This is a genomic window from Flavobacterium sp. MMLR14_040 (assembly GCF_033657265.1).
Lineage (GTDB): Bacteria > Bacteroidota > Bacteroidia > Flavobacteriales > Flavobacteriaceae > Flavobacterium.
In genome coordinates, this window is sequence record NZ_JAWVWO010000003.1 from 288,358 (window position 1) to 403,700 (window position 115,343).

A 115,343-nucleotide genomic window follows, 5' to 3' on the forward strand; every position below is an offset into this window, starting at 1 on the left:
GGTTAGCAAAAACATCAAAATTAGTAAGTTTTTTTTCATAATAGTTGGTTTAAGGTTAGTAAAGAATAATTTGTGGTTATTTACTAATTACAAAAAGTGGTTTTATTGTAATCGATTACACAAAAATAAATAAAATTTCGATATTCAAAATATTTTTGTCATAAAAAAACATATACTATAAAAAATAATCTATTTATTTATGTATTATGTAATAAATTGCATTAATTGTAATTTATTACATAACATTCTAAATATTGCTTAGGTCTTATTTTTACTACACTTTTCAGCATATTTTAAATATTATAAATAAATATTATAAAGATAAATAGGAGATTTGACCAAAATAGGGAAAAGGAAGAAAAATAAAGAAAAAGATTGTTAATTTTAACCTGAAATAGGTACCGGTCCTATAATTTGGAATCAATTTTGATTTAAATTTTGACCAACAAGAATGGATTTTTGCTTTTTAGCATTCAAATTTTTATTGATAATATATTGTGCAGAATTTAAATTACAACAATAATCCAATAAAAAAGCGATTTGGAGAGTTCCTAATAATTCCAATAAAAAAGGCCTTTTTGGATTTTCAAAAAGGCCTTAATTTTATGATTAAAAGAGATTAGTCTTTACTGGATAATTTTGATAATAATCTTAAAAATTCAATGTATAACCAAACCAATGTTACCATTAAACCCATTGCGCCATACCATTCCATGAATTTTGGCATTCTTTGCTGTACTCCTTTTTCAATTTGATCAAAATCTAGAAATAAGTTCAATGCAGCAATAATAATTACAAAAACACTAATTCCAATACTCATCATAGAGTTTCCATGATGTACAGGAGTAAAGCTTGTAAACATTGATACCAGCCATGAAATTAAATAATAAGTGGCTATTGCCAATGTAGCGGCAACAACTACTGATTTGAATTGTTCTGTTACTTTTACAATTCTAAATTTATATAGACCTAAACAAACTAAAAAGGTAACCAAAGTTGCACCAACAGCGTTAATCACAATTCCAGGATACATTGCTTCAAAAATAGCCGATATACCTCCAATAAATAGTCCTTCAAACAAGGCATATCCGGGAGCAAGATAAGGAGAAAGATGTGGTTTAAATGCAGAAACTACAACTAAAATAAGTCCAACAACGGCACCGCCAATTGCTGGCAACATAATATTAATTCCGTTAAACGCCATCCACCATGTTACCATAGCAGCTCCGCATAAAATTAAAAATAAAATAGCTGTTTTATTGATTGTACCCGAAACACTCATTTCCTGATTGTAATCAATAATTTGTGCCTGGTGTACCTCTTCAGCTTTTGACACAGCATTTGATGAAAAACGCTTGTTGCTTAAAAATGGATTTTTTGAATTGAAGTTCATATTTTAATACATTTAATTGATCCCAAATATATGGAGTTTTTTTGATGTGCAATTAGTTCTTCATTTTTTTTAACATGATTTTTTCTTCTGAATAAATTCATCTTAAAATAAAAAAATCCATTCATTTAATGAATGGATTTTCTATATGTCTTTAATGATTTTTTATTTCAATAAATCTAAAACTAATGAAGGAAATAATCCGAGTACAATGTTTAGTGTAATGGAGATCACGGCAACAGCATATATAAGAAATGGTTTTCCGGTACGTTCTTCATTCGCATCTTTAGAGTACATTGCAAGAATTAGTTTAAAATAATATCCAACACTAATAATTGAGTTAATAACAGCCACAATTACCAATGCGATATAACCAGCCTGAATCGTTTGATCAAACAAGAATAATTTAGCAAAGAAACCTGAAAAAATTGGGATACCAGCCATAGATAACAGTGATCCTGTTAAAATAGCGGCCAATAAAGGATTCGTTTTTCCAAGACCATGGAAGTTGGTAATATCTTCGTTGTCCTGATTTTTGCAAACATATAAGATCACACTAAAAGATGCAATTCCCGCTAAAGCGTATGCTGCAGTATAATATAATAGTACACCTGCAGAAGTAGAAATACTTAAGAAAGTCATCAACATGAAACCAGCATGCGAAATTCCTGAGAATGCCAGCATACGTTTCACATTTACCTGACGTAATGCCATAATGTTTCCAACAGTCATTGACGCAATAGATACAATCACGACAATATTTTCAAAAGTTCCTAAGAGTTCCTGATTATCCAGCGATGGAATGAAATTTAATCCCGAAATTAATTTAAATAATGTTGCTATAGCTATTACTTTGGCTAATGTACTCATTAAGGCTGTTGTTAAAGCCGGAGAACCTTCATAAACATCAGGAGCCCAAAAGTGAAATGGAACTGCTGCTATTTTAAAGAACATACCAATAATCATTAAGATCATTCCGATAGGAAACCAGATTGGTAATTCTGCAGACAATGAACTTTCGTGAATTTCAGCAACATCAAAACTTCCCATTGCTCCGTAGATCAGACAAATTCCAAATAAAATAATTCCTGATGCAAAAGATCCCATCAAAAAGTATTTCATACCAGCTTCGTTGCTCTTTAAATTCAAACGGTCACTCGCTGCTAAAATATATAATGCAATAGATAGAATTTCGATTCCTAAGAAAAACATAGCCAGATTACCAAAAGAAACCATGGCAACACCTCCTGCTAATAAAAATATTTTTATAGCAATAAAATCTGAGATTTTAGTGGGGTGGTTTTCATAAAAATTATGACTAAGCGCTATCAGGAAAATAGTCAGAATAATAAACAGCGATGAAAAAGCAGTAGAGAATTTACTCACTGTGATCATGTTATTATAATAACTTTCTGTTGTACCAAATTCTGAAAAATTAAGTGCCAAAACAGCCAGTAATCCAATTATGGTAAATGGAATAATGGCTTTTCTTAAATTAAGAATTTCAAATAATAGGCAGAAAATACCCAATCCTGTTATAGCTATTAATGTATTCATTTTTGTTTTTTTGATTTAGGAAATCTAAAACTAATGACGCCCTAATTTATTTTTATTTAAAATATATTTTTAATTTCTTTCTATAATGAACTTAACTTTAATTGTCAGATAAAAATCTGATGATCAAAAAACGTTAATCTTTATTCTAAACTTTAATTTTTATTGATAACGTTTAAAATAGTTTCTAAACTTGGTGTTATCAAATCTGTAATTGGTTTTGGATAAAATCCGAAGAATATTAAAACCGCAATAATTACCACAAATGATATTCCTTCATTAACAGAAACATCTGCAAAAGTTTTAGAATTTGTTTCTCCCAACATTACATTCTGAAACATTTTAAGCATATAATAAGCCCCTAAAATAATTGTTGTTCCGCCTAAAACAGCAAACCAAACATTAATTTGAGAAAGGCTATATAAAACGGTAAACTCTCCAATAAAGTTAAAAGTACTTGGTAAAGCAACCGAAGCCAAAACCAAAATCAAAAACATTGAAGTAAATTTAGGAGATTGAATACGGATTCCGCCCATTGCATCAATTTCTCTCGTTTCAAATCTTCTAAAGATAATTTCAGCAGCAAAGAATAAACCAACTACAACAAAACCATGTGCAATCATTTGCAAAACGGCTCCGCGTAAACCATCAATTGTTAAAGTATAAGTTCCGGCAGCAATTAACCCAACGTGAGCTAATGATGAATAAGCCAATAATTTCTTTAAATCTTTTTGTCTTAAAGCAACGATAGATCCGTAAATAACGCCGGCGATTCCCAAGGCAATAAAAATGTTCATGTATTCTTTTGCTGCAATTGGCGCAATTGGCAATTGCCAACGAATAACACTATATAATCCCATTTTTAGCATAATACCAGATAAAAGCATTGTTCCAACAGTTGGTGCTTTTTGGTAAACGCTTGCCTGCCATGTATGAAAAGGAATAATTGGAATTTTAATAGCATAAGCTAAAAAGAAAGCCAGGAAAATCCAAAGCTGTTCATTTGCTGATAAATCTAATTTATATAAATCTTCGATAAGGAAGCTTTTTGCTTTTGTATATAAATATATAAAACCAATCAACATAAATAAAGATCCTGCAAGTGTGTAAATAAAGAATTTAACAACTGCTTTTCTGCGTTCTTCAGCATCACCATTACCCCAAATAAGGGCAATGAAATATATAGGAATAAGTGATAATTCCCAAAAAATATAATATAAAAGTCCATCTGCCGCAAGGAAAGTTCCTGTCATGGCAAAGGCCATAAATAAAATTAAGGCATAAAAACCTTTTGCATTTTTATATTCATTTCCAAAAGAGGAAAATATAATGATTGGAGTTAGCGCAACAGTTAACAAAAGCATTGCAATTGCTAATCCGTCAGCATTTAAAACGAACGAAATTTTAGGTTGTGTAATCCAGGCGTTGACAAAACTAATGTTTTCACCTGCATTAAAATGACTTAACAATACTAAAGAACAGCCTAAAGCCGCTAAACTAAAGAACAAAGCAACTTTTGAAGCTAGTTTGTCACCAACAAAATAAGTGGCAAATGCACCAATTAAAAGAATAATTAATATAATAGAAACGTTCATAGTTGTTAAATTATTTAGCTAAAAATATATAGGAAACAATGGCGCAAAGACCTAAAACAAATGCAAAAAGATATAATCCGATGCTTCCGCTTTGTAATTTTTTACCTTGAAAACCTATTTCATTGGTTACTTTTCCTAATCCGAAAACAAGAGATGATAAACCTGTTTCGATAGTATCTCTAAAGAATCTTGATAATCCGTTTATAGAACGAACAAATATTGCGTCGTAAATTTCATCAACATAATATTTGTTGTAAAGTACTTTTGTTACACCAGTAATGTTTTCATCTGCTTCAGGAACATTATCTTGTTTGAAGTATTTGATGTAGGCAATTAAAATTCCTAATAATCCGCCTAAAACAGCAACACCCATCAAAGTATATTCTGTTGTTCCTAAATGATGTTCTTCGCCTGCAGCTTTTGTAAAAAGTGGAGCCAAATATTCGTTTAACCAACTGTTCCCAGGTAAACTAATCAATCCGCCAAAAGTAGCTAAGACTGCAAGAATCATTAAAGGAAAAGTAATTAAACCGTCACTTTCATGTAAATGATGTTTTTGTTCTTCAGTTCCTCTAAAATCTTTAAAGAAAGTAAGGAACATTAATCTAAACATATAAAAAGCAGTCATAATTGATGCGATAGATCCAACAACATATAATGGAATACTATGGTGGAAAGCGGTCATTAAAATTTCGTCTTTAGAGAAGAAACCGGAGAAAAATGGAACTCCAGAAATAGCTAATGATGAAATTAACATTGTCCAAAAAGTGATTGGCATTGCTTTACGTAAACCACCCATTTTGCGCATATCCTGTTCTCCGTGTAAACCGTGTATAACAGATCCTGAGCCTAAGAAAAGACAAGCTTTAAAGAAAGCGTGTGTGATTACGTGGAAAACGGCAACTTCATAAGCGCCAAATCCTAAGGCTAAAAACATTAATCCTAATTGAGAAACGGTAGAGTAGGCCAAAACCTTTTTAATATCTGTCTGAACCAAACCAATTGTTGCAGCAACTAATGAAGTGATAGCACCAATAACAGCAATAACAGTTTGAACATCCGGAGCTAAATCAAATACAAAGTTTAATCTCGTTACCATAAATATACCGGCAGTAACCATGGTTGCAGCGTGAATTAACGCAGAAACAGGAGTTGGTCCAGCCATTGCATCAGGCAGCCAGGTGTATAACGGAATTTGTGCAGATTTACCACAAGCTCCGATGAACAAGCATAATGCAGCCAATGAAAGCAATGGTAAATTTAAATTCGTAGCTCCCGAAATTGCTGTTTTTAAAGTAGCATAATCTAAAGTTGAGAACATTGAGCCAAGAATGAACATTCCAATTAATAAACCTAAATCTCCAATTCTGTTCATGATGAAAGCTTTTTTCGCAGCATCATTGTAACTTTGGTTTTTGTACCAAAATCCAATTAATAAATACGAGCAAAGTCCAACACCTTCCCAGCCAATAAATAAAACTAGTAAGTTACTTCCAATCACAAGAGTAATCATGAAAAACACGAAAAGATTTAAATAAGCAAAAAATTTATGCATATTTTCATCATCATGCATATAACTAATTGAATATAAATGAATCAAAGAACCAATACCTGTTACAAAAAGTAACCAAAGCAGAGATAATTGATCTAATAGAAATCCAAGATTGATATGTAGGTTACTGATCTGAATCCAGTCAAATAAAGTTATCTGAATGGCTTTTTCAGTTTGAGTAAGCTGATTGAAAAAGAAAATTGTAACAAGAAAAGAAACTAAAACAGAAACAGTTCCAATAATTCCGGAAGCTGTTTTTCCTAAAGTTTTTCCAAAGAAAACATTGATTAAAAATCCTAAAAAAGGAGCTAATACTAAAACTAAAGCTAAATTGGTATCCATTTCCATTTATCCTTTTAAATTTTTTAAATTATCGATACTAATCGAACCTAAATTTCTAAAGATCGAAACTAAAATAGCCAATCCAACTGCAACTTCTGCCGCAGCAACTGCCATCGAGAAGAATACAAAAACTTGTCCTTGTGCATCTTGATGATAAGTTGAAAAAGCAACAAATAAAAGGTTAACAGCATTCAACATGATTTCGATAGACATGAATACAATGATTGCATTTCGTCTATACAATACACCAAAAACACCAATACAGAAAAGTACAACACTTAAAAAGATGTAGTTTTCAATACCTATTTGATTTAATATATTACCCATTATTTATTTAATTTTTCTTTTTTAGACAATAGTACAGTTCCAATCATCGCTACTAAAAGTAAAACTGAAGCAAATTCAAACGGAACCATATATTCATTCAATAATATTTTACCCAATACTTTAATAGATTGGAAATCTTCTCCAGTCGAATCGTAATCACCAACAATTGGTTTTGAATTAATGAAAATTGCAATTAATACAATGCAAATCAAGCAAAAAGACACAATTGCACCCAAGCGTGTAATCCTTGGTCGGTGTACATCTCGTTGTTCATTCAAATTCATCAACATGATCGTAAACAGGAACAAAATCATAATTGCTCCGGAATAGACTATAATATGTACAATTGCTAAAAATTGTGCGTTAAGCAATAAATAATGACCTGCAATAGAGAAGAAACAGATTACCAAATAAATGGCACTGTGAATTGGGTTTCTGCTAAAAATGGTTAAAAATGCGGTTATTACCGTGATAAACGCCAAGAAACAAAATATAACTTGAACAGTTGTTGCGTGAGCAAAATCAGGAATATGTATCATTTAATTAGCATTATTAAGTTGTGCATTTTTGATTGCCACATCAAGAGGCATCACTAATCTGTCTTTTCCAAAAATAAAGTCTTCTCTTTCATAGCTTGATGGAACCAAAACTTTTGAAGTAGTCAGGTAAATTGCATCTTTCGGGCATGCTTCTTCGCATAAACCACAGAAAATACAACGCAACATATTGATTTCATATATAGAGGCGTATTTTTCTTCTCTATACAAATGTTTTTCATCTGCTTTACGTTCAGCCGCTTTCATTGTGATAGCTTCTGCAGGACATGATAAAGCGCATAATCCGCAAGCAGTGCAATTTTCACGACCTTGCTCATCACGTTTCAACTGGTGTTGACCACGATAAACCGGACTCATTTCACGCACTTGTTCCGGATAGTGAATGGTTACTTTTTTTCTGAATAGATGTTTAAGCGTAATAAACAATCCCTTCACAATCGCCACAAGATACAATCGCTCCCAAAAAGTCATCTCTTTGTTGGAGACCATCTTTTTTCTACCCGATAATGATATAGTTTCTATTGACATTTTATAATGTATGATTTACGATTCGCAATTTGACGGTAAAATCAAATTCTAAATCTATTTATTTTTATTTGAAGCTGACAAACGGTTTTAGAATCCTAAAGCGGCAGCTATATCGTGTCTCAAAATAACAGCACCCGTAATCATGATATTAATAATTGAAAGCGGAATTAAAATTCTCCACCCTAAATTCATTAATTGGTCATATCTAAATCTTGGAATTGTCCAACGAACCCACATGTAGAAAAAGATCCAAAAACATATTTTTGCAAATAATACTGCGATTCCTAAGATGTTAGCAATATTAACTCCTGCATTTTCTACCATCCATTGCATTCCGGGATAATTGTATCCTCCGAAAAACAATACAGATATAATGGTAGCCGAGATAAACATATTGGCGTATTCAGCAAATAAATAGAATCCCATTTTCATGGATGAATATTCAGTATGATATCCACCAATTAACTCAGATTCACATTCTGCTAAGTCAAAAGGAGTTCTATTTGTTTCTGCAAAAGCACAAATAAGGAAAATCAAGAATGATAAGGGTTGGTAAAAAACATTCCAGTTCATTCCTGCTTGTTGCTCAGAGATTTCTTTTAAGCTTAAAGTTCCGGTCATCATCAATAAAGCAATCATCGATAATCCCATAGCAACTTCATAAGAAACCATTTGAGAAGCCGCACGAACCGCTCCCATCAATGAGAATTTATTGTTTGAAGCCCATCCACCAATCATGATTCCGTAAACTCCAACAGAAACAACTCCGAAGAAATATAACAATCCAATGTTGATATCTGTAGCTTGTAAAACCACGTCTCTTCCAAAAACGTGCAATTTGTCGCCCCATGGAATAACAGCGCTGGTCATCAAAGCCGTACTCATGGCAATTGCAGGTCCAACAACAAATAAAAATTTATTAGGTGTGTTTGGCTCAAATTCTTCTTTTGAGAATAATTTCATACCATCTGCAAGAGGCTGTAATAAACCTCCCCATCCGGCACGGTTTGGTCCTACACGATCCTGAAGAAAAGCCGCAACTTTACGTTCAGCCCAGGTAGAATACATCGCCATAATCATTGTTATGGCAAAAACCACAACAATCACAACACTTTTCTCTATAATAAACGTACCATCTACCATCTTAAGAAATTTTGTTGTTAGTGTTTAATGGAATTTCAGCCATACTAATTTTTTTACGGTCTATATCTCTACCCATAAGGATAGTTTTTTCTGTCGCGATTTCTACTTTCTCTAATTTTTGAGTGTAGTTATTTTGGTTGATAACAGAATCTTTTTCAAATTCTCTTGGTCCTTCAATAACCCAGTCATTTACATTTTTGTGGTCAAAACGACAAGAGTTGCAAATGAATTCTTCCACTTCGTGATATTCGTCTTTACGACCAGTTACACGTTGAATTTCTCCTCCAAACATCCAAACTGTCGTTTTTCCGCAACATCCAGGAGTCGTACATTCTCTGTGAGCATTGTAAGGTTTATTAAACCAAACTCTCGATTTGAAACGGAAAGTTTTGTCAGTCAATGCTCCAACAGGGCAAACGTCGATCATGTTTCCAGAGAATTCATTATCGATCGCTTTTGAGATTCCGGTTGAAATATTAGCGTGATCTCCACGATCTAATACTCCGTGTACTCTGTTGTCTGTCAATTGATCTGCAACTTGTACACATCTTTGACATAAAATACAACGGTTCATATGTAATTGAATATTCGGACCAATATCTTCTGGTTCGAATGTTCTTTTTTCTTCTATAAAACGTGATTTTGGATTTCCGTGCTCGAAACTTAAGTTTTGTAAATCACATTCACCGGCCTGGTCACAAACCGGACAATCTAATGGGTGATTGATCAATAAAAATTCTGTTACAGATTTACGAGCTTCTGTTACTCTGTCAGAAGATTTGCTGTTTACTTCCATTCCGTCCATACATCCTGTTACACAAGATGCCATTAATTTTGGCATTGGTCTTGGGTCAGCTTCGCTTCCTTTAGAAACTTCAACTAAACAACAACGACATTTACCGCCGCTGCCTTTTAATTTTGAGTAATAGCACATGGCTGGCGGTACCAAATCTCCACCAATCATACGTGCAGCCTGTAGAATCGTTGTTCCTGGCTCTACGTCTATACTTTGACCGTCTATGGTTACTTTCATCTCTTATTGATTTGAATGTTGAAAGTCGGAATATTGAAAAGAATTGCTGTCCTTTTTGATATTATTAACTTTATAACTTTCTGCTTTATTTTTTAACTATTTGAAATGCTCATTATATAATATTATTACCTCTTCCATTTGACCTAACTTATAATTATTATTTGAATCTATCCACTTTTCATATAATTCAGGATAATCAATTATAAATGCTGCAAACTTTTTTCGTGTACTAAACCCTGTCATTTCTACAAGTTTTCCGTCTTTTAAAACATAAGGTTCTTGTAGTGGAAATCCTCCTTGAAGGTTCCCTTTATATAAAATATAATAAGATATTTTTCCTTTAATTTTCTCATGGAAAAAATGATCTTTATCTTCGGCTAAACTTACAAACCTATAATCTCCTTGTTTCGGTCCAGTGATAAAAACGGTTTTTAATTCTGAAGGCATATATTTTACCTTTTCTCCGTTCTCTTTATAAATTTTTGCTCTCTTACTGATTCCTGCATCATAGAATAAAGTACTGTCGAAAATATTCATATCTAATGAAAATTTACATTTTATAGTATCATTAGCGTTTGTTACGACATACCCATCAAATCTTTGAGCATTAGTAACTACGCTTAAAAGAACAAATAAAAATGTAAAAATTATTTTCATATTTTATACGATTACTTTACCGCCTACTAAATGCTTCACTTGAGAAAAAGGTTCAGCAACAAAGTGATCTCTATTTTTAATTTTTTCAGGGAAACGAACGTGGTATTCAAATTCATCTCTAAAGTGACGAATCGCTGCTGCTACTGGCCAGGAAGCGGCATCTCCAAGCGGGCAAATTGTGTTACCCTCAATTTTACTTTGAATACTCCACAATAATTCGATATCCTCTTCACGGCCTTGACCGTTTTCGATTCTCCACAATATTTTTTCTAACCATCCTGTTCCTTCACGACAAGGTGTACATTGTCCGCAAGATTCGTGATGGTAGAAACGTGCAAAATTCCAAGTATTTCTTACCACACAAGCAGTGTCATTATAAACAATAAATCCTCCTGAACCTAACATAGATCCGGTAGCAAAACCACCATCACTTAAAGATTCGTAAGTCATTAATCTGTCTTCACCGTTTGCTGTTTTAAAAATCAATTCAGCTGGCAAAATTGGCACTGAAGATCCTCCAGGTACAAAAGCTTTCAAAGGTCTGCTAGAAGACATTCCTCCTAAATATTCATCAGAATTCATGAATTCGTCAACGCTTAATCCTAATTCAATTTCATAAACGCCAGGATTTTTAATGTGTCCTGAAGCAGAAATTAATTTAGTTCCGGTTGAACGGCCTACACCAATTTTAGCATAATCATCTCCAGAATTATTGATGATCCAAGGCACAGCTGCGATAGTTTCTACATTGTTTACTACTGTTGGATTTGCCCAAAGTCCTGAAACTGCAGGGAATGGTGGTTTAATACGAGGGTTTCCTCTTTTACCTTCCAAAGACTCAATAAGTGCAGTTTCTTCTCCACAGATATAAGCTCCGGCTCCACAGTGAACATGTAATTCTAAATCGTAACCTGTTCCTAATATATTTTTTCCTAACCAACCCGCAGCTCTTGCTTCGTTGATTGCTCTTTCTAAAATTTTGAAGACCCACATATATTCTCCACGAATGTAGATATATGAAAGGTTAGCGCCTAAGGCAAAACTTGAAGTAATCATTCCTTCGATCAATAAGTGAGGAATAAATTCCATCAAATAACGATCTTTAAAAGTTCCCGGTTCAGATTCGTCGGCGTTGCAAACTAAATGTCTTGGTTTTCCTGATTTTTTATCAATAAAGCTCCATTTCATTCCTGCAGGGAAACCTGCGCCACCACGACCACGAAGTCCTGATTTTTTTACTTCTTCAACAACTTCGTCTGGTGTAAGTGTTTTCAAAGCTTTTTCTACAGAAGCATAACCACCATTTTGGCGATAAACTTCGTAGGTTTTAATTCCTGGAATATTGATTTTATCTAATAATATTTTTTGTGACATATTATTTATCGTGTAATATTATTTTATCATCTCTGCAATCAGCAATTAACTGATCGATTTTTTCTTCTGTCAATTTTTCTTTGTAGAAATCGCCTAACTGCATCATCGGAGCATATCCGCAGGCACCTAAACATTCTACGCCGGCAATGGTAAACATTCCGTCGGGAGTTGTTTCGCCCATTTTAATGCCTAATTTTTCAGAAGTATAATCCATTAAATTTTCGGCACCATTTAAACAACAACAAGAAGTCTGGCAGAATTCAAACATGTATTTTCCAATTGGTTTTTGGTTGTACATGGTATAAAAAGTAACCACTTCGTAAACCTCAATTGGTTTTATGTGTAAAATTTCGGCAACCTTATCCTGCAACTCGATACTTAACCAGTTATCGTGTGCATCCTGCACTTCATGCAAAACAGGTAACAAAGCTGATTTTCTTTTGTCTTCAGGATAATGACTAATTAATTCATTGATGCGGGTCATCAATGCTTCAGTCATATTTATTTCTTGTTTGTAATGTTTTCTTTCCATTTTATTCTTTTTTTGCCACTAAGGCGCAAAGTCACAAATTTTTTAATCTAAATTCTACAATCTAAAATCTAAATTTTTACGCGTCTAATTCTCCGGCAATTACATTTAAACTCGAAAGGATAACAATTGCATCTGACAGTAAAGCGCCTTTAATCATTTCAGGATAAGCCTGGTAATAAATAAAACAAGGTCTTCTGAAATGTAATCTATATGGAGTTCTGCTTCCGTCTGTAACTAAATAAAATCCGATTTCTCCGTTTCCACCTTCAACAGGATGATAGATTTCTGCAACTGGTACAGGAACTTCTCCCATTACAATCTTAAAGTGATAAATTAAAGATTCCATAGAAGTATAAACATCTTCTTTTGGAGGAAGGTAGTAATCAGGAACTTCTGCATGATATTCGTTTCCTGCAGGCATTTTATCCAAAGCTTGACGGATAATGCTTAAACTTTCCCAAACTTCAGCATTACGAACACAGAAACGATCGTAAGTGTCACCTGATTTTCCAACAGGAACAACAAAATCGAAATCTTCGTAAGAAGAGTAAGGCTGTGCAACACGAACGTCGTAATCAACTCCGGCAGCACGTAAATTTGGACCTGTAAATCCGTAAGCCATTGCTTGCTCTGCTGAGATTGCGCCTACGTCTACGGTTCTGTCAAGGAAAATTCTGTTTCTTTCGAATAAGTTTACAAATTCTTGCCAGGCGACAGGAAAATCTTGTAAAAACACATCTAATTTGCGGAATGCTTCTGGTGACCAATCTCTTTCGAAACCACCAATTCTTCCCATATTTGTTGTTAAACGAGCACCACAAATTTCTTCGTAAATCTCGTAAACTTTTTCTCTAAATTGAAAAACGTACAAGAAACCAGTATATGCACCAGTATCAACACCCAAAATCGAGTTACAGATTAAGTGGTCTGTAATACGAGCCAGCTCCATTACAATTACTCTTAAATATTGTGCTCTTTTTGGAACTTCAATATTTAATAATTTTTCTAATGTCATCCACCATCCCATATTGTTTATAGGAGAGGAGCAATAGTTCATACGGTCTGTAAGTGGCGTAATTTGATAAAAAGGACGATTTTCGGCAATTTTCTCGAAAGCTCTGTGGATGTAGCCAATAGTTGGTTCAGCCTCAAGGATTCTTTCTCCATCCATCAACAGGATATTTTGAAAAATACCGTGTGTAGCTGGGTGCGTTGGCCCTAAATTTAGTACAGAAAGCTCGCTTCCGTCTTCGTTTAGTTTCTCCTTTATTATTTTAGCATATCTATGCTCTGGTGGTAATAATAGTTCTGACATTTTATAATGTTGAATTATTTATTTTTTAGCAATTTGTTGTTGTTCTTCCAAAGAATCTGTCATCCTTATCTGTTCTTCCGCTGTCTTCCATTGGGAATTCTTTTCGCATCGGGAACGAGATCATTTCATCCATATTCAAAATACGTTTCAATTGCGGATGACCAATAAAGTTAACACCGAAGAAATCGTATGTTTCTCTTTCCATCCAGTTTGAACTTAGGAAAATATTTGAAATAGTTTTTATCTCTGGTTTTTCACCGTTTAAGAATACTTTGATTCTAATACGTTTGTTTTCGTACCAATTGTGCAAATGATATACTATTGCAAACTGACGATCTGTTTCGTTGTCCGGATAATGAACACCGCATAAATCGGTTAAAAAATGGAAACGTAAATCAGAATCGTTTTTCAAAAAAAGAATCAGGGCTGTGATTTTGTCAGCAGTAGTTTCTAGTGAAAAAATATCTCTTTCTTGTTGAAAGTTAAAAACACTTGTGTCAAATGTTTCTGTAAGTTTATCTTGAATCAGGGTATTTTCTAAAGCCATCTTATGAAATGTTATATGAAGCTAGTAATTCTTGGTATTCCGGAGAACTTCTGCGTCTCACAGATTCGCTTTTTACCAATTCCTGAAGTTTCATTACTCCATCAACAATTTGTTCTGGTCTTGGAGGGCATCCCGGAACGTAAACGTCAACAGGAATTACTTTATCGATTCCTTGTAAAACAGAATAAGTATCGAAGATCCCGCCTGATGAAGCACAAGCTCCAACTGCAATTACCCAGCGAGGTTCAGACATTTGTTCGTAAACTTGTCTTAAGATAGGCGCCATTTTTTTAGAAATAGTTCCCATTACCAGCAACATATCTGCCTGACGAGGAGAAAAACTCACACGCTCAGAACCAAATCTTGCTAAATCGTAATGTGAAGCCATTGTGGCCATGAATTCGATACCACAGCATGAAGTTGCAAAAGGCAAAGGCCATAATGAATTGGCTCTCGCTAAACCTACAACGTCATTTAGTTTTGTAGCGAAGAAACCTTCTCCCACAACTCCTTCTGGCGGCGCAACCATATTTACATTTGAATCGCTCATTTTATTTTAGATTTCTGATTTTAGATTTTAGATTTGGGAAATCGTAAAAGTTAAAATCAATTTTTTTAATCAGTATATTAATTCGAGGAAATCAAATTTCAAATTGTGTTTTATTTTTAAGTTCAGGTATTAGCTAATTCTTAATCTAAAATCACCAATCTAAAATCTAAAATCGTTTTATTCCCAGTCTAAAGCTTTCTTTTTGATAATATAGAAGAAACCAACTAAAAGCAAAGCCATAAAGACAATCATTTTAAGCATTCCCTCAACACCAAGTTCTTTAAAGTTTACTGCCCAAGGATAAAGGAAAATTACCTCTACATCAAACAATACAAATAAAATGGCTACTAAGAAGTATTTTACAGAAAAAGGAATACGGGCATTACCAACAGATTCGATACCGCACTCAAAGTTTTTATCTTTAACTTCTGAAGTTCTTTTTGGACCTAATTTTCCAGAAACAATGATGGTTCCTACCACAAAACCTACAGCTAAAATAAACTGCATTAAAATAGGAAGATAACTGTATTGATCAGATTGCATAATCTTGGGGGTTTTTTACTTAAAAATGAGCCACAAAGATAGCTTTCAACTCTGTAAATCACAAGCTAAAAAAGGATTTAAGTGTGTAACAAAAGGGTTAATAATTGTAATTTTTATTGATTATAAATAACAGCAACCTATTTTATGTTTTTTTTAAGATTTGACCAAAAAAAAACGTCTCGAAATTAATCGAGACGTTTTAAAACCATTCAGAGGCAAAAAAAATAAATTGCTATATTTTTCTTAGATTACTGCTACTTTAGCAGCAACTTTCCCTTTTCTTCCTTCTTCTTCTTCGTAGCTTACACGGTCACCTTCGCGTAATTCTTCCGCGTTAATTCCTGAAGCGTGAACGAAGATATCTTTTCCTGTTTCTTCGTCTGTAATGAATCCATAACCTTTAGATTCATTGAAAAATTTTACTGTACCTGTACGCATTGTAATTGTAATAATAATTTATAATGTAGCAAATGTAACATATAAATTCATACAAAAGACAATAAGGTGTTAATTTTTTGTAAAAATTATTGATTCACAGTGTTTTCGCTATTTATATTGCATCAATTTGTATCTGGATATGCTTTAATTGAGAATCATTTATTGTAAGAATAAAAAGTAGGAAATTTTTAAATTATCTTCAAAATTATTTTTTTAAGAGAACAATTCGCTTTCTTATCATCAATCTTAACTTTATAAATCGTATTTCTCCTTTAAAACAGGTATTGCTTCATTATCAAGCATAAAAAAACTGCAGCTAATTTTTAGCTGCAGTTTTTTATTTTAAATTCTTTAGAAATTATATTGTATCTACTTTAATATGAAGTTCTTTTAACTGAGCATCATCAATTTTGGCTGGTGCATCAATCATTACATCACGACCAGAATTGTTTTTTGGAAAAGCAATAAAGTCTCTAATAGTCTCCTGGCCTCCTAAAATGGCAACCAATCTGTCTAAACCAAAAGCCAAACCACCGTGTGGCGGTGCTCCAAATTGAAATGCGTCCATCAAAAAGCCAAATTGTGCTTTTGCTTCATCTTCGGTAAAACCTAAATATTTAAACATCAATTGTTGTGTGGCTTTATCGTGAATACGAATAGATCCTCCGCCAATTTCATTTCCGTTTAAAACCATGTCATAAGCGTTTGCACGTACTTTTCCCGGTTCTGTTTCCAACAAATGCATGTCTTCCGGTTTTGGAGACGTAAACGGGTGGTGCATGGCATGATAACGGCCGCTTTCTTCGTCAAGTTCTAATAATGGGAAATCTACAACCCATAAAGGAGCAAATTCTTCTGGTTTACGCAATCCTAAACGGGTTGCTAATTCCATACGAAGCGCAGAAAGCTGTCCACGAGTTTTATCAGCAGGACCCGAAAGCACAAAAATCATATCACCAGGTTTTGCTCCTGTAATTTTTGCCCATTGTGCTAAATCGTCCTGATCGTAAAATTTATCTACAGATGATTTAAAAGTTCCGTCATCATTACATTTTGAATACACCATTCCTGATGCTCCAACTTGCGGACGTTTTATCCAGTCAATTAATCCGTCAATTTCTTTACGGGTATAATTTCCTGCTCCCGGAACTGCAATTCCAACTACCAATTCAGCCGCATTAAATACAGGGAAATCTTTGTGTTTCGCAAATTCGTTTAATTCTCCAAATTCCATTCCGAAACGAATGTCCGGTTTATCATTTCCATATGTTTTCATGGCATATTCGTAGGTAATTCTTGGGAATTTATCTACTTCAATACCTTTAATTTCTTTCAGTAAATGTCTTGTCAAACCTTCGAAAACATTTAAAATATCTTCTTGCTCCACAAATGCCATTTCACAATCGATTTGTGTAAACTCAGGCTGACGGTCTGCACGTAAATCTTCATCACGGAAACATTTCACAATTTGGAAATATTTATCCATTCCACCCACCATCAACAATTGTTTAAAAGTTTGTGGAGATTGTGGCAAAGCATAAAATTGTCCTTCGTTCATACGGCTTGGCACAACGAAATCTCTTGCGCCTTCAGGAGTCGATTTAATTAAGTAAGGTGTTTCTACTTCGCAGAAATCTAAATCAGATAAATATTTACGAACTTCCATCGCTACTTTATGACGGAATAATAAACTGTTTTTTACAGGATTACGACGAATATCCAAATAACGGTATTTCATTCTGATATCTTCTCCACCATCAGTTTCATCTTCTATTGTAAATGGAGGTGTTAAAGCTGCATTTAAAATCTTTAATTCAGAAACTAAAATTTCGATTTCACCAGTCGGAATGTTTTTGTTTTTGGCTTCACGCTCAATAACACTTCCTTTTACCTGAATCACAAATTCTCTACCAAGTGTTTTAGCCAGTTCAAAAACGGTTTTATCAGTACGGCTTTCGTCGAAAATAAGTTGTGTAATTCCGTAACGGTCGCGTAAATCAACCCAATTCATAAATCCTTTATCGCGGGATTTTTGAACCCAACCAGCAAGTGTAACTTCGGTATTAATGTTTGAGGCGTTTAATTCGCCACAATTATGACTTCTATACATGATCAAAATTTTAGACTGCAAAAGTAAACACAAAATTCAAATTAATGCAGAAAGTATGCAACTAGATGACTATTAATTTTAAATATTTTGTTAATTCTTAATTTTCAAACTTCTAATTTGCCTAGATTTGATTCACTAAAAATAAACTTTTATAAATATGAAGAATTTTTTTGTTACCGGTCTTCTGATTTTTAGCGCTTTGAATGTTATCGGTCAAGCCAAAAGTCAAGTTAAATTTACAGCTAAAATTGAAAATAGAAATAGTGATACTTTATATATTAAAGGAAGAAATAATTTTAAACAAGTTATTCCAATAGATAAAAAAGGAATTTTTGCAGCCACTTTTGAGGCTCCAAAAGGATTTTATTATTTTACAGATGGAACAGAATTGTCGAATATTTATTTAAAACCTGATTCTGAAGTAAATCTAACCATGAATGCTAAGGAATTTGATGAGTCTATTGTATATAAAGGTAAAGGTGTTGAAGAGAGCAACTTTTTAGCACAACAATCTATAAAAGATGAGAAATTTCAAAATGAAGCTTTTAAGAAAGAACCCGCTGAATTTGCATCATTATTAGAAGCAAAGAAAAAAACTGATATTGAAAGTATTGAAAAAGGAAATTATGATCCTGAATTTAAAGCTGCATTGAAACAAAATTTCGAAAGTTTTAATCAATATGCGATTCAGGAATATGACAGGGCTTCGAAAGCAAATAAATTAGTTGGAAAACCTTCTCCGGATTTTGATTATGAAAATCATAAAGGCGGAAAAACAAAGCTTTCTAATTTAAAAGGTAAATATGTATATATAGATCTTTGGGCAACCTGGTGTGGACCATGTAGAGGCGAAATTCCTTATTTGCAGAAAATTGAAGAAAAGTATCACGGAAAAAACATTGAATTTGTGAGTGTTTCAATAGATAAAGCAAAAGACAATGAAAAATGGAAAAAGTTTGTAATTGATAATAAACTGGGAGGAACTCAATTATTTGCAGATAAAGATTGGGAATCTGAGTTTGTAACCAGTTATGGCGTTACGGGAATTCCGAGATTTATTTTGATTGACCCTAAAGGAAATATTTTAAATGCAGAAGCACCAAGGCCTTCATCTCCAGAACTTCAAACACAGTTGGATGCATTATTAAAGTAATTTATTGTCAAATTTACAACGTTATCGTGAATTTGAATTTTTTATAAAAAACCAGTAAAACCAGTGCCTCAGCGCTGGTTTTTTTGTATGTGTCTAATTTTCAATGTTAAGTTTTTATTCAATGTTACCAAATTGTTAAGTAAAAGTTTGTTTAATGTAAACAATTAATTATATTTGATAACGATTTGATAACATTAATACCTAAAGATATGAAAAAGTGTGTGATTTTAGTTGCAATGATGTTCTCTGGAATTTTAGTTGCACAAGAGGTAAAACCAGAATTAGAAGCTGTTGGAAACAAAGTAAAAGCTACTTATTATTATGATAATGGCAGAGTACAACAAGAAGGTTTCTATAAAGATGGTAAATTAGATGGTGCGTGGGTATCTTATGACGAAAAAGGAAATAAACTTGCCGTTGGAGAATACACAAACGGAATGAAAACTGGAAAATGGATTTTCTTTAATGCGAATAATCTTTGCGAAGTGGCTTTTGAAAACAGCCAGGTAGCATCAGTTAAAAATTTACAAAAGAATGCTTTAGCAAATAGAAACTAATTTAGTTTCGAAAATTTATAAAAAAACCGTCTCGTTTTTAACGAGGCGGTTTTTTTATGCCTTCAATTTTTTACAGCTCTTTTTTCTTCTTCCGTACCAAATTACAAAACCCGTTACAGGCAAAGCTGCTGCAATTAAACTTGCTGTAAAAGCAATAATTTTTCCCGGTAAATCTAAAATTTGCCCCGTATGAATACCGTAATTCATTTCGACAACCTGCAAACCCAAACTTTTTTTATCGTAAGGCTCGCTTTGTATTAGTTTTCCATTTTCAGGATGAAAATAGTAATTGCTTTGATGATCGTATCGCAAAGTATGCGGATAAGCACCTGTATTTATGATGTCTCCTTTTTGTTGTGGCGTTGTTACATAAAACATTTCAGCTTTTGGCTGTAATTTCATGGTTGCTATAAAAGCACGATCAATAGCAACGAGTGTATTGCTTTTAAATTTTGTTGTGTCAATTACTGGCGCTTTTGTTTCAAGAGCTTTATCTCCACCAAAATTGAAGGTTTTATAAATTCCGTCGCCAACCCATTCATAAGTAAAAGTTAAGCCTGTAATGGCAATAATTATAGCGATTACCGAAATATAAAACCCTGAAGTATTGTGCCAATCATAGTTGACGCGACGCCATTTGGCTGACCATTTTACTATAAAACTTCTTTTGATATCACTTTTTCGTTTGGGCCACCATTGAATTATTCCTGTTATAAGTAAAAGAATAAAGATGATTGTTGCACCACCAACAATATGTTTGCCAATATAATCGGGCAGAAGCAAATACAAATGAATGTATTCGACAACAATAAAAAAATCGGTTTCAGGATTTTCGATTTTTAAATGTTTTCCTGTGTAGGGATTAAAGTAGAGATATAAACTACCTATATCGGAATATGAATAAACAATTGCCGAACGATCTCTTCCGTAGTAGGAAACCATGATTGATTTATAATTCGGAAGAATTTCTTTGGCCTTACCTAATAAAACCGATGGCTGAATAAATGGCTTATTTTGAGGTTCAACCAAACGCCATTCTTTTCGCGTAATATCTTTTATTTCGTCATGAAAACAAAAGATACAGCCGGTAATACTGACAATAAAAACAATAAGCCCGGAAATTAATCCGAGCCATTTATGTATAAAACGTATTTTCTTTTTGAATCCCATTTTTGAATAAAGCGTAAAAGTATACGCTTAATCTATAAGGGACAAATAATTTGTATTTTTTTTAGTTTTTTGCGACAGTTTTAGGCTTTAAATGATAAGCAACATACAATGATATCGAAGCCAGAACAATCCAGAAAACATCTATAACGAAAACCTGAATATGATTTTCTATAAACGAATTCCAAAACCAATCGCCGGAAAGAATTCCATTAGCAATTGGAATTAAAAATCCTAAAATACTTCCTGAAATAAGACAAAATTTATTCGTGAAGTCATCATTCTTTTTAATAATAAAAAAGATTATGAGCAATAACCATCCGCCAAAATAAAGTGTAAATAAATTAGATTGACTTAATGGATAAAAAACTTTAGCAGCAATAAAAGAAAGTGCCGTTATTGGATACATGCTTAAACAAATGGCAAGATAAATGCGAACAACAGCTGCATTGAAACGTCTTTTCTTTTCAGGCATATTGTTTTTTTGTCTGGCAACCAACCAGATCATAACACCTGAAATGATTACAAAACAAGTTATAATTCCTAAAATGAAACTCACAATTTTTAATGGATAACCTCCGTAATCACCGTAATGAATGCGGTACAATACGTTTTTTACAACATCTAAATAATTGTTTTGTGTAATAGGATTTTTTCTGGCGATTTCTTTTCCGTCAGCGATACGGTAAACTACTTTTCCAACTCCCGTGAATTTTTTATTGTGTGGTATTTCACCTTCTACGACAACATGCATATTCGCATCACCATAATTTTGAATGAAAACACGTGTAATTTCAAAATCTGACCAATTGCTTTTTGCTTTTGCAACCAACTGATCGATATTAAAAGGTGTTGCTAATTTTTTATTGTCAAATTTATATTCAGGATCTTTATATTCTAATTCCTTATATAATTTATCCTGATCACCTTTGTATAAAGCCATTACAGCCGGAGCAACGATCAAGAGTTTAATCATAAAGAAAGCGCCGGTCACCGCATATACAAACTGAAAAGGCAAACCAATCATTCCTAATGCTGTGTGAGCATCTGTCCACAATGTTTTTAATTTTTCCTTCGGACGGAACACATAAAAGTTGGATACAATTTTTTTCCAATGCAATAAAACACCCGTTATAATTGCAAATAAAAAGAATAAGGCAATAAATCCTGAAAGATAATACCCAACCGGATAAGGTACTTGCGCTAAAAAGTGCAAACGGTATAAAAATTCGCCTAAAGAATAAGATTCTTCATAAGTGAATGACTTGTAATTTTGAGTATCCAGATAAAAAAATGTTCCCTCTTTTTGTTTGGCTGGAGCCAAAGTATCTTTGGTACCTTCTAAATAAATGGCAACTCTTCTTTCTGTACTTGGTTTAGAAATCGTAATGTTTCTTCCGTGCAAAACATATTTTTTGTCAAGTGTATCTAAAGCTGTGCTGTAGTTTAACTGAATTTCTTTTGTATTTGAAGTAGATTCACTTCTTTCCCAATTGATGATTTCATCTCTAAAAAAAGAAAAAGATCCTGCAAAGAAGATCACAAAAAGAACCACACTAATAACGATTCCGCTAACAGTATGGGTATGAAAATAGATATTATAATTACGGTTATTCATGTTATTGTGCCATTGGATTATATGTTTGACCTAAATAAATAAAAAGAGAAAAAACCAATGTAAGAAGGAGATAAATACCCCAAATTTTCCATCCGCTTTTTGCTAAAAAGGCAACCACCATAAGCGCTACCCAAAGAATAAATCCAGTAAAGGCCATTGTCATCAAAACATTTGCCCGTCCAAACCATGCAGCCAAAGCCAAATGAAAGGTTACAGAAACAAAATAGCCTCCTAAAATGGCAGCTGTAATTTTGGCAAATCGTTGCCACTTAGATTGGGTTAAATATTTGGGATTAGCCGGCATAAAATCAGGAATATTTAGTGGTAATATAATTCTAATAAAGCTACAATTACAAATAATGCTAAAAGTGCTTTAGAACTTACTTTTTTTAAAGGAGTTAAGATGATGATTAAACTTCCAACGGCCATTAACTGAATAAAAAACATCAGAGTTCCACAGCCTAGAGATTGGGTAAAAAGCCAAAATCCATAAGCTAGTACTAATAAACTTACCCCGGTAATTTTGGTTTGCTTTGGATTGTTTTTCATCCATTTTTCAAAACCTAAATCATACGATAAAGCAGCTCTTTTTGATGTGTAATACAAAGTATAAAAGGCTAAAAAAACGATAAGACTTGCTATTGTTATCATAAGTTTAAAAATTTAAAAAACACCTTTCTCTTTAAGGAAAGGTGTTTTTGTTTGGTTTTTATTAGAATCTATAAGAGAAACTTGCTGCTACAGCTCTTGGATCTTTAGGATGAATTGTTGACCATCCATCATAAATTTCTTTGTTGGCAATGTTGTTTAATTTAACTGTGATCGTAAATTTTTGTGCACTGTAAAACAAAGATGAATTTAAAACGGTGTACTCAGGAATTGTAAATGTTCCGGTAGTTTTTCTGTTCATGATCATGTTGTCTCCAACATAATTTCCTCCAAAGCCTAAGCCAAAACCTCTCAGGAAACCATTTGTAAATTTGTAACTAGCCCAAAGGTTTGCGAGGTTTCTAGGTCCTGCATTTTCAGATCTGCGGTCTACAAATTCCACATCTCCTTTTGTTAAAACGGCATCGTTATAACTATATCCTAAAACAATATTTAAACCGTTAATTGGGTTTGCCACAAATTCTGCTTCAAAACCTTTGTTTTTCTGACCCCCATCCTGATAGGTAGTCTGATTATTTGGTTGTGGAGTTGTCGGGTCTGCAGGATCTATGTAAGGTGTTTCAATTACATATGTCTGATCAACAACCTTAATATCATAATAGCTAAAAGTAGCGTAAAGTTTATCTTTAAAAAGATTCAATTTTGTTCCCACTTCAAACTGATCTGCATGTTCAGGATTAAGTATTATAGGTGTTGCAACAGCAGCACTACGATTTTGACCCGGTGCAATGTTTACGAATCCGTTCATGTAGTTTGCAAAAATGGAAACTTTATCCAAAATTGGCTGGTAAACTAATCCAAATTTTGGCGAAAAAGCAGTTTGATTGTATCCGTCGTTTTTGGCATTCATAAAACGGTCAGCACGTAAACTTAACATCGCAGATAATCCTGGAGTAAAGTTGATTACATCAGAAACATAAGCACTGTAAGTTTCCTGTTTTGTGCTATTGTTGTTTCTTGGGTTATTCCCAATTATGGCATCAGCTCCGGCTTTTGTTAAATCTCCTGTATCGCCGTTTGTAGGGCCAAAAAGTGCATTAAAAGATGCTAAATCATCCCCTATATACACATAACCATTTCCAAAATATTCAGTACTGTGATCAGTAGCGGTTCTTTTGAAATAATCAAAACCAACAACGATTCTATTTCTTACGCTTCCAATTTTAAAATCACCATTGAAATTTTGTTGAATGTCTGTAGTAATATTTTGATTGTCCTGATCTGTGAAATAACGAGCTAATACAATTCCGCTTTTAATTGATGCCAATAAAGGACTACTTGTTCCTTCATATAAATAAGAATAGTTTCCTACTGATTTTGCTGAACTGGTAGAGAAAACCGTTTGAGAACTCCATTGATCAGAAAATTTATAATTCATCTGAGCCTGGATATTATAAGAAGGTGTTTTCATCGTAAGTTCGTTGCTAGTATACGAACGATTGTTGTCATACTTTAACTCGTTAATATTATGAACTCTTAATGGAGCACCTCTGTCCAAAAACAACATTGTTGGATTAGTAGATTCGTTGCTCATGAATTCAGTATTAACCAGGAATGATAATCTGTCGTTTACTTCATAAGATAATGAAGGTGCTACAAAATACGATTCTCTAAAACCAGCATCCTGAAAACTATTTTGTTTGTTGTAAGCTGAGTTTATTCTGAAATTTAAAGTTTTTTTCTCGTTAAGAGGTGTGTTTAAATCAACAGTTGCACGATTTAAACCAAAGCTTCCAACGGTATAATTTATTTCTCCGCCAAAACCTTTGTAAGGTCTTTTTGTAGTTGTATTTATTAAACCACCGTAAGAGATTAAACTGCTTCCAAATAAAGTTCCTGAAGGACCTCTGATAATTTCAATTCTGTCAATATTTGCCGGATCTAAACTTCCGTTTGTTAAACCAGGCAAACCATTTACCATTGTTGGCTGAACCGGGAATCCTCTTAAAGAATAATAAGCAGCTCCGTCTCCGGCACGTCCTGTTGCAGCCCAAAGCGGTGTAATACCAGAGGCGTTTTTAAGAGCATCATCAAAATTAGTAACTACTTGTTCTTTTAATAATTCTCCGGTAATGGTCGTATAAGATTGTGGATTTTCCAGATTTTTAAGTGGTAATCTTGAAACCTGTTTGGTGTCTTTACGGGCAAAATGATTTGTTTTACCACCATTTACAACTACTTCTGATAAATCTTCTGAATTTGTAGTGACTGTGAAATTGTGAGTTAAGTTATCACCTTCTTTAATTACAATTGCTTTTTCCTGAGTTATATATCCTATAGAAGAAACTTTTAGAGTATAGGTACCGGGTTTAATGTTCTTTAAGCTATAATTACCCTGCTCATCAGTTGTTGTTCCTGATTTTGTTCCTTTTAAAACAACAGAAATACCCTCTGGAGATTCGTTATTTTTTAAAGTAATCTGACCTTTAATCGTTGCTTTTTCTTGTGCCGAAACGATTGTTGTAGTCAGCAAAGCAAAACAAAAACTTAGAAAAGAAACTGTAATTTTATATTTCATTTTATTTAGAATTGATTTTAATAGTGCAAATCTAAGTTATGAAACGAAACAAAACAAGCTATTCTTATTTATTCTAAATAAAATACTTTAAAAAAGGTGAAAATTACATTTCTTTAAACAATTAATAATTAAAGTTTGAACTTTTTTTGTTTTAAATAAAAAAACCTGCTCAAACAAATGAACAGGTTTTAGATATAAATTGAAAATTATTTAATATTACAATTCTAAAGCACGTTTAGCATCGCCATTCATTAATAATTCTAATGGGTTTTCTAAAGCTTCTTTTACAGCCACTAAGAAACCAACAGACTCACGTCCGTCAATAATTCTGTGGTCATAAGAAAGAGCAACATACATCATTGGGTGAATTTCCACTTTACCGTTTACAGCAATTGGACGCTCAATAATGTTGTGCATTCCTAAAATTCCTGATTGTGGAGGGTTGATGATTGGTGTAGATAACATTGATCCAAAAACACCACCGTTTGTAATTGTGAAAGTTCCTCCTGTCATATCATCAACAGTAATTTGACCGTCACGAGCTCTTAGTGCTAATCTTTTGATTTCAGCTTCGATTCCGCGGAAAGTTAATAATTCAGCATTACGAACAACAGGAACCATTAAACCTTTTGGTCCTGAAACTGCGATAGAGATATCAGCAAAATCATAAGCAATTTTGTAATCACCATCCATCATTGAGTTAACATCAGGATATAATTGTAAAGCTCTTGTAACTGCTTTTGTAAAGAATGACATGAAACCTAAACCTAAACCACCATGTTTTGCTTTAAAAGCATCTTTGTATTCGTTACGAATTTGGTTGATTGGTGTCATGTTTACTTCGTTGAAAGTAGTAAGCATTGCAGTTTCGTTTTTAGCTGAAACTAATCTTTCTGCTACTTTACGACGTAACATTGATAATTTTGTACGCTCACTTCCACGGCTTCCACCAGTTGGAGTTCCCATAGAAGGTACTGCGTTTACAGCATCGTCTTTAGTGATTCTTCCACCTTTACCAGTTCCTGAAACTGTTGTTGGCGCTATGTTTTTTTCGTCTAATATTTTTCTTGCTGCAGGAGATGGAGTCCCAGCTGCATAACTTGTTGCTGCCGGAGCCGCTTTTGGTGCCTCAGCTTTTACTTCTGCCTTTGGAGCTTCAGCTTTCGGAGCCTCAGTTTTTGGTGCTTCAGCCGCCGGAGCTGCTGCATCACCTGCAGGTTTTGCTGCATCTGTATCAATTAAACAAACTACAGCTCCTACTGCAACTGTATCACCTTCTTCAGCTTTTAACGTAATAATTCCGCTCATTTCAGCAGGCAATTCAAGAGTAGCTTTATCTGAATCAACTTCAGCAATAGCCTGATCTTTTTCTACATAATCTCCGTCTTTTACTAACCAAGTTGCAATTTCAACTTCTTTTATTGATTCCCCTGGTGATGGGACTTTCATTTCTAAAATCATCTTTGTTTTTGTTTAAGGTTTTTATGGTTTCAATCCCGATAGCTATCGGGACTGAAACTTGAAACATTTTTTTATCTGAATAAATCTTTATCGAATACCATTCTAATTGCATCTGCATGACGACGTTTTGCACGTGTATAACTTCCAGATGCAGGAGCAGCATATGCTTTTAATGAAGCCAATCTCCATTTTACAAGATCAAAGTTCATTAACATAAAGCTATAAGCTCCCATGTTTTTAGGTTCTTCCTGAGCCCAAACATAATCATCAGCATTTGGATATTTTGCAATAATTGCTTTTAATTGCTCAACAGGTAATGGGAATAATTGCTCGATACGAACAACAGCAACGTCTTTTCTTCCGTTGATTTCTCTTTCTGCAACGATGTCATAATAGAATTTACCAGTACAGAAAACTAAAGTTTTTACTTTCTTTTTATCTACTGTATTATCATCAATTGTTTCCTGGAAACTTCCTGTTGCTAATTCTTCAACTGTAGAAACACATCTTGGGTCTCTCAATAAACTTTTTGGAGAAAAAACTACCAAAGGTTTACGGAAGTTTGTTTTCATTTGTCTTCTCAACAAGTGAAAGAAGTTCGCTGGAGTTGTACAATCTGCAACATACATATTTTGTCTTGCACAAAGTTGTAAATAACGCTCCATTCTTGCAGAAGAGTGTTCTGCACCTTGTCCTTCATATCCGTGAGGCAATAATAAAACAATACCATTTTGGTTGTTCCATTTGTCTTCACCACATGAAATATATTGGTCAATCATAATTTGAGCTCCGTTTGAGAAATCTCCAAATTGCGCTTCCCAAATGGTTAATGCTTTCGGGTTTGCCAATGCATATCCGTAATCAAAACCAAGAACACCATATTCAGATAAAAGGGAATTGAATACGCCAAATTTTCCTTTTTTGTTTTCGATTGCATCTAATAAGATTACTTCTTCTTCAGAATCTTCAACTTTAACAACAGCATGACGGTGAGAGAAAGTACCACGCTCAACATCCTGACCAGAAATACGAACATCAAAACCTTCTGTTAAAAGTGAACCATAAGCTAAGGCTTCTGCAGTTCCCCAATCAATAGTATTATTGTCGTATCCGGCTTTTCTGTCCGTAACAATTTTAGTGATTTTGTTGATGAACTTTTTGTCTTCCGGTAAAGTCGAGATTGTTTTAATGATAGAATCCAATCCATTTTTGTCAAAAGTAGTATCTACTTTTTGAAGCATTTGAGTATCAGTTACCTGAACAAAACCATCCCATTCGTTTTTCATGAATGGAGTTATAATTGTCAAATCTTTTTTACGGGAAGCTTCTAAATTCTCCTCAAGATTAGTTTTGTATTCTTTTTCTAAAGCATTTACATAAGAAGCATCAATTACGCCGTCAGACAATAATTTTTCAGCATAAATATCTCTTGGATTTTTATGTTTTGCGATGATTTTATATAAAACCGGCTGTGTAAAACGAGGTTCATCACCTTCATTATGACCGTATTTTCTATATCCTAATAAATCGATAAATACGTCACGTCCAAATTGCATTCTATAGTCTAATGCAAAAGACATAGCATGTACAACAGCTTCAGCATCATCAGCATTTACGTGTAATACTGGTGAAAGCGTTACTTTGGCAACATCTGTACAATAAGTAGAAGAACGAGCGTCTAGGTAATTGGTTGTAAAACCAACCTGATTATTGATTACAATATGAATTGTTCCTCCGGTTTTGTAACCGTCAAGTTGTGCCATCTGAATAATTTCGTATAAGATACCCTGTCCTGCAATTGCAGCATCTCCGTGAACGGCGATAGGTAAAACTTTAGAGAAATCGTCAGCATAATATTTATCTTGCTTTGCTCTTGTAATTCCTTCAATTACAGCTCCAACCGTTTCAAGGTGAGAAGGGTTTGGTGCTAAATTGATATTGATGTTTTTTCCTGATCTTGTTTTTTTGTCAGCCGTAAGACCTAAGTGGTATTTTACGTCACCATCAAAATATTCCTGATCGTAATCTTTCCCGTCAAACTCACCAAAAATATCCTGAGTCGATTTATTAAAGATATTTGCCAAAACGTTCAAACGTCCACGGTGAGCCATTCCCATTACGAATTGTTCAACACCTTTTTCTGCAGCTTGTTCGATCAAAGCGTCAAGAGCCGGAATGATAGATTCTCCACCTTCTAATGAAAAACGTTTTTGTCCAACATATTTAGTATGCAGGAAGTTTTCGAAAGAAACGGCTTCGTTTAATTTATTTAAGATGATTTTCTTTTCTTCTGAAGAAAAATTAGGCTGGTTAACATTGACAGCCAATTTATCCTGAATCCATTTTACAACACCAGGATTTCTGATGTACATATATTCAATACCAATATGTTGGCAGTAAATAGATTTAAGACGGGTTACAATGTCTTGTAAAGTAGATGGTCCTACACCGATGGTTTGAGCGGCATCAAAAACAGTAGAAAGATCGGCAGATGTTAATCCGAAATTTTCGATATCTAAAGTTGGAGACGAAGTTCTACGATCACGAACAGGGTTTGTTTTGGTAAACAAATGACCACGTGTACGGTAACCATCAATTAATTTTAGTACGTTGAATTCTTTTTGCAGTTTTTCTGAAACCTGACTGTAATCTGTGTTGGGGCTAGTCACGTACTCAACGATTTGCTGCACAGGATTTTCGTCATTATAAGTAGTCATTCCAAAGTCGAAACCTTGAAAAAAACTTCTCCAGCTAGGCTCAACGCTGTCTGGGTTTACTAAATATTGATCGTATAATTGTGCAAAAAACTCTGTATGTGCTGCATTTAAAAATGAAAACCTATCCATAATATTAGTGAATATACTTTTTGTTAAATAGAATGGCAAAAGTACAACAATGCATTTATTTAAATCTTTTTTTTTGCTTACTTTTACGTAAAAATTTGTTAAAAAAAGTGTTAAGCCATGAATAAAAATCAAATTTCAAACGTTTTCAAATCATTATTTGTGATTTTGACAGTCTTGTTTTCAAGTTATTCAATGGCGCAGGAAATTTCAGCCGTAGATAGTACTACTAATTTTTGGGATAAAGTTCAGTTTGGTGGCGGACTTGGTCTGGGAATTGGTTCAGGATATACTGATATTTCGGTTATGCCAAGTGCTATTTATAATGTTAACGAGATTGTTGCCGTTGGAGTTGGTTTGCAATTTGGTTATTTATCTTCAAAAAATTATTATGAATCTTATGTTTATGGCGGAAGTTTAATTACGCTCGTAAACCCAATTCCCGAAGTTCAATTGTCGGCAGAATTAGAACAAGTACGAGTGGATACAAGATATGAAGCCAACGTCAACAGACCTGCTTTTTCTGATAGTTATTGGAATACCGCTTTGTATCTTGGAGCTGGTTACAGAACCGGAAATGTGACAATCGGCGCCCGATACGACGTACTATATGATCCAGATAAAAGTCTTTATGGATCAGGATTTATGCCTTTTGTGAGGGTTTATTTTTGATAGGTTCAAAGGTTCAGAGCAATAAAGGCTCAAAGTTTTTAAAAATAAGACTTATCGCAAAGAGAGAAAAAACCTCTGTCACTTTGCAACTTTGTGCCTCAGCACCTTTACTTGTAATGATTTCGAAACCAAACCTTCTGCCATTCTCTTTTCAAAACCAAAAAAGAAACCTGCTCAGCCAAAATCACTAAATCAGAACCATCGAGTTTTTTGATTTCAATTTCAGAAACATCAATGATATAAAGGAGATTTAAATATTCAGCAAATTTATACTGAATCATTCGGTAGATTTTTTCGTGAAGCTGAATTTTTAATTCTTCGGGAGAAATACTTAGCGGAAAATCGATTCCTTCATTCGCCAAATTAAAATCCTTGTTGATTTGTTCAATCAAACTTAAGTATAGATTTCCGTTTTCGGCATCAGCCAATAAAATATCGGTATTTTCAGGAATCGGAAACATTGATGCTTTTTAAAGTTGACGCAAAGTTAAAACTAAAAAATCATTTAACGGTCGATTCTCGTTCTATGATTCTTGTTGGAAGTTCTATAATTTGATGCGTAACCGGTCGATGTTCTTTGATGTCGGCAATTTCATCAATTAAAATCGAAACTGCAGTGTGTCCCATTTCAAATCCGGGTTGATCGATTGTCGTTAATTTTGGTGAAATAACCGTGCTCATAAACCAATTGCTAAATCCGAAAACTGCAACCTGATCGGGTGTTTTTATTCCCGCTTCATTAAAATATTTTATGATTCCGATAGCGACTAAATCCGTAATCGCAAAAATAGCGTCGATATCCGGATGTTCGTTCATTATTTTCTGGGCATTTTCGTAGCCATCTTCAAAATCGGTATTGTTATCGCAAACATAAACCAGCTTAGAATCGTACTCAATTCCGTGGGCTTCAAGTGCGCGTTTATAACCTAAAAAACGATCAATAGAATTCTGCGGAACATACGAACCTCTGAAATGCGCAATTTTTTTGAAACCTTTATTAATAAGATACGAAACCGCATCAAAAGCCGCTTTGGCATCGTTGATTACAACTTTGGAACAATCCACTCTTTTAGCAATTTTATCAAATAAAACAACCGGAGTATTTTTTCGGATGGCTTCATTAATATGAGAGAAATCATCCGTTTCATTCGAAAGCGACATTAAAACACCGTCAACTCGTTTCTGAATCAGTAAAGCAAGCTGCTTTTTCTCCAGTTCATATTTTTCATTTGATTGTAAAATAATCACCAGATAACCTCTTTTTTCGGCTTCTTCCAAAATCCCATTCAAAACACTGGAAAAAAAGTGATGAACCGTTGCAGGAATGATCACACCAATGGTTTTGGTTTCATTGGTTCGAAGATTTACGGCAACAGAATTAGGAATATAATTCATTGTTTCGGCCATTTCGATCACTTTTGCACGTGTCGATTTACTAATATCTGTATATCCTTTTAGTGCTTTTGAAACCGTTGTGACTGAAATTCCTAATGCCGAAGCAATATCTATTAGTTTGGTGTCATTCATGAAATAAATGTACTAAAAATAAAATGTATTGCTAAAATATTAACTTCCGAAAACGTTTTAGGTGATTTCGAAAACGTTTTCGGTTCCGAATTCTTAAATTGAAGTTAAATAGTAATTAAGTTTACATTGATAAACGTGTTATGTGCAATCTGCAAATTTCATTTAACACATAGAAACATAGATTTTATGCTTTAAAAAAAAGTAAATCAAAAGAAACTAGTTTCTCACACATAGCTATGTGAATTAATATAAGTGAAACGCCTTTTTTGAGTTCAATAATTCTATGTTTCTATGTGTTAAAAATAATTACACCTAGCGCGCAAGTTCGTTAATAAAAACTTTACTAACCAAACCCAAAAAAAATGAAAAATCAATATTCTTATTTAGGTATAATAGCTTTATTATTGTGCCTGATTTTTGCTCCAAATAATGTATTTGCTCAGGCAAAAAACACCGTTTCCGGAAAAGTATTAGATGAAACCGGACAAACAGTTCCCGGCGCCAACGTATCTCTAAAGGACACTGGAAAAAATACAGTTACAGATGAAAACGGAACTTATATTTTCTCAGATGTTATTGCCGGAAACTATACTGTAGAAGCTACAAACGTTGGTTATAAGACTTACACAAAAGGAATTACAGTAAAAGAAGGTGAATCGTTACAAGTCAATTTATTGCTTGAAGGCGAATCTCAAAACCTTAAAGAAGTTGTAGTTACGGGATCATCAACACCAAGATCGAAATTAGAATCGAGCGTTGCGATTACTACAATGGGTGCAAAAGCAATCGAAGACAGAGCGCCGTCAAGCACGGCAGCTTTGCTTCAAACAATTCCCGGATTTGTTGTGGAAGCTTCAGGAGGAGAAATTGGAAACAACCTTTTTGCAAGAGGAATTCCGTCTGCCGGAGCGTATGAATATGTGCAAATTCAGGAAGACGGTTTGCCGGTTTTTGAAGATGGCGCACTACAATTTGCCAATGCAGATACTTTTTACAGATTAGACGAAACAGTAAGCAAAATGGAAGCGGTTCGTGGAGGTTCTGCATCGATTTTTGCGAATAATGCTCCCGGTGGAATTATCAATTTTATTTCGAAAACAGGTCAGAATGAATTTATGGGAAGAGCCAAATTCACGACTTCAGATTACGGAATGTTCAGAACAGATTTGAATTTATCAGGCGCTTTAATTCAGGATAAATTATTTTTTAATGTTGGAGGATTTTACAGAGCCGATAATGGTGTAAGAAACACAGGTTTTACAGCCAATAAAGGCGGACAAATAAAAGGAAACCTAACCTATAAATTTGATGACAGCGATTATTTAAGAGTTAATTTCAAACATCTTGACGACAGAAATACGTTCTATTTGCCAATTCCTTTAAAAAGTAATAACGGAAAAATTGAAGGAATCGACGGTTTTAATCCAAATTACGGAACGTTGACTTCAGTAAATTTCAGTCATTTAAATGTACCTCAATATGGAGGCGGAACTTTTAGTACCGATTTAGAAGACGGTTCTCATCCTGTAATCAACTTGATTGGAGCAGAGTTTAAAAAGAAAATCTCTGAAAAAGTGACTTTCAAAAATGCCTTCAAACAAACTTCTATTGATTTAAATTACAATGCTATTTTCCCAAATGGCGGACCTTGGACACAAGATGCTTATGCGACAGATATTCAAAATACAACTGCCGGAAACCTTGCTTATTCTTATGTAGATAATGGCGCGGCTTTAGATCCAAATTCCTTGATTATGAGAGCAGATCTTTGGCATATTGAGAAAAAGATGAACAACTTTGCGAATAATTTCTCTTTTACATTTGATTTAGATCCTGTACAATTAACGGCTGGTTATTATTATTCAAACTGGAAATCAAACCAATACTGGAACTGGAATTCCTATTTAGTAAGTGTTTCAGACAATCCGAGATTATTGAATGTTACTGATAATACAACCGGAGTTGAACATACTTTTAACGGCGTTGAAAGAATTACATGGTTGGAAAGAGATGCCCAAACGAAAGGACTTTTGAATGACATTTATGCTGATGCTGAAATAAAAGCAACAGATAATTTAACCTTCAACGCAGGTTTAAGATACAACAAAGACAAATATTCCGGATACAGAGACAACGCAAGATTTTTTGCCGAAGATTTAGGAATTTTAGACAACAATACGGCTGATGATGCCGTAACAACCGTTAAAGGAAATCCGTATACCTATTGGAGATATGATGTAAACGAATGGTCGTATACTGCGGCTGGAAACTACAAATTCAACGATAATATGGCTTCGTATGTTCGTTACAGCCACGGTTTTAGATCGCCAATTGAAGAATCATTTTATGATAATGCAGCAGATTTGAGCAAACTTGAAAATACAGAAGTAAATCAGTTTGAATTGGGTTATAAATATTCAGGTTCTTTCTTCTCTGTAAATGCGAATTTATTTCACATGAATTTGAAAAATGTGGCTTTCACCGATATTTTATCTGACGGATCTTCAGAAAATAAATTTGCTGACGTAAACAATATTGGACTTGAAGTTGAAACCAATGCCAGATACGAATTCGTAAAACTGAACTTTACATTCACTGTTCAAAAACCGGAATATGATAATTTCACCGGAACAAATGCAGACGGTTCGACTTTTGATTTTAACGGAAATACAGCCAGAAGAATCCCTAAATTTTTCTGTAACCTGAGACCGGAAGTTGATATCACAAAAGATTTTACAGCTTATGTTCAGTTTTCTTATTATGATAAAAAATTCACGAATCAGGATAACAGACAAGTTTTACCTGCTTATAAAGAAGTGGGAGCAGGTTTAAATTATACGTACAACAATCTTCGTTTTGCAGTTGATGCTTCCAATTTATTTAACGAAATTGGTTTAACCGAAGGAGATCCAAGACAAACAACATCTGCAGCAAGCGATGTATTTATGGCAAGACCAATTTTAGGACGCGCCTTTAGATTTTCTGTAGCCGTTAATTTTTAAACTATATAAACTGTTGGATAGAATCCATCAAAAATCAAACACATAGAAACATAGATTTTATCATTAAAAAAGAATAAAAAAGAAACTAGCTTCCACACATAGCTATGTGAATTAATGCAAGTGAAACGCCTTTTGAGTTCAATCTAAGCTATGTTTCTATGTGTTAAATTTTCACTCAAAGGGTTAAACCTAATATACATACAGTTACTGTAGAGAAGCACAGCAGTGCGTCTCCGCACCGTAACCACAAAGCAAAGCAAATAAAACAAATGAAAAACATAGGAATTAAAATCTCGCTTTATCTTAATTATTTTGTCTTTGCTATTTTATTAAACAGCGTAGGTATTGTGATTTTAAAATCGCAAAAAAATTACGGAGTCGATGAAATTCAGGCCAGTATTTTAGAAGCTTTTAAAGACATGCCTATTGCCATAGTTTCCTTTTTTATAGCTTCTTTTTTACCCAGAATTGGCTATAGAAAAGCGATGCTTACAGGTTTGGCTTTGGTGACTTTGGCTTGTATTTCTATGTATTTTGGAAATTCATTTGACAATGCTAAAATTTTATTTGCAACCGTTGGGGTTTCATTTGCTTTGATCAAAGTTTCTGTTTATTCATTAATTGGAACCGTGACTGAAACCAAAAAAGAACACAACGCTTTAATGAGCAGTATTGAAGGTTTTTTTATGGTGGGAATTGCGTTGGCGTATTTTTTATTTCCCGCTTTTAATAACGAAAATGACCCGAATTCGTGGTTGAATGTCTATTGGTTTTTAGCAGGATTATCATTGCTTTCGTTCTTGTTTTTATTCTTTGTAAAATTTGAAGAAGCCGAAATTTCAGCAGGCGTAAATATCAAAGACGATTTTCTGCAAATGTTCAAATTAATGGCAAAATTGCTGACGGTTATTTTTGTTATCAGCGTCTTTTTGTTTGTTATGATCGAACAAGGAATTCTTTCGTGGCTGCCTACATTCAATACAAAAGTGCTTCATCTTCCGGAAAATATCAGCATCATGATGGCGAGTATTTTGGCCATTTCATTGGCTGTTGGAAGATTAATTGCCGGCATTGTAACCAAAAAAGTAAACTGGATTTGGGTTTTGAGTTTCTGTATTATTTCAGCAATGTTGCTGGTCATTTTTGTACTTCCAAAAACCGTTGGATTAGAAGTAAAAAACATCAATTCGCTTTCAGATATTCCGTTAATTGGGTTTGCTTTTCCCTTAATCGGATTATTTATTGCGCCTATTTATCCGTTATTAAATTCGATTGTTTTGAGTGCTTTGCCCAAAAACCTGCAAAGCTCCATGACCGGATTAATTGTGATTTTTTCTGCGCTTGGCGGAACTTTAGGATCTAGAATTACGGGTTGGCTGTTTAAAAATGAAGGACCGGAAAAAGCGTTTTATTTTACTTTAATTCCGATGACTTTATTACTGATTTCCTTTTTTATTCTTAAAAAAATAACTGCAAAAGATGAAATTTAAATTACATATAACCCAAACCATCGAAAAATTATTGGCTCAGGAAGATACTGACGGCGATAAAAAAATTACGATTGATGATAACGGTCCAAAAAGTTTTTTATTGAAGGATGAAAACGGAAATTCAGCAGAAATTAAGGGAACTTATCAGCTTTCGAATTTATTACAGGAATTGGCTCTAGCTAAAAAAGAAAAAGTTGAATTCGCCGAAATAGATCTGAATGAAATCACTGAAGATCCTGTAAAAAGAATTTCAAGAAAAATAAAAGATTTATACTGGAAAGGTCTTACCAGAACAATTGACGCCATTGGTGTAAAGAAAATTTTGGAAGATGATAAAATCGAAAATGAAATCGCGTATTTGTATGTACCGTTTGGCGATGAAATTGTTTTTGATTATTTCAAGAAATTAGAAACAACAACTCCGAAATTGAAAGTAGTTCAAATGCCTAAAAATATTTCACCGGAATATGTTTTATCCTTGAATAAAAAACCGGGAATTTTGGCTTTGGCACTTCAAATAAAAAACAATGAAATTTCAGGAGTTCCGTTTGTGGTTCCCGGTGGAAGATTTAATGAAATGTACGGCTGGGACAGTTATTTTATTGCCAAAGGACTTTTGATTGATGATAAAATTGACCTTGCTTTGGGCATTGCTGAAAACTTTAAGTATCAAATTGATCATTACGGAAAAATCCTGAATGCCAACCGAAGTTATTATTTAACCCGAACACAGCCACCGCTTTATACGTCTTTAATTATGGATGTTTTAGAAAAGTCGAATCCTGATATTTTTTGGATAGAAAGACATTTAAAAACCGCCATAAAAGAATATCGAACGGTTTGGATGGAAGAAGGAAAACGACTTACTGCAAATGGATTAAACCGCTATAAAGCAGAAGGAATCGGGCTTCCTTTTGAGGTTGAAGAAGGGCATTTTGATGATATTCTCGAACAATATGCGCCAAAATATAATCTCTCAACGCGAGAATTCGAAAAGAAATATCTTGAAAGAGAAGTTGTTGATGCTGAACTTGATAAATATTTTATTCACGACCGAAGCATGCGCGAAAGCGGTCATGATACCACAAACAGATTGGTTGGGGTTTGTGCCAATTTAAATACGGTTGCCATAAATAGTTTGTTGTATAAATACGAAACGGATATTGCTTTTTTGATTGAGAAATATTTTAAAAATGAATTTCAATATTTTGAAGACAAATCTTTTTCAAGTGAATATTGGATTTCTAAAGCGTCTTCGAGAAAAGAAAAAATCAACAAAATGTGTTGGAATGAAGAAAACGGAATCTATTATGATTATGATTTTGTAAACGAAAAGCAACATGTTTTTGAAGCGGCTCCTACATTTTATCCGCTTTGGGCGAAAATAAGTACGCCGGAGCAAGCCGAAATTTTGGTAAAAAAGACACTTCCAAAATTCAAAATGAAAGGCGGAATTGCCGGAAGTACAAAAGAATCAATTGCTGCTATAGACGAAAATTCGCCAATACGGCAATGGGATTATCCGTTTGGCTGGGCGCCACACCAAATGCTTTTGTGGGAAGGTTTACTGAATTATAATTTTCAGGAAGAAGCGCAGGAAATGGTGTATCGCTGGCTTTGGCTGATTACCAGAAATGCAGTTGATTACAACGGAACGATTCCCGAAAAGTTTGATTTATCGATAAGTTCACACAAAATTTTCGCAGAATACGGAAACGTAGGAACAGAGTTTAATTACATCACTGAAGAAGGTTTTGGCTGGATGAATGCTTCGTATCAATACGGTTTAACGATTTTAAAAGAGGATTTAAAACAAAAATTATCGGATTTAGTTGACCCAGAGGATTTGTTTTCATAAGCCTTCGACTCCGCTCAGGATGACACTCGTGATGTCAGGCTGAGCGGAGTCGAAGCCTTTTTTTTAACTGAAAACTGATACTGGAAACTGAAAACTAAACTTTTCTTCCCATTAAATTCTCGCCAAAAGCTCTAAGAATATTTTTCTTTTCAGCGTTAATTTCCATTTTTTCTAAAGTTTCAAAAGCTTTAAAAGTATACATTTCAATTGCTTCCTGAGTGGCGCCTGATGCTCCGGATTCGTTAAAAATTGCTTTTGCAGTTTCTATTTTTGCTGTATTATCTTCAAGTTGTAAACTAAATAATTTTTGCAATTCTGCTGCTTTTTCTTCAGATGAAAATTCTAAAGCTTTTAGATATAAATACGTTTTTTTATTTACGATAATATCGCCGCCAACTTGTTTTCCGAAAGTTTTAGGGTCTCCAAAGGCATCCAAATAGTCATCTTGTAATTGAAAAGCTAAACCTAAATTGAGTCCGAAATCATAAATTAAATCAGCTTCTTTTTCAGAAGTTTTAGCTACAATTGCACCCATTTTCATGGCTGCGGCAACTAAAACAGCTGTTTTATATTCGATCATTTTTAGATATTCGGGAATCGTTACATTGTTTCTTTCTTCAAAATCAACGTCCCATTGCTGTCCTTCGCAAACTTCAAGAGCTGTTTTGCTAAACAATTTTGCCAAATCCCTGAAAACGGCCGGTTCGTATTGTTCAAAATACTGATACGCCAGGATAAGCATAGCATCTCCGGATAAAATTCCGGTATTAATATTCCATTTTTCGTGTACGGTTACTTTGCCTCTTCGCAAAGGCGCATCATCCATAATATCATCGTGAACCAGCGAGAAATTATGAAAAACCTCAACCGCCATTGCCGCCGGAAGTGCAATTTTGTAACCAGTATTAAATACTTCTGCCGCCATTAAGGTTAGTACAGGACGCATGCGTTTTCCGCCAAGGCCTAAGATATATTCAATAGGTTCGTAAAGATTTTTGGGTTCTTTGGTAATGCTCTGGCTTTCTAAATAAGTAATAAAAAAATCCTGGTACTGACTAATATCGTGCATAAATGAAATTCTGATTAACGAGCCTCAAAGATACGATTCAAATGTGAATTATAATTTTAAAAGTTTAAAAGGAATTTAGTTTCCATAAAAAGAGGCATTAAAGCCGTTCATTTTTAATGTGTTAAAATTATTTTTGAAAAAACTTGGAAACTTTCTTGGTGTTTAAAGTTTCCTGTTTATATTTGCACTTTCAAAATGGAAACTTACAACACTTTAAAAGTTTCCATGGCGAGTTTGAGTAAATTATAAACTCATTAAATCAGATAATTATGAAAACAACATGGACCATAAATTCTAGCCAATCAGATGTTTTAATTAAAATGAGACATTCTATACTTGCTTATTTAGGAGGAACTGAAAATAAATTTGATGGTTATGTCAATATTGAAGACAATGAAATTGAAGATGCTTCGGTTGAATTTTCGTTAGATATAAATAACAAGGCAGATAGTTTTCAGCAAATTGATACTCACTTGCAACTGAATGATTTGTTTAATGTAAACGAACATCCAATTATTAGTTTTAAATCGACTTCATTTCAAAAAGTAAATAATAATATCAATTTCTTTAAAGGTGATTTAACTATAAAAGATGTAACCAAAGTTGTAGAACTTGATGCAGAATTTATTGGAATCAATTCTTATAACGGAGAGAGAAAAGTTGCTTTTGAAATTAAAGGCGATATTAAAGGTCAGGATTTTGGTCTGGATTATAATTCATACAATCATAATGGTGGATTAGCACTTGGAAAAGATATTAAGCTGATCGCTAATCTGGAATTTAGCATATAATTCTTATTTGATGAATAAATTAATGTAAAATTATTACAAAATATTGGGAACTATTTTTTTTAAAAAAGTTTCCGAATTATATTTGTAAGGCAATTTGATAATTAAGATGAAAGAAAAAATCATAGCAAAAGCAAGCGATTTATTTTTAAAGTTAGGCTTTAAAAGTGTTACGATGGATGATATTGCAGGTGAAATGTGTATTTCAAAGAAAACGATTTACAAATATTTTTGTAACAAAGAGGTTTTAATTGAAGAAAGTACCTCGATGGTTCACAGACAAGTACACGAAATAATTGATTCTATTGTGGATAAAAACTACAATGCAATTATGGAAAATTTTGAGATCAGAGAAATGTTCAGAGACATGTTTAAAAATAATATGGATACTTCGCCGATTTATCAGTTAAAAAAACATTATCCCGAAATATATCAAAATGTATTGTCTCACGAAATAGAGCAGTGTACGCAATATTTTAGAGAAAATATAAAAAAGGGAATTAGCGAGAAACTTTATCGCCCGGATATCAATATTGAGGTGTATGTGAAATTTTATTACACTTTAATTTTTCACATTAATGAAAATACAATTTCTGAGAGAGAGGCTCAGGAAATAGAATTAGAAGCTTTGGAATATCATACCAGAGCAATGGCAACACCAGATGGAATACTAGAATTAGAAAAACAACTTAAAAAAATTATTACTTAATCATCAATCTATGAAACGAATAATTCTTATATTTTTGTGTACAATTGGCTTGGCTGCCAACGCACAAGTCCAAACATTAACCTTAAGAGATGCTCTTACGTATGCGCTTCAAAACAAAGCGGATGCTAAAAAGGCCAAACTACAGGTTGAAAACAGTGAGTACCAAATTCAGGAAGTACGTTCACGAGCATTGCCTCAAATTTCTGCAAACGGAAATTTAACTTACAATCCTATTTTACAGTTAAATGCTTTACCTGGAGATTTTTTTGGTGCTCCCGGAACTACACTTTTAGCCCCATTAGGTCAAAAATGGACTTCAACAGCAGGGCTTTCTTTAACTCAGACAATCTTTGATCAATCTGTTTTTACAGGATTAAGAGCAGCAAAATCAACACGCGAGTTTTATCAAATAAACAATCAGTTAACAGAAGAGCAGGTTATTGAAAGAGTTGCAAATAACTATTATTCTGTTTATGTACAAAAAGAAAGATTGATTCTTTTAGACAGTAATTACGTAAACACAACAAAAGTTCGTGATATCGTAAAAGGACAATTTGATAATGGTTTAGCTAAAAAAATTGACTTAGACCGTATCGTTGTGAAAATGTCAAATATAGATACAGAACGTCAGCAAATTAAAAATCAAATTACTTTACAGGAAAATGCTTTAAAGTTTTATATGGGAATGCCTATTGAAACTCAAATTGACATGCCAAAAGAAGAATTTGAAGTGGTTCCTGCAGCATTAACAGAACAGCCAACTATTGAAAACAGAACAGAATATCTGCTTTTGAAAAAACAAGAAGAGCTTTTGGTGTACAATAAAAAAGCTGTTGAAGCGGGATATTATCCTACACTTTCATTAACGGCAGGTTACAATTATATTGGTCAGGGACCTGAAATGCCTTGGTTTGCAAAACCAAAAGACGGAGTTTACTGGTCTGATTACTCTTCAATTGGATTAAACTTACATGTGCCAATTTTTACAGGTTTCGGAACTCGTGCCAAAGTAAGACAAGCCGATGTAGAAATCAGATCTTTGCAGGAAGATATTAAAGACACAAAGCTTTCTCTTGATTTAGACTACAGAAATGCAATGGCTGACATCGAGAATAACATTGTAACTATCCAGAATCAAAAAGAAAATATGCAATTGGCATCAGAGATTCTAAGCAATACAAAAAACAATTATCTTCAGGGACTGGCATCTTTAACAGATTTATTAGATGCTGAAAATGCATCACTTGAAGCTCAAAATAATTATACCAGAGCAGTTTTAAATTATAAAATTGCCGAAATAGCACTAATCAAATCAAAAGGCGAACTAAAAACTCTTATTAAATAACTAATTACAATGAAGAAAACTATTATAACAATCGTAATCATAATCGCAGCACTGGGTGTGATTGGATATGTCTTAAATAATAATAAGAAGGAGAACAAAGCAAAAACAGATATCGTAGCAGAGAAAAATGCTGCAGTTTCGGTTAAAGTTTCTCCTGTAAAAACAGAAGAAGTTTCTTTGGATTTCGTTGCAAATGGAAATTTCCAACCAATTCAGGAATTAACTTTCTCTGCTGAGAAATCTGGAAAAGTAATCAGCGTTTTAGCTAAAGAAGGTGACTATGTAAGAGTAGGTCAAACTTTATTGACAGTTAGAGGTGATGTAATTAATGTTAGTGCACAACAAGCACAGGCAGTTTACCAAAATGCAAAATCTGATTATGAGAGATATGAAAATGCTTTTAAAACAGGTGGTGTTACAAAACAACAATTAGATCAGGCTAAGTTAGCTTTAACAAATGCGCAGTCTAACTTAACGCAAGCAAACATTAATGTTGGGGATACAAAAGTAAAAGCGCCAATAAGCGGATTTATCAATAAAAAATATATTGAGCCGGGATCTATTTTAGCAGGAATGCCAGCAACAGCTTTATTTGATATCGTAAACGTATCTAAACTAAAACTAGTTGTTACAGTAAACGAAAACCAAGTAGCGAGTTTAAAATTAGGAAACCAAATTAAAGTAACTGCAAGTGTTTATCCTGATAAAACTTTTTCTGGTAAAATTACTTTCATTGCTTCAAAAGCAGATGAGTCTTTGAACTTTCCTGTTGAAATTGAAATTACAAACAACTCAAATAACGACCTGAAAGCGGGTATGTACGGAACTGCAAATTTTGCATCAAACCAACAAAAGCAAAACTTGATGGTTGTACCTAGAAATGCATTCGTAGGAAGTGTGAGCAGTAACGAGATTTTTGTAGTTGAAAATGGTATTGCAAAATTAAGAAAAGTAACTGCTGGAAGAATTTTAGGTGATAAAGTAGAAATTATCAATGGATTATCTGACGGAGAAACTGTAATTACTACAGGTCAAATTAACTTACAAGACGGTAATACAGTAGAAATTATTAAATAATTTAAAGCGATAAGCTATAGGCAGTAAGCAAGAAGCTTATTGCCTAAAGCCTACAGCCTAAAGCAACAAATATGAAATTAGCCGAAATATCCATAAAACGTCCGTCGTTGGTAATTGTATTGTTTACAATTCTAACACTTGGTGGATTGTTCAGTTACAGCCAATTAGGTTATGAGCTGATCCCGAAATTTGAACAAAACGTTATTACAATTTCTACAATTTATCCGGGAGCTTCTCCAAGTGAGGTAGAAAACACAGTAACCAAGAAAATTGAAGATGCGATCGCATCCTTAGAGAATGTCAAAAAAATTGACTCAAAATCATACGAAAGTTTATCTATTGTATCGATTACATTAACATCAAATGCAAAGGTCGATTTTTCTTTGAATGATGCACAGCGTAAAATCAATGCCATTATTAGCGATTTACCGGATGATGCAGAAACACCTTCGTTAACAAAATTCTCCCTAAGTGATTTACCAATTATGACACTTGGTGCTAATGGTAAAATGGACGAAGCTGAATTTTATGACTTAATTGATAAAAAAATTGCTCCTATTTTATCTCGTGTACAAGGTGTGGCGCAGGTAAATATTATTGGTGGCTCTGAGCGTGAAATTCAGGTAAATCTTGATGCTGTAAAAATGCAGGGTTACGGATTATCTGTTCCACAGGTACAGCAAAATATTTTGACTTCGAATTTAGATTTCCCAACAGGAAATATCCAAACACGTAATCAAAAAATATTAATTCGTTTAGCGGGTAAATATAAAAGTGTTCAGGAATTAAGAAACCTGGTAGTTTCTTCTCAAAACGGAATTCAGGTTCGTTTAGGTGATATTGCCGATGTTCAGGATACTCAAAAAGTAGCAGAAAAAATATCACGTGTAGATCAAAAAAGTGCTATTGTTTTGCAAATCGTAAAACAATCTGATGCAAATGCAGTAGCGGTAAGTGAGCAATTATTAAAAACAATTGCTATTCTTGAAAATGATTATAAAGCAAATCAATTAAAATTAGAAGTAGCAAAAGATAGTACAATCTTTACTCTTGAAGCTGCAGATTCTGTAGTTCACGATTTATTAATTGCGGTAGTTCTGGTAGCTTTTGTAATGTTGTTCTTTTTGCACAGTATTAGAAACTCATTAATTGTAATGGTTTCGATTCCAGCATCGTTGATCGCTACGTTTATTGGTATTTATTTAATGGGATATACATTAAACTTAATGAGTTTATTAGGATTATCTCTTGTTGTAGGTATTCTGGTCGATGACGCGATTGTGGTCCTCGAGAATATTTATCGACACATGGAAATGGGTAAAGGTAAGATTCGTGCATCTTACGACGGAACTGCAGAAATTGGTGGAACTGTAACTTCGATCACATTAGTAATTGTCGTGGTATTCTTACCAATCGCAATGAGTTCTGGTTTGGTTTCTAATATTATTACACAATTTTGTGTTACCGTAATTATTTCAACTTTACTGTCGCTTTTAGCTTCATTTACAATTATCCCTTGGTTATCATCTCGTTATGGTAAATTAGAGCATATTGAAGGAAAGAATTTATTTGGAAGAATTATTCTTGGTTTCGAAAGTTATTTAACTCGTTTTACAAACTGGGTTTCTGATTTATTGACTTGGTGTTTAGATCATTATATTAAAACCATTTTAGTTGTTCTTGTATTGTTCTTCGGATCAACAATTGGATTAATGGGTGGAGGTTTCATTGGAGGAGAGTTCTTTGCATCATCTGATAGTGGGGAGTTTTTAGTTCAAATCGAAATGCCGAAAGATGCTTCGTTAGAACAAACCAACTTCATGACGCAAAAAGCAGAAGCTTATTTGAAATCTCAGGAATATGTTCACAGTCAGATTACAACTGTAGGACAAACCAGTGAAGGTTTTGGTGCATCTCAGGCTACGGCTTACAAAGCAGAGATCGACGTAAAAATGATCGAACAAAAAGATCGTACCGATGACGCCAACGTTTATGCAGCAAAAATTAAACGTAAGCTTGAAAAAGTATTAGTTGGAGCAAAAGTAAAAACGGTTCCTGTAGGTATCTTAGGAACTGCTGAGGATGCTACCTTAGGATTGATTGTAACAGGTCCGTCTACAGAAAGTGCAATGGCATTTGCTAAATTAGCTGAAGCTGAATTACGTACAATTCCCGGAACAACAGAGATTAAATTAACTGTTGAAGACGGAAATCCAGAGGTAAACGTTAAAGTTGATCGTGATAAAATGGCAGCTTTAGGATTAACACTTCAAACGGTTGGTTTAACGATGCAAACTGCTTTTAGTGGGAACACAGACGGTAAATACAGAGCCGGAGAGTATGAGTACGATATCAACATTAGATATAATGCATTTGACAGAAAAAGTATTACTGACGTTAGTAATTTGATTTTCATCAACTCTGCAGGACAACAAATTAAGTTATCTCAATTTGCTGATATAACAGAAGGATCAGGACCTAGCCAGTTAGAGCGTAGAGACAAATCTGCTTCGGTAACAGTAAAAGGACAAAACGTAGGGGTTCCTTCAGGAACAATTGTAACACAATGGCAGGCAAAATTAGATAAGCTTAAAAAACCAACAGGTGTAAACTATATCTGGGGAGGTGACCAGGAGAATCAATCTGAAGGGTTTGGTACTTTAGGAATCGCTTTATTAGCCGCTATTATCTTGGTTTATCTTGTAATGGTGAGTTTGTATGACAGTTTTGCTCACCCGTTTGTAGTATTATTTGCAATTCCGCTTTCGTTTATTGGTGCTATGCTGGCATTGGCTTTGACCAATAACTCATTAAACATCTTTACGATTTTGGGTATCATCATGTTGATTGGTCTGGTGTGTAAGAATGCGATCATGCTTGTCGATTACACCAACCAAAGAAGAGCAGCAGGTGAATCAATCAGAACGGCATTAATTCAGGCGAATCACGCTCGTTTACGTCCGATTTTGATGACAACAATTGCGATGGTATTTGGTATGTTCCCAATTGCATTAGCATCTGGAGCAGGAGCTGAGTGGAAAAACGGATTGGCTTGGGTAATTATCGGAGGATTAATTTCGTCTTTATTCCTAACCTTGATTGTAGTTCCGGTTATTTATAACATCATGGAGAAAATCATTGCAAGAGTTAGCAAAGGAGAAAAAGTAGATTACGAAGCAGAAATGGTTGCTGATTATGAGCACACCGAATTAAGCGAAGACGGTTTTAATCCTAAACATACGCATTAAGAAATTCCAATATTTAAAATTCCAAATTCCAAAAGGAGCTTGAATATTGAACATAAAAAATCCCAAATTCCATAAGGAGTTTGGGATTTTTGATTTATAAGAAGTTCCTTAGTTGGAATTTGGAATTTTAAATATTGGAATTTAATCCCGTTATTTCTTCACAATTTTAATTGTCTTTGTTTTTCCTTCTGATTTTACTTTTAAGAAATAAACTCCGGAAGAAACATTAGATAAATCAATTTCAGAATGTGTGTTATTTATTTTTTTAGCCAAAACAGATTTTCCTATTACAGATATAATTTCAACCTCATCAATATTTGAACTATTACTAATATTCAAATTATGCTGAACCGGATTTGGATAATAACTGAAATTAGCTAAAGTAAAATCAGGAGCAGAAAGCGAACCGTTTAATTTGGCTGTAACGGCTAAACGTTTTGTACTTTCAATTCCGTTTATGGTTTGCGAAGCATAATAAATAGTTCCGTCAACCAATAAAGTTGTTAGCGGTAAAGTTGCTTCATTTGATTTATTTGTCTTTTTGGCAACATTGTTTGCAGTACTGTACCATTTAATATTTTGACCTTCAACAACAAGATCAGCTAAAGTTTGTCCTGGAGTAAATTCTATAGCCAGCGAATTTTTACCTTCTATTGAGGGTGACGGCGGGTCTAAATTAACAGACATTACTGCAGCACATCCATTTTGATCTCTTACATATATTTCATGAATTCCATAAGGTACACTATTGAAAATATTACTCGATTGAAAAGAAGCTCCATCAAAACTATACTCATATAATCCGTTTCCACCAGTTGTAATAACCGTTATTGTTTGATTTTCTACAGTAGCCGATGAAACCATTAATGTCGCAGGTTGTGATATAAATATATTATTTGATAGAAAGGTATAACCAGCAGAATCATTAATTTTTACTTTATAAGAACCAGCAGGTAAATTAGAAAACGAATTCATACTAGAATTAGAAGTAATTTGAATTTCATTATTATAAAGAGAATAAGTGTAAGGAGCTAATCCTCCAGATGTATTTGCTACAATTGCACCGTCCTGACTTCCGTAGCAGCTTATGTTTGTATTTGCTATTGTTGCTGTTAATGGATTAAGAGGTTCTATCACAACATATAATGAACTTATATTATTTGAACTATCTCTTACGTCTATTATATATATACCCGGAACCAGATTAGTGAATATATTGTTTGCTGTATAATTGTCTCCGTTTATTGAATAATTATACGGAGCTAAGCCACCTGTGGCAACTACCTTTATTGTACCAAAATTTTCGATAGCTGTTGGTCTCGTAATAACTGCTGATATGATTAAAGGTGAATATAATTCAGTATAGGAAGAAACTACACATCCATTTGCATCTGTAACTTCTACAACATAACTTCCAAATGCTACGTTATTGAAAACATTCTCATTTTGTGAACCTATAATAATTTCTGAATTTTTCTTGAGCGTATATTTATATGGAGTTTTGCCTCCCGTAACATTAACCTTTATTGTTTTATTATAAACATCTGTTGTGGTTGTTGCTGATAAAATAGATTGTTCAATTGGAATATAAACTGATGCCTGACAGCCATTGCTATCTTTTACAAAGAAAGTTTGAACTCCAGCAGTAAAATTTGAAGAAGTATTGGAATCGAAATATGTTACTGCTGCATCAAACGAATAAGTATATGGTGCTTGTCCGCCTTTTGCCACAATAGTTACTGAATCTTTAACGCCGCATTCTGTACTTTTATTTACAAATGCAGTTGCACTCAGGGAACTAGGAGATCCTACAGTAAATGGAGTGCTGAAAATACAGTTATTTGCATCTTTGATATCAATTATATAATTTCCGGGGTATAATACCATAACAGTTCTATTATACTCATACGGAAGTTTATTTAATGAATACTGATAAGGCGCTTTGCCACCCTTTGCAGTAATTGCGACATTACTATAGGCATTAGCAAAGCAATCAATAACATTGGTATTAGTTACCGTCGCTGTCAATGGAACAGGCTGTAGTAATATAATATCATTTGTAATAACAGTACAATTATTAGAATCTTTTATCGTAAAATGATATGTTCCTGCAGTTAAATTATTAAAAATGTTAGAAGCCTGAAAAGATGCTCCATTTAAAGAATATTGGTAATTGCCACTTCCTCCTGATGCATTTACATTTATAGAACCATTGCTCGCACAATCTATGCCTTTCATAATAACAGCAGTTGCTGTTAAAGAAGGACTTATTGTAGCTGTAAGGGTGATTGCAGCGTTCTGGGTATCTTTAACTTTTATTGTATAAGTTCCTGCAGATAAATTTGAAAAGACATTTGGGGTTGCATAATTATTTCCATTATCTATCGAATATAAATAAGGGGCAATTCCTCCGGTTGCATTTATTGTTATTGTTCCTGTCGACTGAAAGCAATTAATAGCATTTGTAACAACAGTAGCTGAAAGTGTTGGTGGTGGTGCTACATATATTTCAGAGGATATTAAAGTGCAAGAATTAGCGTCTGCAACTTTTACACTATAAATTCCCGTTGGCAAATTAATAAACGTATTACTGCTTTGAGGTGCAGCGACTATTATTGCTTCTTTTTCCAAAGAATAAGAATAAGGTGGATTTCCTCCCAATACATTAGCAACTATACTTTGCTCAAAAGTTGAAACAGTTGCAGTTAAAAGTGTCGGCTCAGCAATATTAATAGATGCAATTGCCATACAACCATTCTTATCTTTCACCGTTACATTATACACACCTGAAGATAAGTTGTTAAAAGTATCTGCTGATTGAAATTGATATCCATTTAATGAATATAGATATGGAGCAGAACCTGCAATTACAGTAGTTTTTATTGAGCCATTGTTACTGCCATTACAACGAACATCTGTTTTGGCTACTGTTATTATTGGAATAACAGGAGGATTTATAACAATAGTATTTGTCGTCGAATTATCATCTGCATCCTGAACTTTGACCGTATAAGTATTAGCCGTTAGGTCAGAAAAAATATTTGATGAAAAATAATTTGCCCCGCCATTTATGGAATATAAATATGGAGGTTTTCCACCAGTTGCATTTACAGCTATAGATGCATTACTTAAACAGTCCATCTCTTTAGTTATTGCAACAGCAGAAGCTAAAGGTTTTTGGTCTTCAATTGTAATACTAAAATCATAAGACTCACAGCCTTTTGAATCTTTAATTCTTACAGTGTGAATTCCAGAAGACAAATTTGTAAAAACATTGCCAGCTTGAAAAGTAGCATTATCAACAGAATATTCATAAGGAGCAGTTCCTGCTTGCCCATTTAAAGTTACAGTTTGACCTTCTGTAAGAATATCAGCATATATAGGAATTGGTTGTGCAATGATATGTTCCAGAGTTGTTATACAACCAACAGCATCTTTTACCTTAATTTGATATGTTCCAGAACTAAGATCAGTGTAAATATTATTAAGTGAATATATACTATTATTAATAGCATATTGATACGGAGCTTCTCCTCCAACAGCATTAATAGTTAGTGATGTTTTATCTTTGGCGCACAATAACTCCGTATGTAAAGCTGTGGCAGATAATGGTAAAGCTTGTTGTATTTTGGCCGTTATTGCTGGAGAAAGACAATCATTACTATCTTTCACTAATACAGTATAATTTCCTGCAGGTAAATCAGAAAAAGTATTTTCTGCAGAAAAAGTTGTTCCACCATCAATTGAATAATAATGAGGGATTTGTCCTCCATTTGCAACAATGTTGATGCCTCCATTATTGATACAGCTTGACGTATTTGTGACAATTGTAGTGCAGTTTACAGGAATATATGGGAGTAATTCGATAGCCAGATTATTAACGATTGTATTTTCGCTATCCTTTATAGCAATAGGATAAGTTCCCGCACTTAAATTGTCAAAAGTATCGCTTGTTTGAAATGTTATTCCTCCATTTAGTGAATACAAATAAGGAGGGTGACCTCCATAACCAAAAGCACGAATCGCAGCATTTCCCCAGCAGGTTACATGTTTTAGCGTCATTCCTCCAGAGCTTAACGGAAATTCAGAATCCCCAACAACAATGGTAGTAAAAACGCTGCACCCTCTAGCATCTCTTACATATATGGGCTGAAAACCAACAGGTAAATCTAAAAAAACATTACTTGTTTGATAAGTAGCCCCATCTAAAGAATATAGATATGGTTCTGTACCACCTGTCGGAGTAATGGTTGTGTTTTGATTTACTGTTATTGATGTTGCAGTGAAAGTTGCAGGAGCTGTAATAACGTAGTCAATTGAAGCAATGCACATTTGGCTGCCATCTTTTACTTTTATATGGTAAGTTCCGGAGAGTAAATATTTGTAATAATTATTGCTGGTAAAAGGACCTTCGTTTATTGAATATTGATATGAACCTATTCCTCCTGAGGCATTTATGGTCAGCGAAGAGGTTTCTTCACTGCATATTATTGGGGTATGTGAAGCTGTTATCTTTAAAGACTCAAAAGTCATCAGATTAAAATAATCTGTTGAAATAGTTCCGTTATAATCAATTCGACCGTAAATTTTTGAAGGCCCTATTGCACCAATATACTGCGTCGGATTTGCAATTATATTTGTATTATTTAATGCATCATCAAGACTTAAAAAATAAGTAACGTTTGTTTCGGCAGGATCTAAATTACCAATAAAATCATTTTTTAGCGAAGTCAAATCAAAAGGTTCGCTTGAGCAAATGGTAATAGAAGTTACCTGGGCATAAAAAATAGTGGTAATAAGAAGAAAGAAAAAAAGTAGAGTTTTTTTCATACGTATAGGTTTGTTAATTTGTTTTAACAAATATATACAAAACATATAAAAGAATCCAAGAAATAAAATTCCAAATCCCAAGGAAACTTTTCCAAAATTGGAATTGGAATTTAGCAAATTAGGGATTTTATTTCAAATAAACATAATGATTAAAATAATCAATAATAGCCTTACCTTCAAGTAAAACATCAGCACCAATAATGCCATGGACAGGTTTGGCTTTGTATGATTCTAAAGCTTCATTTACATGAGAAAGATCAAAAATCACCAAACCAAAATCAGTATTTTTCCAGCTCCCGATTTGTAGATTATTATGGGCAGAAACTTCCGTTTTCATTCCCGTTCCGCCAGCTCCTGAGGCTTTTGTTTTTGATTTTTTTGAGGAAATTTCAAAACGTTCCATACTTTCAAAACCAATACAGGTGTTAGAAGCTCCTGTATCTAAAATAAAATTTCCTGAAACGCCATTTATTTTGGCTTTTATTAAAAGATGCTGCGTTTTGGTAACTTTGAATTTTATTTTTTTGTATTTCTCTTTTTTGAGAACCGCGTGAAGATTTTCCATTTTTGGTAATGATTGAAAACCAAAAATAAGCCAATTAACGTCAATAAACTAATGATGTAAAAGATATAATTATTTGATTTTTCTTCATCAGAAATAGAACCATAATACACAAAAGAACTCCAATAATAAGGCGATTTCTTCGCATTCGGAATCGATTTATCGTTCAGGAAATCCAGTTTTGCATTGGCAGTAGCTTCAAAATACGGAGCATTATTTTTAATGTTTTTATAAAAATCAGTCATAAAAACGGATGTCGTATAATCGTTCACTTTCCACAATGAAAACATCAAATTCTGCGCGCCCGCGAACTGAAAACCTCTCGCAACGCTCATCGCGCCTTCGGCTTTGTATAATTTTCCAATTCCGGTTTCGCAGGCGCTTAAAACCACTAAATCCGGATTGATGTTGAGATTATACAATTCAGAATACAATATTTCCTGATCGTAAAATTTAATGCTGGCCGGAGTTTCAATATCGCCCGAAGAAGCGTGTGTACTCAAATGCAAAATCGAATATTGATTTGCATTATTTTTAAAATTAGAAAAAGTTGCAGCAGAATTTTCTAAATATTTTCCTTTGAAATTTGATTGTATTGATTCTAATTCTTTCTTCGAATAACTCAATTCGTAAGCTGTTTTTTCGAAAACCGGAAAAACGCCCAAAACTGTTTTTTCTAAGTTTGAAAGGGGTTTTGAATTAAGATAAAAATTAGCAGAATTATTATAAGCAACTTTAAAGTCAGTCAATAAATAATGCATTTTGGCAAAATTTGTTGTCGATGATTCCTGAGTAATTAAAGTTTCAAAAGGAAGGAAATTCAAAATTCCGTCTGGAACAATGATGAGATTTTTATAGATTACATTTGAAGGTAATTGCAATAAATCATAAACTCTTTTTCCATAATAATTATATCCAGAAATATCGTTTGTAATGGCATCAGCAGAATTAAAATAATCGACAAATTTTACAATTTCGAGCATAGATCGGTGTGCGATGTAAATATGTCTAAAATTGATTCTATTGTTTTGTAAAGTGAAATAAAACAGATTTTCATTTCCGATAAAATAGTAAACTAAAATAGCTTTGTCTTTTTCTAACTTTGAAAACAACCCTTTTAAATCACAATTTTCAGGAATAAAATCGAGCTTTTCAGATTGTATTTTTTTCAGCGAAAGCATAAAATTATTTTGCTTTTTTATAAGCTGATTTATTTTGGAAATATTGGCTAAATCACCTTTTTGTTGTTCTTTTATAATAGTGGTATTGACATTTTGAAATTGCTGTATAAGTTGTTTTTCTTTCGCGGAAGCGTCTTTAATATTCGATCGATAACCTTTTAAAATGCCTGATTTTGTTTTTTCAGCCAATTGAAAAGCTTCGTTTAAATATTGAATTTTGCTTTCTTCCTGATACAATCGATCATAAATCAAAAGACATTTTTCGGTACGATTGCGCGCTCTGATTTGGGTTATAATCTTGGAATTTTCATAAATCAATCCATTCATCAAAAGATCTTCGATATAAAAAGAAAGTTTAAAGGCGTTAAGAGCTTTTTTGGGATGATTTTGTTTGAATAGGATTTCTGCTTGTAAATCTAAAGCATCAATTAAAACGGTTTCTGCATACAATTGATTTTGATTCGGAAAAATGTTTTTTGGAGAGTAATGAGGAATTAGAATTTTAAAAACAGCCGAAATCTGCTTTTTACTTTCATCATATTTTCGTTGATCAAATAATAATAAAGCTTTTTCATAATAGAGTTTTGCTATTTTTCGTGGCTTTTGATTTGTAGTTTTAAAAAACAGTTTTTCAGCTTTTGCTAAATACAAATTTGCAACTTCAAATTGCTGTCTCTGCCGATTGAGTATCGCCAGATTTCTATAAGAATTAGATAAATTTTCTGATTGCTCCTTTTCATTTTTCAGATAATTAACTGCAGATTCAAAAGCATTTTCAGCTTTTTGATAAATTTCAGGATGCATTAAATTTCCCGCTGAACTTAATATATAATTATTCCCCAGATTATTCAGCAAAGTCCCTTTTTGTACATTGGATAATTGCTCTGTTTTCAAAGTACCTTCCAATAATTCAATCGCCAAAGAAATCTTTCCCGAACTCTGATAAACATTCGATAAATTTAAAATTGCTGCAAATTTTTGCTTCCCAGCTTCAGGATAATCTTTTGAAGTATTGATGATAAAAAAATATTGCTTTATCGTGTTTTCTGCGCTATCATAATCACCCAGAACAGTATATAAATTCCCCAAAGGTTTCAGGCAAAATTCAATTATATCATAATTAGAAAGTTTTTGTTTCTGATAAATTTGCCAGGCTTTTTCGTAACTCGAAATCGCTTTTTCGGTTTGCCCGAATTTATTTTCATAATATGCTTTATTGCAGTTTAGAACCACAATTGCCAATAATTCATCTTTGGTTTTTGGTTTTGGATTTTTCCAAAAATTAATTTCAGTATTCGTTAAATTTTGTAACGCTTTCGCGGAAGGATTTTCAACAAAAACATCAATTGCATTGTATATTGTATCTTCCTGATGTTGTCCATGAACATTTAGATTTATAAAAAGAAAGATAAACCATATATGTAATATTTGATTGCGTATTTTTTTTCCACCATATAAGTGATATAAGTTCATATTATTTTGGTGCATATAATTTTAAGATTAAACTAAATAAGTGAATATAAGTTTTAAATACTTTATGCTTTTAATATAAAGGAAATACATTTTCAGTAATAAACAATCCAACTTTTAATATGAACTTATATCACTTATATGGTGAAAAAATATTAAAACTTCCAAATTCCATAAAACTGAAAATAATTAAAATTCTGTTCAAAGTTGATGACGTAACGGGCTCCTAAACTCGGACCAATTCTGGCAAATCCAGCAGTTAAATCAAATAATAGCCCAGTTTTAAAATCAGCAAAAGAGTTTTTTACTGTATTGGATGCTGTCGTTGTACTGATTAAAAAGTTTTCTTTGTCGCCTTCAAAAGTTTCGATTTTTATATTCTGATTTTGTTCTTCAGATACATTTATATTCGCCTGAATTCCCGCGCCAATTCCGATATAATTATTAATGTTGTACCGAATTAAAACAGGAACTTCCCAGTTGATATTTTTGTTTTCGGTTGCTGTAGTGGTGCGTACCAATTGTCTCACTCCGTTTGCATTTGTATTTATCTGATCGAAAACATTAATAGCATTATCGTATTTGTTTAATGCATTAAGCCATTCAGCCTGCCAATAAAAGCGATACGATTTAAAAGGCGAAATCGTTGCGCCCACAAAATAACTCGTCGATTTTTCAAGATCAGGATAGAGATTATAACCTGCTTTTGCACCAATCGAAATTCCGGGTAAAAATCGGGTAGTGGCGTAGTTGGTAATTATAGGTTCATTTTTGTCGAAAATAATGGCCGTTCTGCTTCGGGTTTTTACTTTGTGAAAGTCTTCGGCAAATTTCATCGAATATTTTACAAAACCTTTTGTAGAATCTTTTTCGTGCACATTTTTTTGTTCGCTTCCAGGCAAATAAATGTTTTTGAACGTAAAAAAAATCTGTTTTTGTTTGATAATCGTATCAAGGCAACTTACGGTTGGAACCTCATCTTTTGGACAAATCGGACATTTTGGATACATGTCTTCGATCTGAAAAGTTTTTTTGTCAAACATATCCGGAATATCCGTTTCTAACCGAATCATTCTGGCCGGACCTTCGCCGTTGTTTTGAAAACGGGTTTTAAAATTCACTCTTTTAAAACGCACTAGTCTGTAATTCATAAAACTTCCGTTTGAACCCATTTTGTTTGGATCGTGAGAAGTTACGATTTCCATTTCCAGATTCTTTATTTTATGGTTTTTATAACTTCGATTCGGAACAAAAATCCCGCGCATGGTAACTGTTGCGCTGGTATCTTTTATCATTTCCGGAGTCGTTTTAAAAGTATAAAAAACATTATGTGTTTCTCCGGGATTTTGATCATCAAATTCTAAAACCGAAACATTGTGATACGTTTTATTCGCGTCTAATAACGAAGCGTCCAAATCTTCTTCAGAAGTTGTATTTCGGTATTTTTTAAGTTTCAGTATGTTTTCGGCGGAAGCCAGATAATTTTTAGAATCGTCAAGATCGTCAACAGAAGCGACAGTGTTTTCTTTTACTTCGCGCTCGTTTGCATAAGTTCTAAAATCGAGCAATTCAAAATTATTGTTCTTAAATTGTTTCTCATTATAAAACAAATACAGCTTTCCGCTCGACACATAATTCTCCAGATTTTGATAACCAACTACAACTACCATTTCCTGTTCTGGAATTGGGTCGCAGTTTTTGATAATGGCAAATCCGTTTTGGTCTGCTATTGATGCGATATCTTTATAATTGGTATCTGTAATCTCGTTTATTGCTACCTTTTTAGGCCTTGTTGCGGGTGGTTTTCCGTTATCATAATTGTTGGTTACGGCAAGTCTTGTCGTGTATGTTCCTTTGTTTTTATACACATGTTTAGGTTCGGCTTCTTTACTATAATGACCGTCGCCGAGTTCCCATAAATAGGAATAACTTGGTTTTGGCGCGCCCGCAATCGGAATCAAAGGTGGTGTTTCGGGTTTATAAGTAACGGCATTTCCGTTTTGGATAAAACCAATATTGGCTCTTCGTGTTATGGTGTCTTTTACTTTGGTTTGACCTATTGAGAAAATAGAGAATAGAATCAAGAAAATAGACAGTTGTGGTTTCATAACTAGACAGTTTTGGGTTTTAAAATCATCAGTGATAATTTTAAAACTGGATTAAATGTAAAAAAAAGTGATGAGCAAATCACCACTTTTTCTTAAAAAGTATTTTCTAACTTACTGAATAGCATTGATTGCGGCTACCAGTTGCGCTTCGGTACCAACGGTTGTTTCGGCAAGTGTGAAAGTATAAATGTCGTTTGCAGCAACAGTTACCGCTTTAATTGCATATCGCCATTGACCATTATCTTCGGTTACAAAAATCACGTGACAAGCTAAACCAACTGGAATTTGTCCGTAATGTTCACTAAACATTCCTTGTGGAGTATAAGTGTCTAATTTAGCAAGTGCATTGGTTCCTTCGCCATCATAAGAAAGATAAACAGCACTATTTTCGTTATCGTAACCTTCTGGAGCATCAACAAGAAGTGTCGTTTTTGGTCTCGGATCGCTGTAAAAACGGTCTACATTTGTCCAGCCAAAATTCCCGAATGTTACATAATAATTTGCGCCTTCACCTTGTACGCCTCCTTTTCCTCCGCCATTTCCATCAGCATTTGGATTATTTTCTCGCCAGGCCAATTCTCCTTTGTCATCAATTGTGCCGTTCCATAATGTCATTGCATTATCAAGTCCGTCAGTTAAAGCCGTTGGAACAATTAAATTCATTGAGCAAGATGTTTGCAGTGCAACTCCGCCCTGAGTAGCTTTAATGAAGAATTCTCCACCAGAAATTAATAAGTTTTTCTTTCCGTCAGCAGTAACTCCCATTGTTGGTTTGTTGGTAACCAGCATGTTCCCTTTATCGAAAAGTTCAATGTATTCAATTTCAATAGTTCCCGTTACCGCATTTCCATTTTTGGTTAAACAGTCTCCGTTAATGTTTAGTTTCACTCCTTTTGCAGAAGTTAGCGTGATCAAACCATTTCCGGCAGTTGCTGTAAAGTTTTGTGTATTTCGTTTAATTCCTTTTTCGGTTATTCCTTTAAAAGCTCCTGAAGTTGGTGGAAGAATAACATTGTTGTCATCTCCGTCGCTATTGTCGCAACTTACAACCGAAAATATTGCTAAGAATAAAAGTCCTAATTTTTTAAAATTTGTGTTCATGATTTCTAGTTTTAAATAGTTAATTATAGTTATAGATACTTGGGGATGAAATTTTGTTACCCCTGTTTTATTTTTTTTAATTTATTTCGAAAGACATTTTTCTTCAAATAAATTTCCGTCTTCATCAAGTGCGACCAGAATGTCTTTTTTCCGCGAAAGCGAAACGATTAAGCAGATCCAGATAATAGCCCAAAATCCGAATGTGATTACTGTAAGGAAGAAATGAAACGGATGATTGATTTCTTTTTTTTCTTTGGATAAAACGGCATAAGGCAATTTTTCGTTATGCTCGATAATCACAAAACCGTTTCTGATTTTAGAAGAAAGGGTTTTATGAAACTGATCCAGATTTTTTTGATGTATTAATTGATAACTTTCCATTTCTTTTAATTTTTAATTGTTTTTAAAAGAGTTTTATATTGCTATATCAACTTGATTTTATAATTGTTACCCCATTATTGAGAATTTATTTTGAGATTATTTTTACATTAGCTATTTAAAAGTTGTTTTTATGGGCAAAATCAAAATTCATCCCGATCAAAAATATATCGAAGGACTTGCGGCTAATAACTCGGCAATCATTCAGGAGATTTATAAAAAGTTTGTTCCCAAGGTTGTATTTTATATAAAGAACAATTCCGGCGATCAGGATCAAGCTCAGGATGTGGTTCAGGAAATCATGATTTTGCTTTTTAATCAGGCAAAAGCCAAAACACTGGAACTGACTTGCCCTTTTGAGGCTTATTTCTTCTTGTTATGCAAAAGAAAGTGGCTCAACGAATTGAAAAAAACATCTAATAAAGGGGTAACAATTCATGAAGATGTGGGATCTATAAATGAATGCGGAGTGGAATTGGTAGAGCAAACCGAACAATTTAATGAAAAACAACAGCTTTTTGACGCTATGTTTCTAAAATTGGGAGACAAATGTCAGGAATTATTAAAGTTGAGTTTTACCATTAAGTCGATGGAAGAAGTTGCCGAAAAACTCAATGTAACATACGCTTATGTTCGCAAGAAAAAATCGTTGTGCATTGGCCAGTTAACTCAATGGATTCAGGAAAACAACAACTTTAAGTCCCTAAAAAATAATTAGTCATGAACGAGGAACGCTACATATTATTTGATCAATATCTTCAGGATGAAATGACTGTTGAAGAGAAAAATAGTTTTGAAAAACAATTGGCAGATGATCCCGAATTTGCTTCAGAATTTGAAACTTTTAAAAATGTGCATCTTCAGCTGGAAACTAAATTTGGATATGAACAGGAAAGAGAAGCTTTCAAAGAAAATCTAATAAAAGTTTCAGATAAACATTTCAATAAACCAAAAGTAATTGCACTAAAACCCTGGTATTATGGTATTGCAGCAGCTGCCGTAATTTTGATGGGATTATTTTTTTATAATTATAGTCAAAAGCCTTCTTTTGAAGATTTTAATCATCCGGAATCGGCTTACTTTACAGAAAGAGGCGATGTTGATGCAATGCTAAAACAGGCAGAAACAGCATTTAATTCAAAAGAATATAAAAAAGCAATTCCGTTTTTTGAATCTATTTTAAAAGAAAAAGATACACCGGAAATTCAATATTTTTACGGAGTTTCATTATTGCAAGACAATCAAATCATAAAAGCCCAAAATGTTTTTAGTGAACTAAAATCAGGAACTTCGGCCTATAAAGATAAAGCAACGTGGAATTTGGCTCTAATTAAATTAAAACAAAGAAATTACAACGCATGTAAAGAAATCCTGCTTACAATTCCTGAGGATTATGAAGATTATGTTGAGGTTCAGATTTTGTTGAGAGAATTGGAATAAGCGATAAACTTTTTGTCACTTTACGTAAACCCGTAATCGAATTTGGAATTTTAGTTCTAAATTCGATTTTTTTATTAAGAATTTACCACGAAACCTTAATTCAATTTACCGAATGAAAAAAATTACTTTATTATTTCTTCTTGTGCTTTCTCAGACCATTTTTGGTTTTGCCAAAATTACCGAAACCGAAAAACTTGCTTCAACCTGCAAAGTTTGGGGTTTTCTAAAATATTATCATCCAAAAGTCGCCAATGGTGATTTTAATTGGGATGAAAAGCTTTTTGAGGTTTTGCCTAAAATTGAAAACTCAAAAACCAAAGAAGAATATTCAGCAGTAATAGAAAAATGGATTGATGATTTGGGCATTGTACCAGCTAACAAACCTCTTGCAGATGATGCTAAAAAAGATTTTTTTAATGAAAATCTAAACTTAGACTGGACACAAAAAGACAAATTGTTTTCTAAAAACCTTTCTAAAAAATTGAAATTTATTATCGATAATAGATTTCAAGGAGCAAATCATTATGTAAACCGCGACGGAAAAGTAGTCAGTTTTCAGTTTGTTAACGAGCCGGAATATGCAGAATTTTTATGGACAAATAAAAATTTACGTATTCTGACTTTATTCCGTTTTTGGAATTATGTAGAATATTTTTTTCCATACAAATATAAAATGGATCAAAAATGGGATGATGCGCTGGTTGAAATTCTGCCGCATATAAGTGCTCCGGCATCTGAAAAAGAGTTTTTATTAGCAATGCGCGAAATATCTATAAAACTTAACGATACCCATGCAGCGACTTTTAATATGCAAATGATGCAGTATTTAGGTGGTGAAAAATATACAGCCTTTGGATCCAAATTCATAGATGATAAAGCCGTAATTACTACTATAGTAAATGATTCTTTAGCAAAGATTGACGATTTAAAAATAGGAGACGTTATTACTAAAATTGACGGCATAACGGTTGCACAAAAATTAGACGAACTCCTAAAATATATGCAAGGTTCTAATAGGCCAGCGGCTATATTAAATGGTGGTTTTGTAATGTTTACAGGAAATACAGATGATTTTGAAGTTGAATTTATTCGCGACAATATTACTTCGGTAAAAAAAATACATCGTTATCCGAATGAAAAAATTAAAAGATCACCGCCTAAAAGTGGGCCAAATTGGGAAATTCTGGAAGACAACATTGGTTACGTAAAAATGAATAAAGTGCCAAAAGAAGAAGTGCCGGAAATGATGGAGAAATTAAAAAATACACAAGCCATAATTTTTGATGTTAGAAACAGACCTACATATACCGATTTTTTAGTTAGTGAATATTTGAACCCGGAACCGAAACCCATTTTGAGATTACTTTATCAGGATTTGAGTTATCCTGGTCGTTACTATTTTAGTGATGAAATGGAAGAATGCGGTAAAAGCAATGCAGATTATTACAAAGGTAAAGTAATTGTTTTGGTAAATTCAGGAACCCATAGTTTTGGCGAACAAACAGCAATGAGTTTGCAAACGGCGCCAAATGCAACGGTCATTGGCAGTCAGACTTCTGGTGCCGACGGGCCAAATTATTACTTTAAGATTATCAAAGGTTTTGATTCCTCTTTTACTTCAGCAGGTGTTTTTTATCCAAATAAAAAAGAAACACAACGCATCGGTATTGTTCCTGATATTGAAGTAAAGCCAACTATTTTTGGTGCTCAGCAAGGAAAAGATGAAGTATTGGATAGAGCTAAATTGTTTGCTAAAAACGGGAAATAATTTTTTTAACACGCAAAATGATTTACAATTCTAACCTAAATTGAATGAAAAAAATTACCATACTTTTTCTATTAGTTTTTTCGCAAATAACCTTCGGTCAAGCCAAAATTTCAGAAACAGACAAACTCGCTACAACTTGCAAAGTTTGGGGATTCCTCAAATACTATCATCCACAAGTAGCCAACGGAGCATTTAATTGGGATAACCAGCTTTTGGATCTTTTACCTAAAATTGATAAAGTACAAACAAAAGAAGAATTTTCATTAGTTCTTGAAAACTGGATTGACGCTTTAGGTGAGGTAAAGCATATTGCACCAATTGCGCCATTGAAAGATGTAGAATATTTTGATAAAAACTTCGATTTAAGCTGGTTTAATAACAATAAAGTATTTTCGAAAAAGTTATCTAAAAAGCTCAAATTTATAGAAGAAAACAGGTTTCAGGGAGAGCAGTTTTATATTTATAGTTTAAAAGGAGGTGGGAACGCTGGCTTGAAAAATGAAAATAATAAACATCCGGATTTTACAGATAAGAATTCAAAACTCCGTATGGTATTTATGTTTTGGAATTTAGTAGAATATTTTTTTCCGGATAAATATTTAATGGATCAGAAATGGGATCTTACTTTAGAAAAAACAATACCGCTTGTAATTAAAGCAGAGAATCAAGATGATTTTTATCTGGCAATGAGAAAAATGGTATCAAGAATTGATGACAGTCACACAGAATTTTTTACATATTTGCCTCCAACGGCTCCAAAAATAAAAAATTTTTTCCCTGCTCATGGAAAGATAATTGATGAGAAACTAGTCATTACAGAAATTTTGGCTGATAGTCTTGCTCAGGCATATGATATAAAAGTTGGAACTATAATTACTAAAATAAATGATAAAACGATAAGAGAAATTATTGCAGAGAATAGAGATTTGATTTGTGCTTCAAACGAGCCTAAATATTTAGATAAACTGGCGGAGAAAATTTTAACAAGTTATTCTGATGATTTAGTAAAAGTAGAGTTTTCTAAAAATGGCCAATATATCACAAAAACAATGATTTGGTATGATTATCATGATTCTCATAGAAATGAATTTAAAAAAGGAGCAAGAAAAAAGAAGGAAAAATTTAAGCTTTTAAATCATAATATTGGCTATGTTAATATGGGAATTATAGAAAGAAAAAATATTCCTGATATGATTGAAGCGCTAAAAAATACACAAACAATAGTTTTTGATATGAGAAATTACCCGAGAGGAACTTTTGAACCAATAGGGAACTTTTTAAACGCTCAGGAAAAGAAATTTGCAATGTACACACATCCTGATTTAAGTTATCCGGGAAAATATACATGGAGTGGAATAACCTCAATGGGCTTTGATAATAAGGATTATTATAAAGGAAAAGTTGTTCTTTTATTGAATGAAAAAACGCAAAGTCAGGCAGAATGGACGGCGATGTGTTTTCAAACTTGTGGTCACGCTACAATTGTTGGAAGTCAAACTTCTGGTGCTAATGGAAATGTTTCTATATTTGATTTCGAGGGATTTAATACACGTTTCTCAGGAATTGGCGTTTATTACCCGGATAAACGCGAAACTCAAAGAATTGGAATCGTTCCGGATATTGAAGTAAAACCAACGATCAAAGGAATTCAGGAAGGAAAAGATGAGGTTCTGGACCGCGCGTTGTTATTTATTGAAACTGGGAAATAGTATCAACTTAACCTTTGTCAGTTTCAAACTTTGATAAATTAGTTACGTATTCAACCCGACAGGTTTTTAAAGCCTGTCGGGTTTATTATTAAGAGGAGAAGAGAAAAAAATCCGCGTCCAATCCGCGCTTTCACGAAGTGAATCCGTGTCATCCGCGTTCCATTCCACGCCAATTGGAAAGTTTTTAATATTATCGTAATTTTGAACTTTTAAAAATTAGACAATTGAATTCAACGACAATAATTACCGATACACACACCCATTTATATTCTGAAGAATTTGATCAGGATCGTGATGAAATGATTCAAAGAGCTATTGATGCCGGCGTAACCCGTTTTTTTATTCCCGCAATTGATGCCGCTGCAACACAATCGATGTACGACTTAGAAAAAAATTATCCGGATAATGTGTTTTTAATGATGGGTTTGCATCCCACTTACGTGAAAGATAATTATCTGGACGAGTTGAAGCATGTTGAAGCTGAATTGGCCAAAAGAAAATTCTACGCTGTTGGTGAAATCGGGATTGATTTGTATTGGGATAAAACGCATTTAAAAGAGCAGCAAATAGCTTTTAAAAGACAAATTCAGTTAGCAAAAGAATACAAACTGCCAATCGTAATTCATTGCCGTGAAGCTTTTGATGAAATTTTTGAAATTTTGGAAGAAGAAAAATCAGATGATTTGTTTGGGATTTTTCACTGTTTCTCCGGAACTCACGAACAAGCGTTACAGGCAATATCCTATAATATGAAACTGGGAATTGGCGGAGTTGTAACTTTTAAGAACGGAAAAATTGATCAATTTTTAAATCAAATCGAATTAAAACATATCGTTCTTGAAACAGATTCGCCATATTTAGCACCAATTCCGTATCGCGGAAAAAGAAATGAAAGCGGTTATTTGGTAAATGTTATTGCTAAATTAGCCGATATATATGATGTTTCTCAGGAAGAAATAGCGACAATTACAACGCAAAATTCAAAAGACGTTTTTGGGATTTAACCCTATAGTTACTTAACTTTAGTTTTTTTTTTGTTCTTTTGCCCACTAAAAATAGATATTAATGCAGAAATTTGATGCCATTCGACCGTTTTATGATTCTGAAATAAATGAAGCACTTCATGATGTTGTCAATCATCCGATGATGAAAACCATGATGAACTTTACTTTTCCGGAAGTAGAAGATGAGGTTTGGAAAGAGCAGCTTAAGAAAACACATTCGATTCGTGATTTTCAATGCAACTTTATTTATAATACCATCCAAAAGGTTCTTGAAAAAAGTTCTGAAGGACTTACAACTTCAGGATTTGAGAAACTTGAGAAAAATACTTCTTACTTATTTATTTCGAATCACAGAGATATTCTTTTAGATACAACCTTATTAAATGTTTGTTTGTTCGAGCATGGTTTGGTCATGACAGCATCTGCAATTGGCGACAATCTGGTTAAAAAAGCATTTTTAAGCACATTGGCAAAACTGAATAGAAACTTTTTGGTTTTAAGAGGTTTAACACCGAGAGAAATGCTGCAGAGTTCTAAATTGCTGGCAGAATATATGGGACAATTATTGCTTCGCGAAAATCGTTCGGTTTGGATTGCACAAAGAGAAGGAAGAACAAAAGACGGAAACGACGAAACCAATCCGGGCGTTTTAAAAATGATCGGTATGGGTTCTGACGAAGCCAATTTGATGGATTATTTTAAGAAATTAAAAATCGTTCCGGTTTCTATTTCATACGAATACGATCCTACGGATGTTTTGAAAATGCCGCAATTAATGGCAGAAGCAAACAACGAAGTTTATATTAAAGATAAAAATGAGGATTTCATGACCATTTTGAGTGGTATTATGGGAACCAAAAAAAGAATACACATTTCTGTTGGTGATGTTCTGGATACAGAAATCGATCAAATTGTGGCTGAAAATGACAATGCCAACAAACAAGTGCAGGCTTTGGCACAAGTAATTGATGATTCTATTTTGAAAAATTACCAATTGTGGCCAACTAATTTTATTGCTTACGATATTTTAAACGAAACTGATAAGTTCTCTCATTTGTACAAAGAAAATGAGAAATCACTTTTTGAGCGTCGTTTAGAAATGCGTATTGGCAGCGATAATCCTGTTACCAGACAAGGATTTTTATCAATGTATGCCAATCCTGTTGTCAATAAATTAAAATATCAGGATGTCATCTAAAGCTAAAATACTTTTAATCTATACCGGCGGAACCATCGGTATGAGCAAAGATTTTGCAACTGGCGCGCTCAAAGCGTTTAACTTTGATAAACTATTGCAGAACATTCCTGAAATTGAACAATTAGATTGCGAAATTGAAACCGTTTCATTCGAACATCCAATAGATTCATCGAACATGAATCCTGAAATGTGGACGAAAATTGCTGAAATCATCGAAGAGAATTATAATTCGTATGATGGATTTATAGTATTGCATGGTTCAGATACAATGTCATATTCGGCATCTGCATTGAGTTTTATGCTCGAGAATTTAGCAAAACCAGTTGTGTTTACGGGTTCTCAATTGCCAATTGGTGATTTGCGTACCGACGCAAAAGAAAACCTGATAACGGCAATTCAAATTGCTTCTCTTCAGGAAAACGGAGAACCGGTTATCAAAGAAGTTTGTTTGTATTTTGAATATAAATTGTACCGCGGAAACCGAACTTCAAAAGTAAATGCAGAACATTTTAGAGCTTTTACAGCGCCTAATTATCCTGAATTGGTAGAATCAGGAGTTCATCTTAAATTAAACTCACATTTATTTCTTCCTGTAAAAAAAGATGCGAAACTAATTGTCCATAAAAAATTAGACAATGACGTTGCCATAATAAAAATGTTTCCGGGAATGAGCGAAGTTGTTTTGTCTTCAATTCTTGAAATTAAGGACTTAAAAGGAATTGTTTTAGAAACTTATGGGTCAGGAAATGCTCCAACCGAAGATTGGTTTTTAAATCTAATTCAGAAAGCCATTCAATCCGGTCTTCATATTGTAAATGTTACACAATGCTCTGGCGGAAGTGTAAATATGGGACAATACGAAACAAGCACAAAACTAAAATCTCTGGGCGTTATTTCAGGAAAAGATATTACTACAGAAGCCGCAATTACAAAATTGATGTATTTGTTGGGTCATAATATTCCGCCAGCTGAATTTAAAGATATTTTTGAAACAGCATTGCGTGGGGAAATTTCGTTATAAAATTATTTCACCATATAAGTGATATAAGTTCATTTTAGAAGAAGTTTAAAAATGAATTTGATTTCGTTTGTCACATCGAGCGGAGTCGAGATGCCACAAGTAGTTCCGTTTCTAATGTTCCAGTCTTTGTCGAGTTTCTTGTGGAGATTTACTTCGTCTGTTCGCTATCGCTCGGGTCTGCTCCGACGAAATGACAAGATTGTGTATAATTGAAATTTGAAATTTAAATTTTAGAATTTCTATACTCAACCGGACAAGTCTCCAATTCTTCAGAAACACTCTGTCTTTTATAATACACATAAACAATTACCGAAATAATACAGATAATTCCCTGAATCGCGACTGTATTTCTGGTTCCGATGATGTGTGAAACGTAACCAATGATTAAACTTCCCACAGGAATCATCCCCTGGTATGCCATTAAATAATAACTAATACTTCTGGAACGCATATTAACGGCACTTTGCGTTTGAATGTAAATGTTTATAGATGAGGTTTGTGCCATCATCCCTACACCGCTCAGAGCCATGCAAATAAGCGCCACAGTTAAACTATTTGAATACGCTAGTATAATGATGCTAAACCCTAACAATAAGCTCGCAGCAATCATTATTTTGCCCATAATGTCAGATCTTTTAAGATTTGCCAGATAAATGGCTGATAAAATAGAACCAATTCCGGCTGCGCTTTCAAACCAGCTAAAGGTTTGAGCATTTCCGCTAAAAATATCTTTTGCAAAAACAGGCATCAAAGTATTAAAAGAAATAACGAATAAGCTACTGCACATTAGCATCAAAAGCATTTTTGCCATTTCAGTTTCTTTCTTTACATAATCAAAACCTTCGATAAAATCTTCCAGCATTTTAAATTTATCTGTTGCTTTAATATGTGGAGTTATTTTCATCATTAATAGTGAAATCAAAACGGGAATGTAGCTAAGGAAATTTCCAATAAAACAAATGTCTTCACCATATTGGTGCAAAATAATTCCGGCAAGAGCCGGACCAGCAATTCGGGCAAAATTATTTAAAGTAGAATTTAAGGCAACAGCGTTTGATAAATCTTCTTTATTGTCGACAATGTCAATCATCATTGTTTGTCTGCAAGTCATGTCAAAAGAGTTTATAATTCCCTGAAAAAGACTTAATGCCAAAATAAAATTGATATTGTATATTTTTAAATAAATCAATAAAGCCAAAGCTCCAGCCTGAAACATGGCGAGAGACTGCAATAAAATCATGGCTTTGTGTTTGTCATAACGGCCTATAATGCTTCCTGCCAATGGTGCCAAAAATAAAGATGGAATCATACTTAAAAAGGTCGTTAATCCTAATAGGAAAACTGAACCTGTAACGCTGTAAACCATCCAACTTACAGCAGTTTTCTGTAACCACGTTCCAACAACAGAAACAGATTGTCCGTAAAAGAATAACTTGAAGTTTTTTGATCTTAACGCTTTAAACATAACCTTAAATATTTTTTACAAAGTTCGGGATTATGATTTCATTAGAAAAATTAATAATTTTACTGATAATAAGTATTTAAACTTATCAATATGGAGATTTATCAACTAGAATATTTTATTAAAACAGCCGAAGTTCTTCATTTTACAAAAGCTGCGGAATTGTGCTTTGTAACGCAATCAGGATTGTCTCAGCAAATAAAAAAACTTGAAGAAGAGCTGGGAATGCCTTTGTTTGTGAGGATTGGAAAGAAAGTGCAGCTTACCGAAGCGGGTTCTGTTTTCCTGATTCATGCCAAACAAATTATAGAAAATGTACAAAGCGGTAAACAGGCGATTGACGATTTGAACCAAATGATTGGCGGCGAATTACGAATTGGCGTAACCTATATTTTCGGACTTTTAGTTTTGCCGGTTGTCAATTTGTTTGCCAAAACATATCCAAATTTAAAAATTGTCGTTGAATATGGCACAACGGAACCTTTGGAACAAAAACTTTTAAACAACGAATTAGATTTGGTTTTGGTAATTTCTTCAAATGAAATTGAACTTCCTTTTCAAAAAGAGCCGTTATTTAGGTCAAAATTGGTTTTGGCTGTTTCAAAAGCACATCCATTAGCAGTTTTAGATGAGATAACTTTTAAAAAAATAGAAGATCTGCCACTTATTTTACCCGTAAAAGGATTTAATTCGAGAGAGTTTTTGGATGAATTGTTTTTAAAAAATAATATGAAACCAAAAGTTTCGATAGAATTAAACGCAGTTCATGCTTTATTACGTTTGGTAGGTGATAGTGATTATTGGGCTACCATTGTGACAGAGAAAGCTTTACAAGGCTGGAATAATATAAAAGCGATTAACATTACGGGAGTTACAACGCAAAGAGATTCGTTTATGTTAACGATTGAAGGTGCATATCAAAAGAAAGCGGTAAAACTGTTTATGGAAGAATTTAGAAAAAGTATGTAAAGTAATCTTTGATTTTGTTTTTCTAACTCAGTTTTTTTTGTGTTCTTTGCAAACCAAAATAGAGAGGTGTCCGAGTGGTTTAAGGAGCTAGCCTGGAAAGCTAGTATATGGGTAACTGTATCGAGGGTTCGAATCCCTTCCTCTCTGCGAATTTAACTTAAATAATACCAAACCTCGGAATCTATATTTCGAGGTTTTTTTTATTAACTTTCTCCAACTTATCAAATCATACATTGAACATTCAAAATAACTTTCTTAATATTTTGAGATGCGGGATTACTAATATACATTTGATTATACCTAATAATGATACTTACCTACTAAAAATATTTTTTTTTATTTAGAATATGAACAAAAGCGAGATTATAATTTATAGTACTGATGATGGTTTAACCAAAATACAAACTAGATTAGAGAACGAAACGGTTTGGCTTACACAAGCCCAAATGGCAGAACTTTTTGGTAAAGACAGAACTGTAATTACCAAGCATATCGCGAATGTTTTTAAGGATGGAGAATTAGTTGAAAAAAGCAATGTGCAAATTTTGCACATTGCAAATTCAGATAAACCAGTAAAGTTTTATAACCTGGATGTCATTATTTCTGTAGGCTATCGAGTAAAAAGTCACCAAGGAACTAAATTTCGTCAATGGTCTACGGAAAGACTTCGTGAATATATTGTAAAGGGATTTACAATGAATGATGAATTGCTTAAACAAGCGGGAAGTGAAAACTATTTTGAAGAGCTTTTGAATCGTATTAGAGACATACGTTCTTCTGAAAAAGTATTTTGGCGAAAAGTTTTAGACATTTATTCTACAAGTGTTGATTATGATCCAAAGTCTGAAAGCAGTGTATTATTTTTCCAAACGATACAAAACAAAATGCATTGGGCTGCACATGGACACACCGCTGCCGAAATTATTTATCACCGTATAAATGCACAACATCCTAATTTGGGATTAACTAATTTTAAAGGAACAAAACCAACTAAACAAGAAATAGAAGTTGCGAAAAATTATTTGAATGAAGAAGAATTAAATATTTTGAACCGAATAGTAACTGCATATCTTGACCTTGCAGAAATACAGGCATTGAACCGTAAGCCAATGTATATGAGTTCCTGGATTGAAAAATTAGACGAGTTTATAAAAATAACAGGAAATGAAATTTTGGATCATTGTGGTGCAATTAGCCATCAAAAAGCTATAGATAAAGCAAATAAAGAATATTTAAGATATAAGGAATTGACCAAAAATGACTTATCTGAAGTAGAAAAGCATTTTATTGATGCTATAGAAAATACAAACAGAAATTTGAATCCAAAGAAGAAATAATTCTATACTAAAATCATCTCTTTGCTATCGAAGAGAATTATAACTTAATCTCGAACAAACTAAAAGAGCCTTCTTTATAATGTTCCGGTAATTCGTCGGTCCATTCGATGGTACTTATGCCTTTGTAATCAAAACCACAACTCATATAGTATTTGTTTATTCTTTCATTTCCGCTGTGTGTGTCAAGTCTAATGTATGATTTGTTATTTTGTTTTGCATACGTTTTTGCCCATTCTACGATTTTTTTTACGTACGATTGTCCTCTGAATTTTGGATTTGTAGCAATGCGATGAAGATAAATTGCAGGATCTAAACTGGCTTCTTTCCAAATTATTAAATCATTAAAAGTAATAACAAAGGTACAGGCAATTTCATTTCCTTCTTTAATGATAAAATGTCGATTTTCGGCTATTTCTTTTTCTATTAGTGTTCTTTCAAAACCTCTCCAGCTTTTATTGTTAACTGTTTTTTGATAAGACGTTGCTGCATTATAGATATCAAAAAGAGCATCGATATCTTCATTTTTAGTTTTAAAAAATTCCATTATTAGGGTGTATTCTGTAGATTTATGAATTGTGTAAAGATAAATCTTCGGGTATTTAAAGTGCTATAAATTATTAGTTTTAACTTTTTTTATCAGTTTTTAACCAAGCAACATTTTGCTGAGATTTGTGATTTTGTCCAATAATATTCCGATATAATTCTGGTTTTCTGGCTTTTATGTAACGATTTCCTCCAGCCTGAATTAGTTTTTCGGGAATGATTATGGCTGTAGTGAAAGAATCATCAAAAGTTCTGCATTCGGCCAAAATATCTCCAAAAGGATCAATAATCATCGAACAGCCATTTTTTAATTGATCGTCATCCATGCCAATTGGGTTTGAGAATACGGCATAAATAGCATTATCATAAGCCCTTGCAGGTAACCATTTCATTAACCAGTCCCTGCCTTTCATTCCATCAAATTCTAATCGTAAAGAAGTTGGGTCAGCTTCACGGTTTTCCCAAAGTTGAGGTGCAACAAAACCAGCTCCTGGCCGGGTGGATGGTGTACACATTGTTACGTGTGGCATAAAAATAATATCGGCACCTAAAAGTTTTGTTGCACGAACATTTTCTATAATATTATTGTCGTAACAAATTAAAATTCCGCATTTCCAGCTCTTAATTTCAAAAACACAGTACTTATCTCCCGCAGTGAGATACGGATTTATAAACGGATGTAATTTTCTATATTTTGCGACTACTCCATTTTTGTCAACACAAACATAAGCTTTGAATAAATTATCATTTTCATCTTTCTCAAAAAGACCTGCTAATATTATGATGTCATTATTTTTTGCAATTTCAATGAGTTTTAAAATACTTTCACCATCCGGAATAATTTCCGCCAAATGCAGCATTTGTTCTTTTGATAAGTGTCTTGCAAAGGTATATCCGGTGATAGAACATTCATGAAACGAAATTACATCACAACCTTCATTGGCTGCTTTCCTTGAAAGTTGTTCAATTACAGATAAATTATAGTTTTTATCGCCACTTTTATTCTCAAACTGAGCGGTGGCTATTTTTAGGTTTTTCATATTCTGCTATTTATTTGGGTCAAAAATAGCATTAGCAATATTTTATAAATTGTATAAAACCGACATTTTAAAATGTTGAAACAGGAAATGTTTTGATAAGATTATTGGCTAGTTTTCTGCTATTAAATAAATATTCCCGGGGGGATATTCCGGTATGTTTTCTAAAATCTTTTATTAAATGCGATTGATCTGAAAATCCGGCATCGTAACAAATTGCCGTTAGGTTTGTAGCGTCAGATTTATTATTTAGTAATTTTAGAAAATGATGTAGCCTTATAACGTTACCAAATTTCTTCGGATTTAATCCAATGCATTCTTTGAATTTTCTTTCAAGATGTCTTTCGGTGTAACCAGTATATTCAACTAATTGTTTTACAGAGAAATCTCCTTTGTTTATAAGGATAAAATCTAAGGAATTATTTATTATGGACTGATTTGAAACCGATTTTTTAGCAATTAATGATCTGAAAAAATGATTTAAAAGTTCAACACGCGTTTGATTATTTTGTCGGGATAATTTTTCCTGAAGTGCAGCAACTTTTTGGTCAAAAACTTCTTCAATAGGAATAATAGAATCCTGAATTTCTGTGGCAGGAATTCCTAGTAATTGGTAAATTCCATTAGGCTGGAAGACCACAATGATTAAAGATGTTTCATTTTCAGAATAAATATCTTTAAAACCATGAAGCTGTCCGTATAAAAAAGAAGCTGGTAAATATTTTTTTACTTCATCATTATTGATTTCTGATATAAGTTTACTTTTTAAAGAGAATACCACGCCGGTATTGCCATCAGAAAACAATCTAAGTTTTTGAATAGCAGTTTGATTATTGTCTAAAAACAGATAATGCTTAATATAAGATGTTAATTCTTTTGATGGGGAAATTTGCATTTTATAAAAATAGTTATTTTGCTTTAAGAAAAACTAATCCTGCAAAGCCACTTTAACTTTCGGAAAAATACGCTCAACAAATAAAGTATAAGCTTCTTTTGACGGATGTAAACCATCCCCTGCGACTAAAGAAGGAATTTGAATTCCTTTTTGTGTAATGTCTGTGATAGAAACAAAAGTGACTTCGTTTGCTTTGCAGTAATTTTCTGCGAAGGAATTGTATTTTTCGATTTCAGTTGAAATTTTCGTAGTTCCGCCAAACATGGTTCCAAAAGGAGTAAAGGCATAATCGGGAATGGAGAGTACGACAACATTTTTTTTATCACCTTTTGCGAGAGTAATAGCTTTGTTCAATAATTCGGGAAATTCTTTTTCGTAAACCGAAAAATTTATGCCCTGATATTGATTATTTACTCCAATTAAAAGCGTCACCAAATCATAATTCGATTGTGGATTATCTTCATTTATTGCCGAAATCAAATTTGAAGTTGTCCAGCCTGTTTTGGCAATTATTTTTAACGAAAATTTCGTTTCAGGATATATCGCTTCTAAACTTGTATTTAGTTGTTGAGGATAATTACAAGTTTCACAAACACTTTGTCCGATAGTATAACTGTCGCCTAAAGCCAGATATTTTATAGAGCTCGCAAGCGGAATTTTAGGAATTGAAATTATTGGAGAATCTGAAGTTTCTGAACTTATTTCGTCAGAACTACAGCTTAAAAGGAAGATAGAAAAAATAACAGTAACTATTTGCTTGATTTGTGGCTTCATAATTTAAATAAATTAGAGGGTTCATTCTAAACAAATAGTTACGTTAAATATATTGTTTTGGTTTTTATACCATTTCTGTTTTTAGCAGAATTTGTTCTTCAATGGCATTCCAAAGTCCGATTCGTTTTTCTAATGCTAAAATCGAAATTTCTTCAACATCTTTCCATTTTTGGGCATCATCTTCACATAAATCAGAAATCATTTGCATCGCCATTGGTCCGTGTTCATCGGCATCAAGTTCGATGTGTCTTTCAAAATAATAAAGCAATTTGCTTAAATCTGTTTCAGGAAGATTTTTTTGAAAGTTTTTCAGGATTTCAGTAAACATACTCGGAATCAAATCTTCTCTTCCGAAAGTAAAAGCAGCGGCAATTTCGTGTGGTTTACCTTGCTCGATAACTCTAAATGTAAAATCCAAAAATGCTTTTACATCAGGATGTAATGAACTTTGTTTTATAGCGACAAAAATATTGTGCAATGAATTTACTTCAGATAGAAAAGTGTTGATCCCGGTTGTATCGGCTCCGCAATCTTCCATGGCTTCAAGATACATTTCATAATGACTTTGTCTTCTTCCGTCAATAGTCAAATCTGTTTCTTCTGCCAGGACAATTTCGTTGATTAAATATCTGGTTTCAGGATTTTTTGTTGCAAACCAGGGTGTAGTAGTACACGTAAGTTTGGCTTGTAAAGCTTTCAATAACGACATAAAATCCCAAACTGCAAAAACGTGACTTTCTAAGAAGCTGTGCAAGTCATCAATGCTTTGAATTTTATTGTATAAGGAATGTCTTAATAATTGCTCTTTTTGTGGTTGAATGCTATTGTTTATAGTTTCAATATTCATTTGTGGAATTTTTTGCAAAGATAAAAAGCTTCTCGGTAAGAAGAAGCTTTTCATATTGTTTTTGCAAATATTTTAATAGTTGTTTATTATTTAAACGCTGGAATTCCAGTTACATCCATCCCGGTTATCAATAAATGAATGTCGTGGGTTCCTTCGTAAGTAATAACACTTTCAAGATTCATCATATGACGCATAATAGAATATTCGCCTGTTATTCCCATTCCGCCCAGCATTTGTCTGGCTTCTCTCGCAATATGAATCGCCATATCTACATTATTACGTTTTGCCATAGAAATTTGAGATGTTGTTGCTTTTCCTTCATTTCTTAAAACACCTAAACGCCAGGTTAATAATTGCGCTTTTGTGATTTCGGTAATCATTTCTGCCAGTTTTTTCTGCTGTAATTGTGTTCCTCCAATTGGTTTTCCAAATTGAATTCTCTCTTTTGCATAGCGTAAAGCGGTATCGTAACAATCCATTGCAGCACCAATTGCTCCCCAGGCGATTCCGTATCTGGCAGAATCTAAGCAGCCAAGCGGAGCTCCCAATCCGGATTTATTTGGTAAAAGATTTTCTTTAGGAACTTTTACATTATCAAAAATCAATTCACCTGTTGATGATGCACGAAGCGACCATTTGTTATGCGTTTCAGGAGTTGTAAAACCTTCCATTCCGCGTTCTACAATTAAACCGTGAATTCTTCCTTCTTCGTTTTTTGCCCAAACAACGGCAATATCTGCAAATGGAGCATTCGAGATCCACATTTTGGCACCATTTAAAAGATAATGATCTCCCATATCTTTAAAATTGGTAATCATACTTCCCGGATCAGAGCCGTGATCTGGTTCTGTTAAACCAAAACAGCCCATGAATTCTCCAGTAGCAAGTTTTGGTAAATATTTCATTCGTTGTTCTTCGTTTCCATATTTCCAGATAGGATACATAACTAAGGAAGATTGCACCGATGAAGTCGATCTTACACCAGAATCACCACGTTCGATTTCCTGCATGATTAAACCGTAAGAAATTTGATCTAATCCCGCACCTCCGTATTCAACCGGAATATAGGGGCCGAAACCGCCTATTTCTCCAAGTCCTTTTATGATTTGTTTTGGAAATTCTGCTTTTTGAGCATATTCTTCTATAATAGGAGAAACTTCTCTTTTAACCCAGGCACGAGCAGATTCGCGAACTAATTTATGTTCGTCTGTCAATAAATCGTCAAGGTTGTAGTAATCTGGAGCTTGAAATAAGTCTGGTTTCATTTTTTGGTAGTTTTACAAAAACAAATTTACGTAATAAAAATATAACAAAACAAAAACGTTTTGTTATATTTTTTTGTTGATAGAATAAAATTAATAGGAAATTGGCAAGTTAAATGTAGTTTATTGAAAATATATGCACTATTTTTGAATTCCAAAAACATAATAAATGAGGCTGATCATCTCTTTTTTACTTTTTCTTGTTCTAAATGTCTCTTTTGCCCAGCAAAAGAAAGAATTAACAGAACAGGAATATTTGCTCTTGCAGGATAAAATTCGGCTCAATACAAACAAAAACGTAGACAGCGCTTTCATATATGCATATATAATGGAAAAGTCTAACAATAATAAGCATGTGGCTTTCGCTAATGCTTCACTTTCTTATTTATTTCAATTAAAAAGTAACACAGCAAAATCTAAAGAAAGGTATCTTTCGGCATTTAAGTATTTGGATAAAATGCCTGAATCCAGAGACAAAACGCGTCTTAAATCATATTTATATAATTATGGAGGATTAATAGAGTATAGGAGAGGTAACTTTAGCAGTGCACTAGAGAATTATCAGCAAGGGATGAAACTCTCCATGCAGTTGGATGATATTATTCAGATCGTAAAGTTTAAAGGTAATATTGCGTATGTTAATGAAGCTGTTGGTAATTATCAGCTGGCGATTAAAAATTTGCGACAACTTGATAATGTAGTAGATCAAAATGAAAATCTCTATACCAAAGAACAATTTAATACTATAAAAAGTAATAATAATATTACTTTAGGAGGTTCGTATGAAAGCAGTTACATGAAAAATCAAAACAAAAAATATTTGTTAGATTCTGCTGAATATTTTTATAAGAAAACGCTCTCATATTCCCAGAATATTACAATTAATAGAATGGGTGCTAAGATAAGTTTGGGTAATATTTATTCCTTTAAAAAGGACTACAAAAATGCTGAAAAAAACTATTACGATATTTTATTTATTGCCAGACAAAATAATATTATTAGAGGTATTACTATTGCCAATTATAATCTCGGTAATTTATATTACGAAACAAAAAAGTATGATAAAGCACTCGTTTTTTTAAAGCGGGTAGATTCTATTGCTCAGGCGAACAATATTAAGGATGAAAACTTTTTAAAGGCAAATTACTATTTGGCTAAAATCTATAATATAAAGAAAGAACCTGAATTAGCTTATAAATATTCTAAGATTTATCTTGATAACTACGAAAAATCTGAAGCAAAATTAAATAATGAAGCTTTAGAAGTTAATTATAAACTTGGAACTGTAGATTTAAGTGATGAAATGGTTGGTATTCAGGAAAAGTTTGAAAACGAAGTACTGTTAAACAAAGCATTAAGAGTGTTTTACGTTTTATTGGTAATTGGCATCGTCTTTTTATTGATAAAAAATATAAGAGATAAAAATAAAGCACATAAAAAAATGAATGCTTTAATTGAAGAATTTAAAGCCAATTTAGAGAAGAAAGAAAATCAGATAATCGCTCAAAATGAAGAACCAGAACCAGAAATAGAGGACGTTCTGCTTAAAAAAGAAAATGTCAATTTGAGTATTGATGAAGCCAAAGAAAATAAAATAGTCGAAAAATTATTGGCACTTGAGAATAAATTAGAATATTTAAATCCCGATTTTACGTTATCGTATGTTGCTAAAAAGATAAAAACCAATACCACTTATTTATCCTATGTTGTAAATAAACGATTTGGTAAATCTTTTGGAGAATACTCAAACGAACTTAAAATTAATTACGTAATCAATGAAATGATTACAAATCATATGTATCGCAAATACTCTACGCAGGCTATTGCCGAAAGTGTAGGTTTTAAAAACGCAGTGTCTTTTGCTAAATCATTTCGCAAAAGAACTGGAGTATCTCCAGCTCAGTTTGCGAATAATATTTAGTTCATTCCTGTAAATTAAGGATTCCCTAGACCTTTCAATTTATTTGGATCGATGTCTTCCCCGTCACCACCTTTAATTGTTTTTTGTTGATTTTTAGATATCTTTTCTATATCAAAATCTTCGAATTTTAATTTTTTAGTTGCCATGATTTGTATGTTTTATTAGTACGATTATTAGATTAATTTTTATGGATTACCACCAGTTCCACCCCCTTTTGTAGGCTCGATTCCACCCCCTGGATCATCACCTCCATGAATCGTTTTTTGTTGTTTTTTTGTCAATTTCTCAACTGCAAAATCCTCTAATTTTAATGTCTTACCTGTCATGTTTTTACGTGTTATGGTTATTGATATTTCAAAACTAGGCAAAAAGCAAAACCCTTGATCGAAAATGAACTTTTAGAGAAATTTATGAACATAAATTTAGTATAATTCTTTGATATACAAGTGTTTGTTTGATTTATTCAGACTGATATAATTTATAAATTGTATGTAGTATAATTAATAAAATGTGTGCATTCGATGATTTTTTTCCAATAAAAACAACAATATTTGCATTGTCATTACGATTTAAAAGGCACAAAACGATGTTAAAATTAGTACAGAAATTTCTTCAAATTAATAAGTATTCGGAGGTGAAAAATGAGTTCAAAGATTTGTTTCTTTCTCATCCAAATTATCCAAGCTTATTTGCGATAACAGATTCGTTAGATTTGTTGTCTGTGGAGAATGCTGCTGTAAGAGTTTCGAAAGAACAAATCGAAAACTTACCCTCTAATTTTTTGGCTTATTTTAAAGATGAACTGACTTTGGTTGAAAGAACAAAAGAATTTGTTCGAATTGATACAAATAAAAAAACAGGTCAAAAAATATCATACGATAATTTCCTTTTGGACTGGAATGGTGTAATCGTTGCAATTGAACCTAATAATGTTGTAGCAAGAGATAACTTTAAAAGTGAATATAAAGATGTAAAATACTTTTTGCCTTTATTGATTTTATTTGGTTTTTCATTCTTCTACAATACTTATACTGCATTCAGTCTTGTGTTTTTGATCACTTCACTTTTAGGATTGATCGTAAGTGTTTTTATTGTTCAGGAAAAATTAGGTTTTAAAACCAATATTATTTCAAAGTTTTGCAATTTAACCACCAATACTTCCTGCAGTTCAGTTCTTAATTTTGATAGTAATACTAATAAATGGATTAATTTTTCAGATTTACCTCTGATTTTCTTTGGTTCATCTTTTCTTGCTATTCTGTTAAGACCTTTAGATTCGACAATTTTTATAGGTTTTCTAAGTTTATTGGCGATTCCTATTATTGTAACATCAATTTGGATACAAAAATTCGAAATTCAAAAATGGTGTGTAATGTGTTTGGTTGTTTCATTTCTGATTTTTTCACAAAGTATTCTTTGGTTCTCCTCAGATTTGTTTACGCTAAGTTTTAGTTTGACTAGTATATTTCCGTTTTTATTTGCATTGGTTCTCTTAACATCAGCCTGGTTATTAATAAAACCTGTTGTAAGAAATGTATTGAATAGTGATAACAATGTAAAAGAGCTTAAAAAATTCAAAAGAAATTATTCTTTATTGAATTTCTTATCTAAAAAAATACCGAATGCAAATGGTTTAGAAGACTTAAGAGGTTTACATTTTGGGAACAGAAACGCGGGAGTTAAGCTTTCGATAGTTTTAAGCCCTAGTTGTGGACATTGTCATAAAACATTTCAGGAGGCATTTGATTTGGTTTTGAAATTCCCGGACAGAATATTTTTAAATATATTATTTAATGTTAATCCTGAAAATGCCGAGAATCCGTATAAAATTGTTGTCGAAAGGCTTTTAACAATAAATAGAGCTACTCCCGGCAAAATTGTGGAAGCAATTTCAGATTGGCATATTAAAAAAATGGAGCTTAAAAAATGGTTGAAAAAATGGCATACTGAACCAGTTAGTATGATGATCAATCAGGAAATACAAAAGCAATATGAATGGTGTTCAAAAAACAATTTTAATTATACGCCAGTTAAAATTGTAAATGAAAAATTATATCCAGAGGAATATGAATTAAATGAACTAAAATATTTCTTAAACGATTTTGTTGAAGAAGTTGAAGTTTTAGAAAAAATAGCTTAGCCCCTAACAATATCCATAGGTATGGATAGACATAACTTCAAATGTCTTAAACTGATTGAAGATATTATTTATTCAAACTAAAAAACTATTGTTATGCTAAAAAAGATTTTAAAACTAGATGGAGCTTATGAGCTTACAAAATTGGAGCAAAAAAGTATTAATGGCGGAATAACAAAAGAATGTGCTGATGCGATTTTTGCGGGAATTTGTGTTCACAAAGGCGGTACTGCCTGCCCAGCAAATTTTCCTACTGCAACTAGTGGAGGATGTTGCTGTGGAGGTATAGATTAAGAAATCATTTGAAGCTTAAACAAAAACAAAAGAACAAGTAACAAACAAAACCTAAATATCATGCTAAAGAACATTTTAAACCTTAAAGGAGCTAAAGAATTAAGTGCTAATGAGCAAAAATCAATTACTGGTGGTAATGCACCTGTTTGCGAGGAAGGTTTTGTAGCAAAAAGATGTACAGAATTTGGAACAGTGCCTTCTTTCTGGCTTTGTGTGCCACTTGGTACAACTGCTTGCTAAATAATAAAAACATTTAACGAATCAAATAACCTTTAATCATGAAGAAAAAACTTTTAAGCTTAGTTGACGTTCAGGAATTAACTACTGAAGAAAAAAAAACGATTAAAGGAGGTTCAGTGCCTAATAACAACTTACAATGTGATGCATGGAATTCAGTAGGTTTAAAAACTTACGTTGAATGTCGAGCTTACTTTCCTCTTGAAATAAATTGGACAGGCGGAGTTTGTAATGTTTTTGGACCGCCATGTGGATCTTAATTAATGATAATAATATAAACTAATACTACTTGTTATGTTAAAAAATATTATAAATCTGGAAGGAGTTCAAAGGTTAAGTACAATAGAACAAAAGAACATTTTTGGAGGATTGCCTGTTCAACCTGCAACCTGTAAATGTTTTTGTTACACAGGAAGCCGTAAGGTAAGTGCATATTGTTACTCATTATGTGCTGATGGATCAATTCCTGGAATAGAAGAAGGAAGTACAGGAAACTGTAATTATCCATTTCCTCTTCCTCCTGGAATAGAATAGAATAATTTAAAATAAAAATCATGTTAAAGAAAATTTTAAACCTGGAAGTGCTCAAAAAATAACCAAAATAGAGCAAAAATCAATGAAGGGAGGAATTCCGGAATGTTGGGTTTATGCAATTGAAGCAGGATGTTTACTAATGTCAGTTGGCGAAAATTGTCCTTTGGATACGGAGTCAGGTATTTGCGAATCAAACAGACTTTGTTGCTAGTTTTCTTAAACAATAACAATAAAAAAAGTAATAACGATAAAGCCTTATTAGAATTTAGTCATGTTTTTTTTAATTTGTAGGCGCTCGATCGTGGAACATTGAGCAAATATCCCCACATTGATGATTGGTGTCGGGATTCTCAGGAAAGGTGGCCACTGAGTTGGTTTTAATTGGTTAGGGCTAACCAGTGCCATATCCTAGAGAAATTGTATTACTTAAATTTTACACTTTTTTAGATGAAACAGAGAGGATTATTTCTCTCTGTTTTTTTTTGAGATAATTTATTCTGTTCAATAAAAAATAGACAGAAACTTCAACTGTCTTAAAGTGATTGAAGTACTAATCAAAATCAAAAAACCTAATTATGAAAAACCTAAAAGATTTAAAAGGTGTTGAAGTTTTAAGCAAAAATGAGCAAAAAAACATTAATGGTAAAGGTCCCGGAGCTGAGGCTTGTTATTGTCCTGATGGTACTTTTGCAGGTATTATACATCCAGGTGAAGGTGAAACTTGCGGGGCAGTTATTAATGAGAGTTGCCTACTAGAATCATAAATATTTAAAATAATAAATATTTTAAGAGTAAGAATAAAAACTTTGTTATTTAGTTAACAAAGTTTTTTTGTTTTTTATTCATGTAATATTCTCATATGTAGATAATTATAATGTTTTTGAAATTAGTAAATTTGATTAAAATTGAAATTGTGATATAGCACATTTCAGATCATTATTTTTCTTTTTTTAAGAATTTTTGTATAATATTGCTTTTAATAAACCTAATTTATAATTGAAAAAATTCACCAATTACAAACAAGCAGATTATAAAGATTGTGGACCAACGTGTTTAAAAATTATCGCTAAGCATTACGGCAAAACAATCCATATTCAGGAGTTACGCGATAGTAGCGAAACAACTCGTGAAGGAAGTAATTTGCTTTTTCTGAGCGATGCTGCCGAGAAAATTGGTTTTAGAACTTTAGGAGTAAAACTAAATGTAAAAAGGCTGGAAGAAGCTCCATTGCCTTGTATTTTGCATTGGAATAAAAACCATTATGTAGTCCTTTATAAAATTAAAAAAGGTAAATATTATGTTTCTGATCCGGGTTTCGGATTGATAGAATATAATGAACAAGACTTCCTTAAATTTTGGATAGGAAACAATGCAGATGAATCAACTCAGGAAGGAATCGCATTACTGGTGGAAGCAACTCCAAAGTTTTTTCAATCAGAATTTGATAAAGAAGAAAATAAAGGTTTAGGGTTTGGATTATTGGCACAATATGTTTTGCGCTACAAATCATTTTTGGTGCAATTAAGTATCGGTTTATTGGCCAGCAGTTTATTACAGTTGATTTTTCCGTTTTTAACTCAAAGTATTGTCGATATTGGGATACAAAACCAGAATATCAATTTTATTTATTTAATTCTTTTTGCGCAGTTATTTCTTTTTGCCGGAAGAACAGGTTTAGAACTCATTAGAAGCTGGATTTTACTCCATCTTTCTACCCGAATAAACATTTCGTTAATATCAGATTTCTTCATTAAACTGATGAATCTTCCAATTTCATTCTTTGATGTACGTATGACCGGTGATATCATGCAGCGTATCAATGATCATCGACGAATTGAACGAATTCTAACTACATCATCCTTAAATGTATTGTTCTCTGTAATTAATATGTTTGTCATGGGAGGTGTTTTAGCTTATTTTAACCTTCAGATTTTCTTTGTGTTTTTTGCCGGAAGTATTCTTTATTTTGGATGGATCACTTTATTCTTAAAAAGAAGAGAAGTGCTGGATTATAAGCGTTTTGCCGAAGTTTCTCAAGAGCAGAGCAAAGTAATGGAACTTATTAACGGAATGCAGGAAATCAAGCTGCACAATGCCGAAAAACAAAAACGTTGGGGTTGGGAGTATGTACAGGCAAGACTTTTCAGGGTTTCGATTAAGGGATTGGTGTTAGAACAAACACAAACCATTGGATCTTCTGTAATCAATGAATTGAAAAATATTTTCATCATCTTTTTATCTGCAAAATTAGTTATCGATGGCTCAATTACCCTCGGGATGATGCTGGCCATCAGCTCGATTGTTGGAAGTTTAAACGGGCCAATCACGCAACTTATTGAATTTGTTCGAGAACTTCAGGATGCGAAAATATCATTAGCCAGATTATCTGAAATTCATGAAAAAGAAGATGAAATACAACAAGAAACCAATCAAACAAATGATGTTCCTTATGATGCTGATATTGATATAAAAAACCTTTCATTCCGATATTTAGGATCTGATATTCCGGTACTGGAGAATTTAAGCTTGGTAATCCCAGCCAATAAAGTCACCGCAATAGTGGGCGTTAGCGGAAGCGGAAAAACAACCCTCATGAAATTATTACTCAAATTTTATGAGCCCAATACCGGAGAAGTCAATATTGGAAACACACAATTAAAAAATATTTCTCAAAAAGCATGGCGATCTAATATTGGAGCCGTAATGCAGGAAGGCTTTATTTTTAGTGATACCATTGCCAATAATATTGCCATTGGAGTAGATAAAGTCGATAAAGAACGATTGGTTTATGCTGCAGACGTAGCCAATATAAAAGAATATGTAAGCGGTTTACCACTAGATTATAACACAAAAATTGGTTCTGAAGGATTAGGAATGAGCACCGGACAAAAACAGCGATTACTGATAGCCAGAGCCGTTTATAAAAATCCTGAAATTTTGTTTTTTGATGAAGCAACTTCGGCTTTGGATGCCAATAACGAAAGAGAAATTATGCGAAAACTCGACATCTTCTTTAAAGATAAAACCGTAGTTGTGATCGCACACCGATTAAGTACAGTTATGAACGCCGATCAAATTGTGGTTTTGGACAAAGGGAAAATCATTGAAATTGGTTCACATTCGGCTTTAGTAGAACAAAAAGGGAATTATTTTGAGTTGGTTAGAAATCAATTACAATTAGGAAATTAAACATGGCAGAAGATACATTTGAATTAAGAAGTGAAGAAGTTCAGGACATTCTCACCAAAGTACCACATTGGATGATACGCTGGGGAACAGTTTTGATATTCGTGATAATTTTCATGTTGTTTTTTGTGTCCTGGTTTATTAAATATCCGGATGTTGTAAATACCGAAATTGTGATTACAACCAATATTCCACCAGAAAAAATAGTTTCAAAGACTTCGGGAAGAATTGAAGCGATTTTGGTTAAGGATAAATCGATAGTAGAAAAAAATACAACATTGGCAATTATCGAAAATACAGCCAATTATAAAAATGTTTTTTTATTGAAAAAAATTGTTGATGAATATAATATCAACGATCCAAAAAAAGAATTTCCATTTGCTTTATTAAAAAACACACAGTTAGGAGAAATTGAAAGTGCATATGCTGTTTTTCAAAAAGATTATCAGGCGCAGCAATTAAATGAAAGTTTGCATCCGTATGAAGTAGAAAACAGGGCGCAGATTTCAGAAAAAATTCAGATAAAGGAAAGATTGGATATTCTGCAGCAGCAAAAAATATTGAATGAAAGCGAGTTACAGCTTCAAAAAAATGAAATTGCCCGCTTTGAAACTTTATTCAATAAAGGAATTATTTCGGCTCAGGAAATGGAAGCCAAAAAATTAGGTTATCTCCAGGCCCAAAAGAGCTATAAGAGCCTTTTAACCTCTATTTCTCAATTAAGATCCGCTTTGATCGATAATACAAAATCGAGCCAGAGTTCTCATATAAACAACACTAAAGAGGAAGTTAATCTGGAACGCGGTATGGCGCAGTCTTTCTATCAGCTAAAAAAAGTAATAAAAGACTGGGAGCTTAATTATACCCTGAAATCATCGGTTAGTGGTGTTGTTACTTTTTTGCAGGTTTGGACAGAAAATCAAACTATAAATACAGGTGATAATGTGTTTTCGATAATTCCCGACGCTAAAAATGGTTTTGTTGGAAAAGTAAAAGCACCCGCATTAAATTCTGGAAAAATAAAAGTAGGGCAGAAAGTAAATATTCGTCTGGCAAATTTTCCGGACAGGGAATTTGGTGTTTTATATGGTAAAATCCAGAATATATCTTTAGTTCCGGATAAAGACGGAAATTTATTATTGGATGTTGCCCTTCCAAACGGATTAAAAACTTCTTATAAGAAGCAAATTGTTTTTCAGCAGGAAATGAAAGGAAGTGCAGAAATTGTAACCGAAGATCTGCGATTGCTCGAAAGAATCCTGTATCAGTTTAAAAGTATTTTTGAGCAAGTTTAAAAATTACATTTTCAAATAAAATTCTTTAGTCAGCTCAATATATTCAGGAGTATAAACATGCCTGTCAATTTCGATAATTAATTCATCGATTTCAATTTCAGGATTTTCATTTCGGCTAAATGCCAATAAACTACGTTTTATTTCAGAAGTTGGAGTTCCTTTTACGCGGGTAATTTTAACTGGATATAATTCGGATTCTTTCGCAAGTGAGATAAATTTATCTTCTTCTTTGAAAGGAATGATTAAAGCGAATATCCCGTTTTCTGAAAGTAATAAATCAGCAGCTTCAATTAACTCTTCAAAAGGCATTGCATCCTGAAAACGAGCTAAATCGCGCTGTTCATTTTCTGTTTTGTAATCTTCGGCATAAAAAGGAGGATTTGAAACAATCAAATCATATTCGTCTTCCGGTTCTTCGATAAATTCGTCCAGACCCGCATGAAAACAAAATAAACGATCTCCCCAAGGTGAGTTTTCGAAATTATCAACGGCTTGTTCGTAAGCTTCTTCATCAATTTCAAGAGCATCAATTTGTTCGGAAAAAGTACGCTGAGCAAGCATTAAAGCAATAATTCCGGTTCCGGCACCAATATCTAAAATACTAAACGGATTATGATTTACCGGAGCCCAGGCACCAAGTAAAACGCCATCGGTTCCGACTTTCATAGCGGTTTTATCTTGTTCGATAGAAAATTGCTTGAAAGTGAATTTAGACATTACTGAAAAATTTAAAATAAAGATTTAAGAAAAGTGAGCAGATGAAAACTGTGACCGAAAACTGAAAACTTTTTACAAGTACATTTCAACCAATCCTTCTGGCAGGTTCATGATAACCTTCTTGTTTTCTCTGTCAATTTTTACAAGAAAATGATCGATCATCGGAATTAGCATTTCGACTTCGCCATTTAAAACTTCAAAAAGTGGTTGAGCAGTAGTGTCGTTAACGGCAACAATTTTTCCGAAAACGCCTAAACGCTGATCTTCAATTTCGAAACCAATAACTTCGTGAAAATAAAACTTGTTGCCAGAAAGTTTTGGCAACATACTTAAAGGAAGATAAATAGCATTTCCCATAATGGCATCTGCATCTTCTTCTGTATTCATGTCTTCAAAACGAATTCTTAGAAAGTCGTTTTTGTGCAATGAACTTTTTTCAATAAAAAAAGGAACCAGGTGTTTATTGCATTCAATAAACACTGATTCCAGATTTTCGTATAACTCAGGTTCGTCCGTGTCTAAATAAGCCAGAACTTCACCTTTGAAACTAAATTTTTTAGCGATTTTACCTAAATAAAAACATTCTTCTTTACGCATTCTCGCTAGCTAAAATTATGCTTCAGTTGTTTCGTTATTTTCTTCAGCAGCAGGAGCTTCTTCAGTTGCAGCATCAGCTTCAACTTCAGCAACTTCTTCTTCAACTGCAGGAGTTTCAGCAGCGATAGCATCAGCTTCAGCCTGAGCTGCAGCAGCTAAACGTTTAGCATTAACTTCTTGCTCTGCTTTAAAAGCTTTAGCTTTAGCATCAGCTTGCGCTTTTGTTAAACCGTCTTTTTTAGCATCAACTTTTCCAGCTTTAGCTTCTAACCAAGCAGCTAATTTTGCATCAGCTTGTTCTTGAGTTAAAGCACCTTTACGAATACCTCCATCAAGGTGGTGTTTCAATAAAGCTCCTTTGTAAGAAAGGATAGCTCTTGCAGTATCAGTTGGTTGTGCACCATTGTGTAACCATTTTACAGCGCTATCAAGGTTTAAGTCGATAGTTGCAGGGTTAGTGTTTGGATTGTAAGTACCGATTTTCTCTAAGTATTTACCATCTCTTTTTGAGCGTGCATCTGCAGCTACAACCCAGTAAAAAGGTTTTCCTTTTTTACCGTGTCTTTGTAATCTAATTTTTACTGACATAATCGTATGATTAAATTTTGAGGTACTCGACCTCTGTTAATTAAGGGCGCAAAGATATAATTTTTTTCTGAATTGTGCGTTCGAAAGAGTATTAAATATGTTAAAGTAAATTTCCTTAATTTTTTGTTGTATTTACTGAAGTTTTTAAAATATTTATAGCCAGTGCAATATTTTTGTCTTAAAATTCATTTCTATGAAAAAGTACCTTTATTTGTTTTCATTAATTTTTATGATCACCTCTTGTACCGAAGATGTGAAATTTAATAATCCGGCATTTCAAACCTTAAAAGACAATGTTTTTTGGAGAGCCCAAGATTATAAAGCAAATACTACGGCTACAGGTAATTTAATTATAGAAGGATATTTAGGATTTGAAAAAGTAACATTGCAAACTAATTCTCTGTCACCGCAAACCTATATTCTTGGAGAAAATGACATTTCTAAAGCGTCTTATTCTAATACTCTTTCAACCCAAACAGAAGAGTTTACGACAGGTCCTAATAGAGGAAGTGGCCAGATCGTGATTACAGAATATAATGCTGAAAACAATACTATTTCAGGAACATTTAAGTTTAACGCAGTAAATACTAACAGCGAAAACACTGAAAAAACACAGATCAATTTTTCTGAAGGGGTTTTTTATAAAGTGCCGGTTTCTGCTAACTCTAATTTCAATGCTAATTAACATTTTAATAATCATTAGCCATTTTTATTGAATTCTGCTTTTTAAAATCAAAATAAAAACATAAATAAACTAATATATAGTAGATTAGAGAAAAATAAGACTACATTTGCTATATTATTATAAATAAGTACATATGAACATTTTTGTTGGAAGTCTTCCATTCAGTATTGAGGAAGCAGATTTAAGAGAGTCTTTCGAGGCTTACGGAGCAGTAGATTCAGTTAAAATCATTACTGATAAATTTACAGGAAGAAGCAAAGGTTTTGGTTTTGTTGAGATGCCAAACGATGCTGAAGCTCAAAAAGCAATTGATGAATTGAACGGAGCTACTGTTCAAGGTCGTGCAATTGTGGTTAATAAATCTGAACCGAAACCTGAAGGTGAAAGAAGAAGCTTCAACAATAACAGTCGTGGTGGAGATTCACGCGGAGGTTATGGTGGAGGAAACAGCCGTGGTGGAAATGACCGTGGTGGTAGAGGAGGATATTAATATTTTTTTCTAAATATATAAAGGGATCAACGAAAGTTGATCCCTTTTTTTGTGGTAAATTTTGTTTCAGGTTTATTTTGTTTCAAGTTTCAAGTTGGAAAACCTGAAACCTGAAACTTGAAACAAAAATTAACTATAAGTTCGCAACAAGCCAATCTCCAACTTCGCTGGTTTTGTATGCTTTTGATCCTTTTGGAGCCAAATCTTCTGTAACAATTCCTTGTTCTAATGATTTGTTTACAACTGCACGAATAGCTTCAGCTTCATTTTTTAAACCAAAAGCATCTTCGAACATCATGGCTGCAGATAAAATAGTTGCTAAAGGGTTAGCAATATTTAATCCGGTTGCCTGAGGATAAGATCCATGGATTGGTTCGTATAATGAAGTATGTTCTCCAACAGAAGCAGAAGGCATTAGTCCCATTGAACCAGAAATTACAGAAGCTTCATCCGTTAAAATATCTCCGAATAAGTTTTCTGTAATTAATACGTCATAAGAATTTGGCCATTGAACCAAACGCATAGCAACAGCATCAACAAATTCATAAGAAACCATAACTTCAGGATAATCTTTTTCCATTGCCTGAACTGTTTCTCTCCATAAACGTGAAGTTTCCAAAACGTTTGCTTTATCAACACAACATAATTTTTTACTACGAGTCATTGCAAGTTCAAAACCTTTTTTAGCCAAACGCTGCACTTCGGCTCTTGTGTAAACACAATTGTCAAAAGCAGTTTCGCCACCGTCTTTTCTACCTTTTTCTCCAAAGTAAATTCCGCCAGTTAATTCTCTTAAGAAAACCAAATCAGTTCCTTCAATTCTTTCTCTTTTTAAAGGAGAATTATCAATTAAAGAAGGAAAAGTAAAAGTCGGGCGTACGTTTGCAAACAATCCTAATTTTTTACGCATCAGCAATAATCCCTGCTCCGGACGAACTGGCGCACTTGGATCGTTATCGTATTTTGGATGTCCGATTGCTCCAAACAAAACTGCATCTGCTTTCATACAAACTTCGTGCGTTTCATCAGGATAAGGAACTCCAACGGCGTCGATTGCACAAGCTCCGGTCAAAGCTGGTGTCCATGTTATTTCGTGATTGAATTTTTTGGCAATAGCATCAGATACTTTTACAGCTTCATTAATTACCTCAGGACCAATTCCGTCTCCTGCTAAAAGGGCTATATTAAATTTCATATTTAATGGTTTTATATAATTGTTAATAGATAATCGGGTTTATTCACGTTCATAATTTAATTTCTCCAATCGCACTTCCATGAATTTTCCGGTTTTCTCCGGTTTTTTAAAGTACTCTGCAATTCCTACATAGCCACTTTTGGCTGGAAAAACGTTAATGACACTATCGTCATTAGTAATTGGCATTTTTTGAATTACTTGTTTTTGTGATTTAAAATAATAATTTAAAATATTCAATTCTAGATCTTTATCGTCATTCTTGTCAAAAAAGAAATAGGCTCTTCCTGAATTATTTGCTAAACGCTGTGCAAAATCATATTTGTATCCTCTTGTACGCTTTACTTCGTATTTTACAGTTTTAACGGGATTAAAATCTTTGTCCATTTTAAAAGTGTATAGTTGGGTGTATGCGCGATAATTTTGTTTTTCCCAGTAAGCTTCGGCCAGAACAAAAAAAGTTCCGTCTGGATTAAGGTTGCATTTTTGAAATGTTAAATGACCTTCTCCATGAATTTTACCATATTTATTGACATCTAAATCTGTAAAGCTTTCATAGTTAACATATTTCTCTCTTACCGTTTCGCTGGTTTTAAGATCATATACATATTGATATATTCCAAAGGATTTGTCTGAGACATAAAGACCTTCTTTGTTTTTTTCAAAATATCTTCCTCCGGTATAGATTTTATCTTCAATTAAATAAGTGTAATCTGTAGTTTGCGTGTATTCTTTTGAAACTTCTTTATAGAAAACTTCTTTTCCTGTTTTTGAATCTAATACTAAAAAGTGTACATTTTCTACCTTGTTTCCTTTTTTATAGAAACCTTTTAAAACGATGTATTTTTCATTGTAATTAACAACGGTAAAATTTGTATCGTATTTTTTTAATTCGCGTGTGCTTTTATATTCCCAAATTTTTTCATTCTTAAAATTTACTGCATAAAAGCTGTTATGTTCATTCGCAATTTTAGCTTTATAATCTGTTCTTTGAATCAAAAAACCAGATTTGTCTAAAGAGTAACAGAAATAACCTTTTGTATCTATTTTGTCATATTGTTTGTCAATATCTTTTACATCGGGATTGTATATTCCTTTGTTTACAATGCTGTTCTTTTTTAAATCCACAATTTGATAGGTTTTAAAATAAGGAAAAGCATCTTGTCCAAAAGCTTGTGAATATTCGTAAAATTCAAAGTAAATAAAACCCTCTGCATACTGAATATCAACTAGTTTTTTTAGGCGTTTTGAATTAGAAGTTTTTTCGGTTAGATTTCCTGAACATACTGTATTGAAGTTTTTATCCAATACAATATATTTTATGGTGTTATTATTGTTTTCATCAATATTCATTTTGCGTAATTCTACATAACCAAAAAGATCGGTATCTTCATATATTGGTCGAAAAGCCATAAATTCTCCTGCCGTAGCATTTAAAACAGTATAAGACTGACTAAAACAAAATGACGTGAGCAGTAGCAAAAATAATAAGTAAGTTTTTTTCATAAGGAATAAGCAGGCTTTTATATATTAATTGATTTGGTGTTTTAGTTTTTATAATCCAAAGCTAATTGTTCTAATTCAGATAAAGTTAAATTCGCTACGAAATTGAAATAATATTGCTGACTCTTTGTTTGTTCAGTCGGATTTATGGATGGTATATAAGAGTTGATTCTCATTTCTTTTTTGGCATTAGCCAAAGCATCAAGATTTGAAGCAATCATTTCTTTTAAATAAACACTTTTCGGATTTTTTTCTTTTAGTTTAAGAGCATCATAAAGACTTAATCCATAGTTTTTAATATAATAATTACTGTATATCTGCTCGTATTCGATTCTCTTTTTCAAATCATCAAAAAAAGCTTTATCGGCATAATAATTTGTCTTACTGTTTTTTACAAGTTTGTTTATCTTCTCAATGCGCTGCTCGCAATTAGGATGTGTTTTTAACGAATCAACATCCCATTTAAATATGTTTTCTTTAGAATAAGAGTATTTAGAGTAATCCTCCATAGCAACCCATTCCTTAATAAATTTCTGATTTTTAGTTGTGAAGTTTTTAGGATAACTAACTCTCGGCAAACTATCTGTTTCTATATCCGTTTTTGAAAGATGTTTTAATAAATTAATGCTTGACGCACTATTGTAATTGGTTTTTTTAAAATAATCCAGCCCTAATGAATCTGCTTGAAATTCCTGAAGGCGAGATCTGTTTTTTCGTGAATAGATACTGTTTTTCGCAAAACTTTCTGACTTGATTTGTTTATTGAATTTGGATTTTTTCAAGTCTTTTTCAAGCGCTTTTGCATCTTTTAAATTTTGAGACGAAATTTCTTTTTCAATACTTTTATCTCTGTGATTTAATGTATAATGCGCTATTTCATGGCAAATAATATATCCTATTTCGGCCTCATCGTTTAAGTACTTTAATAGTTCCAGATTAAAGATAATGGTGCCGTCACCAATACTATATGCATTTGCTTCAGGATCTCGGGAAAAATATACAGAGATCTTTTTGTCGGCTAAAACAGGATTATTTCTTGTAATTTCGGTCAATATTTTTTGAATGTAATTTTGAAGATTATCATCAAAATAAAGTTCTTTGTTGTCAATTGTTCTGGAAAAATCTTCAAATTGGCTTTTGTACACGGCTTCCATTTCCTTACTCACTTTTCCAGAATAAGTTTTTTTTATTTCTTTGATTTTTTGGTCATTACGACTTTTGAATTCTTTTAAAAAGAGTTTCCTTTTTTCGAATGAAATCGTATCAAATGGTTTGTAAGTCTGACTGTAACCGCGACAAAAAAACAGAATAAAAATAATAATTGTAAAAGTAGGTTTCATTATTTAATATAGGTTTGGGTCGCAAAAATAGTCAGAATCTTTGTTTTTTAAGGAATTATTGTTTTATAGATTAAAAGCGACAAAGGAGCAAAGGTTCAAAGTTTTTAAAAGCAGGTATTAAAAACCTCTGTGCCTTTGTAGCTCTGAACCTTTGCAACTATCTTAAGCAATTACATTCAGCATTTTTTGCGTTGCAATAATTGCTGCAACGGTTTGATCAGAATCTAATCCTCTGGTTTTAAATTCTTTTCCGTTGTTTGTCCAGGTGATGATCGTTTCGCACAAGGCGTCAGAACTACTTCCTGGCGGAATTCTTACTGCGTAATCAATTAGTTTTGGAAGCGTTAGTTTCTTGCTTTTGTATATTTTAGACAAAGCATTCATAAAAGCATCAAACTGACCGTCGCCCTGTGCACTTTCTTCGATAATTTCGTCGTCGATTTTTAGCAGCAAAGTTGTAGACGGACGCATGCCTTTTGAATGCATTAATACATAAGATTCGATTGTAATTTTATCCTGATAAGTATGACTGTCCAAAACATCTGAAATAATGTATGGCAAATCTTCTTTTGTAACGGTTTCTTTTTTATCACCGAGCTCAATTATCCTTTGAGTAACCAATTTCAAATCTTCCTGATTTAATTTTAAACCTAATTCCTGAAGATTTTTTTCGATATTGGCTTTACCTGAAGTTTTTCCAAGCGCATATTTTCTTTTTCTGCCGAAACGTTCCGGAAGCAAATCATTAAAATATAAATTGTTTTTATTGTCTCCGTCAGCATGAATTCCGGCAGTTTGTGTAAAAACATTATCACCAACAATTGGTTTGTTTGCGGGAATTCTGTAGCCTGTAAAAGTTTCTACCAATTTACTTACTGTATAAAGAGAAGTTTCTTTAATGTTGATGCTTACCTCTGGCAGATAATCATTTATTACGGCAACCGTACTTTCTAGCGGCGCATTTCCGGCGCGTTCTCCCATTCCGTTTACGGTAACGTGAAGTCCGTTTATACCGGCTTTTACGGCTTCCATAACATTGGCAATACTTAAATCGTAATCGTTATGAGCGTGGAAATCAAAATGAATATTAGGATATTTTACTCTGATTTTTGAAATAAATTCGAAAGCCAAAGAAGGAATTAAAACCCCCAAAGTATCCGGAAGTAAAATTCTTTTAACGGGTTGTGTTGCTAAAAAATCCAGAAATTGAAAAACATAATCAGGAGAATTTCGCATTCCGTTGCTCCAGTCTTCCAGATAAACATTGGTTTCAATATCATTTTCTTTTGCTAAAGCAATGATTTGGGCAATTTCAGAAAAGTGCTGTTCCGGCGTTTTTTTCAATTGATGCGTTAAGTGATTCATTGAGCCTTTGGTCAACAAATTTTGCACTTTTGCACCGGCTTTTTTCATCCAGTCAATCGAAACACCTCCGTCTACAAACGAAAGCACTTCAATACGATTAATATAACCTTTTTCGGTTGCCCAGGATGTAATACCTTTTACGGCCTGAAATTCGCCTTCGCTTACGCGTGCAGATGCAATTTCGATTCTATCAATATTTAATTCTTCCAACAACAATTGTGCAATGGTCAGTTTTTCTGCAGCAGAAAAAGATACTCCCGAGGTTTGTTCACCATCACGAAGCGTCGTATCCATTATTTCAATTTTTCTTTTTTCCATATTGATATTCTAAATTTCTTTAGAAGTAAAATTTTAGTTGTGTTGTTTTGGTTTAACTTATAAAGACCCGGCAGATTTCAAAAACCTGCCGGGTCTCATAGGACTGAACCTGATTTTTTAGTAAGGAAGTTTATCGGCGAAAGCCACAATATCTTCCTTAATATTTTGTAAATAATCAATGTCATCAAAGCCATTGATCATGTTGTTCTTTTTGTATCCGTTGATTGCAAAAGATTCTGATTGACCAGTTGCCAATAAAGTAATCGTTTGGTTTGGTAAGTTAATTTCTAATTCTGTTTTTGGATCAGCTTCGATTGCTTTAAAGATTGTATCAGCAAATTCAGGGCTAACCTGAACTGGTAAAACACCAATATTTAGACAGTTTCCTTTAAAGATATCAGCAAAGAAACTTGAAACAACAGCTCTAAAACCATAATCGTAAACTGCCCATGCAGCGTGCTCTCTTGAAGATCCTGAACCGAAGTTTTTTCCTCCAACCAATATTTTTCCGCTATAAGTTGAATCGTTTAAAACGAAATCAGCTTTTGGAGTATCATCTCCGTTGTATCTCCAGTCTCTAAAAAGATTGTCTCCAAAACCTTCACGTTTTGTAGCTTTCAGGAAACGAGCCGGAATGATTTGATCTGTATCTACGTTCTCAATTGGCAACGGCACTGCGCTGCTGGTAAGTATATTAAATTTATCGTATGCCATTTTTTGGAATTTTAGATTTTAGATTTTAGATTTTAGATTTTCTTTTGAAAACTTAAAATTTAGAAGCTAAAATGTTTTTGTATTAAATAATGTAAATCAATTTTTCTTTGAAGAATTTTAGAAGATAAATGACACACGGTGAAATCTAAAATCTAAAATCTTCAATCTAAAATTAAAAAAGTTCTCTCGGATCCGTTAGTTTTCCTGTAACAGCCGCAGCCGCAGCCATAATTGGACTTGCTAAAAGCGTTCTTGAACCTGGACCCTGACGTCCTTCAAAGTTTCTGTTTGAAGTACTTACTGCATATTTTCCAGCAGGAACTTTATCATCATTCATTGCCAAACAAGCAGAACATCCAGGCTGACGTAATACGAAACCAGCTTCTGTCAAAATATCTAAAATACCTTCTTCTTTAATTTGAGCTTCAACAACGTGAGAACCCGGAACTAACCAAGCGGTAACATTATCTGCTTTTTTTCTTCCTTTTACAATTTCGGCGAAAGCCCTAAAATCTTCAATACGTCCGTTTGTGCAACTTCCTAAGAAAACGTAATCAATTGGTTTTCCAATCATCACATCATCTTCGTGGAAGCCCATGTAAGCAAGGGATTTTTTGTATGTTTCCTCACCACCTTCAACCTGGTTGGCATTCGGAATATGTTTTGAGATACCAATTCCCATTCCAGGGTTAGTACCATAAGTAATCATTGGTTCAATGTCTGACGCTTTGATGTTTAATTCAGCATCAAACACAGCATCAGCATCCGTTTTTAAAGTTTTCCAGTATTCAACTGCTTTCGTCCAGGCTTCTCCTTTTGGAGCGTATAAACGTCCTTCAAGGAAATCAAAAGTAGTCTGGTCTGGAGCTATCATACCACCACGGGCACCCATTTCGATACTTAGGTTACAAACCGTCATACGGCCTTCCATACTCATGTTTTCGAAAACATCTCCGGCGTATTCAACAAAATAACCTGTACCTCCGGAAGTAGTTAATTGTGCAATAATATAAAGAGCAACGTCTTTTGGACCAACACCTTTGCTTAATTGACCGTTTACGTTAATACGCATTTTCTTTGGTTTTGGCTGCATGATACATTGTGTAGAAAGCACCATTTCAACCTCAGAAGTTCCGATACCAAAAGCAATAGCTCCAAAAGCACCGTGAGTAGACGTGTGAGAATCTCCACACACAATAGTAGCACCTGGCAAAGTAATTCCGTTTTCAGGACCAACTACGTGTACAATTCCATTTTTAATGTGACCTAATCCCCAGTGAGAAATTCCATATTCATTAGCATTATCTTCAAGAGCTTGAAGCTGATTTGCTGACAAAGGATCCTGAACTGGTAAATGTTGGTTTATGGTTGGTGTATTGTGATCTGCAGTTGCAAAAGTACGCTCAGGGTACAAAACCTTAACGTCTCTGGCTTTTAATCCTAAAAAAGCAACAGGACTCGTAACTTCGTGAATGAAATGGCGGTCAATAAAAAACACATCTGGTCCATCTTCAATTTTACGCACTACATGTGAATCCCATACTTTGTCAAATAATGTCTTACTCATTTTTTATTTTTTTTAATTGTAATTTCTATAATCACAGCAATCTCCTGTTTATTATAATAGCAAAACAAAAGTAAAAAAAGATACAAATGCGTCAATTTCAATATTTCATTATATACGATACCCAAAACAAAATACAAATTGCGAATGGGCTTTTGTGTATTAAATTTTGGCAGAAAAATGATTTAGAAATTGATTTTGATTTTCTTTTTTAGCTTTAATTTTGTTTAATTGCTCTTTGTTTTAATAGTTTGCAAATTTATCTTATAATCACTATAAAATATAATAATTAATTTAAAAATATGTAACAAAATGAATAAAAATAGTAATAATTGTTATTTTTGATTTCTTTTCGAAATGAACGCTTTTATGGATTATTTGCGCTTTTAAGCTGTTTTTTAAGCCACTATTTAGACTCAATAAAATGTCTAAATACTACGACATCCAAGAAGTGTATTTTTATGAAATTTTATGTTTTTTAAAATAAAAACTATGTTTTGATGAGAATGTTTTTTAGGATAATTTTGAAGATTAATTCAGTGAATTTTTAAATTCTAATGGTGTAAGACTAATTTTCTTTTTAAATAATTTGCTGAATGACTGAGGATATTCAAAACCCAATTGATAGGCTATTTCTGCCACTGAAAGATTGGTGGAAATCAAAAAGTCCTTTGATTTTTCAATTAGTTTTGAATGAATGTGCTGTTGTGCATTTTGTCCGGTTAAATTACGAAGCATGTCGCTAAGGTAATGTGTAGAAACATTAATTTGTGAAGCCAGAAAATCAACTGTTGGTAATCCGTTCTTTAAGGTTTCGGCATTATTGAAATAATTATCAAGAGTATCTTCTACTTTTAGTAATAAATCACTGCTGATTGTTTTTCTGGTGATGAATTGACGTTTGTAAAAGCGATTGCTGTAATTAAGCAAAACATCAATATATGAAACAATTACATCCTGGCTCATTTCGTCTATTGCGGTATGAAGTTCGTTGTCAATGCTTGTCAATAACCCTATAATGGTTGTTTTTTCACTGTCAGAAAGATGCAGCGCTTCATTGGTATCATAAGAGAAGAAACCGTATTTTTTGATGTTTTTCCCTAACGGATAATTTCTAATAAAGTCAGGATGAAAAAGCAGTGTAAAGCCAAAATATTCAATTCCTTCCTGATTATCCGTAAAAATCAATTGATTGGGTGAAGCAAACATCAACCCTCCTTCATTAAAATCATAATAACCCTGACCGTAACCCATTTTTCCATTGGTCGAAAATTTATAAGATATTTTATAAAAATCGAGTAAAAAAGAGGTGTTAATTAAATCACCATGTATAACAAGTTGAGTATTATCAACCAGACTGATCATAGGGTGAAGCGGTTTTGGCAGTCTTAATAAACTATGAAACTGCGAAATAGAGGAAATTTTTGCCGGATTGTTATTTTTCTTTTCCATGATATAAAGGTATAAAAAATCAAAAACGAATACCGTACAGATTGTCAAAACCTGAACGGTATCAGAATAAATTATGCTCCCAAAAATTGTTTCCCAAATTCAGCACGAAAAACTTCATCGCCTACTTCAAGTCTCTGTTTGTAAAGCGCTTTAGCATCTTCTCCGGCTAGATATCTCAATTTGGTTTTTCCATCCGTTGCTGCTTCAAAAACAACTTCGGCAATTTGTTCTGCAGTCGATGCCATTTCAAACATTACATCTACATTTTCAAACATTTTATTTGCCATTGCTTCATATTCAGGTTTAACCCCAGTGTCAAGTGAGCCGTGTAAAAATTCTGTTTTAATACCTCCCGGAGAAACAGTTTTGATGTTTACCCCAAACGGATTTAATTCATAAGCCATACTTTCGCTCCAGCCTTCAAGACCCCATTTTGTTGCGTGATATACAGACCCTAAGGGAAACGCGATCAATCCGCCAATGGAAGTTGTTGAAATAAATAATCCGCTTTTTCTTTCTCTGAAATATGGAATAAAAGCATTGGTAACACGAATTACCCCTAACAAATTAGTGTTAAGCTGTTTGGTAATCTGATCGTCGCTAAAACTTTCCAAAGGACCAATTAATCCATAGCCGGCATTGTTAAAAACAACATCAATTTCGCTTAATTCGATAGCTTTTTGAATTGTGCTTTGTATTTGATCATAATTGGTAACATCTAATGGTAATAAGGTCACGTTTTTTAAACCCGAAAGTTCTTCTTCCTTTTCAGGATTTCTCATTGTTGCGATTACATTCCATCCTTGATTGTGGAATAATTTTGCTGTAGCTTTTCCTAATCCGGATGAAGCGCCTGTGATAAAAATTGTTTTCATAATAATTTGTTTTAATTTGATGAAGCAAAGTTCAGGCGAGAGCAGCGGTTAAAAGTGTTCATTTTGAACCAATGAGTATCCAAAATGAATAATAGAAGTTTTTAACATCAAATAACCGAAATTTTATCATTTTTATTGGTTTTTAACAGTTTCTAATAATGATTTTGATTAATGCTTTTTGTTGATAATTCGTTTTTCATTAGCTTAAAAAAAGCGTAATTTTGAACTTCCTCCATTTTCTATAAGGCAAATTTATATCCTCCATATAATCAATTATTTATATGGTAAAAATTTGAATGTGGAGCTTAATTTTTGTATTTTAACTCTATGTATTTAATATTCGATACCGAAACAACCGGATTACCAAAACGCTGGGACGCTCCCATTACCGATTCTGACAACTGGCCTCGCTGTATTCAGATCGCGTGGCAGCTGCATGACGAAATGGGAAAGCTTATCGAGCATCAGGACTATTTGGTAAAACCAGACGGATTTAATATTCCGTATGATGCCGAACGTATTCACGGAATTTCAACTGAATTGGCTGAAGCCGAAGGAATCACGCTGGCCGAAGTTTTGGAGAAATTCAATATCGCATTAAGCAAAACCAAATTTATTGTTGGTCAGAATTTAGGTTTCGACGTTAATATTATGGGAGCCGAATTCCATAGAATGGGCGTTGATTCTACAATGGCTTCTTTACCGGTTTTAGATACTTGTACAGAAGTTACTGCTTCATTATTACAACTTCCGGGAGGTCGTGGAGGAAAATTCAAACTGCCAACCTTAACAGAATTACACAGTTATCTTTTTAATAAGCCTTTCGCGGAAGCGCACAACGCAACTGCCGACGTTGAGGCAACAACACGTTGTTTCCTTGAATTAGTAAGAAGAGAAGTTTTTACGAAAGAAGAACTGGATGTTCCAAAAGAATATTTTAGAGAATTTCAAGAGAGAAATCCACAGGAATTTCCGTTAATCGGATTAAAACACATCAATTTAAAAGCAGCTTCTGATAAAATCAGAGAGCAAATAAAAGCTTTACAAGTTGATGAGGTACAAACTACGGTTTCAGAATCAGACAGAGCCGATTTTAAAGCGGCAAAATACGCGCATTTACACAACCATACCCAGTTTTCGGTTCTTCAATCGACTATAGGTATTGCAAATATTGTTTCGGCTACAGCCAAAAACAAAATGCCGGCAGTAGCCATGACAGATACCGGAAACATGATGGGGGCTTTCCATTTTGTGAGCGCCGTTATGAACCACAACAAAGCAGCTTCTGGTAAAAATAAAGCTTTGGTTGAAGCCGGAGAAGAGCCAACAGAAACCGAAATAAAACCAATTGTAGGCTGCGAATTTAATGTCTGCGATAATCACTTAGATAAAAGCAAAAAAGACAATGGAAATCAGGTTGTATTATTAGCCAAAAACAAAAACGGTTATCACAATCTGGCAAAAATGTCGTCGATTGCATTTACAGACGGTTTTTATTATGTTCCAAGAATTGATCGAAAAATTATTGAAAAATACAAGGAAGACATTATGGTTTTGTCCGGGAATTTATACGGAGAAATTCCGAGTAAAATTCTGAATATCGGTGAAAACCAAGCCGAAGAAGCTTTGATTTGGTGGAAAGAACAATTTGGCGATGATTTTTATCTGGAAGTCATGCGACACAATCAGGAAGATGAAAATCGTGTTAACAAGACTCTGATCGAATTCTCCCAAAAGCACAATGTCAAATTAATTGCTACAAATAATACTTATTATTTAAATAAAGAAGATGCCAATGCGCACGATATTTTATTGTGTGTAAAAGACGGTGAAAAACAAGCTACGCCAATTGGTCGCGGTCGTGGTTACCGTTACGGATTACCAAATCAGGAATACTATTATAAGTCGGAAGAAGAGATGAAAAAACTCTTTGCCGATTTGCCGGAAGCTATTATCAATATTCAGGAAATTGTAGATAAGGTTGAAGGATATTCCCTTTATCGCGATGTATTGCTTCCTAAATTTGATATTCCGGAAGAATTTGTTGTTGCCGAAGATGAAGCAGACGGTGGTGTAAGAGGTGAAAATGCTTATTTGCGACATCTAACGATGGTGGGTGCGAAAAAAAGATATGGTGAAATTACCGAATCGATTCAGGAGCGTCTGGATTTTGAGTTGCTGACGATTTCAAATTCAGGTTATCCGGGATACTTTTTGATCGTTCAGGATTTCATTGCCGAAGCCCGAAATATGGACGTTTCGGTAGGGCCTGGTCGTGGATCTGCGGCGGGATCTGCCGTTGCTTACTGTTTAGGAATTACCAACATTGACCCGATAAAGTACGATTTGCTTTTTGAGCGTTTCCTGAATCCGGATCGTGTATCGATGCCCGATATTGATATCGATTTTGATGACGAGGGTCGTGGTCGTGTTATGGATTATGTAATCAATAAATACGGTAAAAATCAGGTGGCTCAAATTATCACATATGGTAAAATGGCAACCAAATCAGCGATTCGTGATACGGCGCGTGTATTGGATTTACCATTATTTGAAGCCGATAGAATTGCAAAACTGATTCCGGCAATGATGCCTTCAAAATGGAATTTGGCGCGTTTTATTTCTGAAAACGAAGAAGATGTTAAAAAAGCCCTTCGATCTGATGAATTTGATAACGTAAAAGAATTAATCGCCATTGCCAATGAAGATGATTTGGCCGGAGAAACAATTCAACAGGCAAAAATTCTGGAGGGATCGATGCGAAACACGGGAATTCACGCCTGTGGTGTAATTATTACGCCATCGGATATTACGAATTTCGTTCCCGTAACCACCGCAAAAGATTCTGATTTATATGTAACGCAGTTTGATAACTCGGTTGCCGAAAGTGCAGGATTGCTAAAAATGGACTTCTTGGGTCTGAAGACCCTTACACTGATAAAAGATACCGTAAAACTGGTAAAATACAGAACCGGAATTGATCTTGATCCTGATACTTTTCCAATTGATGATCAGGAAACGTATGCGCTTTTCCAAAGAGGAGAAACAGTTGGAATCTTCCAATACGAGTCGCCAGGAATGCAAAAATACATGAAAGATCTGAAGCCAACGGTTTTTGGAGATTTAATTGCCATGAATGCCTTGTATCGTCCGGGACCTTTGGAGTATATCCCTTCTTTCGTTCGAAGAAAAAATGGCGAAGAAGAAATCAAATACGATTTAGATGCCTGTGAAGAATATTTAGGAGAAACTTATGGAATTACGGTTTATCAGGAGCAGGTAATGCTTTTGTCGCAATCGCTGGCAGACTTTACAAAAGGTGAAGCCGACGTTTTACGTAAAGCGATGGGTAAGAAACAAAAAGATGTACTTGATAAAATGAAACCTAAGTTTGTCGAGCAAGCGGCAAAAAAAGGTCACGATGCCAAAATTCTGGAGAAAATCTGGAAAGACTGGGAAGCTTTTGCGAGTTATGCCTTCAACAAATCGCACTCGACTTGTTATGCCTGGATTGCTTATCAAACGGCCTATTTAAAAGCACATTATCCTGCAGAATATATGGCAGCGGTTCTTTCTAATAATATGAACGATATCAAACAAGTATCCTTTTTTATGGAAGAATGCAAGCGTATGGGCTTACAGGTATTAGGGCCATGTGTGAATGAATCCTACTACAAATTTACGGTAAACGATGATTATGCTGTTCGTTTTGGAATGGGGGCAATTAAAGGTGTTGGTTCCGGAGCAGTTGAAACAATTGTAGAAAATAGAAAAGACGGAAGATATAAATCGATTTTTGATTTGGCTAAGCGAATTGATTTGCGTGCAGCCAACAAAAAAGCGATTGAAAATTTAGCACTTGCCGGAGGTTTTGACTCGTTTGAAGGAACTACAAGAGCGCAATATTTTCATGATGATGGCGATGGAATTACGTTTTATGAAAAAGCGATGCGTTACGGATCTAAATTTCAGGAAAACGAAAATTCATCGCAGGTAAGTTTGTTTGGTGAAACCAGTGAAGTACAAATTGCAGAACCTGTTGTTCCGCCTTGTGAAGACTGGAGCACGATGGAAAAACTGGCCAAAGAAAAAGAGGTAGTTGGAATTTATCTTTCTGGACATCCGCTTGATGATTTTAGATTTGAGATGAAATACTTCTGCAACGCAAGATTAGAAGCATTGAAAAGCATGAACGAATATGTGGGTAAAAATCTAAACTTTGCCGGAATTATTAATAATGTACAGCATCGTGTTGCAAAGAACGGAAAAGGCTGGGCAGTATTTAATTTAGAAGGATATGATGAGAGTTTTGAGTTTAAGATTTTTGGTGAAGAATATTTAAAGTTCCGTCACTTCCTGATTCAGAACAATTTTGCTTACCTTAAGATATTAATTAAAGACGGATGGGTAAATCACGATACAGGTAAAAAATCAGACCCAAGAATGCAGTTTGTTGAAATTAGACAGCTACAGGACATACTTGAAGTATTTGCTAAAAAATTAATTGTGTTGTTGAATATAAAAGATCTTCAAACAGAATTTATTCATAGACTAAGTCATTTATTTAATGATAATAAAGGAGATAATTCAGTGACTTTTGAAATCATGGAATTAGAGAAAATCAAGCGTTTGGTTGAGGTAGAAACAACTAATGAGTTTGAAGAAACCGAAGATGCTGTTTTTGTTGATGAAAGTGAAAATGACGATAACGAAGTAGCACTAAGTGAAACTAAAATGCAGGAAGTAAAAGAAGTAGAGGAAATAAAGGTTGTAACCAAATTAACAATGCCGAGCCGACGATTAAAGATCAGGATTTCGACAGAGTTATTGCAGGAATTAGAAAAAATGCAGGTAAATTTTAAGCTGAATTAAATTTTAACAGTTAAAATTTAGAAGAATGCATTTTTTTTAAGTTAAAATTATGCATGCATAATAGTTTTTTAGTAATATTGCTCAAAATTACAACGTTTTCGTACAAAGGAATGTATTACACCGTACAAGAATATGTTAAATTATTTTAAGTTTGTATAAATTAATTAAAATCAGAATTATGAAAAAGAGCCTATTTTTATTAGGATTATTAGTTTGCTCTATGGCCACAATGGCGCAAACAGAAACAGCAGATAAGCCAGAAAGCTGGTATTTTAAATTAGGAGGATCATATTTTATTCAAACAGCAGCAACGGAATTTCCAATTGTAAATGGTGCATTGCCTAATACAGATGTTTATGCTGCGGATGGTACAACTTTACTTTCAAGAGAAACAAATCATGGTTCATTTGGAGAAGGTTTCCGAACAGGTCTAACTGCCGGATATCGTTTTTCAACTCGTTTGGGTGTAGAATTAGGAGTTAACTATTTTAGTAGTGCTAGTAAAACTATGGTTGAAACTACTAATAGATTAGTTGCGGCTGGTCCTGTTTTTGCTACTGGAAAAGCGGTAGGAAAAATTCAGGCTTTTGACGTTGCTCCAGCGCTTGTATTGTTTTTAGGTGAATCTCACGGTTTTGAACCTTACACAAAAGTAGGAGTTATTGTTCCTATTCACGGAGATTTGACAATTAAAACAAATAGAACTTATACAACTCCGGCAGGTATTGTGACTAGTTATGCTAAAGATGTAGTAAAACCTAACCCAACAGTTGGATTTTTGGCTGCATTAGGAACATCTTATAAATTAGGAACACACATTGCTATTTTTGGAGAATTAGAATACCGTAACTTTACTGTTCACGGAAAAACTAAAGAAACTGAAGTATATACAGAAAATGGAGTAGATAAATTAAATACGCCTACTAATTTCCGTCCTGATGCTTCATATTCTGCGAGTCATGTTGATTATGTTAAGCAATTAAACACAGGTTCTAATCACTATTTGTTTAATCCAAATACAGCAACAACAAATGTTACTACTGACACAACTAGACCTAATGAAGCTATGAATGATATTAGTTCTTATGTTGGAATTTCTGGTTTAGGTTTGACTTTAGGTTTAAGATACAGCCTATAATTCTAAAAGGAATTTTATAGTTTATAAAAAAGAGGATATTCTAATGAATATCCTCTTTTTCTTTTACCTCTTGTTTGTCATCCCGAGGAACGAGGGATCTCGCAAGAAATTCCGCAAAGTAAGTTACCAATCTTTGTCGAGCTACTTACGGAGATCCCTCGTTCCTGGGGATGACAAGATTGTGTGATAATCGGTCCATCGCAATGATGAATATTACTTTAAACCTCTAAACTCCTTCAAAACTTCATCAATAACCCAGGTTGTTCTTGCTCCCGAAGTTCCTTTAGATGGAGAAGCTCCTTCATTTCCTAAAAGTTCTGCAACAACAGTTTCAATAAAGGGCTGCTGAATATGTAATGGATTTTCAATTGTAATGCTCTCTTTTTCGCCGTTTGCGTATTGAATATGTATTGGATCATTTCCAAAAGTAGAGAAAGATATTTTTCCTTTATCACCTACAATATCAGTATTGTCGTAACGTTCAAAACTGGCGAAATTCCATAAACCAGTTCCATGAACTCCGTTTTCGAATAAAAACGACATCGAAACCGAATCTTCTGCAGGATATGCTTTGAGTTGCGAACTTGCATGCCCGCGAACCGATTTAATCGGACCTAAAACAAAATCAAGAAAATCTAAAGTATGACAAGCCAGATCGACAAATATTCCACCACCGGAAATATGTGGTAAAACTGTCCACGGCAAATTGATTTCATCGTCATAACGCTCTTCAAACGGATGGTACAAAACACAATTTACATGTCTAACCGTTCCTATTTTATTTTGATCGATTAGTTCTTTTATTTTTAAAAATCTCGGTAAACTTCTTCTGTAATAAGCCACAAACAGCGGAACATTATGTTCTTTGCAAGCGCTAATCATTTCGTTGCATTCTTCAAATGTCAAAGCCATGGGTTTTTCAACATAAACCGGTTTTCCGGCTTTGGCACACAAAATTGTATATTCTTTATGAGAAGATGGAGGAGTGGCAATATAAACAGCATCGACTTCAGGATCATTTATTAAATCTGCGGCATTCGAATACCATTTGGGAACATTATGACGTTTTGCGTAATCTTCGGCAAGTTTTGCGTCTCTTCGCATTACAGCAACTAAGGCAGAATTCGGAGCTTTTTGAAACCCTGGTCCGCTTTTAACTTCAGTTACATTTCCGCAACCTATAATTCCCCATTTTACAATTTTCATTTTTTGGTTTTTTTAGTTTTCTCAAATTTAAAAAAGGTTTGCCACGAATTGCACAAATTTTCGCTATTTCTTTGCGTTAAAAAAAGCCACGAATTCACGAATTATTTTTTCACGCAGATTTAAAAAGATTTAAACAGATTCGCGCAGATCTTATTTTCAAATTAAATAAATCTGCTCAAATCTGCAGAATATGTGTTAGGCAAAACTTTAAAAAGTTCGCCACGAATTGCACTAATTTTCCCGAATTTTTATTTTTAAGCTGTGTAAAAAGGTTTGCTATGAATTTCACGAATTTAATTAGTGAAAATTAGTGAAATTCGTGGCAAAAAAAACTTTACAGATTGTAAAATCATTCTAATCCCTTAATCTGTGGCAAAAAAAATATAGCCACTAATTCACAGAAATAATTCGTGAACTAGTGGCTATAATAATTATAGACTAAAGTTTACTTTTTTGGTAAAGCCTTAAATCCCATATTGTAAAGCGTGAACGCCTGAATATCTACATTTTCCTGAATTGTAGCCGCAACAGATTTTCCTGCACCATGACCCGCTTTTACATCAATACGAATCAAAACAGGATTATCTCCGGTTTGTTTGTCTTGTAATTCTGCAGCAAATTTAAAACTGTGTGCCGGAACAACACGATCGTCATGATCTCCTGTTGTAACCATTGTTGCCGGATATTTTACGCCTTTTTTTACATTTTGTACTGGCGAATATCCTTTTAAATATTCAAACATTTCTTTATTGTCCTGTGCCGTTCCGTAATCGTAAGCCCAGCCTGCACCGGCTGTAAAAGTATGGTAACGCAACATGTCCATAACACCTACGGCTGGCAATGCTACTTTCATTAAGTCAGGACGTTGTGTCATTGTTGCGCCTACTAATAAACCTCCGTTTGAACCTCCGCGAATCGCTAAGAAATCAGATGAGGTATATTTTTGTGCAATTAGATATTTCGCAGCAGCGATAAAATCATCAAATACATTTTGTTTGTGCAATTTTGTTCCCGCGTCATGCCATTTTTTGCCGTATTCACCACCGCCTCTTAAATTGGCAACCGCATAAACGCCACCGTTTTCCATCCATACTGCATTTGCAATACTAAACGCCGGAGTTAAACTAATATTGAATCCACCATAACCATAAAGGATCGTTGGGTTTTTACCGTCTAGTTTTGTCCCTTTTTTATAGGTAATAATCATCGGGATTTTTGTTCCGTCTTTTGAAGTGTAGAAAACCTGTTTAGATTCATAATCTTCACTTTTAAAATCTACTTTAGGTTTTTGATAGATTTCTGATTTGCCTGATTTTGGATCAAAAGAAAAAATACTTCCCGGAGTTGTGTAATTGGTAAAGCTGTAATACAATACTTTTTCATGTTTTTTTCCTCCAAATCCGCCAGCAGTTCCTACGGCCGGAAGTTTGATCTCGCGAACTAATTTTCCATTATAATCATATTGCAAAACCAATGAAACAGCATCTTTTGTATAATTGGCAAATAAGTATCCTCCACCGGTTGAAGGTGCTAAAACATTTTCTGTTTCTTTAATGAAATCTTTCCAGTTTTCAGGTTTCGGATTGCTGAAATCTACAGATACAACGCGTTTGTTTGGTGCATTAAAATCGGTTTCGATGAATAATTTACTTCCTTCGTTATCAATAATAACATTGTCGCTGTTAAAATTATCAACAATTGTGATAATCGAGCTGTTGGGTGTGGTCAGATCTTTTATGTAAAGCTCATTTCCATAAGTAGAATTGGCTGCTGTAATTACCAAATAATGATTGTCTTCGGTAACATATCCGCCTACATATCTACGTTTTTGATCGGCACCAAAAATGACTTTATCTTCTTTTTGAGAAGTTCCAAGTTTATGGAAATACAATTTATGCTGATCTGTTTTGGCAGATAATTCACTGCCTTTTGGTTTGTCGTAACTAGAATAATAAAACCCTTCGTTTCCTAACCATGAAACACCACTAAATTTCACATCAACTAAAGTATCTTCCAAAACTTTTTTAGACAAAGCATCAATAATGATTACTTTTCTCCAGTCGCTTCCGCCTTCAGAGATAGAATATGCAGCTTTATTTCCATCTTTAGAAAAATCTAAACCGCCAAGAGATGTCGTTCCATCTTTAGAGAAAGTATTCGGATCCAGAAAAACTTCTTCTTTTCCTTTTTCATCTTTTCTATAAATAACCGATTGATTTTGGAGTCCGTTGTTTTTAGAAAAATAAGTAAACTTTCCTTCTGTATACGGAGCGCCTATTTTTTCATAGTTCCAAAGTTTCTCCATCCGTTTTTTTAATTCTTCACGAAACGGAATTTTATCCAAATAACCATACGTAACTTCATTTTCGGCTTTTACCCAGGCACCAGTTTCTGCAGATTTATCGTCTTCAAGCCAACGATACGGATCGCTAACTTTAGTATCGAAATACACATCAACAGTTTCGCCTTTTTTAGTTTCGGGATATTTAATATTATTTTGCCCAAATGAAATCCCTGCAGTAGTAATAGCCATTATAAGAATTGTTTTTTTCATAGTTTAGGTTTGTCAGTTGTAACAAAAATAGCACTTTTTGTGGTAAAAAAAATAAACCATATAAGTAATATAAGTAAATCTAAGCAGGCTTAAATTAAATGAACTTATATGACTTATATGGTTTAAAAAAACTATATGTTGAAGTTTACTCCTAACACGATATTTCTTCCAATGTTCGGAACTCCATCTGTTTTTAATCTTGAAAGATGCGCGATATATTTTTTATCAAATAAATTGTTTCCGTTCAGGTTGACATCAAAAGCTGTTTTACCCAATTTTACGGTTCCTCCAAAGCCTAAATTTACCAAAGTATATCCTTTTGAAGCCGTTTCAAAACCACTTACATTACTTTGATCAAAAGTCGAAGAAACGTTTAAAGAAGCATATCCTTCCTGAAACCAATTTTTGATATTGAACTCAGTTCTAAGTGTGTTATTCCAGTTGTTTGCCGGAATCAAAGGCAAGTAATCATTGTTGTCTTTTTTACCCGTAACCGTTTCAAAACTGGTTTCAAAATGCAGCCAGTCTAAAGGATGTGGATGAAAATGCAATCCAACTTCACCACCATACAATTTTGCATTATCCTGAACATAGGCAAAAACATCATTATCATCTAAAACATCTCCGGTTGGCGAAGTATAAATGTAATTGTTGATGTGATTGTAAAATCCGTTGATAAAGAATTCAAAATGCGAATTTTTATATTCTAAATTCAAATCAGTCTGAACGTTTTGTTCAGTTTTTAAATTGGCATTTCCAATTTCATAACGGTTTGTTCCTTCATGAACTCCGTTTGAAGTTAATTCTGCTAAGTTTGGCGCTCTAAAACCAGTCGCAACATTCAATCGAAGTGTAAGCGGTTCAGCCAATTTTGTTTTATATCCTAAAGAAGCATTAAAACTGTCAAATGATTTGTCTAAAGGAAGAAAATAACCTTCTTCACCTTCCGTTCCATGCGCTTCAGAAGTCACGTTTCTGTTGTCAAAACGCAATCCTGCTTGTAAAACGCTGGAATTCCACTCGTAATTGGCAGTTCCAAAAACACCAAAATCATTTGTTGTCGCATCCGGAATCAAATATTCTTCACCAGAATTTTTGTTCGTTTGATGCATTCCCTGAACACCTAAAATCGTTTCAATTTTACCAAATTTCGGAAAATGATATTTTGCATTATAATTTAAAGTATTCAGTTTCATGTGCAAAGAAGCCTCGTTGCTGTCTTCAAATTCGCTTCTGTCATTTGAAATGTAACCCAAATCAACATCTAGTTTTGAATTTTCGAAAAAGATCACATTGTTCAGACTCAATAAATGATTGAAAATTCCCTGTCTTGGAAATTGTGTGTCTTTGCTTGAAGATTGTTCGCCAATTCCGTCTTCCGGAATTCCGATATCCAGTTTGTTGTAATTGTATCTTAAAACACTGGAAAAGCTTGAATTACTATATCCAATTCCGGTTTTTAAATCGGTTTCATTATAACGTGAATTCGTTACGCGATCGCCATCGGCAATTTTATAATCAGAATGAGTGTTGTAACTTCCGCGAGCGAGAAATTTCCAGTTGTCTGTAGAAGTTTTTAATCCGATAGATGAATTACTTCCTTGTGTATTCGTGAAATATTTTTGACTGAAATTAGCTTTAAAAGTTCCGGCATCGGCAAATTTTTCAGGATTAAAATATAAAACTCCTCCCAAAGCATCAGAACCATATAATAAAGAAGCCGGTCCTTTGATAACTTCAACACTTTCAATTCCCGCATCGTTTAAACCTAAACCATGTTCGTCTCCAAATTGTTGATTTTCAATTCTTACACCTTGAGAATACACCAAAACACGATTTCCGCTTAAACCTCTAATAACCGGTTTTCCAATAGAAGTTCCGGTAGAAATTTGAGAAACTCCGGGAATCGTTGCCAAACCTTCAATTAAAGTCGAAGTTCCTTTTTGCTGTAGTGTTTTGATGCTTTCATGCTCGACTTTCATAACGTTTTGCGATTGCAATTTGTTGAAAGGAGTTGAAACGACTACTTCATCCATTTCAAAAACAGATTCTGAAAGTACAATGTCTAAAGTGTTTTCTTTTAATAATTTAGAAATCGTTTTGTTTTGAGTTGTATATCCAACAAAGGCAAAAGCAAGTCTAAAATTGCCGTTTGGAAGGTTTTTAAATTCGTATTTTCCGTTTTCATCCGTGGTTGTTCCTCTATGCAATTCAGGCGCATACACCGAGACGCCGGGCATGGCTTGGTTTTCAAGATTTGTTACGGTTCCTGAAACAGAATTTTGAGCCGAAAGCAGGCTCGAAAACCCTAAAATAAGGGCTAATATTATTTTTTTCATTTGAAAATGATGCTATAGTTAAACTCGTTTAGTGTAATTTTTCAAACACATAGAAACATAGTATTTATAGTTTTAGATAAAGACGTTTCACTTAGTTAAAATGCACATAGTTTGATCTATGTGAAAGAAACTTGTTTCTTTTTTACGCCCTTTTTAATAGAATATAAAGTCTATGTTTCTATGTGTTAAATATTTTTGAGTTACAACGATGTTATAATTAATTGGATTTTTTTCCTTTAAACTAATACATTGAAATCAAAGTAAACTTGCCAATCCTGATACATTTCAAGGATGGAAAATTTGTTTTGTTCCGAATTAGATTAAAAGATTTGTGGGTTTTATTTCGAATATTTCGAAATCAGGAAACTATAACTGCAGGCGGGCCACGTAATAAGTAGGCACTTTCTGAAAATGAAAATATTTTTTCTGAACGTGTAAAGAAATAAGGAATTTCTTTGTGTAAAGTATATAGTTGAAATGAAAATTCTTCGGGAATAACATAACTTCCAAAAGCAAAATGACAAACATAACACAAATCATAATCATGGTGCTGATGCGTTATTTCTCCGCTTGGATCACTATAATCATGATGACATTGTTTCTCTGAAAGCTGCTTTACAATATGCTCATAACTGTGTATGGACTGAAACAATATTGAGAACAATACTGTCAGCGCCAAAGAAACACTTAATATGAGCTGCTTTTTTTTCATGCATGACAAAGGTATAAAAGAGCAATGAATAATCGATTTGTTTTTTTGATTCTATTACTGATTTATTGAAAATAGTGCAATGAAAGAATTTATTCGTAGCGAAAAAAAGAATAATTTCGTGTTAATTCACTTCTTGAGCCAGCATTATATTATATTTGTAAGTGAAATAAATCAACTCTAAAAAACGTTTACTTGAGAACATCCTTAAAACCAAAATACGATATGCGATTCATTTTTAGTTGTTTATTTATAATGTCGTTTTTTAGTGTTTTTTCTCAGGAAGAAACAAAACCTAAAATAGAACCGACTGTAAAAATCGATTCTTTATATCGTGAAGATCAGTTTTATTTTTCGATCACTTATAATTTGCTAACCCAGATCCCGGAAGGCCTGAAACAAAATAAATTTTCTGCAGGACTTTCTGCGGGGTTCCTTCGTGATATGCCAATAAACAAAAAAAGAACCGTTGCAATTGCCACAGGTTTAGGATTAAGCTATCAAAATTATTTTCAAAATCTTACTATTTCTAAAATGCCTGACGGCGGATTGGCATATGCAGTAAGTGACTATAATGATATTAGTTCAAATAGATACAGACAGTATTTGGTCGATCTTCCAATAGAATTTCGATGGAGAAATTCGACTTATGAAAGTTATAGATTTTGGAGAATTTATGGAGGATTTAAAATCAGTTATGTCTTTGCTAATAAATCAGTTTTAGATAATGGCGAAGAGAAGTATGTAGTTAAAAATAATCCGAATATAAATAAAGTTCAATATGGCGTTTATCTCGCTGCAGGTTATAATACCTGGAATGTTTACCTCAATTACGGATTAAACCCTTTGTTTAAAGACGTAATTACTACTTCGGGACAAAAAATAGATGTTAGGACCTTAAATGCGGGATTGATATTTTACATTTTATAACCATAGATATAAAAATAGCATTTGCGGTAATATACCAAGTGCCAAACCAATAAGCAGCTCTTTATTTGTGTGCGCGTCCATGGCTAATCTTGATGATGCCACAATTCCGGTCAGGAAAACCATCAACGCCGTCCAGTAAGGGTTGTGCGTTTGCAAGTGAATGCTTAACCCGATAACAAAAATAGTAAATCCGCTAATTGCCATCATGTGCAAACTTGCCTTTATCTTGAAAAGTGATCCTATTAAAGCCAAAATTGTACTAAACAAAGCACCAAGAAAAAAGAAATGAAGTTCTGGATAACGCATTATGACAATGCTTCTTTTTACCAATAAAATATAAAGAAAACATTGTAAAATAAGCGGAATTTTACGTTGCGAAGTTTCATGGATCATTACAGATTTTACATGTCCCGTTGAGCGAAGCAGCATAAAAAATAATATGGGAACCAAAATCGTAATGATCAGAATTTGAAACAAAACATAATATTTCTCCTGATTTGTAAAAATATCACCTTTACAATACAAATAAAATAAAGTAGCATACATCGAAATAAAAATCGGATGCAGTATATAGGAGAATATCGGGAGTATTTTTTTCAAAATCTTTAATTTGAGGTCTTCACAAATATAGGGAAATATTTTTTTTTTGCCACGAATTACACGAATTTTCACTAATTTTTTGCAGTTTAAAAAATGTTAGCTACAGATTAAAAGATTCTCACAGATTGTAAAATCATTTTTAATCCTTTAATCTGTGGCAAATAAAAATTCGTGAAAATTCGTGAAATTCGTGGCAAACCTATTTTACTATTTGTTTCAAGCAGATTCTGCAGATTTTAGCAGATTTGATAAATAAAAATCTGTATGGATCTGCTAAAATCTTTTTTAAATCTGCGTGAAATAATTAGTGAAAATTAGTGCAATTAGTGGCAAATTTTTTTAATCTCCGGTAAAAAAACAACCACAAATAATTAGTGAAATTTCTGCAATTCCTGGCAAACCTTTTTTTAAATTTGACAAAAGAAATTTCCCAAATGAGCATAAACATAAAAAACCTTATATCAGTTCTTGAGGCCAAATGGATTGGTGTTGAAGCTGCTATTTTTATCGATCATATTTCGATTGACAGCCGTTCGCTGCAAAACGGATCGCAAACTTTATTTTTTGCGCTATCTGGCGTAAATAATGATGCTCATTTATATATTTCAGAACTTATAGACAAAGGCGTTCAGAATTTTGTTGTGCAGTATATTCCTGAAAATTGCGAAGGGAAAGCTAATTTTTTGGTTGTAAAAAACACTTTAGATGCACTTCAGCATTTTGCGGCTTATTACAGACACCTTTTTGATTTTCCAATCATCGGCCTGACCGGTAGTAACGGAAAAACGATTGTAAAAGAATGGCTTAATTTTTTACTAAGTCCCGATTATAATATTATCAGAAGTCCAAAAAGTTATAACTCACAAGTTGGCGTTCCGCTTTCTGTAATTGCTATTAACGAAAAACACAACCTGGGTATTTTCGAAGCGGGAATTTCGACAGTTAACGAAATGGACAAACTCGAAAAAATCATCAAACCTACAATTGGCGTGTTGACCAATATTGGAACCGCACACGATGAAGGTTTTTTGAATTTAGTACAAAAGATAGATGAAAAGCTGCTTTTGTTTAAAGATTGTCCGGTAATTATTTATCAAAAAAATGATATTGTAGATTCCTGCATGTCACAATTTGCGGCAGAATATCTGCTTCATCCGCGAAAACTTTTTTCATGGAGTTTCAGGGATAAAACCGCTGATGTTTTTATTCTGAAAAAAGAAAATAGAAACGATAAAACACGTATTGAATATCAATATAAAAATGAAATTTTCGACCTTGAAATTCCGTTTCAGGATTCTGCTTCTATAGAAAATGCTATTTCTTGTTTGTTGGTTTTGCTTCATTTTGAGTATGATGCTACAACAATTCAAAACCGCATGCAAATGTTGTATCCGGTAGAAATGCGCCTGGAAGTTAAAAACGGAATCAACAACTGCAGTATTATTGATGATAGTTACAGCTCCGATTTTCAATCGCTGAAAATCGCGTTGGATTTTCTCGAAAGTCAAAAAAAGAATGCTTCAAAAACGGTTATTTTATCGGATATTTTCCAGAGTGGATTTTCAAATGAAGAATTATATTCAAAAGTTGCCCAGCTTATTTCAGACAATAAAATTAATCGTGTAATTGGCATTGGTTCGACTATTTCATCTTTTGCAGACAAGTTTTCAAATTGCATTACTTTTCAAAATACAGCAGAGTTTATTGCGCATTTTGAAAGCCTGAGTTTTGCCAATGAAACTATTTTGATAAAAGGGGCAAGATCATTTCAGTTTGAAGAAATCGTAACTTTATTAGAAGAGAAAACGCATGAAACGATTCTCGAAATTAATCTCGATTCTATTAGTCATAATTTAAATTTCTTTAAATCTAAATTGGCCAATGATGTGAAAATCATGGTAATGGTAAAAGCTTTTGGTTATGGAAACGGTGGTTTGGAAATTGCCAAATTATTAGAACATCATAAAGTAGATTATTTAGGTGTGGCTTTCGCCGATGAAGGAATCTCTCTTAAAAACGGCGGAATCAAATTGCCAATTATGGTTTTAAATCCAGAATCGACCAGTTTTCCTTCGATTATTCAATATCAGTTAGAACCTGAAATTTATAGTGTAAAAGGATTAAATGCCTTTTTAAAAATTGCACGAGAAAAGAATCTAAAAGACTTTCCAATTCATATAAAACTCGATACCGGAATGCACCGTTTGGGTTTTGAAGAAAATACATTAACCGAATTA

At 33.5% G+C, this 115,343-nt stretch carries 96 protein-coding genes and 1 tRNA gene (2 of these 97 only partly in view); 37 read left to right on the top strand and 60 right to left on the bottom strand.

The features are described 5' to 3' along the window. The 19 genes from SD960_RS06425 to aspS all read right to left on the bottom strand — a co-directional run. Positions 1-39, bottom strand: partial view of a T9SS type A sorting domain-containing protein gene (locus tag SD960_RS06425; protein WP_318801648.1) — the 5' portion only. The gene continues 2,721 nt to the left of window position 1, outside the view; 39 of the gene's 2,760 nt are visible here — the first part of the coding sequence; its start codon is at positions 37-39; its stop codon lies beyond the left edge, outside the window. A gap of 580 nt (positions 40-619) precedes the next feature. Next, complete coding sequence (locus SD960_RS06430) at positions 620-1,393, bottom strand: Bax inhibitor-1/YccA family protein (RefSeq protein WP_318801650.1); 774 nt, start codon at positions 1,391-1,393, stop codon at positions 620-622. Between the two features lie 162 nt (positions 1,394-1,555). Further along, entirely contained in the window at positions 1,556-2,947 is a 1,392-nt protein-coding gene (locus SD960_RS06435; protein WP_318801651.1) for an NADH-quinone oxidoreductase subunit N, read from the bottom strand. A 152-nt stretch (positions 2,948-3,099) separates the two neighbouring features. Further along, positions 3,100-4,539: an NADH-quinone oxidoreductase subunit M gene (locus SD960_RS06440; RefSeq protein WP_318801652.1), complete on the bottom strand. Its 1,440-nt coding sequence runs from the start codon at positions 4,537-4,539 to the stop codon at positions 3,100-3,102. A gap of 10 nt (positions 4,540-4,549) precedes the next feature. Next, positions 4,550-6,433, bottom strand: a complete 1,884-nt coding sequence (gene nuoL, locus SD960_RS06445; RefSeq protein WP_318801653.1) for an NADH-quinone oxidoreductase subunit L — start codon at positions 6,431-6,433, stop codon at positions 4,550-4,552. A gap of 6 nt (positions 6,434-6,439) precedes the next feature. Then, positions 6,440-6,760, bottom strand: a complete 321-nt coding sequence (nuoK, locus tag SD960_RS06450) for an NADH-quinone oxidoreductase subunit NuoK (protein WP_026982591.1) — start codon at positions 6,758-6,760, stop codon at positions 6,440-6,442. After that, positions 6,760-7,299, bottom strand: coding sequence for an NADH-quinone oxidoreductase subunit J (locus SD960_RS06455; RefSeq protein WP_318801656.1), 540 nt, complete (start codon positions 7,297-7,299; stop codon positions 6,760-6,762). Before SD960_RS06455 ends, nuoK begins: the two co-directional genes overlap by 1 nt. Further along, complete coding sequence (locus SD960_RS06460) at positions 7,300-7,845, bottom strand: NuoI/complex I 23 kDa subunit family protein (RefSeq protein WP_059114695.1); 546 nt, start codon at positions 7,843-7,845, stop codon at positions 7,300-7,302. Positions 7,846-7,932: 87 nt separating this feature from the next. Beyond that, complete coding sequence (gene nuoH, locus SD960_RS06465) at positions 7,933-8,988, bottom strand: NADH-quinone oxidoreductase subunit NuoH (RefSeq protein ID WP_318801658.1); 1,056 nt, start codon at positions 8,986-8,988, stop codon at positions 7,933-7,935. Between the two features lies 1 nt (position 8,989). Next, positions 8,990-10,021 carry a 2Fe-2S iron-sulfur cluster-binding protein gene (locus SD960_RS06470; protein WP_318801659.1) on the bottom strand — a complete coding sequence of 344 codons (1,032 nt, stop codon included), beginning with the start codon at positions 10,019-10,021 and terminating at the stop codon, positions 8,990-8,992. Between the two features lie 96 nt (positions 10,022-10,117). Next, the gene (locus tag SD960_RS06475; protein WP_230700059.1) at positions 10,118-10,678 is read right to left on the bottom strand and encodes a hypothetical protein; all 561 of its coding nucleotides are present in this window, start codon (positions 10,676-10,678) and stop codon (positions 10,118-10,120) included. A 3-nt stretch (positions 10,679-10,681) separates the two neighbouring features. Continuing rightward, positions 10,682-12,052: an NADH-quinone oxidoreductase subunit NuoF gene (gene nuoF, locus SD960_RS06480; RefSeq protein ID WP_318801661.1), complete on the bottom strand. Its 1,371-nt coding sequence runs from the start codon at positions 12,050-12,052 to the stop codon at positions 10,682-10,684. Position 12,053: 1 nt separating this feature from the next. Beyond that, on the bottom strand, positions 12,054-12,584 hold the full coding sequence (locus SD960_RS06485) for a complex I 24 kDa subunit family protein (RefSeq protein WP_029271565.1): 531 nt from the start codon (positions 12,582-12,584) through the stop codon (positions 12,054-12,056). Positions 12,585-12,660: 76 nt separating this feature from the next. Beyond that, a complete protein-coding gene (locus tag SD960_RS06490; RefSeq protein WP_318801663.1) occupies positions 12,661-13,899 on the bottom strand; it encodes an NADH-quinone oxidoreductase subunit D in 1,239 nt (412 codons plus the stop codon). A gap of 25 nt (positions 13,900-13,924) precedes the next feature. After that, complete coding sequence (locus SD960_RS06495) at positions 13,925-14,446, bottom strand: NADH-quinone oxidoreductase subunit C (protein WP_318801664.1); 522 nt, start codon at positions 14,444-14,446, stop codon at positions 13,925-13,927. A 1-nt stretch (position 14,447) separates the two neighbouring features. Beyond that, positions 14,448-14,996, bottom strand: coding sequence for an NADH-quinone oxidoreductase subunit B (locus SD960_RS06500; RefSeq protein WP_041516812.1), 549 nt, complete (start codon positions 14,994-14,996; stop codon positions 14,448-14,450). 177 nt (positions 14,997-15,173) lie between these two features. Next, a complete protein-coding gene (locus SD960_RS06505; RefSeq protein ID WP_042563257.1) occupies positions 15,174-15,539 on the bottom strand; it encodes an NADH-quinone oxidoreductase subunit A in 366 nt (121 codons plus the stop codon). Between the two features lie 243 nt (positions 15,540-15,782). Further along, positions 15,783-15,977, bottom strand: coding sequence for a cold-shock protein (locus SD960_RS06510; protein ID WP_007137066.1), 195 nt, complete (start codon positions 15,975-15,977; stop codon positions 15,783-15,785). Positions 15,978-16,335: 358 nt separating this feature from the next. Beyond that, a complete protein-coding gene (aspS, locus tag SD960_RS06515) occupies positions 16,336-18,087 on the bottom strand; it encodes an aspartate--tRNA ligase (protein ID WP_318801670.1) in 1,752 nt (583 codons plus the stop codon). A gap of 157 nt (positions 18,088-18,244) precedes the next feature. Between aspS and SD960_RS06520 the strand changes: the two genes are divergently transcribed. Together SD960_RS06520 and SD960_RS06525 are read left to right on the top strand one after the other, a co-directional pair. Beyond that, positions 18,245-19,240 (top strand): TlpA disulfide reductase family protein, encoded by a 996-nt coding sequence (locus tag SD960_RS06520; RefSeq protein ID WP_318801671.1) that lies wholly within the window; start codon positions 18,245-18,247, stop codon positions 19,238-19,240. Positions 19,241-19,449: 209 nt separating this feature from the next. Beyond that, on the top strand, positions 19,450-19,797 hold the full coding sequence (locus SD960_RS06525; RefSeq protein ID WP_042563260.1) for a toxin-antitoxin system YwqK family antitoxin: 348 nt from the start codon (positions 19,450-19,452) through the stop codon (positions 19,795-19,797). Positions 19,798-19,851: 54 nt separating this feature from the next. On the opposite strand, the gene SD960_RS06530 is transcribed toward SD960_RS06525, so the two are convergent. The 7 genes from SD960_RS06530 to SD960_RS06560 all read right to left on the bottom strand — a co-directional run bounded on the left by SD960_RS06530 (position 19,852) and on the right by SD960_RS06560 (position 30,076). After that, on the bottom strand, positions 19,852-20,967 hold the full coding sequence (locus SD960_RS06530; protein WP_318801673.1) for a PepSY-associated TM helix domain-containing protein: 1,116 nt from the start codon (positions 20,965-20,967) through the stop codon (positions 19,852-19,854). Positions 20,968-21,028: 61 nt separating this feature from the next. Continuing rightward, positions 21,029-22,582 carry a PepSY-associated TM helix domain-containing protein gene (locus SD960_RS06535; RefSeq protein WP_318801674.1) on the bottom strand — a complete coding sequence of 518 codons (1,554 nt, stop codon included), beginning with the start codon at positions 22,580-22,582 and terminating at the stop codon, positions 21,029-21,031. Position 22,583: 1 nt separating this feature from the next. Next, a complete protein-coding gene (locus SD960_RS06540) occupies positions 22,584-22,886 on the bottom strand; it encodes a hypothetical protein (RefSeq protein WP_318801675.1) in 303 nt (100 codons plus the stop codon). A gap of 14 nt (positions 22,887-22,900) precedes the next feature. Next, on the bottom strand, positions 22,901-23,233 hold the full coding sequence (locus SD960_RS06545; protein ID WP_318801676.1) for a hypothetical protein: 333 nt from the start codon (positions 23,231-23,233) through the stop codon (positions 22,901-22,903). Positions 23,234-23,294: 61 nt separating this feature from the next. Continuing rightward, positions 23,295-25,769: a TonB-dependent receptor gene (locus tag SD960_RS06550; protein ID WP_318801678.1), complete on the bottom strand. Its 2,475-nt coding sequence runs from the start codon at positions 25,767-25,769 to the stop codon at positions 23,295-23,297. Positions 25,770-25,985: 216 nt separating this feature from the next. Beyond that, positions 25,986-27,230, bottom strand: coding sequence for a 2-oxoglutarate dehydrogenase complex dihydrolipoyllysine-residue succinyltransferase (gene odhB / locus SD960_RS06555; protein ID WP_318801680.1), 1,245 nt, complete (start codon positions 27,228-27,230; stop codon positions 25,986-25,988). Between the two features lie 71 nt (positions 27,231-27,301). Next, positions 27,302-30,076 (bottom strand): 2-oxoglutarate dehydrogenase E1 component, encoded by a 2,775-nt coding sequence (locus SD960_RS06560; protein WP_318801681.1) that lies wholly within the window; start codon positions 30,074-30,076, stop codon positions 27,302-27,304. Between the two features lie 117 nt (positions 30,077-30,193). Between SD960_RS06560 and SD960_RS06565 the strand changes: the two genes are divergently transcribed. Beyond that, positions 30,194-30,745, top strand: a complete 552-nt coding sequence (locus SD960_RS06565; protein ID WP_318801682.1) for a hypothetical protein — start codon at positions 30,194-30,196, stop codon at positions 30,743-30,745. A gap of 107 nt (positions 30,746-30,852) precedes the next feature. Here the strand turns inward: SD960_RS06565 and SD960_RS06570 are convergent, their stop codons facing one another. Together SD960_RS06570 and SD960_RS06575 are read right to left on the bottom strand one after the other, a co-directional pair. After that, positions 30,853-31,206 carry a hypothetical protein gene (locus SD960_RS06570; protein WP_318801683.1) on the bottom strand — a complete coding sequence of 118 codons (354 nt, stop codon included), beginning with the start codon at positions 31,204-31,206 and terminating at the stop codon, positions 30,853-30,855. 40 nt (positions 31,207-31,246) lie between these two features. Beyond that, on the bottom strand, positions 31,247-32,272 hold the full coding sequence (locus SD960_RS06575; RefSeq protein WP_042563269.1) for a LacI family DNA-binding transcriptional regulator: 1,026 nt from the start codon (positions 32,270-32,272) through the stop codon (positions 31,247-31,249). Positions 32,273-32,634: 362 nt separating this feature from the next. Here SD960_RS06575 and SD960_RS06580 point away from each other — a divergent pair, with 362 nt between their 5' ends. The 3 genes from SD960_RS06580 (at position 32,635) to SD960_RS06590 (ending at position 38,622) form a co-directional block, all read left to right on the top strand. After that, positions 32,635-35,274 carry a TonB-dependent receptor gene (locus SD960_RS06580; protein ID WP_318801684.1) on the top strand — a complete coding sequence of 880 codons (2,640 nt, stop codon included), beginning with the start codon at positions 32,635-32,637 and terminating at the stop codon, positions 35,272-35,274. Positions 35,275-35,543: 269 nt separating this feature from the next. Continuing rightward, a complete protein-coding gene (locus tag SD960_RS06585) occupies positions 35,544-36,764 on the top strand; it encodes an MFS transporter (protein WP_318801685.1) in 1,221 nt (406 codons plus the stop codon). Beyond that, entirely contained in the window at positions 36,754-38,622 is a 1,869-nt protein-coding gene (locus tag SD960_RS06590) for an alpha,alpha-trehalase (protein ID WP_318801687.1), read from the top strand. The genes SD960_RS06585 and SD960_RS06590 overlap by 11 nt, the downstream gene beginning before the upstream one ends. Before the next feature lie 94 nt (positions 38,623-38,716). Here SD960_RS06590 and SD960_RS06595 read toward each other — a convergent pair whose 3' ends face one another. Continuing rightward, positions 38,717-39,691, bottom strand: a complete 975-nt coding sequence (locus tag SD960_RS06595; RefSeq protein ID WP_318801688.1) for a polyprenyl synthetase family protein — start codon at positions 39,689-39,691, stop codon at positions 38,717-38,719. Between the two features lie 269 nt (positions 39,692-39,960). Between SD960_RS06595 and SD960_RS06600 the strand changes: the two genes are divergently transcribed. From SD960_RS06600 to SD960_RS06620, 5 genes are all read left to right on the top strand, one after another. Further along, positions 39,961-40,482, top strand: a complete 522-nt coding sequence (locus SD960_RS06600) for a YceI family protein (protein ID WP_318801689.1) — start codon at positions 39,961-39,963, stop codon at positions 40,480-40,482. Between the two features lie 106 nt (positions 40,483-40,588). Next, entirely contained in the window at positions 40,589-41,188 is a 600-nt protein-coding gene (locus SD960_RS06605; protein WP_318801690.1) for a TetR/AcrR family transcriptional regulator, read from the top strand. Positions 41,189-41,198: 10 nt separating this feature from the next. Then, a complete protein-coding gene (locus SD960_RS06610) occupies positions 41,199-42,533 on the top strand; it encodes a TolC family protein (protein WP_318801691.1) in 1,335 nt (444 codons plus the stop codon). A 9-nt stretch (positions 42,534-42,542) separates the two neighbouring features. After that, the gene (locus tag SD960_RS06615) at positions 42,543-43,610 is read left to right on the top strand and encodes an efflux RND transporter periplasmic adaptor subunit (RefSeq protein ID WP_318801692.1); all 1,068 of its coding nucleotides are present in this window, start codon (positions 42,543-42,545) and stop codon (positions 43,608-43,610) included. 71 nt (positions 43,611-43,681) lie between these two features. Next, complete coding sequence (locus SD960_RS06620) at positions 43,682-46,858, top strand: efflux RND transporter permease subunit (protein ID WP_318801693.1); 3,177 nt, start codon at positions 43,682-43,684, stop codon at positions 46,856-46,858. A gap of 150 nt (positions 46,859-47,008) precedes the next feature. Here SD960_RS06620 and SD960_RS06625 read toward each other — a convergent pair whose 3' ends face one another. From SD960_RS06625 to SD960_RS06650, 6 genes are all read right to left on the bottom strand, one after another. Further along, positions 47,009-51,688, bottom strand: coding sequence for a T9SS type A sorting domain-containing protein (locus SD960_RS06625; protein WP_318801695.1), 4,680 nt, complete (start codon positions 51,686-51,688; stop codon positions 47,009-47,011). Positions 51,689-51,815: 127 nt separating this feature from the next. Then, the gene (locus SD960_RS06630) at positions 51,816-52,253 is read right to left on the bottom strand and encodes a retropepsin-like aspartic protease (protein ID WP_318801696.1); all 438 of its coding nucleotides are present in this window, start codon (positions 52,251-52,253) and stop codon (positions 51,816-51,818) included. After that, positions 52,205-54,904: a CHAT domain-containing protein gene (locus SD960_RS06635; RefSeq protein WP_318801697.1), complete on the bottom strand. Its 2,700-nt coding sequence runs from the start codon at positions 54,902-54,904 to the stop codon at positions 52,205-52,207. The genes SD960_RS06630 and SD960_RS06635 overlap by 49 nt, the downstream gene beginning before the upstream one ends. Positions 54,905-55,056: 152 nt before the next feature. Beyond that, a complete protein-coding gene (locus tag SD960_RS06640) occupies positions 55,057-57,009 on the bottom strand; it encodes a PKD domain-containing protein (protein ID WP_318801698.1) in 1,953 nt (650 codons plus the stop codon). Between the two features lie 111 nt (positions 57,010-57,120). Beyond that, positions 57,121-58,110: a hypothetical protein gene (locus SD960_RS06645; RefSeq protein ID WP_318801700.1), complete on the bottom strand. Its 990-nt coding sequence runs from the start codon at positions 58,108-58,110 to the stop codon at positions 57,121-57,123. Between the two features lie 81 nt (positions 58,111-58,191). Further along, complete coding sequence (locus tag SD960_RS06650) at positions 58,192-58,491, bottom strand: hypothetical protein (protein WP_318801701.1); 300 nt, start codon at positions 58,489-58,491, stop codon at positions 58,192-58,194. A gap of 130 nt (positions 58,492-58,621) precedes the next feature. Here SD960_RS06650 and SD960_RS06655 point away from each other — a divergent pair, with 130 nt between their 5' ends. The 7 genes from SD960_RS06655 (at position 58,622) to SD960_RS06685 (ending at position 66,628) form a co-directional block, all read left to right on the top strand. Next, a complete protein-coding gene (locus SD960_RS06655; protein WP_318801703.1) occupies positions 58,622-59,206 on the top strand; it encodes a sigma-70 family RNA polymerase sigma factor in 585 nt (194 codons plus the stop codon). Between the two features lie 2 nt (positions 59,207-59,208). Continuing rightward, positions 59,209-59,928, top strand: a complete 720-nt coding sequence (locus SD960_RS06660; protein ID WP_318801704.1) for a tetratricopeptide repeat protein — start codon at positions 59,209-59,211, stop codon at positions 59,926-59,928. A 112-nt stretch (positions 59,929-60,040) separates the two neighbouring features. Further along, positions 60,041-61,696, top strand: coding sequence for a S41 family peptidase (locus SD960_RS06665; protein WP_318801705.1), 1,656 nt, complete (start codon positions 60,041-60,043; stop codon positions 61,694-61,696). A 44-nt stretch (positions 61,697-61,740) separates the two neighbouring features. Beyond that, positions 61,741-63,405, top strand: coding sequence for a S41 family peptidase (locus SD960_RS06670; protein ID WP_318801706.1), 1,665 nt, complete (start codon positions 61,741-61,743; stop codon positions 63,403-63,405). A gap of 224 nt (positions 63,406-63,629) precedes the next feature. Further along, positions 63,630-64,409, top strand: coding sequence for a TatD family hydrolase (locus tag SD960_RS06675; RefSeq protein ID WP_318801707.1), 780 nt, complete (start codon positions 63,630-63,632; stop codon positions 64,407-64,409). A 61-nt stretch (positions 64,410-64,470) separates the two neighbouring features. After that, entirely contained in the window at positions 64,471-65,607 is a 1,137-nt protein-coding gene (locus SD960_RS06680; RefSeq protein ID WP_318801708.1) for a 1-acyl-sn-glycerol-3-phosphate acyltransferase, read from the top strand. Next, positions 65,597-66,628: an asparaginase gene (locus SD960_RS06685; protein WP_318801710.1), complete on the top strand. Its 1,032-nt coding sequence runs from the start codon at positions 65,597-65,599 to the stop codon at positions 66,626-66,628. The genes SD960_RS06680 and SD960_RS06685 overlap by 11 nt, the downstream gene beginning before the upstream one ends. A 223-nt stretch (positions 66,629-66,851) precedes the next feature. On the opposite strand, the gene SD960_RS06690 is transcribed toward SD960_RS06685, so the two are convergent. Continuing rightward, a complete protein-coding gene (locus tag SD960_RS06690; protein ID WP_318801711.1) occupies positions 66,852-68,093 on the bottom strand; it encodes an MFS transporter in 1,242 nt (413 codons plus the stop codon). A gap of 90 nt (positions 68,094-68,183) precedes the next feature. Here SD960_RS06690 and SD960_RS06695 point away from each other — a divergent pair, with 90 nt between their 5' ends. The 3 genes from SD960_RS06695 to SD960_RS06705 all read left to right on the top strand — a co-directional run bounded on the left by SD960_RS06695 (position 68,184) and on the right by SD960_RS06705 (position 70,396). Further along, the gene (locus SD960_RS06695; protein WP_318801712.1) at positions 68,184-69,059 is read left to right on the top strand and encodes a LysR substrate-binding domain-containing protein; all 876 of its coding nucleotides are present in this window, start codon (positions 68,184-68,186) and stop codon (positions 69,057-69,059) included. Between the two features lie 60 nt (positions 69,060-69,119). Beyond that, a tRNA-Ser gene (locus SD960_RS06700) sits at positions 69,120-69,206 on the top strand. 200 nt (positions 69,207-69,406) lie between these two features. Then, entirely contained in the window at positions 69,407-70,396 is a 990-nt protein-coding gene (locus tag SD960_RS06705; protein ID WP_318801713.1) for a virulence RhuM family protein, read from the top strand. 37 nt (positions 70,397-70,433) lie between these two features. On the opposite strand, the gene SD960_RS06710 is transcribed toward SD960_RS06705, so the two are convergent. The 6 genes from SD960_RS06710 to SD960_RS06735 all read right to left on the bottom strand — a co-directional run bounded on the left by SD960_RS06710 (position 70,434) and on the right by SD960_RS06735 (position 75,757). Beyond that, the gene (locus tag SD960_RS06710) at positions 70,434-70,940 is read right to left on the bottom strand and encodes a GNAT family N-acetyltransferase (RefSeq protein ID WP_318801714.1); all 507 of its coding nucleotides are present in this window, start codon (positions 70,938-70,940) and stop codon (positions 70,434-70,436) included. 79 nt (positions 70,941-71,019) lie between these two features. Continuing rightward, on the bottom strand, positions 71,020-71,979 hold the full coding sequence (locus SD960_RS06715; RefSeq protein ID WP_318801715.1) for a nitrilase family protein: 960 nt from the start codon (positions 71,977-71,979) through the stop codon (positions 71,020-71,022). 67 nt (positions 71,980-72,046) lie between these two features. Beyond that, entirely contained in the window at positions 72,047-72,871 is an 825-nt protein-coding gene (locus SD960_RS06720) for a helix-turn-helix domain-containing protein (RefSeq protein ID WP_318801716.1), read from the bottom strand. 33 nt (positions 72,872-72,904) lie between these two features. Continuing rightward, entirely contained in the window at positions 72,905-73,645 is a 741-nt protein-coding gene (locus SD960_RS06725; RefSeq protein WP_318801718.1) for an SGNH/GDSL hydrolase family protein, read from the bottom strand. A 64-nt stretch (positions 73,646-73,709) separates the two neighbouring features. Continuing rightward, positions 73,710-74,492 (bottom strand): DUF3050 domain-containing protein, encoded by a 783-nt coding sequence (locus SD960_RS06730; protein WP_318801719.1) that lies wholly within the window; start codon positions 74,490-74,492, stop codon positions 73,710-73,712. A gap of 86 nt (positions 74,493-74,578) precedes the next feature. Beyond that, the gene (locus tag SD960_RS06735; protein ID WP_042563298.1) at positions 74,579-75,757 is read right to left on the bottom strand and encodes an acyl-CoA dehydrogenase family protein; all 1,179 of its coding nucleotides are present in this window, start codon (positions 75,755-75,757) and stop codon (positions 74,579-74,581) included. Between the two features lie 1,606 nt (positions 75,758-77,363). On the opposite strand from SD960_RS06735, the gene SD960_RS23695 reads away from it, so the two are divergent. After that, the gene (locus SD960_RS23695) at positions 77,364-77,675 is read left to right on the top strand and encodes a helix-turn-helix domain-containing protein (RefSeq protein ID WP_413230376.1); all 312 of its coding nucleotides are present in this window, start codon (positions 77,364-77,366) and stop codon (positions 77,673-77,675) included. Positions 77,676-77,689: 14 nt separating this feature from the next. On the opposite strand, the gene SD960_RS06745 is transcribed toward SD960_RS23695, so the two are convergent. After that, positions 77,690-77,821 carry an rSAM-modified peptide gene (locus SD960_RS06745; RefSeq protein WP_318801721.1) on the bottom strand — a complete coding sequence of 44 codons (132 nt, stop codon included), beginning with the start codon at positions 77,819-77,821 and terminating at the stop codon, positions 77,690-77,692. A 39-nt stretch (positions 77,822-77,860) separates the two neighbouring features. Then, entirely contained in the window at positions 77,861-78,001 is a 141-nt protein-coding gene (locus tag SD960_RS06750; protein WP_318801722.1) for an rSAM-modified peptide, read from the bottom strand. A gap of 260 nt (positions 78,002-78,261) precedes the next feature. On the opposite strand from SD960_RS06750, the gene SD960_RS06755 reads away from it, so the two are divergent. From SD960_RS06755 to SD960_RS06795, 9 genes are all read left to right on the top strand, one after another. Beyond that, positions 78,262-79,815, top strand: coding sequence for a vitamin K epoxide reductase family protein (locus tag SD960_RS06755; RefSeq protein WP_318801723.1), 1,554 nt, complete (start codon positions 78,262-78,264; stop codon positions 79,813-79,815). A 93-nt stretch (positions 79,816-79,908) separates the two neighbouring features. Further along, the gene (locus tag SD960_RS06760; RefSeq protein ID WP_318801724.1) at positions 79,909-80,106 is read left to right on the top strand and encodes a hypothetical protein; all 198 of its coding nucleotides are present in this window, start codon (positions 79,909-79,911) and stop codon (positions 80,104-80,106) included. A gap of 60 nt (positions 80,107-80,166) precedes the next feature. Beyond that, on the top strand, positions 80,167-80,346 hold the full coding sequence (locus SD960_RS06765) for a hypothetical protein (RefSeq protein ID WP_318801726.1): 180 nt from the start codon (positions 80,167-80,169) through the stop codon (positions 80,344-80,346). A gap of 38 nt (positions 80,347-80,384) precedes the next feature. After that, positions 80,385-80,603, top strand: coding sequence for a hypothetical protein (locus tag SD960_RS06770; protein WP_318801727.1), 219 nt, complete (start codon positions 80,385-80,387; stop codon positions 80,601-80,603). Between the two features lie 34 nt (positions 80,604-80,637). After that, positions 80,638-80,877, top strand: coding sequence for a hypothetical protein (locus SD960_RS06775; protein ID WP_318801729.1), 240 nt, complete (start codon positions 80,638-80,640; stop codon positions 80,875-80,877). Between the two features lie 82 nt (positions 80,878-80,959). After that, a complete protein-coding gene (locus tag SD960_RS06780) occupies positions 80,960-81,088 on the top strand; it encodes a hypothetical protein (RefSeq protein ID WP_318801731.1) in 129 nt (42 codons plus the stop codon). A 364-nt stretch (positions 81,089-81,452) separates the two neighbouring features. Beyond that, a complete protein-coding gene (locus SD960_RS06785) occupies positions 81,453-81,641 on the top strand; it encodes a hypothetical protein (protein WP_318801732.1) in 189 nt (62 codons plus the stop codon). Between the two features lie 232 nt (positions 81,642-81,873). After that, entirely contained in the window at positions 81,874-84,066 is a 2,193-nt protein-coding gene (locus SD960_RS06790) for a peptidase domain-containing ABC transporter (RefSeq protein WP_318801734.1), read from the top strand. Positions 84,067-84,068: 2 nt separating this feature from the next. Further along, entirely contained in the window at positions 84,069-85,358 is a 1,290-nt protein-coding gene (locus tag SD960_RS06795; protein ID WP_318801736.1) for an HlyD family secretion protein, read from the top strand. Between the two features lie 3 nt (positions 85,359-85,361). On the opposite strand, the gene SD960_RS06800 is transcribed toward SD960_RS06795, so the two are convergent. From SD960_RS06800 to SD960_RS06810, 3 genes are all read right to left on the bottom strand, one after another. Continuing rightward, positions 85,362-86,075, bottom strand: a complete 714-nt coding sequence (locus SD960_RS06800) for a tRNA1(Val) (adenine(37)-N6)-methyltransferase (RefSeq protein WP_318801738.1) — start codon at positions 86,073-86,075, stop codon at positions 85,362-85,364. Between the two features lie 72 nt (positions 86,076-86,147). Beyond that, positions 86,148-86,672 carry a ribosome maturation factor RimM gene (gene rimM / locus SD960_RS06805; RefSeq protein WP_115844181.1) on the bottom strand — a complete coding sequence of 175 codons (525 nt, stop codon included), beginning with the start codon at positions 86,670-86,672 and terminating at the stop codon, positions 86,148-86,150. Between the two features lie 15 nt (positions 86,673-86,687). Further along, complete coding sequence (locus tag SD960_RS06810; RefSeq protein ID WP_302094325.1) at positions 86,688-87,260, bottom strand: 30S ribosomal protein S16; 573 nt, start codon at positions 87,258-87,260, stop codon at positions 86,688-86,690. 193 nt (positions 87,261-87,453) lie between these two features. Here SD960_RS06810 and SD960_RS06815 point away from each other — a divergent pair, with 193 nt between their 5' ends. Then, positions 87,454-87,945, top strand: coding sequence for a DUF6252 family protein (locus SD960_RS06815; RefSeq protein WP_318801741.1), 492 nt, complete (start codon positions 87,454-87,456; stop codon positions 87,943-87,945). Positions 87,946-88,078: 133 nt separating this feature from the next. Further along, entirely contained in the window at positions 88,079-88,435 is a 357-nt protein-coding gene (locus SD960_RS06820) for an RNA recognition motif domain-containing protein (RefSeq protein WP_095385521.1), read from the top strand. 133 nt (positions 88,436-88,568) lie between these two features. On the opposite strand, the gene leuB is transcribed toward SD960_RS06820, so the two are convergent. From leuB to SD960_RS06860, 8 genes are all read right to left on the bottom strand, one after another. Beyond that, on the bottom strand, positions 88,569-89,630 hold the full coding sequence (gene leuB, locus SD960_RS06825) for a 3-isopropylmalate dehydrogenase (RefSeq protein ID WP_318801743.1): 1,062 nt from the start codon (positions 89,628-89,630) through the stop codon (positions 88,569-88,571). A gap of 39 nt (positions 89,631-89,669) precedes the next feature. After that, positions 89,670-91,133 carry a DUF6770 family protein gene (locus SD960_RS06830; protein ID WP_318801745.1) on the bottom strand — a complete coding sequence of 488 codons (1,464 nt, stop codon included), beginning with the start codon at positions 91,131-91,133 and terminating at the stop codon, positions 89,670-89,672. 41 nt (positions 91,134-91,174) lie between these two features. Then, on the bottom strand, positions 91,175-92,470 hold the full coding sequence (locus SD960_RS06835; RefSeq protein WP_318801747.1) for a M48 family metallopeptidase: 1,296 nt from the start codon (positions 92,468-92,470) through the stop codon (positions 91,175-91,177). Positions 92,471-92,632: 162 nt separating this feature from the next. Then, a complete protein-coding gene (locus SD960_RS06840) occupies positions 92,633-94,153 on the bottom strand; it encodes an alpha-isopropylmalate synthase regulatory domain-containing protein (protein ID WP_318801748.1) in 1,521 nt (506 codons plus the stop codon). A gap of 117 nt (positions 94,154-94,270) precedes the next feature. Continuing rightward, complete coding sequence (leuD, locus tag SD960_RS06845) at positions 94,271-94,867, bottom strand: 3-isopropylmalate dehydratase small subunit (RefSeq protein WP_026982656.1); 597 nt, start codon at positions 94,865-94,867, stop codon at positions 94,271-94,273. A gap of 172 nt (positions 94,868-95,039) precedes the next feature. Then, positions 95,040-96,434, bottom strand: coding sequence for a 3-isopropylmalate dehydratase large subunit (gene leuC / locus SD960_RS06850; RefSeq protein WP_318801751.1), 1,395 nt, complete (start codon positions 96,432-96,434; stop codon positions 95,040-95,042). 528 nt (positions 96,435-96,962) lie between these two features. After that, positions 96,963-97,883: a helix-turn-helix transcriptional regulator gene (locus tag SD960_RS06855; protein ID WP_318801752.1), complete on the bottom strand. Its 921-nt coding sequence runs from the start codon at positions 97,881-97,883 to the stop codon at positions 96,963-96,965. Positions 97,884-97,954: 71 nt separating this feature from the next. Further along, positions 97,955-98,758: an SDR family oxidoreductase gene (locus SD960_RS06860; RefSeq protein WP_318801754.1), complete on the bottom strand. Its 804-nt coding sequence runs from the start codon at positions 98,756-98,758 to the stop codon at positions 97,955-97,957. Between the two features lie 327 nt (positions 98,759-99,085). Here SD960_RS06860 and dnaE point away from each other — a divergent pair, with 327 nt between their 5' ends. Continuing rightward, positions 99,086-103,630, top strand: a complete 4,545-nt coding sequence (gene dnaE, locus SD960_RS06865) for a DNA polymerase III subunit alpha (RefSeq protein ID WP_318801755.1) — start codon at positions 99,086-99,088, stop codon at positions 103,628-103,630. Between the two features lie 178 nt (positions 103,631-103,808). Then, positions 103,809-104,768 carry an outer membrane beta-barrel protein gene (locus tag SD960_RS06870; RefSeq protein WP_318801757.1) on the top strand — a complete coding sequence of 320 codons (960 nt, stop codon included), beginning with the start codon at positions 103,809-103,811 and terminating at the stop codon, positions 104,766-104,768. 213 nt (positions 104,769-104,981) lie between these two features. Here SD960_RS06870 and SD960_RS06875 read toward each other — a convergent pair whose 3' ends face one another. From SD960_RS06875 to SD960_RS06890, 4 genes are all read right to left on the bottom strand, one after another. Beyond that, positions 104,982-105,974, bottom strand: coding sequence for a Gfo/Idh/MocA family oxidoreductase (locus SD960_RS06875; protein WP_318801758.1), 993 nt, complete (start codon positions 105,972-105,974; stop codon positions 104,982-104,984). A gap of 445 nt (positions 105,975-106,419) precedes the next feature. Beyond that, positions 106,420-108,528, bottom strand: coding sequence for a prolyl oligopeptidase family serine peptidase (locus SD960_RS06880; protein WP_318801759.1), 2,109 nt, complete (start codon positions 108,526-108,528; stop codon positions 106,420-106,422). A 131-nt stretch (positions 108,529-108,659) separates the two neighbouring features. Further along, positions 108,660-110,867, bottom strand: a complete 2,208-nt coding sequence (locus tag SD960_RS06885) for a TonB-dependent receptor (RefSeq protein WP_318801760.1) — start codon at positions 110,865-110,867, stop codon at positions 108,660-108,662. 358 nt (positions 110,868-111,225) lie between these two features. Next, positions 111,226-111,579, bottom strand: a complete 354-nt coding sequence (locus tag SD960_RS06890; RefSeq protein WP_318801762.1) for a hypothetical protein — start codon at positions 111,577-111,579, stop codon at positions 111,226-111,228. Positions 111,580-111,771: 192 nt separating this feature from the next. Between SD960_RS06890 and SD960_RS06895 the strand changes: the two genes are divergently transcribed. After that, complete coding sequence (locus SD960_RS06895; RefSeq protein WP_318801763.1) at positions 111,772-112,506, top strand: porin family protein; 735 nt, start codon at positions 111,772-111,774, stop codon at positions 112,504-112,506. Here SD960_RS06895 and SD960_RS06900 read toward each other — a convergent pair. Next, positions 112,501-113,106 (bottom strand): hypothetical protein, encoded by a 606-nt coding sequence (locus tag SD960_RS06900; RefSeq protein WP_318801764.1) that lies wholly within the window; start codon positions 113,104-113,106, stop codon positions 112,501-112,503. The genes SD960_RS06895 and SD960_RS06900 overlap by 6 nt on opposite strands. Positions 113,107-113,540: 434 nt before the next feature. Between SD960_RS06900 and SD960_RS06905 the strand changes: the two genes are divergently transcribed. Beyond that, positions 113,541-115,343, top strand: partial view of a bifunctional UDP-N-acetylmuramoyl-tripeptide:D-alanyl-D-alanine ligase/alanine racemase gene (locus tag SD960_RS06905; protein ID WP_318801766.1) — the 5' portion only. Its footprint extends 666 nt past the window's final position; 1,803 of the gene's 2,469 nt are visible here — the first part of the coding sequence; its start codon is at positions 113,541-113,543; the stop codon falls past the right edge of the window.

What these genes read in the sequence shown, in the direction of transcription:
- SD960_RS06705 (WP_318801713.1), top strand. Translation starts at nt 69,407, where the DNA reads ATGAACAAAAGCGAGATTATAATTTATAGTACTGATGATGGTTTAACC.
- SD960_RS06580 (WP_318801684.1), top strand. Translation starts at nt 32,635, where the DNA reads ATGAAAAATCAATATTCTTATTTAGGTATAATAGCTTTATTATTGTGC.
- SD960_RS06520 (WP_318801671.1), top strand. Translation starts at nt 18,245, where the DNA reads ATGAAGAATTTTTTTGTTACCGGTCTTCTGATTTTTAGCGCTTTGAAT.
- SD960_RS06665 (WP_318801705.1), top strand. Translation starts at nt 60,041, where the DNA reads ATGAAAAAAATTACTTTATTATTTCTTCTTGTGCTTTCTCAGACCATT.
- SD960_RS06745 (WP_318801721.1), bottom strand. Translation starts at nt 77,821, where the DNA reads ATGGCAACTAAAAAATTAAAATTCGAAGATTTTGATATAGAAAAGATA.
- SD960_RS06785 (WP_318801732.1), top strand. Translation starts at nt 81,453, where the DNA reads ATGAAAAACCTAAAAGATTTAAAAGGTGTTGAAGTTTTAAGCAAAAAT.
- SD960_RS06460 (WP_059114695.1), bottom strand. Translation starts at nt 7,845, where the DNA reads ATGTCAATAGAAACTATATCATTATCGGGTAGAAAAAAGATGGTCTCC.
- SD960_RS06725 (WP_318801718.1), bottom strand. Translation starts at nt 73,645, where the DNA reads ATGAAGCCACAAATCAAGCAAATAGTTACTGTTATTTTTTCTATCTTC.
- odhB (WP_318801680.1), bottom strand. Translation starts at nt 27,230, where the DNA reads ATGATTTTAGAAATGAAAGTCCCATCACCAGGGGAATCAATAAAAGAA.
- SD960_RS06535 (WP_318801674.1), bottom strand. Translation starts at nt 22,582, where the DNA reads ATGAATAACCGTAATTATAATATCTATTTTCATACCCATACTGTTAGC.
- SD960_RS06430 (WP_318801650.1), bottom strand. Translation starts at nt 1,393, where the DNA reads ATGAACTTCAATTCAAAAAATCCATTTTTAAGCAACAAGCGTTTTTCA.
- SD960_RS06885 (WP_318801760.1), bottom strand. Translation starts at nt 110,867, where the DNA reads ATGAAAAAAATAATATTAGCCCTTATTTTAGGGTTTTCGAGCCTGCTT.
- SD960_RS06755 (WP_318801723.1), top strand. Translation starts at nt 78,262, where the DNA reads ATGTTAAAATTAGTACAGAAATTTCTTCAAATTAATAAGTATTCGGAG.
- SD960_RS06810 (WP_302094325.1), bottom strand. Translation starts at nt 87,260, where the DNA reads ATGTCAGTAAAAATTAGATTACAAAGACACGGTAAAAAAGGAAAACCT.
- SD960_RS06650 (WP_318801701.1), bottom strand. Translation starts at nt 58,491, where the DNA reads ATGGAAAGTTATCAATTAATACATCAAAAAAATCTGGATCAGTTTCAT.
- SD960_RS06880 (WP_318801759.1), bottom strand. Translation starts at nt 108,528, where the DNA reads ATGAAAAAAACAATTCTTATAATGGCTATTACTACTGCAGGGATTTCA.
- SD960_RS06530 (WP_318801673.1), bottom strand. Translation starts at nt 20,967, where the DNA reads ATGGGATTCAAAAAGAAAATACGTTTTATACATAAATGGCTCGGATTA.
- leuC (WP_318801751.1), bottom strand. Translation starts at nt 96,434, where the DNA reads ATGAGTAAGACATTATTTGACAAAGTATGGGATTCACATGTAGTGCGT.
- SD960_RS06615 (WP_318801692.1), top strand. Translation starts at nt 42,543, where the DNA reads ATGAAGAAAACTATTATAACAATCGTAATCATAATCGCAGCACTGGGT.
- SD960_RS06765 (WP_318801726.1), top strand. Translation starts at nt 80,167, where the DNA reads ATGCTAAAGAACATTTTAAACCTTAAAGGAGCTAAAGAATTAAGTGCT.
- SD960_RS06575 (WP_042563269.1), bottom strand. Translation starts at nt 32,272, where the DNA reads ATGAATGACACCAAACTAATAGATATTGCTTCGGCATTAGGAATTTCA.
- SD960_RS06585 (WP_318801685.1), top strand. Translation starts at nt 35,544, where the DNA reads ATGAAAAACATAGGAATTAAAATCTCGCTTTATCTTAATTATTTTGTC.
- SD960_RS06710 (WP_318801714.1), bottom strand. Translation starts at nt 70,940, where the DNA reads ATGGAATTTTTTAAAACTAAAAATGAAGATATCGATGCTCTTTTTGAT.
- SD960_RS06750 (WP_318801722.1), bottom strand. Translation starts at nt 78,001, where the DNA reads ATGACAGGTAAGACATTAAAATTAGAGGATTTTGCAGTTGAGAAATTG.
- SD960_RS06735 (WP_042563298.1), bottom strand. Translation starts at nt 75,757, where the DNA reads ATGAAACCAGACTTATTTCAAGCTCCAGATTACTACAACCTTGACGAT.
- SD960_RS06610 (WP_318801691.1), top strand. Translation starts at nt 41,199, where the DNA reads ATGAAACGAATAATTCTTATATTTTTGTGTACAATTGGCTTGGCTGCC.
- SD960_RS06435 (WP_318801651.1), bottom strand. Translation starts at nt 2,947, where the DNA reads ATGAATACATTAATAGCTATAACAGGATTGGGTATTTTCTGCCTATTA.
- SD960_RS06680 (WP_318801708.1), top strand. Translation starts at nt 64,471, where the DNA reads ATGCAGAAATTTGATGCCATTCGACCGTTTTATGATTCTGAAATAAAT.
- SD960_RS06485 (WP_029271565.1), bottom strand. Translation starts at nt 12,584, where the DNA reads ATGGAAAGAAAACATTACAAACAAGAAATAAATATGACTGAAGCATTG.
- SD960_RS06870 (WP_318801757.1), top strand. Translation starts at nt 103,809, where the DNA reads ATGAAAAAGAGCCTATTTTTATTAGGATTATTAGTTTGCTCTATGGCC.
- SD960_RS06685 (WP_318801710.1), top strand. Translation starts at nt 65,597, where the DNA reads ATGTCATCTAAAGCTAAAATACTTTTAATCTATACCGGCGGAACCATC.
- SD960_RS06715 (WP_318801715.1), bottom strand. Translation starts at nt 71,979, where the DNA reads ATGAAAAACCTAAAAATAGCCACCGCTCAGTTTGAGAATAAAAGTGGC.
- SD960_RS06835 (WP_318801747.1), bottom strand. Translation starts at nt 92,470, where the DNA reads ATGAAACCTACTTTTACAATTATTATTTTTATTCTGTTTTTTTGTCGC.
- SD960_RS06440 (WP_318801652.1), bottom strand. Translation starts at nt 4,539, where the DNA reads ATGAACGTTTCTATTATATTAATTATTCTTTTAATTGGTGCATTTGCC.
- SD960_RS06510 (WP_007137066.1), bottom strand. Translation starts at nt 15,977, where the DNA reads ATGCGTACAGGTACAGTAAAATTTTTCAATGAATCTAAAGGTTATGGA.
- SD960_RS06775 (WP_318801729.1), top strand. Translation starts at nt 80,638, where the DNA reads ATGTTAAAAAATATTATAAATCTGGAAGGAGTTCAAAGGTTAAGTACA.
- SD960_RS06770 (WP_318801727.1), top strand. Translation starts at nt 80,385, where the DNA reads ATGAAGAAAAAACTTTTAAGCTTAGTTGACGTTCAGGAATTAACTACT.
- SD960_RS06830 (WP_318801745.1), bottom strand. Translation starts at nt 91,133, where the DNA reads ATGAAAAAAACTTACTTATTATTTTTGCTACTGCTCACGTCATTTTGT.
- SD960_RS06495 (WP_318801664.1), bottom strand. Translation starts at nt 14,446, where the DNA reads ATGGCTTTAGAAAATACCCTGATTCAAGATAAACTTACAGAAACATTT.
- SD960_RS06470 (WP_318801659.1), bottom strand. Translation starts at nt 10,021, where the DNA reads ATGAAAGTAACCATAGACGGTCAAAGTATAGACGTAGAGCCAGGAACA.
- SD960_RS06840 (WP_318801748.1), bottom strand. Translation starts at nt 94,153, where the DNA reads ATGGAAAAAAGAAAAATTGAAATAATGGATACGACGCTTCGTGATGGT.
- leuD (WP_026982656.1), bottom strand. Translation starts at nt 94,867, where the DNA reads ATGGCATACGATAAATTTAATATACTTACCAGCAGCGCAGTGCCGTTG.
- SD960_RS06820 (WP_095385521.1), top strand. Translation starts at nt 88,079, where the DNA reads ATGAACATTTTTGTTGGAAGTCTTCCATTCAGTATTGAGGAAGCAGAT.
- SD960_RS06545 (WP_318801676.1), bottom strand. Translation starts at nt 23,233, where the DNA reads ATGATAACAATAGCAAGTCTTATCGTTTTTTTAGCCTTTTATACTTTG.
- SD960_RS06860 (WP_318801754.1), bottom strand. Translation starts at nt 98,758, where the DNA reads ATGAAAACAATTTTTATCACAGGCGCTTCATCCGGATTAGGAAAAGCT.
- nuoK (WP_026982591.1), bottom strand. Translation starts at nt 6,760, where the DNA reads ATGGGTAATATATTAAATCAAATAGGTATTGAAAACTACATCTTTTTA.
- SD960_RS06550 (WP_318801678.1), bottom strand. Translation starts at nt 25,769, where the DNA reads ATGAAATATAAAATTACAGTTTCTTTTCTAAGTTTTTGTTTTGCTTTG.
- SD960_RS06630 (WP_318801696.1), bottom strand. Translation starts at nt 52,253, where the DNA reads ATGGAAAATCTTCACGCGGTTCTCAAAAAAGAGAAATACAAAAAAATA.
- SD960_RS06640 (WP_318801698.1), bottom strand. Translation starts at nt 57,009, where the DNA reads ATGAAACCACAACTGTCTATTTTCTTGATTCTATTCTCTATTTTCTCA.
- SD960_RS06505 (WP_042563257.1), bottom strand. Translation starts at nt 15,539, where the DNA reads ATGCAATCTGATCAATACAGTTATCTTCCTATTTTAATGCAGTTTATT.
- nuoF (WP_318801661.1), bottom strand. Translation starts at nt 12,052, where the DNA reads ATGTCACAAAAAATATTATTAGATAAAATCAATATTCCAGGAATTAAA.
- SD960_RS06620 (WP_318801693.1), top strand. Translation starts at nt 43,682, where the DNA reads ATGAAATTAGCCGAAATATCCATAAAACGTCCGTCGTTGGTAATTGTA.
- SD960_RS06600 (WP_318801689.1), top strand. Translation starts at nt 39,961, where the DNA reads ATGAAAACAACATGGACCATAAATTCTAGCCAATCAGATGTTTTAATT.
- SD960_RS06540 (WP_318801675.1), bottom strand. Translation starts at nt 22,886, where the DNA reads ATGCCGGCTAATCCCAAATATTTAACCCAATCTAAGTGGCAACGATTT.
- SD960_RS06590 (WP_318801687.1), top strand. Translation starts at nt 36,754, where the DNA reads ATGAAATTTAAATTACATATAACCCAAACCATCGAAAAATTATTGGCT.
- aspS (WP_318801670.1), bottom strand. Translation starts at nt 18,087, where the DNA reads ATGTATAGAAGTCATAATTGTGGCGAATTAAACGCCTCAAACATTAAT.
- SD960_RS06800 (WP_318801738.1), bottom strand. Translation starts at nt 86,075, where the DNA reads ATGTCTAAATTCACTTTCAAGCAATTTTCTATCGAACAAGATAAAACC.
- SD960_RS06500 (WP_041516812.1), bottom strand. Translation starts at nt 14,996, where the DNA reads ATGAGCGATTCAAATGTAAATATGGTTGCGCCGCCAGAAGGAGTTGTG.
- SD960_RS06625 (WP_318801695.1), bottom strand. Translation starts at nt 51,688, where the DNA reads ATGAAAAAAACTCTACTTTTTTTCTTTCTTCTTATTACCACTATTTTT.
- SD960_RS06780 (WP_318801731.1), top strand. Translation starts at nt 80,960, where the DNA reads ATGAAGGGAGGAATTCCGGAATGTTGGGTTTATGCAATTGAAGCAGGA.
- SD960_RS06795 (WP_318801736.1), top strand. Translation starts at nt 84,069, where the DNA reads ATGGCAGAAGATACATTTGAATTAAGAAGTGAAGAAGTTCAGGACATT.
- leuB (WP_318801743.1), bottom strand. Translation starts at nt 89,630, where the DNA reads ATGAAATTTAATATAGCCCTTTTAGCAGGAGACGGAATTGGTCCTGAG.
- SD960_RS06890 (WP_318801762.1), bottom strand. Translation starts at nt 111,579, where the DNA reads ATGAAAAAAAAGCAGCTCATATTAAGTGTTTCTTTGGCGCTGACAGTA.
- SD960_RS06670 (WP_318801706.1), top strand. Translation starts at nt 61,741, where the DNA reads ATGAAAAAAATTACCATACTTTTTCTATTAGTTTTTTCGCAAATAACC.
- dnaE (WP_318801755.1), top strand. Translation starts at nt 99,086, where the DNA reads ATGTATTTAATATTCGATACCGAAACAACCGGATTACCAAAACGCTGG.
- SD960_RS06565 (WP_318801682.1), top strand. Translation starts at nt 30,194, where the DNA reads ATGAATAAAAATCAAATTTCAAACGTTTTCAAATCATTATTTGTGATT.
- SD960_RS06695 (WP_318801712.1), top strand. Translation starts at nt 68,184, where the DNA reads ATGGAGATTTATCAACTAGAATATTTTATTAAAACAGCCGAAGTTCTT.
- SD960_RS06815 (WP_318801741.1), top strand. Translation starts at nt 87,454, where the DNA reads ATGAAAAAGTACCTTTATTTGTTTTCATTAATTTTTATGATCACCTCT.
- SD960_RS06570 (WP_318801683.1), bottom strand. Translation starts at nt 31,206, where the DNA reads ATGTTTCCGATTCCTGAAAATACCGATATTTTATTGGCTGATGCCGAA.
- SD960_RS06605 (WP_318801690.1), top strand. Translation starts at nt 40,589, where the DNA reads ATGAAAGAAAAAATCATAGCAAAAGCAAGCGATTTATTTTTAAAGTTA.
- SD960_RS06855 (WP_318801752.1), bottom strand. Translation starts at nt 97,883, where the DNA reads ATGGAAAAGAAAAATAACAATCCGGCAAAAATTTCCTCTATTTCGCAG.
- SD960_RS06525 (WP_042563260.1), top strand. Translation starts at nt 19,450, where the DNA reads ATGAAAAAGTGTGTGATTTTAGTTGCAATGATGTTCTCTGGAATTTTA.
- SD960_RS06490 (WP_318801663.1), bottom strand. Translation starts at nt 13,899, where the DNA reads ATGTCAGAACTATTATTACCACCAGAGCATAGATATGCTAAAATAATA.
- nuoL (WP_318801653.1), bottom strand. Translation starts at nt 6,433, where the DNA reads ATGGATACCAATTTAGCTTTAGTTTTAGTATTAGCTCCTTTTTTAGGA.
- SD960_RS06655 (WP_318801703.1), top strand. Translation starts at nt 58,622, where the DNA reads ATGGGCAAAATCAAAATTCATCCCGATCAAAAATATATCGAAGGACTT.
- SD960_RS06720 (WP_318801716.1), bottom strand. Translation starts at nt 72,871, where the DNA reads ATGCAAATTTCCCCATCAAAAGAATTAACATCTTATATTAAGCATTAT.
- SD960_RS06690 (WP_318801711.1), bottom strand. Translation starts at nt 68,093, where the DNA reads ATGTTTAAAGCGTTAAGATCAAAAAACTTCAAGTTATTCTTTTACGGA.
- SD960_RS06560 (WP_318801681.1), bottom strand. Translation starts at nt 30,076, where the DNA reads ATGGATAGGTTTTCATTTTTAAATGCAGCACATACAGAGTTTTTTGCA.
- SD960_RS06660 (WP_318801704.1), top strand. Translation starts at nt 59,209, where the DNA reads ATGAACGAGGAACGCTACATATTATTTGATCAATATCTTCAGGATGAA.
- SD960_RS06760 (WP_318801724.1), top strand. Translation starts at nt 79,909, where the DNA reads ATGCTAAAAAAGATTTTAAAACTAGATGGAGCTTATGAGCTTACAAAA.
- nuoH (WP_318801658.1), bottom strand. Translation starts at nt 8,988, where the DNA reads ATGGTAGATGGTACGTTTATTATAGAGAAAAGTGTTGTGATTGTTGTG.
- SD960_RS06475 (WP_230700059.1), bottom strand. Translation starts at nt 10,678, where the DNA reads ATGAAAATAATTTTTACATTTTTATTTGTTCTTTTAAGCGTAGTTACT.
- SD960_RS06875 (WP_318801758.1), bottom strand. Translation starts at nt 105,974, where the DNA reads ATGAAAATTGTAAAATGGGGAATTATAGGTTGCGGAAATGTAACTGAA.
- SD960_RS06645 (WP_318801700.1), bottom strand. Translation starts at nt 58,110, where the DNA reads ATGAACACAAATTTTAAAAAATTAGGACTTTTATTCTTAGCAATATTT.
- SD960_RS06730 (WP_318801719.1), bottom strand. Translation starts at nt 74,492, where the DNA reads ATGAATATTGAAACTATAAACAATAGCATTCAACCACAAAAAGAGCAA.
- SD960_RS06635 (WP_318801697.1), bottom strand. Translation starts at nt 54,904, where the DNA reads ATGAACTTATATCACTTATATGGTGGAAAAAAAATACGCAATCAAATA.
- rimM (WP_115844181.1), bottom strand. Translation starts at nt 86,672, where the DNA reads ATGCGTAAAGAAGAATGTTTTTATTTAGGTAAAATCGCTAAAAAATTT.
- SD960_RS06595 (WP_318801688.1), bottom strand. Translation starts at nt 39,691, where the DNA reads ATGCACGATATTAGTCAGTACCAGGATTTTTTTATTACTTATTTAGAA.
- SD960_RS06455 (WP_318801656.1), bottom strand. Translation starts at nt 7,299, where the DNA reads ATGATACATATTCCTGATTTTGCTCACGCAACAACTGTTCAAGTTATA.